This is a genomic window from Albidovulum sediminicola, assembly GCF_025751575.1.
Taxonomy (GTDB): Bacteria; Pseudomonadota; Alphaproteobacteria; order Rhodobacterales; family Rhodobacteraceae; genus Albidovulum; species Albidovulum sediminicola.
Window position 1 is genome coordinate 1 of the sequence record NZ_JAOWLA010000005.1, and the last position, 114,730, is coordinate 114,730.

Here is a 114,730-nt window from a genome sequence, read left to right on the forward strand (position 1 = left end):
TCGCCTCGTCCCTTGACGCCGCCCAGAGTATGGCGGTCGCCAGGCGAGGGGTCTGCGCAAACGCATCGAGGAGGTCGCTCGTCAGTACTTCGGCAGCCTCAATGTCCACGATGGGTTCGAAACTGTGATCTGAAGTGCGCAAGAGCACGCTCCGCAACCCTAGAAAATCCCCTGGCACCTGGAAATCCACGATCTGCCGCGTCCCGTCGGCCTGTAGCTTGTAGGAACAGACCCAGCCCGCAGACAGAATATAGGCGGCCTGAGACGACTGGCCCTGATGCACCATATCACGCCCCGCAACGAAGGAGCGACGGCGCTGGTGCAGTCGCTCAAGCACGGCCAGCTCGACCTCCGACAGAGCGACGAAGGCTGAAAGTTTGCGGGTAAGAGGGCTGAGTTCAGCTGATGCCATGGGGCCTCCTGACGTGTCGCGACCCAAGAGCGGAAATCGGCCCGGACACTGCTCTGGATCAGTCCAGCATAAAGCATTTCCTGCGAGAAGTATGGATGCATCCGAACCTCACCTTCCCGGTTCATTATGCCAAGAAAGGAACCCTGGATGTCCACGGCGAGCAAACATGCGGGGCTGGCCGCCCTATCGATCTGCGAGGCGCTCCTGCTTGCCATGAACGATCGCGGGTTGCTGCCGGAACACGAGATCGTGGGGGTTCTTCGTGACGCTGCCGCGACCCATGAAAACGCCGTCGGCACCAAAATCGAGATGGAACAGCACCAGGCCGTCGCTGAATTGATCAATGCGATCATCGCTGGCGGAAACTCGGTTCGACGCCGGTGAACCGCTCGGGCGGTGGTTTCGATCCGAATTCTCGGAGTGGAGACCGAATAGGATCCCGGGGACTTGCGCGCAATGCAGCTGAGCATTCAAACCGGCCCGTTTCGCCAACGAAATCTCAACAAGGAGCACTTCGATGTCATTCACGCCCCTCCACGACCGGGTGCTCGTCCGCCGCATTGAAGGCGACGAGACGACCAAGGGCGGCCTCATCATTCCTGATACTGCCAAGGAGAAGCCTCAAGAAGGCGAAGTTGTCTCCGTTGGTGCCGGGGGAAGGCGCGAGGACGGCGAGCGCATCCCGATGGACGTCAAAGCCGGCGACCGGATCCTGTTTGGAAAATGGTCCGGCTCAGAGATCAAACTCGATGGCGAAGACCTACTGATCATGAAGGAGAGCGATATTCTCGGCGTGATCGCCTGAGCCCGAAATCTTTCACATCAACCTCAGTCTCAGGAATTAACATCATGTCCGCCAAGGAAGTTCGCTTCAGTACCGATGCCCGCGACCGAATGCTGAAAGGCATCAACACGCTGGCAAATGCCGTCAAGATCACCCTCGGCCCCAAGGGCCGAAACGTTATTCTCGATAAATCCTGGGGTGCGCCGCGCATCACCAAGGACGGTGTGACCGTCGCCAAGGAGATCGAGCTCTCGGACCATTTCGAGAATATGGGCGCCCAGATGGTCAAGGAGGTCGCGCAGCGCACGAACGACGAGGCTGGCGACGGAACCACCTCGGCAACCGTACTCGCCCATGCGATTGTCCGGGAAGGCATGAAGTCGGTTGCAGCCGGCATGAACCCGATGGATCTCAAGCGCGGGATCGACAAAGCCGTCGCTGCAGTCGTGGCCGAGATCAAGACCATGTCCCGACCTGTGGGCGACAGCGACGAGATAGCCAAGGTCGGCGCCATTTCGGCCAATGGAGAAGTCGAGATCGGCCGGCAGATCGCCGACGCGATCGCCAAAGTCGGCAAGGAAGGCGTGATCACCGTCGAGGAAAACAAAGGATTGGAGACCGAGACCGAAGTGGTCGAAGGCATGCAGTTCGACCGCGGCTATCTGAGCCCCTATTTCGTCACGAACGCTCAGAAAATGGTCGTCGAGCTGGATAACTGCGTCGTCCTGCTTCACGAGAAGAAGCTGACTTCTCTCATACCCATGGTGCCGTTGCTGGAGGCTGTGATTCAGGCCGAGAAGCAACTGCTGATCGTGGCCGAGGATATCGAGGGCGAGGCGCTGGCGACGCTGGTCGTCAACAAGATGCGCGGCGGGCTAAAGGTTGCGGCCGTCAAGGCGCCTGGCTTTGGAGACCGCCGCAAGGCGATCATGGAAGACATCGCCGTACTGACGGGCGGTCAGGTGATATCCGTTGAGATGGGCACCAAGCTGGAGCATGTCACCATGGACATGCTCGGGTCCGCCAGAAAGGTCACGATCACCAAGGATGACACGACGATCATCGACGGTGCCGGCGACAAGGATGCGATCGCTGCGCGCGTCACGCAGATTCGGGCGCAGATCGATGAGACCACTTCGGACTACGACAAGGAGAAGCTGCAGGAACGGCTCGCCAGGCTTGCCGGCGGCATCGCCGTGATCCGGGTCGGCGGGGCAACCGAGATCGAGGTGAAGGAGCGCAAGGACCGCGTCGAAGATGCGCTGAACGCCACCCGCGCTGCGGTTCAGGAAGGTGTCGTGCCCGGCGGCGGCGTGGCCCTGGTTCATGCGGGCAAGGTTCTCGCCTCGCTGAAGGGCGAGAACAGCGATCAGGATGCCGGCATCAAGATCGTTCGGCGCGCGATCCAGGCTCCGCTGCGCCAGATTGCGGAAAATGCCGGGGTCGACGGATCGGTTGTTGTTGGCAAGGTCATCGAGAACGACAGCCGGAGCTTCGGTTTCGACGCGCAAGCCGAGGAGTACGTCGACATGCTGAAGGCCAGCGTTATCGATCCGACGAAAGTCGTTCGGATCGCCCTGGAAAACGCCGCGTCCATTGCCGGGCTATTGATCACGACCGAGGCGATGGTCGCGCAAAAGCCCAAGGAGGCTGCTGCCGGTAGCGAAATGTCCGACATGGGTGGAATGATGTGAATGTACGCGGCCTTTCATCAGGAGTCTCGGAACGAGAAGTCACATTCCTGAAGGATGTCAACACCGATCTGTTCAGCAAAATAATTCACAATCAGGAGAAACGTAAATGACCAAAGGTAACAAGCAACGCGGCAACCGTGAAGCGAAGAAGCCTAAGAAGGTGAAGGAAAAGGTCGTTGCAACAGCCGACTTCACGAAGGGCAAAACCTTGACCAATCTAGGCGAGCACAAGAAGAAATAGGTAGAGGGCCAGATGATTGGCTATCACTGAATACGGAGCCTGATAGCGGCGGGAACCCTGGTCAAAAGACGTCCGGATTCACGGGTGCAAACCAACCTATGTCAGTGTGGCTCGATGACGGTGGTGCAATAGTCTGATCGTCCACCGGATATTGGTGGGCATGTAACTGTCCGAGTGAGCCAGAAACACGTGGGGCAAGCTGTCCCCTCGTCCCCATGTCCCGCGTGTTTCTCGTTTCCGGACCGTTCACGAGAAGACAAGCCAATGACACCCGAAACAAACAAACTGACCAACGTCGCTGACAAGATCAAAACCGTGAACGCCGCGTGGGACAAGGCGCCCTCCGGCACGAAGAAGGATGCGGCATTGAAGCATCGCCAAGCGGACGAGACGGCCCAGAATGCCAACGACGCCGCCGACGCGCACAATTCTCTCGATGCTGCGCCTCACGCTCTCGCGTAAAGCTTCCCGCCTGAGTTAAATGCGCGGACGCCCTGCGACACCAGCTTAGCGACCGCGCACGAGCCAAATTCCATCCGGAGCATCGAATAGATTCCCGCTCACAACAACCAAAGGATTGTCAGATGTACTTCAAAGCTATTCTTCTCCTGCCGATCGTGTTTGGCCTCGGTGGATGTCTCGGAAACGATACAGAACGCGGTATTGCCGGTGCTGCAGGCGGTGCTGTGATTTCCGGAGTAACTGGCGGAAGCCCTGTCACCGGCGCTGTCATCGGCGGCGCTGCGGGTTACTTCTGCAGAGACCTGAACGTGCCCGGCTGCCGCAACGAATAATGGGTCAAAACCCATCGGAATGAGCGCTTCATACACTTTCCATCGGGCACGCCTAACACCGCAAAGCTGAAAGGAAGACGGAAATGAGTCGCAACTTCTTGTTCCTTTTGATTGGGGCGCTCGCCGTTTGCGTCGTCGGGGCTGGATATCTCTACTATGTGGAACGCCAAAGCGGCATCGATATCGAAATCAACGAGGACGGCGTCAAAATCGAGGGTAACTGAAGCACCCCCGTACAGACACAGTCACCACCGGAGCGCATCCCCTTCGGGCGCGCGCCGACAAAGGAGAAAGCACCATGTCGCTCGGTACAATTCTGGTCATAATTCTTGTCATTTTTCTGCTCGGCGGGTTCAGCGGGCGCTTCGGGGGCTACGGCTATGGCTTCGGTCATGCCGGGACAGGTGTGCTCGGCACGATCCTGATCATCGTGGTCGTCCTTTTGCTGCTTGGCCGCATCTAACCTCCTGGCGGCGTTTCCTCCGGCTTCAGGCAAGCAGAGGCCCCGTCTGATCCAGATATTCCGGATCGAAGTCGGCGAGATCCGTCAACTGGCCATAATCATGAAATGCCACATGACCGTCACGAAAGGTCACCAGTCCGCTCTCGCGAAGCTGCCGCAGGACGCGGTTCACGTGGACGGCACTTACCCGTTCCCCGTACGAACCGGAACATCGGCCTGCCGCCAAGATGGCAGTAACTGACACATCACCGGCCCCGGAACTCGACCTAGAAATCGTGGCGCAGCCTGACCTTTCTCTGAACCCAGACTCCTTCCATGCGCCCAGCTACAAGCCCACCCTGCAGCGGCTGGCACGCCGCTACGTGGCCGAAGAGGCGCCAATCACCTTCAAGCGCATGAGCGACCTGATCGCGCGGGATCACGGGTTTCAACGAACCGGCAGCCAGATCTCCTCGACCATCTGGCACGCGGTGGAGCGGATCGCCCCTCGGACCCGCTCCACAGATGAGCATTGGATCTTCTGGCCGGAGGCGGTCGAACCGAGCGATGTTCTACCCTTCCGCGGACTTGAGGTGAATGGTCGGCCGCGCCAGTGGAAAGAGGTACCTCTGCCGGAAAAACTGGGCCTGCTTGAGCAGACACTGGCGCAGGCTCCCGCCGACCTCGCCGGGTCGGTCGCAGATGTCTTGGGGTACGGGCGCGTCACTCAGACTTTCCGTGCCGACATAATGCAGCTGGCTGAGCGACTTAGAAGAGGCGCTGGCGACAACGGAGATCAGGACGAGGGTGCAATGTGAGAGAGTTCGTTCCTAGGTAGCGCGAGCATCTTTTGTTGCCAATCGTCACGCCCAGTAACGACACGACGTTGCTCAAAATGAACTTACGACCGAGCGAGCGTTCGATTTCCGTTCCATCACCGAACGCGACCCCGGTCGAAGTGTTCAGGCCGCCTCTCCGAAAAATTTTTTCGTTACATAGCCTTGCAGATAGTTCACCAAATTCGCGCAGTCATGAGGTCTGGAGAATATCGGCCTTGAGAGACCGCTCTTGAGCCTCCTGGCGCAGGTGCCAGTGCTCAGCCCCAGCCGCATAACCCTCGAAAACAATGGAAAAATCCGGCCGCGGGAGGATCGGGAGAACGCTTTTGGGAGGGCAAGTGGCGGAGGAGCCAGTCTGGAGCTATCCCGTCTCCGCAAAATTCCCTGCAAACAGGGAAATTAACAGCGAATTTCTGCTGTTTTCTGGCAATCAACGCCAGGTTCGGCGAAAATCTCCGCGACTATTCAATGCCTTATTCGGCATTTCCCTACCGACAGGAACAGGGAACTTCTTCAAGCCGAACAAGGTATTTTTTGCTTCGAGCAGGGAAGTGGACCTCAGTGGCGCGATCCTGCCGATGCAGACCCTACTGCTCTCGTGATGACAGTACACGGACCGCCACAAGAAGTTCCTCAATCGCGTCCTCGGCGGCGGCCAGTTTCACAGCCACCATCAGGTCGTGCCGGCCCGCGGCTGCGAGGAAAGTCTCCAGCACCTCGTCGGAGTGACGAGCCAGCGAGACCAGATGCGCCCCGCTTGGGCCGTATCGCCCGGCAAACCAGTTCTTCACTGTCTTCTCGTTCGCGCCAGTCCAGGACGCGACGATCTTGACACCCGCCCTGCTGTCCCCATGGGACCTGCGCAGCGCAGCTGCGATTTCAGCGGCGAACCCGATCTCCGGATCACTCCCACCATTTCCACCATATCCGTTTTGTTTCGGAAAGAACTTGCCCTTTTTCGGAAACGACATTCCGGCCTCCCTCGCTGTAGATGGGTTCGAGGGATTCAGTCCTGGATTCAGTCGGTTCGGATGGATTGGCCAGCTACACCAAGGAGATGGTTGTGTGAGCGGTCAGGTAGTGACCAATTCGAGCAAGAGCGACGGTGCGGCCGAGCCGGACGTGCCCGCCGTCGCCTATGTCCGGATGTCGACTGACCACCAGAAGTATTCGACCGAGAACCAACTGGTCGTCATTCGGAACTACGCCGCTGCGCGGGGCTTGCAGATCCTGCGCGTGTTCGAGGACTCCGGGCGATCCGGGCTGCGACTCGACGGCCGGGAGGCGCTGCAGAACCTCATGGCCGAGGTCCAGTCCGGCCAGGCCGACTTCAAGGCGATCCTCGTCTATGACGTCAGCCGCTGGGGCCGGTTTCAGGATGCCGACGAGGGTGCCTATCACGAACATGTCTGCTCTCGCGCCGGGATTCGGGTGCATTACTGCGGCGAGCAGTTCGAGAACGATGGCAGCATCGGCTCGAACCTGCTGAAGACCGTCAAGCGGGTCATGGCGGGCGAATACAGCCGCGAGCTGTCGGTGAAGGTCTTCGCCGGGCAGTGCCGCCTAGTGGAGCTGGGCTATCGCCAGGGCGGCGCGGCCGGATACGGGCTGCGACGGGTGCTGATCGACGAGCACGGCAACCCCAAGGGCGAGCTGTCCCGCGGCGAGCAGAAGAGCCTCCAGACCGATCGTGTGATCCTCGTCCCTGGCCCCAAGGAGGAGCAGCGGGTCGTCCAGCGCATGTACGAGATGTTCGTGAACGAGGGGCGTGCCGAGCGCGAGATTGCGGAGCTCCTGAACGCCGAAGGTCACCGCACCGATCTCGACCGGCCGTGGACCCGGGCGACCGTGCATCAGGTGCTGACCAATGAAAAATACATCGGGAACAATGTCTTCGCGAAGGTGTCCTTCAAGCTGAAGCAGCGCCGCGTGGTGAACCCGCGCGAGATGTGGATCCGGGCCGAGGGCGCCTATACGGCCATCGTCGATCAGGTGCTCTTCCTGCGTGCGCGGGAGATTGTGGATGCCCGCAGCCGCCACTTCTCGGACGAGGAACTGCTCGACGCGCTTCGCGCGATCCTCCAGCGACAGGGTATGTTGTCGGGCCTGATCATCGACGAGGAGGACGATCTGCCGTCCTCCAGCGCCTATCGCAGCCGCTTCGGCAGCCTCCTGCGCGCCTACCGGCTGATCGGATACGAGCCCGACCGGGACTACAGCTACATCGAGGTCAACCGGGCCCTGCGGCAGGCGCATCCGCAGGTCGTGGCCGAAATCATCGCGGGCGTTATCAGACACGGCGGGTCGGCCGTGCGGGAGCCCGACACTGACTTGGTGCGCGTCAACGACGAGTTCACTCTGTCCATCGTACTCGCCCGCTGTACCGCGACGGTGGCTGGGTCGCTCCGCTGGCGCATCCGCCTGGACACTGGCCTGGTGCCCGACATCACCATCGCCGTTCGCATGGACGAGGTGAACGAGGCACCGCGCGACTACTACGTGCTACCCAGCATCGACATGAATTTCGGGAAATTGAAACTCGCCGAGCAGAACGGGCTCGCGCTCGATGCGTATCGGTTCGATACACTCGATTTCTTCTACGCGCTCGCCTCGCGGGCCAGGATCCCGGAGGTGGCGTGATGCCCGACAACATGGAGCCGACCAGCCAGAAGCAGGTGACCCTGATCCCAACTGACAGGATCCGTATCCTCAACCCTCGCGTCCGCAACCGGCGCACCTTCGAGGCGATGGTGGAGAACATCGCGCGCGTCGGCCTGAAGCGACCGATCACCGTGGCGCCGCGCGCCGCGACCGATCCCCAAGAATACGACCTCGTCTGTGGCCAAGGCCGCCTCGAGGCGTTCATGGAGCTCAGGCAGGACAACATCCCGGCCCTCGTGATCGAAGCCGACGAGAGCGATTGCCTCGTCATGAGCCTCGTCGAGAACTGCGCGCGGCGCCAGCACAACCCTATCGACCTGATGCGCGAGATCGGCGCCCTCCGCCAGCGCGGCTACAACGACCGGCAGATCGGGGAGAAGATCGGCGTATCGACCGAATACGTGAACATGATCGCGGGACTGCTGGAGAAGGGCGAGGAGCGCCTCGTTTCAGCCGTGGAGACCGGACTTCTGCCACTGAACCTCGCCATCGACATCTCCAAGACGGACGTGAAGGGCGCGCAAAAGGCATTGATGGACGCTTATACCCAGAACAAGCTGCGCGGCCGAAAGCTGGCGCTTGTTCGCCGCCTGATCCAGCAGCGTGAACTCCGGGGACCACAGCTGAGAAACAATCCAATTGGACGCAGGGTTGGGAAAAGAGCGCTGACCAGTGAAGGTCTGGTGCGGGCCTACCAGCAGGAAGCCACACGCCAGAAGTTGCTGATCAAGAAGGCCGAACTGACGCAAGGCCGACTGATGTTCGTGCGCGAGGCCTTTCGCGAACTCTGCGCCGACGAGCACTTCATGACGCTGCTCAGGGCCGAGGGACTGGAGACGATGCCCGCAGATCTCGCCCGTGCTGTCATCGAAGGAGCACCGGCATGAAACGTGAGGCACGCGAGCGCCCGCGCAGCGTCAATTTCGGGTTTGAGGAAGACTGCATCACGATCCCCATCGATGCGATCCTGCCGCTACGCGCCCTCGGAAAGTCCGCAAAATCCAGCCGGAAGTATCGGCAGATCGTGGCCTCAATCTCACAGATCGGTATCGTCGAGCCGCCCGTCGTCGTCCCGAATCCGGACAAGTCCGCCACCTGGCTGCTGCTGGACGGGCACCTGCGGATCGAGGCGCTGAAGGACACCGGCGAACAGGAGGTGGAATGTCTGGTCTCCACCGACGACGAGGCCTTCACCTATAACCGGCAAGTCAGCCGCCTCGCACCGATCCAGGAGCACAAGATGATCCGAAAGGCGATCGAGCGCGGCGTACCCGAAGAGAAGATCGCGCTGGCGCTAGATCTCAACATGAGCAGCATCCGGCGAAAGGTGCGCCTGCTGGACGGTATATGCGAGGAAGCGGTCGCAATCCTTAAGGACAAGCCGGCGACCGGCGCGGTGTTCGACGCGCTTCGCAAGATGAAGACCATGCGTCAGATCGAGGCCGCCGAGCTTCTGGTCAACGCAAACAACTACTCCGTCGCCTACGTGAACGCGATCCTCGCGGGAACGCCGCAGGTCCAGCTGGTCGAGGCTTCCAAGCCCAAGAAGGTCAAAGGCATCACGCCTGAGGCGATGGCGCGCATGGAACAGGAACTCGCCCGGCTGCAGGAGGGGATCGCCTCGATCCAGGACACCTACGGTCAGGACCATCTGCATCTGACCGTGATCAAGGGCTACGTCGGCAAGCTACTCGGGAACGCCCGGGTAGTTCGCTATCTGGCGCAGAACCATCCCGAGTTCCTCGGCGAGTTCCAGAGCATTACCGAGATCACGCCCGCCGAGATCACCGAGGCCGAGTAGCGTTCCGTCGGTGGACAATGGGGACCCGGACCCAACAAGCGCGGGGACCGCGGGAGACGCCGGACTGTGGGCCGGATCAAGCGCGGCGGTGGGGATGGCGGCGAACCCGCTCGGAGCCCTCCAGGTCGGCTCGAGTTTTCGCCGGCCGCGTGGCCGTGCATGCGGCTGCGTTCAATTCGGGGCGTGTCGGAGATCGGGCCACTCCGGCACGCCCATCTGGCACCGTGAAATTACTGCGTTTCGCTATCGCGCAGCCTTAGTTCATTTTGAGGAGCAACCCCGCAATTGAGCCTTCCTGCGAATTTTGGTGGCCTTGTGGAGCCAGCGGTTTCCAACGGCATGAGGTGTTCCAACTTCACATTGCAGTCATTCGTCGGTGACGAGAGCCAAGAGAACCGTGCAGGGTTGAATTCCCCCAAATAGAACGCTCCCACCGGCAATGTCGCGGATGAACGTTGTGGCTTCCGAATAATTCAATCGGGCCATCTCGAGTGATCTTTCCAAAGCGGCCACCTGACCCTGCCAAAGTTCGACTGGACCGGCTTCGGGTGGTGATTGCCTGCGGCGCTCCAAGGCTAGCTCTCTGTTTCTGATCTCTGCTTGAAAATGGGCACTGGCTTGCAAGGCGAAGCCTACAAGTTCCTTTCGGACACTATTAAGGACCGACGCCTTGTGTTGCTCCACCTGCGAGGTGATCGCTGCCAACTGTCGAGATCGGATCACGTTAACAACCTCATGCTTCTCGAGGGGCACGAGTGGAGTTCTGCCCTTCGCCAACGCATTGTTGGTGGACGTAGTTATCGGCTGTAGACACAGGTCCGCTTGATCAACCGTCAAATCCTGCCAGCCATCTCGTGCTTTCCAGGACCCAACTCGACCTAGCCTTGCTGGCGCCGCAATCCTGATCTTGCGCTGGAGGGCGTGAAACAGGGCTTGAAGCGCATAGCGGTCGGCGCTGAGCGCTCGCCTCTGCGCATCTGTCGGCGCGGTTTCGAGGATTTCCTTTGCTCTGGGTGTCCAAAGAGGTGGAAGCAGTCCATCAGGAAATGGATCGATCTGCGCTGCGGAAATGATCACCAGTGGGCCAATCCCTCTTGCCGGGTGACCTTCAGGCAGCCTGACGCTCGTCTGCACAACGGGCTTTGCTGTTCCGAAACCATTGAAGCATGCGGCCGTGTAGCCGGCGACCAGACCATCGTGCAGCTCTGCGCCATGATCGAAAAAGCGTAGCGGGCGTCCGGATCTTTCCCCGTCTCCTGAACGCTCCCCATCGTCCGTGAAGACGATCTTCCGAGGCGGCGCAGAGATGTCCGCTCGACGATAGATGAACGGGACGTGTCCCGACATCCAGTTCTCGCGGGACGCACAAGGTAGAGCGAAAGGGCTATCGCCCGCACGCCCTCGTTCGCCAACGCCATGATACCAGATCGTCTGGAACCCGTAGTCGTCGACCTTGTCACGACGATACCCGATGTCGAAATCGCTGGAAGCAGTGATTGCCTTCAGCCAGGCACCGATTGCTCGCTCTTCTCGCCGTATCGGTGTATCCATTGGGCGCGCGCGTTCAGAAAGCATCGCCGGCGCTGGACAAGGCCTCTGACGCCATTGATCGAACCCATCTGCTGCCTGTTGATTTGTGAAAGGATCTGCTTCTTTGAATCGAGAAGGCAGTCCGGTGCCGTTTCCCGTAAGTGGTGCAAGCGAAAGGGCTGCCTTGCGCCCGATGGCAGCACGTCCCAGCACCGTCTGAAGCTCAGCCAGTTCTGAGGGTGAAAGTGGTGGCAGCGGAGCGTCGAACACGCCAAGTGCCGCCACCGTGTCGGCAATGGCGGCTTCCTGAGATCCTTCGATCAGGATGCGCCAGATATCGATGACACGTCTCGAGCCTTTTCGGTCGCCTGTAGGGCCAAGACGGTCCACCCTTCCGATCAGCTGGTCGATACCGTCGATTTCCCAAGGCAACGAGAAAAAGATGATCCCTTGGGCCACGTGGTGAAGGTTGAGCCCTGCTTGCACCCAGTCGCCGACGAGCAGAAGGCGGCTCTCGCCGGACAGCAACGGCGCAAGTGTTTCCTGAATTTCGCGAAGATTGGTGACGCCTTCGACATCCGTCGCTGCGGGGCGCCGTAAAACTGAGATGCCATCCGAGAGGAAAGGGAAGTACCTTGGAAGCGCTGCGCCCAGCATGTCGATGGTTGGATTGTCTCCACAGACAATGATGAATGCGCGATCCTCGTCATGGCACCATTGCTCCGAAAGGATATCGAGCAAGGCTTCGAGGCGACTGTCACCGGGGTCTTCGAGTGACTTGATACGTGCGGCTTCTGCCAGCTGAGCGAGGCTCCCTCCCCGTGTCGATAGTTCTGTCAGAACCGTCCGCGCCGCTCTCGCGCTGCGCTGCAGGGCACGTGCAGCTGTCCAGGCAGGTCCTTGGATGCCTTCGGCCGGATCTGCGTCCGCAAGCACCAAGGCAGCGATCTCATGCCGCATTCGCTCGAAAGTAAGTGGTTGAAGCCGAACTTCGTGATTGCGTCTCTGCGGCAGAAATTCACCCCATTCGGAGCGACCGTTCCTGATGATGCGCCGTGCTGCTCCCGACTTCAGGAAGCCTTGGGTCCGGTCTTCCGGGCTATCCGATCCGTCAAGATCTGCGATTGTCGCTTCCTCGCGGTCTTGAAGAATGTCAGCTACGCTGCGACCCTCCATCCTCGCAAGCGCGGCAGCCTCGGGCTCGATCATTCGCAAGATCGGTTCGCGCCAGGCAGGATCGCCGAGTCTCGGAGTGGCGGATAGAACAAGAACTTGCCGGAACTCGTCCGCTGCCTGCGAAATGGCCTGAAGCGCGTCTCTTGGCATCGTTTGTGGCTCGTCAACGATCAAGAGATCGAACACAGCAGGATCCGCGCTTATTGTTCGCGCACCCTGTCCAGGACGTGTCATCAGATCGCGTGGACGCGCCAGCGTGACTGGCGACAGTTCGTCCTGAATGCCATCCCCGATCGAACCGGCGATAGCGGGCATCACGTGGCCTCGGATCCAGCATTCCTCCTGCCACTGCGCCAACAGATTGTCCGGTGCAATCACCAGTGTTCGGTGTGCAGAATGTTGCCAGCGCAGGGCATTCACGATCATCAATGCCTGCACGGTCTTGCCGAGCCCCACCTCGTCCGAAATCAAGTGACGAATGTGGGAGTCTGCAAGGACCCGTCGCACGGTTGCAATCTGGTGGGGCAAAGGATCAGCGGCGACCCCGAGGGCGCCACCCAGACCAATATCGAGAGCCGAAACCCTTCGTCGCAAAGCCTGTACGCAATTCACGAATCTAAGGTAGTGGTCCATCAATTGGCACTCCCGTTCGGCAGGTCTCCAAGCGCGAGTTTGCGTCGAAGCGCAACATAACGAACGGCTCTGCTGGTACGGATGTCCGAAAGTCCCTTTGCCACGAACTCTCGCCAGCCTTCTGTTTCCACCATTGACTTCGGTGAAAGCCATAATTGCAGCATGGTTCGGATTTCGGAACGCCCGAGCCAACGGAGCCCGGGTCGTCTGGAGGCGTCAACGTGGGTAGAGTCAAGAAGATCGACCAGGTCGTCCTCTGTAAGCTCGCTATAAAAGGGCCTGATAAGTGCCGACCACCTTGCCTCCGGCAGAATGAACGGGCGGAACATCGGAAGCAGCGGGATTTCGCGCGAGCGTTCCAGCGCATCCCGCCATGAGTCTGCGGGACGGGCCATGTCCACTTCGTCGAAGGCTTCGATACCGTCTGCTTCCAGTTTCTGTCGCAAGTCTTCATATGCATCGATCACCGCAAGATCGAGTTCTCCCGCCAGATCTTCCGTCCACTGCAACAGCGCTTCCGAGATGTCCGGCACGGCTTCTCGAAGACGGATGACCAGTCGCTCTCTCAGAAACTCCTGATCGTGAGCAGTCTCAATATTCGGCAAGTCCTCGCCTGAGACCAAGCCAAGGGCGTCGGCACAACGAAGAAGCGCGCCATGAGGGGAAAGAATCGAGAGATCGATACCTGCTTCCAACCTGCGCCATCTCGTTCCGCAAAGCTGCTCGATCAACGCGGCTTCAAGCTCCTCGACCACCGACCATCGTTGCCAGTTTCCAAGAAGGTCATTCGCTTCTGCAAGTTGCCACGCAACATTTGCGCGAGCCAATTCGATGATTCCAACGCCATTCTCGCTCGACGTCGGTTCCCGAAGTAATGCAGGAAGTGACACTCTCCTGCGATCTCCCAGGCCAAGCCGAGTGGACTCCGATCCGGAAAGGATCAGGCCCGCCGTCAGCGCCTCGTGGTCGGCCGCATCCGGCAGTACCAGCCGGGTTCCTCCCGGGCTGCCGTCCCCTGCTGCCCCAAGAAGAGGCGCAACGACCGTCGCCGTGATCGAAGGAATCGCTCCTGCATCTTCGCCGCTCCTTGTCCAGTCGCCCGTCTCCCCGTCATAACGTATCTCGCGGCGAACCGGTGGAAGCGAAAACACCTTATCCAGAAGACCCTCGGCTTCGACATGCAGTCGCAAGCCGTTTTCGTTTGATCGCTGCCCAGCCAACTTTGTCTGGATTTCATGCAGCACCGGAGAACGTCCCGTTAACCTCGCCGGGAGGCGGTCGATCACACCTTGAGCCGCGAGCGCCGGCTCGTTCGGGGAAACCACTCGAATGCGGATCGGAACAGCCTCAAGCGCAAGGGGAGCAGTCACTCTGATCTCAAGTCGGCCTGTCTCGAGATCGGAGACATTTGCGTTGGCCGGCAACAATTTCACCATGGCCGGTTCAATGTCCGGCGGCTCTACTACTTCGAACTCCAGCCTGTCGAGTTCTCGACCTTCGGCCGGTTCGATCAGATGAAGACCAACGTCCGGTCTGATTGCCTTCCAATCGGTGCCGCCGATACTCAGAGGATCGCCTGAGGTCACCGCTCCATCGAGAAGAAATTCAGCGTCCGCCGCTCCCCGCTGCGATACCAGAACCGGAAAGTCATCAATGAACCTGCTTGAAGCCCCGGGCGCAGGCAATCCAGCAATCCGCAGAGTTGGAACGCGGTCCGCTATCACAAACCCGCGGCGACGCAAGAACTCGATATCCGAAGTGTCGGATGTTTCGAGGGCCCGCATCTCGACGTTATCGTCCTCACCTGCATGAATGAGCTGCAGAATCCTGGATTCGGGCTGAAGCTTTTCGCCTGGAAAAACGGCGTGAGCTGCTAGGCCATTGGACTCGACAGCGAAATACTCCGGTTCAAGCGGCTGCAAACGTTCCAGAGTGGTCTTTGCAATTCCCTCATCACGATCGATAGCGTCGTCGCGGCGCAACGGAGATTTCGGGAAAGGAGCAATATTCTTCAGGACGATTTCACCACCGGCAAGGAATGCGCGAAGCGAGATCACATGAATCCCATCAACCGCCCGTATGCGGTCACCATGTATGCGCAAAGCGGCGATCGCTTCATCTCGTAGCTGGCCCGGCAACGTTGGCCCACGAATGCCCAGATGTCTTGGCTCGCCGTCCCTCAGCGCAAGAACATAGCGGGATGCCGCAATCTGGGTTAGGCGCGCCGTTCTTCTTGCGACCGTCTTCCTTGCCTCGGTGATTGCTCGAAGCGCACCCCAATCCTTTTGGATATCCCGATCGACTCTCGCGAGAAGGCTCCCAGACAGCCAACCTTCCGACTCGGGGGCAAGTAGCCTGCGCATGACCTCGAGGGCAACGCCCCTTTGAAGGAGCCAGTTCTCGAAGCGACGACTTGCATGCCCCGCCGCAAGCGCTCTCAGGTAGTCGAGCAGCCGGTCCGTATCATCGGCTGAGACTCCTGCCCTGACAGCACGTCTGAGGGCGTCTGTAAGCTGGGGCTGAATCTCAAGAGGCACCACCGAGTTGCCGATAGGCCATGAGATATGGGGGAAATGCCGTTCCCAGGGGCTGTCGCCGGGTTGTGCGAGGCGAAGCTTGTTGTGTCCGAGCTCGAACAGCCGAGACAGACCGGAACGGAATGCAGGTCCCGCCTCCACCCCAAGTTCTTGAGAGAGTACCGGCCAGAAATCGGTTCCTGTGCCGCGGTATCGGTACCCCACCTCCGTTGCGATCACCAGCAACGGAAGATAGTTCCACGCCCACACTGCTCCCGCGAGTTGCGGATCCTCCTCAATCTGTCGCGAGACCGTCCTTCTCAGTTCTTCCAGCGCTGGCTCGTCAAGCCCATGCTCGATTGCAAATACCGGCAGTTGACCTCGTGTCCGAGCAAGGTCGACAAAGCGCTCGGCAAGTGCCTGATGTTGGTCGGTCAGCACATTCGCACCATGCATCTTTCCATCCGAGTTCGTACAACATCGCGGAATACGATCACCGCAGAGACCGTCCGAGGCAATCATCTCAAGGTTGACTACTAACTATCTGAACGTCAATCATAATTGGGGGGTGTAGAGAGAGGTGTCGTGTGACGTCTGAAACTGCGTTTGCGCCCGGCCGGTATGTGCCAGACGTACCGACCAACGGCAGCACAAGTGCGATCGCGGATCTGGTCCGGCGCATCGTCCGTGCGCGCCGTGGCCTCAGCCGCGCCGAAGTTGTGAATTGGGTTTTGCAGTTCCTCGATGACATGGACCGCGTTGACGCCACGGCCCGGGTAGCCGGAGTGATCGACATGCTGTGCGAGTTGAAGGACATTGGCTACGGCACGATGCGCGACGAGCCAGTTCTGGTCAGCCTGCCGGGGCGTCGGGTTGCACTGCCTGACGGCACGATCGTAGCCCTCGGCGATCATGGTATCTCCGTCGGAACAGGCTCCGAAAAACTGTTTCCGGAAGTCACTGAAGGCGCGACCGAGAGTCTGGTCGAGATTCTTGCGTCATTTGATGAACCCGTGTCCCTGATTGGCCACCAGGCAATTGAGCCCATCGGGCACTGGACTGGAGACGGCAAGATGCCTGCTGCACTGCGCAGGGCACTTTCGCTCTGCGGAACCTTCGATCCAGTCGAACAGAAATGGTCGATAAGTGAAGAGAACGCTTCGTTCCTGAATGAATGGTTCGGCCTCGCCCCCCTCGATTCTTCGGATCTCGACTCTGTGCCCGATGAGACCCAGCTTCGCGTGGCGAAGGCTCCTGCTGGACTGAGAATGGTGGTCGAGGCTGGCCCCGGGAGCGGCAAGACCCATGTGGCCTGTGAACGTGTCATCTCCCTAGTGGAGGCAGAGGGTCTCGCCCCTTCGCGTATACTGCTACTCAGCTTCACGCGCATCGCGGTCGCAGAGCTTCGAGAACGGATCGGTCGCCGCCTTGGTGAATTACCGAACGCCGCCGCGCTGCAGGTCAGGACATTCGACTCTTTCGCGGCGCGCCTGCTTGCAAATGCTGGTTTGAGTTCTTCAGGCGGCCATGATGCCGGCATTCGGGCTGCGACAAGACTGATGCGATCCGACAACCCACTCGTTGCAGATGCACTTGGCCAGCTGGAACACGTAATCATTGATGAAGCGCAGGATCTCGTCGGCGACCGCAAGGAGATGTGCGAGGCGCTTCTTGCGTTGCTCGATCCCGCCTGCGGCGTAACCGTCTTCGGGGATTTTGCACAATCGATCTACGGCTACCAGCGCAGGGGCACTTCAGGTTCCACATTGCTCGCAGAAATCGCGACGCGTGCCGATTTCACTTGCGATCAGCTTGTGCGCGACCACCGCACCCGGACGGAAGCCTTGAAGGAAATGTTCTCCTCAGTTCGCGAGACACTGAGAGGCGATCCGGCGGGTTCACGGGAGAGCTACTTTCATGTTCGAGAGCGGATCAGGAGCGCTGCGGTTGAGAATGACATCAAGGGATTTGCGTTTCATCCGTCTACAACAGGCGGCCTGATCCTGACCCGAAGCCGTCGAGGCCTGTTCACTGCTGCCGAACACATGCGCACCGCCGGCAGAAGCTTCCGGCTGCGTCTGCCCGACCGCCCACCCAGGATTGAGGCATGGATCGGCGTGCTTCTGGGGGGCCTTCCGGCCTCGACTCGTATGTCGCAGAGTGACTTTCGTTCCCTCCATGAGGGACTAAGCCCGGCGCCATGGCGGAGCGTTGAGGAGTGCTGGGAGATCCTGCTCGACCTGGATGCTTCGGGTCGAGATATGATCTCTGTTGGCAACATCGCCGAAGGCCTTGAGGATCCCCCCCTTGAGCTCCTCAGCGACCATGAGGGAAGCTCGGGACCCTTGCTCTCGACGATCCATGCGATCAAGGGGAGAGAAGCCGAAAGGGTCATGCTGCTGCTCACTCGGGCACCGTACGGCGACCGTGTGGACTGGGCGGAGGAAGCCCGCACCTTGTACGTCGGAGCAACCCGCGCAAGCACGGAGCTGCGGACAGGGTGGATCAGCCCCAGAAAATTCTACAAGATCGGGGACCCGGAACGCTACTGGGCCGCGCATCCCGATCATAGGATGATCGAGATCGGACTTGAGGGCGATCTCGTCGACTGGGCCGAGTTCGTGCGTTCGGGCCATGTCGTCAATGAGGCGGAAGCAATCTCGTGCATTTGGCGTGCATCGATCGATGAACCGAGAGTGGCGGCCTATCCTGATACAGGCGGACGTCTGGTTCTGAGGATCGGAGATCACGACGGAGCGGCGATCGGGTGCCTGTCGCATGCCTTCATCGACTTGATCCAGGCGCTACGAAAGGTCGATCCGGATTCCGCGCTTCCAGAAGTCGTCGCGGGAATTTCCGTCGTGGGAGCGACTACGGTTGTTGTGCCCGGGCGGTCCGGAGAAGCCCCGAGCCTTGCGCTCATGCCACTGCTTGGCGGCTTTGGCAGCATTCCTCGCTGAGCGATAATTCTGGTGTCTGGAGAACGTAAATGATTGATGCGCGCGACACGCTCCTCGAACGGTTGAAGGTCGATCTCATCGGCCCGGAAGAGCCGAATGAACTGATCAAGGATCGGCCGACTGATCGATACCTGACCGGAATCCTGTTCCCGCCTCGCACGACGATTTCGCCGGAAGATGACGACGAAGCGAGCGATGCTGACGATGCGGATGCGGTGGGGACCGCGCTGGATGGGGTGAAGGCAGCTTCGGCATTCCGACCGAGTTCGGCTGGTCTTTCCTTTGCCGTCCGACCAACCGGTTCGGCGCCCAGACTGCGGGTTCGGGTGGATGGGGCTCGTTACAGGCCCGAAAGCGCGGCCGATGATAGCGCCGGTTCATCCATGAAGCGGGTGCAGAGCTGGCGGCGAGATCCTCAGTTCGCCGAGGTTTCACTTCAACTCGCGGAACTGCGCGAGGAAGCGGCCCCCGTCATCAGCCTTGCCGGCAGCGGGCTTGCCGGAACGTCCTTGCACTGCCGGATCGCACCTTGGGGTGACATTCTGCTCGTGACGCTTGCGGTGACAAACGACGCGAGGCCGACCGAAGCAAGAAGCCGCGCAGCCAACGAGGAAGCAGCGCTCTTTCAGTTTTCGCTGAGCGTGGAATGCGCGGCCGACTGCAGTTTCGTTCCAAAGCCGGACAGGGCCGGATCGGCGAGCGACGAAGACGATGCCCGTACGTCTGCCTTGCTCTATCGGAACGTGCAGCAATTCGCTGTGGGTCACACCTGTTCCGCGATGTGGGACGAGTCCGTTGATGGGGCTGTACGGCAGGTGAGGACAAGCTGGTTTCCGGAAGCCACCGTACATGTCGTCAGTGCGGAAGGCGATATCGAGTTTCGGCAGGACGAAGCTCGGTTGCCGCTCGCGGCGTCGTGGCTTGCATCGGAAGAAGCCCCCATTCTCTTCGCTGGATTGAAATCGTTCGTTGCAGCCTATGCACAATGGGTTGCGAGGATGGAAGATGCAGCGCTCGGCATGCCGGAGGAGCATGTCAAGCAGGCACGAGTGCATATGCAGCGCTGCCGAACCGCTGAACAGCGGATGAGAGCCGGTATCGCGCTGCTGGAGTCGTCACCCGAGGTGCTGACCGCGTTCAGGCTCGCGAACGCCGCTCTCGCGCTCCAGTACTCATGGCGCATCAATCCGCAGCCTCCCGATCTGATCTGGCGGCCGTTTCAGCTCGGTTTCGCGCTCCTGTGTCTGGAGTCGATCGCAAACCCCGACTCCTCCGATCGCGAGACTATGGATCTTCTTTGGTTTCCGACCGGTGGCGGAAAAACCGAAGCCTATCTGCTGCTGACAGCTTTCACGATCTTCCTCCGTCGGCTCCGCGCAGCGGGGAACCCGAGCGGCGCAGGCGTGACAACGTTCATGCGCTACACCCTCAGACTTCTGACCATTCAGCAGTTCGAGCGCGCAGCTGCTCTGATCTGTGCCTGCGAGATGGTCAGGCGCGGGAAGGTCAAGCTGCGAGAGGTGGATTTGCCTGCACACTTCGCAACGGATATGCCGATTTCCCTCGGGCTTTGGGTAGGAGAAGGTGCCACACCAAACACGGTTTCGCAGGCGGAGCAGGTACTCGGTACGGAAGCGGAAAGCTCGCCGGCTCAGTTGCGCAGTTGCCCATGCTGTCGTGAAGTCCTCGACTGGAAGATCTCGCCGGACAAAAGCCGTTTAGAGGTACGCTGCCTGACGAAGTCATGTGACGTGGGGCAGGAATTGGCATTGCTCCCTATCTGGACCGTAGACGAGGATGTCTATCGAGAGCGGCCGACGCTGTTGATCGGCACAGTCGACAAGTACGCACAGATCACGAGAAACCAGAAAACTGGCTGCCTTTTCGGCATCGGAACGGCGGCGGATTCCCCGGAACTGGTGATCCAGGACGAACTACACCTGATATCGGGTCCCTTGGGCAGCCTGGCGGGGCTCTACGAGACCGCGATCGATGAATTGTGTCGCTCAGCATCTGGCGTAAGGGCAAAGATCATCGGATCAACGGCCACGATCCGCAGAGCTGAAGACCAGATCAAGGCCCTGTTTGACCGCAGCTCCTTCCAGTTCCCCCCGCCCGGGCTGGATCACACCAATTCGGGTTTCGCGATCGAGAATCGTGACGTGCCGGGCCGTCGCTATATAGGCATCTCGACCGTCGGGCGCTCGGCCAAATTCACTCAACAGGCTGTCGCTGCATCTCTGCTCCAGGCAGCTACCGACACGACGCTACCGCCAGACAGGCGCGACGGATACTGGACACTAGTCAACTACTTCAATTCGCTCAGAGAGCTAGGTGGCGCCCTCGTTCTCATGCGCGACGACGTTGCGCGCAGTATCCGGGACTACGCTGCACGCAGACCGGGTGAGGTCGAGCGCGACGCAGGCATGCAGATCGAACTCACCAGCCGTGTCCGTTCCAGCGACATTCCGAAGTACCTCAAGGATCTGGAGCGTGCCTGGAGCGATCCCGACCACGTCGACATAGTTCTGGCGAGCAACATGATCTCGGTTGGGATGGATGTTTCCCGGCTGGGTCTGATGGTCGTCAATGGTCAGCCAAAGACAATTGCCGAGTACATCCAGGCCACCAGCCGGGTTGGCAGAAGCCAGCAGGCGCCCGGGGTCGTGATCACCTTGTTCAATGCGGCCAAGTCCCGCGATCGCAGCCGATACGAGACCTTTGCCAGTTGGCATCGCAGTCTCTACCGGGATGTGGAAGCGACGAGCGTGACCCCCTTCGCCCCGCGTGCACGCGACCGCGCACTTCATGCTCCGTATGTCGCGATGGTGCGCCATCTGGTTGATGGGATGGAGAATCCTGGCGCAATCGAACACCATCAAAGAGAAGCTGAAGCACTTCTCGAAACCGTAATTGCCCGCATCGAGCGGATTGATCCGGTAGAGGCAGATGCTGCGCGCGCCCAACTCAACTCGTTCCTTGATGACTGGTTCGACCGACACGGTCTCAAGGACTATTGGCAAGATTACGGAGAAGCACTTCTGACTTCGGCGGAAGCGGCAGCAGAGCGCGGCAACAAGGCACGCTTTGCCGGGCAAAAGCCGACCCCGAACTCGCTGCGTTCCGTTGAAGCTTCGGCATCGTATGTTCTTTTGGAAGGCGGATCCGACAGGGGGGCAGCACAATGAAGCCGATCGGCAAAATTCGTCGGAGTCAGGTTCTGACGGGCAATGGCCCCGGTGCGATCATCGACTTCAGAGGCGAGAACGGCGCGCCTGTCTCCGTGGTGGCGGCTGGTCTTGAGGCCTGGGATCAACTGGCCATCAAGAAGGGGCTTCTGAACGATCAACGCATTCATCATGAGCCACTTCAGGCAAGGCTTCAGGTGAACGGGTTCAGGTTACCCCCTGTGGGAGACGAAAAAGTCGGAAGGGAAAAGCGACCACGCCTCTTGCCTGCCTACAGGTTCCCGGATTGGCATGTCTGTCCGAAGTGCAACCTCCTGCAGCGTAGCCGCTTCTGGAGTTCCGAGATCGGAAAACCCGAGCTTTGGTGCCCTTCGTGCAGTTCCGGGCGAGGCTCACGCATCAGGAAGGTATATGCAGTGCCGGTCCGCTTCATCGTGACCTGCCCGGCGGGGCATCTTCAGGACTTTCCCTGGATGTCATGGCCGAAGCACGCCGAGTCCTGCTCCCGCAAGAAGCCTCTCAAGCTCATCGGGGAAGGCGCCGGGTTGAAGGGGCTCAAGGTGCATTGCACCGAGTGCAAGTCCGAACGCGACCTGGATGGTGCCTTGTCCCCCGGCGCGCTGGGCAAGATTTCATGCGACGGCAGGTCACCATGGCTCAGGAAGCAGCCAGAACCCTGCAACCATCAGCCAGTTGCGATTCAGCGCGGTGCATCGAACGCCTATTTCCCCGTAATTGAATCCGCGCTTGACGTGCCGCCGTTCGGTGGTTCCTTCCGGGACATGCTGGAGGATTTCTGGCCGGACATCATTGCGCTGGACGACAGGGCGCAGCTCCCCGACTTCGTCCGGAAGCGAATCCTTCCCGTCTGGCCTGAGCCTGACACGAAGCCGGAAGATCTGACCGCGCGGATACTGACCCTGCTGACAATGCTCGACAACAAGGCCGGTGACCTGCGTCCCAACGAGCACCTGATGCTTTGCTCGGGCGGCCCGGACGGAGAAGAGTTCCCGGAGTTCCAGATCTCGCCTCAGGCGATCCCGAGCGATCTGAAGGGCGTTCTGGACCGTGTAGTCTCGGTCGAGAGGTTGCGCGAAGTCCGAGCTCTTAAGGCATTCACCCGTCTCAGTCCGGTGGAAGCCGCCGACAACAGCGCTTTCGTGGCGCCACTATCTGAGAAGAAGTTGAACTGGCTTCCGGCAATCGAGGTGCGCGGGGAAGGCATATTCATCAACTTCGACGAGACAGCCGTACGTTCATGGGAGAACGACCCAAACGTGGTCGAAAGGGCTGCAAAAGCGCATCAGGCCGCCGAGCGTGCGTGGCAGGACCACAACGGCAGCGATCGCCCCTTCCCCATGACGATCTCGGCGAGGTTGCTCCTGATACACACAACGGCCCACGCGCTCTCGGAGCGCCTGTCACTCGACAGCGGGTACTCGACCGCGTCCATCCGAGAGAGGTTGTACGTCTCGCCAGGTCCCGGCGGGATGTGCGGATTCCTTCTATACACATCCGCACCGGACTCCGATGGAACACTGGGCGGGTTGTCACGAAAGGGACGCACTAGCGAGATTGGCCCGATCTTGCTCGCCGCACTTCGGGATCTCGAGTGGTGCTCTTCGGATCCGCTATGCAGCAGCGGCATCCTTTCGCTCTCAGAAGGATCTGGATCCTCGGCCTGTCACTGCTGCACCTTCCTGCCGGAAACCTCGTGCGAGCATTTCAACCGCCACCTTGATCGCGGCATGCTGGTCGGAACACCGGCGAACCCTGAACTCGGTTTCTTCCGCAAGCTTCTGGATGGAAGGTCCTGAAGATGGCCCGCATGTATCCAAGGGAACTGCCGCGTCATGTTCTTGAAAATCCGAAACTGTCTTCGGAGGTCCGCGTCTACGAACGCATGAGGGACAAACTGCCAGGGGATTACAACTGCTACTATTCGCGCTCCTGGCATGAAGCGGATCGCGACGGTGCCGAGTTCGACGGAGAAGCGGATTTCATCGTCGCGCATGCGGAACACGGGTTGCTGTTTCTCGAGGTAAAGGGCGGAAGGGTGAGCTGCCGTGAAGCCGACGGACAGTGGCTCAGTGAGGACCGTGACGGGTTCAAGTTCCGGATCAAGAATCCATTGTCGCAGGCACGCAGCAGCAAGCACCATTTCCTGAAGCGCCTCAATGCAAGTCGGGCGCTGAGCGGTCGTTTCGTCAGAGCACGCCATGGCGCTATCCTTCCCGGCAGTGCCCGACCCAGACGAGCGCTGGCACCAGATGCGCCGCTCGAGATCATCGCGTTCGGGGACGACATGGAAACCCTCGATCGCTGGATTGTCCGTCGGATGACGGAAGGCGACGACCATCGCGAAAGCGCTTTGGGATTAGATGGCCTGAGAGCGCTGGAAGAGCTACTTGCGAGCCATTTCGAACTCAGGGCCCACATCGGCATCAGCCTCGCCGACGATGCCAGAACCATCGAGCGGCTCACCGCCGAACAGTCGTGGATCCTCGACTCGCTCGCAGACAACAAGGAAATGGCAATTTCGGGCGGTGCGGGCAGTGGAAAGACCGTGCTGGCTGTTGAAAAGGCCACAAGATCCGCCGCTGATGGGCGACGTACGCTTCTGACATGCTACAACGCGCCGCTGGCCGCCCATCTTCGAACGATCTGTCAGGGAAATGAAGGCCTCGTAGTAGCCAGTTTCCATGCGCTTTGCCGAGCCCTCGCACAAAAGGCTGGCGTCGAACTGCCCTCTGACGGGGACCAATCGGTGTTCGACCACCTTCTTCCCGAGGCCCTTGTGGACGCGGTCAGCAACAACCCCGATCTCGGCTTCGATACTGTCATCATCGATGAGGGACAGGACTTTCGAGATTCCTGGTTGCACGCCCTACGCCTCACCATCAACGACCCGGAGACCGGCGGATTCTATGTATTCTACGACGACAATCAGCGCCTGTTCTCTCCGGAAAAGGGGTTCATAGATGCTCTCCCGGCGTCGTCCATCGCACTGACAAGGAATCTTCGAAACACGCGACGGATTCATGCCCTGATGGCAAAATGGTATCAGGGCCGACGAAGCATCCCTGCAGGACCTGAGGGAGAGCCGGTTGGAACCATGGCATGTCGCAACGGCGAAATGGCCCTCGCGCGCCTGAACGAGCGGATTTCGCAAATGTTGAACTCCGGTCAAGTAGCGCCGGGGCAGATTGCGGTGCTCTCAGGAACAGGTGACGCCTTGACTGCTCTTGGCGAAAGGATCGCCGGCAAGCCAACCTGCCGTGCCGATGATGTGCGGCCTGATCACATCGTCCTTGACACTGTCCGGCGCTTCAAGGGCCTGTCGCGTCCATGCATCTTCCTGATCGGCATCGAAGGTCTCACCGATCCCGAACTGATCTATGTCGCGACAAGCCGCGCAAATGTCCTGCTGGAAATCATCGGGACAGCGGAAGACATCGCCCGCCTCAAGCAGGAGGTGGCAGCCGCCGGACCGTGAAGTCGGCTCCACAAAGTGAAGGTTTAGGAAAAGTCGAACAGGCTGTTTTGTGTCGGATGCGCATCCGCCGATGACATATCCGGCTGTTGAGGATCATTGCCATCGCTCGCAGAATTAAGGCCGACAATGGCATTCAACACGATCTGTGCGATCTGGCGGGCCAGAAACGGTGGTACGGCGTTCCCGACCTGGACGTATTGCTGAGTCCGGTTTCCCATGAACAGGTAGTCATCGGGGAATGTCTGAAGGCGCGCAGCTTCGCGCACCGTGAGGCTGCGGCACTGCAAAGGATCCGGATGGATGAAGTAGTGACCGTCTTTCGAGATATGGCTCGTGACCGTTGTCGATGCCTCATCGGCCAGCTGGACCCGGAACCGGTCATTGAACACACCGCTGTGCCAGTTGCGATGATCCGGGCTCAGAGCGAGTGGAAAATCGGCGGCCTTCGGGCTGTAACCACGGACGGCCCCGAACAATGAGGCGAAGAGGTAGCGGCCGAGATCCGAGGCCATGTGTCCCCGCGTCTCGTGTTGGGCGAAAACGCGAAGCTCGGGACGCTCCAGCCAGCGCAGCAGCTCGTCGTTCGAATTGCCGTAGCTCTCAGGAAGACGTGTGTGCGTCCTACTGCCCGGAGCTTCCGTCGCCATGCGCCTTACTACTGAAGAGAATGCCTCACGGAGCGGCTGATTGTCCCTCCCGGGATGAATGCGCGCCAGCAGTTTCGCAGCATCGACAACCTCCCGCCGCCAGTCTTCTGCGCTGTCCGCCCCGCGACTGATCCCGCTTCGCAAGGGGGGCATGGAGTCAATGACGTCACTGACAGATCGTGCTGGTCCGGAGACCGCAATGGCAGCGCCGGCAGTGTTTCCTGACAAATCAGCCCTGATCCCGACGATGATTACCCGATGGCGTCGCTGCGGAACACCGAACTCTTCGGCGCGCACGACGAAGTCCGAAGGACGCAGCGCCTCCTGCAGGCTGGCCTTGCCGTCTTCGACCCGAATGGCCCGCAGCTCGTATTGTTGGCCATGGCCACTGCCGAGGGAGGTAAGGTCTTCCATCAACATCTCGAACACGAGCCGGCTCTCCACCGTCGAGGACAACATCCCCTTGACGTTCTCCATAACGAAGGCTGCCGGCCGGAGCCTGTCGAGAACCCTGATATACTCGCGGAACAGGTAATGCCGTTCATCCTCCTCCGGCACATAGCCAACCTTGCCCCTCGACCGGGCCCGACCCACGAGGGAGTAGGCCTGACACGGCGGGCCGCCGATCAGGATCGTGTCGTCGCACCCCGACTTCAGTTTCTCGATGGCAGCATCAATCGCTGTTGCCGCGGCCTCGGTACCGAGCTCTAGGCCGCGGGCCTCCTTGACGGCCAACCGCCAAGCAGACGCATCGACTTCCGACCAGTCCGGTTCAGCAGTTTCCCCCGCATGGAATTCGATGAACTGCTTCGGCAAACTGCCATGACGCGACCGGTATTCGCGGAGAAACGCGCGCAACATCAGGGTTCGGTGCGCCGATGCCTCCTTCTCGACCGAGATGCCGATCCGGAACGGCGCGTGGCCATCCTCGACAAGGGATGCAAACCCCTCGCCAAGTCCGCCGGGGCCGGCGAACAGATCAACGATACCGAAAGTCGACGGCAAATCAGGCTCCTGACGAACTTCATTCAGCCGGTGTATACCAGGTTCAGGGACGAAAACCAGGACGCATGTGACAGATATCGTGGATCAGCAGACCCGCTCGCGGATGATGTCGGGGATCAGGGGCAAGGACACGAAGCCCGAGCTCGCTCTGAGGCGGGCGTTGCACGCGCGTGGCTTTCGCTTCCGACTTCATTCCAAGAAGGTCCACGGACGACCAGACCTCGTTCTGCCGAAGTATCGCGCCGTCGTCTTCGTACATGGCTGCTTCTGGCATCGCCACGAGGGGTGCCGCTACACCACCACACCATCGACTCGCCAGGAGTTTTGGCAGGCGAAGTTCGAGGCCAATGTCGCCCGGGACGAAGCAGTTCGCGAGAAGCTTCTGGAAGACGGGTGGCGCGTTGCAACGGTGTGGGAGTGCGCTCTCCGAAAACCGGATCGGGTGAACGCCTCCGCCGACCTCCTGTCGGCTTGGCTGCGGTCGAATGAGCTTCAGCTCCAGATCGGCGACGAAGATGCGGGTAGGTCCTGACCGGAAGTTCAAGGGTCTCTCGCACGCCCGCGCCCGCTCTTGCTTGACGGCGCAATAGCTCGGCATCCACTCGATTGAAGACCCCTCCGGCAGCAGGGCCAAGTCCTCGGCCGCCTTCCCCTGGAAATCCCGGCTGCAACTGATCACTGGCGTGCGTGACTGACCCGAGCCCGTCGGAGCTGACCGTCATGCAACCGCTTATGCGAACGAATTACCGTGCATCAAAACAATCAATCTAACAATGTACCGGCCCAAGCCGCCCGCTCCAGCAAGTAATTGCGGTGCCCAGCCAGTAGGCCGGCGTCATCACCCTGGGCTACGGCAATCATGTCTTCAATCTCGGCGAGTGCCTGCGGATAGGTCAGCCACGGCTTCGTGCCGTCCGCCGCCATCAGGCGTCGGGCAATGGCCGCATCGTAATCAAGGCGCGCCACATCATCCATCAGTTCCGGCGCCTCGACATAGAGAAGGCGCTGCCCCAAGGCACGCAATCGCCCGTCCGCAAGCCGACCAATCACCGGCACGCGCTGCGTCCACTCCAAGCTATGGAACTGATCCATAAGGGCATTGTCATCGTGGGTGGTGAACCCATCGTAGATTTGTTCCTCGACATGCTCCGAGGGTTTCCGCTCTTCGCGGGACGCAAGACGAGCCACGATCAGCCGCTCGCATAGCGCGGCATCTCCTTTGACGCGCGCGGCCCGGCGCCTGAGTTCATCAAGCGCCGGCCAGGCATCACGCATGTCTTCGGGGGCATCTTCGTAAGGCATCACGATCGGCCCGGCATTCGTGCGCATGCCCCGCACGGGCTTGGGGCTTTGTGCGAGAACGCCCGCAAGGTCCTCATCATCCAGAACCGCGAGGTCATCCGGATCGTTTGAAAGATCGAGGACAAACATTTCCGAGCCATTCTCGGGATTGGTGCCGATCGCGGTCACCATCCAGGAATAGGGCCGCGCGTAGTAGAAATCGGTCAAGACAAATACGTCCTCTTCCAGCGCAAAATCCGTCACCGCGGCCTTCTGCGCAAAGCGCACGAACCGCGACCAGTGCTCCGGCTCGCGCTCGGCAATGAGCCGGCACATGTGGATCGTCGCTTCCACATCGGCCATCGCATCATGGGCCGCGCTGTGATCGAACCCGTTCGCCGGTGCCAGCCGGTCGAGTTTGAACAACTGCTTACCCCGATTATCGACGGTAATGTTCAAGGCATCCGGCGCGAAGCGCGCGACCGCCTGGATCATCCGCAGACTGTCGGTCCGGCAATTTCCGTTCGTGTTGGTGAGATAGGGCGCATGCAGCGTCTTGTAGAACGCCTGCCGGAGCAGGTGTTCATCAAAGCCGAGCGAGTTGTGACCGATGAAAATCGCCGGCGACCATTCCGTCAGTTTGGCACGGATTGCCCGCACCATCTGGTAGTGTGTCGGCAGTGACGGATCGACGAGCTGCCCGGCGGTAACACCGGTTACGCGCATCGCACCGGGGGCCGGCACGACATAGGGCAAGAGCCGGCAGCGGATTTCGAAGCGGTCGATTTCATTGAGTTCGTAGTTGGTCCTGATCGCGCCAAACTGCAGAATCTGGTCGAAGGCGGTGTTGGTCCCCGTGGTCTCGGTGTCGTAGAAGACAAAACTCATCGAGGGCCTCCCGCGTTCGCCTAGGCGAACAGGTTTCCGAGTCTGAAGCGCATTGCCGATGCGCTGACCTTGTACTGTTTGGCGAGGGCGCTGACGGCGCCTTCATCATCTATGTCGAACGGCTCGCCATCGAGCGAGGCGGCAAGGAACGACTCCGGCATCAGAAGCTCGGCGGCAAACAGATTGGCCTCGATCTCCATCTCGTTGGCGCCCGTTGCCGATACGGCGTTGCGCATCAGCATCGGGAAGCCCTTATCGACATGGATTTCCTTGGTGATCTCGGCACGGTGAAGCTGCAGATGACCGAGCTCGTGCGCGATCGTGAATCGCTGGCGGTTCGGGTGATGCAGCGCATTGACGCCGACAATCGGCGTGCCGTCCTTCACGTAGATCATCCCGGACAGCTCGTCGTCGAGCGGAGAAAAACGGAGCTGCGCGCCGAGCGCCTTGGCGATCCGCTCCACCGGCACAGGCGCCGAAGTGATGCCTTGATCTTCCAAGAGCACCTGCGCTCGTTGCTGTATTTTCGTTCTCCTCTGCGGGGTCATCGATCCTCCCTTCCGGCCTTGTCTCCGGCATTTCCGTTGTGGTTGTTCTCAAGGACGCCGCCCATCAGGCTCAACACTTCCTGGCGCTGCTTGTCGGTCAGTCCTTCTCCCGATAGCGGCAAGTCCGCCGCAGCGCCGCGCTTCCGCCCTCCGCCTTGCGGGGTCAGCAATAGCTGCACCGGCGATTCGAGTTGCAGGCCGTCAGCAAGGGCAAAAAGGTGGTGGACAAGCACCTGTTGCTTTCCCCGTTCGATATTCGCGAGCGACGCGCGCGATATCCCGACCTGCTTGGCGAGTTGGTCCTGGGTCAGACCAAGACTTTTCCTCAAACCCCTGATTCTGAGGCCTAAATCTTTGTATATGCGTTCAGCGTCCATCGCCCACCTCTAAGCGCAAACACTGGACATGTCAACTTCGCAAACCTTAATGTTTATACTACAAACATTTATTGTGATGGTGAGTTTGACATATTGCCTCTGATCTGCGATAGGGGAATCGGAACGCGGGGCTTTCCGGCGCCGCACAACGCAACGCCCGGGACACATGGAGATTGTGATGGCGCACGAAGAAGTAACTCTCGAAATCGGGACGCCGAAGGGGCTGTTCAGCGGAACCTTCCCGAAGACGGTAAAGGTCGAAGATGTGATCGAGGCCGCGGTCGAAGCGAAAGGCATCGACAGCGGCGAGGCTCTGGAGCTCGTCAATAACGGCGAGGTCCTGCAGCCGGTGCAGCGCACGCTGGTCAGCTTCGGCCTCGCCGGCACCGTGTCGCTCGAACTGGTCGCGACCGGCTCGGGGGTCTGAACGATGGCCACCGCCGGCGCGCTCGTGTTTGACGAACAGTTCCGCGATCTAAAGGAGATCGCGAGCGCCCGGCCATGGCAACTCGACGATGACTTCGTATTCGGCCTGACTGCCCGCGACGGCGAAACGTACTGGCTGAAGGTCGATTGCACCGACTACCCGGCACTTCCGCCGGCATGGCACTGGTACAGCCCCGAGAGCAAGGCGATCGACCAACCTGCCGACTCGCCGAAAGGCAGCGGATTCCTCCATGGCTCCGGACGCATTTGCGCGCCGTGGAACCGCCTTGCCTACAAGAAGATCGATCCCCAGGGACCGCACGACGACTGGGACCTGAATGGCTGGCAGACGAATCCGAAGACCGGCAGATGCACGACGCTGGCAGCAATGGCGCTGCGCATTCATGTCGAGCTCAACAGCAAACGTTATCAGGGCCGGATGAGGTAGCGCGATGTTCCGGGCCCTGAAAAAGCTCTTTGCACCCAAGCCGAAATTCAAGCCCGGCCCACCGCCGCCTTCCCGGCTGGTCATCACGCGATCCTGCATCGAAGGGCTGGGCGAGTGCCTTTCCCCCGAGATTGACCGGGGCCATGAGGGCATCGCCTATCTGCTCGGACAGAGCGACGGGACCACGACGGTCGCCGTCGCCGCCATCCGCCCGAAGGCGCGGACCACGCGCGGCAGCTTCGCGGTCGAAGCGCCGGCGATGGCGCGCGTGGTAAGGGCTGCCGTTGATCGCGGCCTGCAAGTGGTTGGTCAGGTCCATACCCATCCTGGCGAGGCGTATCATAGCGACGGCGACAACGACGGCGCCAAAATCGCCTTCACCGGCTATGTCTCGGTCGTGCTACCAGACTATGGACGGCAGCTACCGGCGCTCACTGGGGCTGCGACGTATTTCTTCCAGGCCGGCAGCCGCTTCATCCCGATGGCCCCCGACGCCATCACAGTCATTTCGGGGCGGGTCGAATGAGAGACCACGAGTACTACGCCTCCCGCGATGACCGGCTGCTGCGCTATCCCGAGGCTCGCCGCCTCGACCAGACTCGCTGGATCGCGATATCGGCAGCGCCGGACTACCTTCAGACCTACGCCGGCCAGGTGGCGGTGCTGACTGCGGCCAACCTTCTTGGCCGCATGTCCCGTCGCGTCGTGCTCGATATCCCCGCGATCGCGATGGTGGCCTCTCTTCCGTGGGCGGAACACGATCTGCGGGCCTTTGCGCTGGCCCAGATGCAGGCAGCCGACCCCCGCGGCGACTATCGTGTGCGCCAAGCCCAAGAAGGCGACCATATCCTGCACCTTGGCGCGAGCGGAGCACCTGTCATCACGCACGGCAGCGGCTGGCTCGCCTATCACGGCCCCAGCTCGTCGCCGCTGCCCCTCGATGACTCGGCGAATCCTGTTGGTGCCGCCCTCGCCGTGATAGCGGCCGCCGCGCGGCTAGCGGTGAATGGATTCGACTGCGGCCCGCAGACACCTCTTCAACTCAATGCCTTTGACTGGACGCACCAAATTGGCCCAACGCCCCCCATGCCATCTTGTCCGGACTTGGGGTCGCTATGGACGGTCGGCACGGGCTCGGTCGGCACCACGATCCTTTATTTCCTGACGCTGGCGACCCGGAAGTTCTCACCGGCCCTGTTCGACGGCGACAAAGTCAAGCGCCTGAACATCACCCGTTCTCCGATCTTCGCCGACTCCGATGTCGGCGCCTCGAAAGTGATGGTCACGGCAAACCACCTACGAGCCTGTGGTATCGCGGATGTGGTCGCCGAGCCAAAGCCACTGCACGAATCGCGTCGCTGGCTCGACCGCGAGGCCGGCACCCCCGATCTCGTCATCGCCGCCGCTAATGAGCACAACGTCCGTCACCTGATAGAGTCTCAGTTCCCGCCGATCCAGATCTACGGGACCACTGGCAAGAACTGGCAGGCGTCGGTGATCCGGCATGCGCCGCTGATCGATCCATGTTCGTGCTGCCTGTTCCCGGAGGCTACATATGCTGCGACTGCATGCGCCACCGACGCTGAAGCCGTGTCCGACAAGAGTGAACAGATCGACGCCTCCTTGCCTTTCCTGTCGTTCGCCGCGGGCCTGATGGCGGCAGCCGAGATTCTGAAATTGCATGTGCCAGGCTACGTCATGAAACCCAACCGGGCCGTCCTGATGACGAAGCCAGATCTACGGCTCGTGCGCGCAGCAGTTCCCTTTAGAGACGGATGCACATGCCAAACCCGGAGTGAGACGGTTCACGCCAAAATGATTGGCGAGAGCCGATTTGCGGGCCTGTCGATCAGCGCTTGAGAGGCACAGCAATACCTTGGAGCCGGGGCTGATTATACCCAACCGCGATCCAGCGACTCCCTCCCGCACCAGCACATCGTTTCGCGGCGCGGGATTAGGCCTCCCGAACTGCCCGATATCACTATGCACCGCACAATCTCTGGAAACCATGCTAAAGGGCAGGACGTCATGTCCGCGCCCTATGCTCAGCAGCGGGGTAAAAGGGCCCTACGGCGCCCCACAGCGCCCGTGGGGCCAGTCGAGCGCTCGCCCTGCTGTGTCTCGCCCACTGCCCGCCTCAGTCGTCCTCCAGCGGCCGGTTGCGCAGGGACTCGGTCGGCAGGCCAAGCCGTTCGAGCCGGGCGATCAGCTCTTCCCGCTTCCGACGCTTGTCATCGACCCTGGCTTCGACGGCCGGCTGGACCTCAAGCATGATGGTAACGGCCCTCAGGAGCGCCGGCACGTCGCCCTTCAGCCCTTTGCGGCAGAGCGCCAGATAGGCCGCCTCGAGCCCGGCGAGGGACACCGGGCGCCCGTCGGGGGTCCGGGCCGTTACCGGCTCCGAGAGGATCGCTGCGGCATCCCTGAGATGGTCCGTGCGGGTCTTGGGCCGACCCTTCGGATTGCCCGACTGGCCCTTCTGCCACCGACTGGTTTCGGGCGGTTTGCCATAGCCGATATCGTAATCGTTAGGCATCGCCGCCTCCGTCTTTCTTCATCGCCGCGGCGATGCGGTTGAGAACGTCCACCACCTTCCGCTTTTCCTCTTCCGGATCGAAACGGTCAGCATCAGCCGTACCGGCCTCGGCCAGGATCCGGCGCTGCAGCTCCAGCGCGCGGCGGTCACCCGCCAGCGCCAGCTCGCGCAGGCGGCGGATCAGAGCCTCGCGGATCGGAATCTGATCGTCACCGCCCTGGAGCTTGACCTTGCGGCCCAGCACCCGGTTCATGTGGCTCCAGAGATCATCCTGCTTGCGCGGCCGACCGCGGGGATTACCGGACTTACCCTTCTTGAAGCGGTGCTGTGCCGGCGGGTTGGCATACCCCGCCGGCTGGTTGCTCTGATCGGTCATTCTGCAGCCTCCGCTTCGGGCGCCCTGGCATCGGTGGCGCGCGTCTCGGCCGCAGCCGCGAAGGTCTCGCCGGTGGCCTCCAGCATCGCCTCGGCGCCCGTGAGCGCTGCGTAGCGGCGGCAGATCACGTCACAGTAGATCGGGTCGAGCTCGACCAGCCGCGCGACACGGCCGGTGCGCTCGGCCGCGATCAGCGTGGTGCCCGAGCCGCCGAAGCCGTCGAGCACGATCTCGCCGCGGCGGGTGACGTCCTTGATCGCATCGGCCACCAGCGCCACCGGCTTTACCGTCGGATGCAGCGCCAGGTCCTTCTGGTTGCCGCCGAAGCTGTTCACGCCGGGATAGTCCCAGACATTGGTCCGGTAGCGCCCATGTTCACCGAGGCCGAAGGTGTTGGTGTGCTGCGCAGTGCCGACCTTCCAGACATAGATCAGCTCATGCCGGGAGCGGTAGAAGGTCCCCATGCCACCATTGGTCTTGGCCCAGACGACGAGGTTCTTCAGCTCGCTGTAGATCTTGTCGCCCGCCGCCTGCAGCTCGGCCATATGGCGCCAGTCCATGCAGGTGTAGTGGATCGCCCCGTCGAGGCTGACCGCCGCCATGGCGCCGAGAGAGGCTTCGAGGAAGGCGGTGAAGGTGTCCGCATCCATCTCGCCCGAGGCCATGGCGAATTCGCGGTGCTTTACGGTACCGGAGCCGCAGACATGGCCGTCGATCTTCACGTTGTAGGGTGGATCGGTGAACACCGCCCGAGCGCGATCGGCACCCATGAGCGCGGCATAGGTCGCCGGGTCGCGCGCGTCGCCGCAGATAAGCCTGTGCTTGCCCAGGACCCAGACGTCGCCCGGCTGGGTCACTGCCGGCCCGGACTCGGGTTCGAGCATCTCATCAGCCGGGTCCGTGGAATCTTCGTCGGCGCTATCGTCGAGCAGCAGATCGAGCTCGGCGGTCTCGAAGCCGGTGATCTCCAGGTCGAAGTCGAGATCCAGTTCGGCCAGCGCCTGGAATTCGATCTTCAGGATCTCGCGATCCCAGCCCGCGAGCTCGGCCAGGCGGTTGTCGGCGATGACATAGGCGCGCCGCTCGGCCGGCGTGAGATGGCCCAGCACGATCGTCGGCACCTCGGCGATGCCAAGCTGCTTTGCCGCCGCCACGCGGCCGTGGCCGGCGACGATGCCGCCCTTTTCGTCGATCAGCACCGGGTTGGTGAAGCCGAACTTGCGGATCGATGCCGCGATCTGCGCGATCTGCTTGTCGCTATGGGTGCGGGCATTGCCTGCGTAGGGAATGAGATCGCCGGTCTTGCGATAGGTGATCTTGAGCCGGGTGCTTTCCGGCAGGGTCTTGATGTCAGCCATTCTGGGGCCTTTCGGTTTCGCGCTGCCGGCTCGCCGTGACAGGGGCCAGCGCCCAAACGGGCGAGCCGGACAGTGCTGTTTCAGGGAGAGGCCGGACCGTCAGGTCCCCCGCGAAGGGCCGGTTTCCCGGCACAAGATCGGCAGGCCCCCCACCGATCACTTCGCGTCGTTTAATCTGGGCCGCGACTGTGGCGCAGCTCAGCTGTTCACTAGGCCGCGACTGCCGATTTCGCAGCAAAGAGTTCGAGCGCGAGGCGACCACTCGCGGTGAAGGACAGAATATGCTGCGCCTCGACGCGGAAGACTTCCGGATCGAGGCCTGCAATCTTGTAGAAATGGTGCGTCATGTGGAAGTAGACGCGGCGTTCGAACTCATCGAGATCTTCCAGCCGCAGTGCCGGAATGTCCTCGAGGCCAATCCGTGCCGCGGCTTCGACAAGACCCTGTCCGGCGACAATGACATTTACTTCGTCAACCAGAACCGGGTTCAGGAAGCCCATCGTGCAGATGGCCTCGACAATTTCGCTGATATCTTCTGCATCAAGCTCACCCATAGGCTGATAGTCACGGGTGAGCGCCTCAGGGTTCACGCGATACAGACGATCACGCAGGACCGGGTCAACCATATAGGTCTCCAGATCCAATTTCTCTTTCGCCATTGGGAATCCTTTCCATCAACTGGCAGTCACGCAAGGCGCGACAAGACAAGCTGCGAAGCACAAGCCTCTCAGCGGTTCAATCGATGTATGGAAGGCCGAACCAACATTGGGTCCTGTTGCGAAGGGCCGGGTATCCGGCAACGAGCGGAAGACCTACGATCCGTCCCACTCCGCGTTTTCGTGTGGAGGATTATTTGGTAAATCAGTGGAGTCGCGCAAGAGGCAGTCTTGAATTTTCTTACTATATTCAATGCATTAGGGCGTTTAAACGCTCTGCCTTTCGTCCGACAGAAAAACATTTCGCATAGTTTCAAGGCCTTACGCTGTGTTGCAGAAATACGTCTGTTCGAGGTAAGAACGCGCGCCTGCAAGACAGACGGAACATCATTCCAGCAGTCTGCCGACGGTCAAGTCCGGCGCCGCCGCGAGATTGTTGACCACCGTGATCATCAAATTACGCGCGCCGCGCTCAAGATCGCTCACGTGGGTCCAGTGCAGTCCCGCCTCATGCGCGAACTCCTCTTGCGACCGGCATTTCGGCTGGCGCAGGCGGCAAATTCCCGGATCCGACCTCAAGCCGGGTTATCGAATTTCGCAACCAAGTTTCGATGACTGTCTTCCGACACCAACTGGAAGTTCCCGCTGGACTTCCTTGGCCCCGCAAGCGGTAGTCGGATGACGCCGACACAGCGTTGTCGCTCGGCATCGCCGCCCGGAATTCCGGGCTCTGCCTGGTAGAAGGGCCGGAATGGATCCTGCCCGAACCAGGAGACCGACAATGGCGAAGAAGCCCAACACCAACCCCGAAACTACCAAAGCGACGAAGCTGCCGGCCAAGACCACACCTTCGGCCCGCGCCGAGAGTAAGAAGACCCGACTGATAGAAATGTTGCACAAGGACGACGGCAGCACGATCACCACGATCAGCGCGGCACTCGGCTGGCAGCCCCATACGACGCGCGCGGCCATCACCGGGTTGCGCAAGACGGGCCACAAGGTCGAAACGGCGAAGCCGGCTGACGGCAGCTCCGGGCTGATCTACCGGATCCCGTTCAAGCCCGATGCCAGTGCGAAACCGTGGAACGACGCGGAGGCGCGCCAATGAATTCGGCCGATCGGCGAGTTGCGCCAAGAGACCTGCCTGAGGCTCTTGCTGCAGTCGAAACCGCAGATCGCGCCGGCCTGCTCGGTCTCTGGCGCGAGGTGATTGGGGCACCTCCCCCAAAGAACCTCTCGCTGCCCTTCCTGCGTCGGGCGCTCGCCTTCGAATTGCAATGTCAGATGCTTGGCGGTCCCAAGGCCCGAACGATCGAGGACCTAGGCCGCATCGCCGCGGGTTCCGCATCTCGGGCGTCCGTTGGCACCAAGCTGCGCCCCGGCGCGAAGCTGGTCCGAGAATGGCAGGGCCGCACTTGGACCGTCGAGGTGATCGACGGCGGGTTCTTGATGGCCGGGGAGCGGTATGTGTCGCTCTCCGCCATTGCCAGGAAGATCACCGGGGCCCGCTGGTCGGGCCCCCGGTTTTTCGGGCTGACGGGCGACGCCGGACGGGATGCACCGCCCACCAAGCCGTCTCAGCGCGGAAAGGCAGCTTGAGATGGCGCGCCGGATCCGTTGTGCAATCTACACCCGGAAATCCTCCGAGGAAGGACTCGATCAGGACTTCAACTCGCTTGATGCCCAGCACGAGGCCTGTGCCGCCTATGTGACGAGCCAGAAGGCGGAAGGTTGGGTGCTGGTCCCGACCCGCTACGATGACGGCGGGCTGTCCGGGGGGACCATGGAGCGGCCTGCGCTGCAGCGCCTGCTCGCGGATATCGAGGCGGGGCTCGTTGATCAGATTGTCGTCTACAAGATAGACCGACTGACCCGGTCGCTCTCCGACTTCGCGAAAATTGTCGATCGGCTTGATGCAGCCGGCGCCTCCTTCGTCTCGGTCACGCAGTCCTTCAACACCGCCACCAGCATGGGACGGCTAACGCTGAATATGCTCCTCAGCTTCGCGCAGTTCGAGCGCGAGGTGACAGCGGAACGGATCCGCGACAAGATCGCCGCCTCGAAGAAGAAGGGGCTCTGGATGGGCGGCACAGTTCCCTTCGGCTACCAGCCTGACGGCCGCAGCCTGAAGATCGACGAGACCGAAGCGCCAATCGTCCGCCGCATCCATGACCTCTATTACGATCTCGGCTCGGTCCGCGCAGTCGCCGAACGTGCGGAAGAACTTGACTATCGAACGCGGTTGCGGTCGTTCGCGAAGGGCACATCGACCGGCGGCACATCATTCAGCCGCGGGCACATCTATCAGATCCTGAGGAATCCGCTTTACGCCGGCCGCATCCGGCACCGGGATAAGATCTATGACGGGCAGCATCCCGCAATCATTGACCCTGCGGCATGGGACGAAATGCAAGAACGTCTTGCCTCCGAAGCGGCCCGAACCCGCGGTCGGTCGAACGCGACGGAACGCTCGCCCTTGGTCGGCAAGCTCTTCGATGAGACCGGAGATCGGTTGACCCCGAGCCATTCTCGGAAAAACGGCAAGCGTCTGCGCTACTACATCTCGCGCAGGTTGGTGACCGACCGGCGTGAGAAACACGCCGATGCATGGCGGTTGCCGGCCCGGGATCTTGAGAACGGATTAGCACGGATTCTGCGGGATCACCTGCGCAAACCCACCTTGGTGACCGATCTGGTCCGGGGCATCACGGCCTCTGAGGTCCCCGCGCTGCAGGAGAAGCTTCTGCAAGTCGCGAATAATTGTGACCCAGAGGGCAGCGCTGACTTCTGGGCACCGCTGTTGCGCCGCGCCGATCTTGCGCAGGGTAGCATCCTCTTGCGGCTCGACCGGAAGGTTCTGGCGGAACGGCTTGGCATCGCGCCGGATCGGATTGAAAGCTCGGCCCGACGGATTCCCGCATCCTTTCAGATGCAACGTCGAGGTGTCGAAGCACGCATCATTCTCGGTAGCGCGGTCCCGCGGGTCGATCCAGTGCTTGCGAAGAACATCCTGACTGCACAACGATGGTACGCGGCCATTAAGGACGGCGCCTCCTTCGGCGACCTTGCTATTCGAGAGAAAACCACCTCGAGCCGCATCCAGCAGATGATCGGTCTCGCCTTCCTCGCCCCAGATATTCTGGATCAGGTGGCAGCGGGTAGCCAGCCCGTTGCCTTCACATCGGAATGGTTCAAGCGAAGGCAGCTGCCCCTGGAATGGGATATGCAGCAGCGCGTTTTTGGTAGTCTCTGACTTTTCATTTCCCTGCAAAATCGCATAATAATAAAAGCTTGGACTGCAACGCCGATCTCTTCTCATTGCTCGCCAATGTATATCGCTCGTCCGGCGTCAGAGCCCGAGCAGAGAAGATGTGTCTAGCTGAACCGGGACAGCGCGCCGCGGCCGGAGGCGTCACTGGGCCTGCGCGGGGTCCAACTCCGGTCACATGCAATCAGCAAACTGCCACTTTTTCTCTGTAGGGATAAAACTGCATTTCATAGAATTGACTCGCGGGGCAAACTAGTCTAAATCTCTGTATATGGCTTACAGAGGATTTCCCCATGAGGCTCGCGGAGCTCTCCGACATTCACTCCGGCTACACGGCGCGCGGCAGGCTCGATCCGCTGCCGGAGGGTGGCATGCCGGCGCTGCAGCTGCGTGACGTCGGGGCTAGCGGTGAGGCGCCCGGCCCGGACTTCCAGAGGTACGACCTGGACAAGCTGTCCGACCGATACTTTGTCCGCGGCGGCGAGGTTGTCTTTCGATCGCGTGGCGAGCCGAACGCCGCGGCGGCCATTCCCGCTTCGCTGCCGGAGCCCGTCGTGGTCATCGTCCCATTGGTGATCATTCGCCCCGACAGGGACCGAGTTCTCCCCGAATACGTGGCATGGGCCATCAACCAGCCCGATGCGCAGCGCAGGCTCGGCGCGGAGGCACAGGGCACAAGCCTCAGGATGATCCCGATGACAGTCCTCGAGAACCTCGAGATCGCCGTCCCCGACCTGCCCACACAGAAACGTATCGTCGAACTTGATGCCCTCGCTCGGCAGGAGGGGCAACTGCTCCGACAGCTCGCGGCGCGCAGGGAAACGCTCGTAAGCGCCATTCTCGGCGATGCCGCGAAGGCCGCCGACCAGAAGGAAATTGCCTGATGACCGATCAGATTACCCAGCAGCAGATCAACCAGACCGCCTGGGCGGCCTGCGACACCTTCCGGGGCGCCGTCGATGCCGGCCAGTACAAGGACTACATCCTCGTGATGTTGTTCCTGAAGTACATTTCGGACCTCTGGAACGACCACCTCGAGACTTACCGCAAGCAGTATGGCGACGATGAGGCCCGCATTCGTCGCCGGCTCGAGCGCGAGCGGTTTGTCCTGCCAGAGGGCGCCAGCTTCTACGACCTGCACGCCAAGCGGAACGAGCCCAATATCGGCGAATTGATCAACATCGCTCTTGAGGCGATCCAGGACTCGAACCTCGCGAAGTTGGATGGCGTCTTCCGCAACATCGACTTCAACTCCGAGGCCAATCTCGGCCGCCCGAAGGATCGCAACCGCCGCCTCAAGAACCTCCTTGAGGACTTCGCCAAGCCTGCTCTCGACCTGCGCCCGTCGCGGGTGACCGAAGACATCATCGGCGAGTGCTACATCTACCTGATCTCTCGCTTCGCTTCGGACGCCGGAAAGAAGGCGGGCGAATTCTTCACACCGGCGCCGGTTTCGCGGCTTCTGGCCAAGCTTGCGGCGCCGCAGCCCGGTAACACGATCTGCGACCCCGCCTGCGGTTCCGGCTCGCTGCTGATCCAGGCTTCGCAGGAGGTCGGGTCCGAGAACTTTGCCCTATACGGGCAGGAGGTGAACGGGGCGACATGGGCGCTGGCCCGGATGAACATGTTCCTGCATGCCAAGGACGCCGCCCGCATCGAATGGTGCGACACGCTCAACAGTCCGGCGCTGGTCGAGGGCGACCACCTGATGCGGTTCGACGTGGTGCTCGCAAATCCACCGTTCTCGCTTGACAAGTGGGGCGCGGAGGATGCGGACAGCGACCAGTACAATCGCTTCTGGCGTGGCGTGCCGCCCAAGTCCAAGGGCGACTACGCCTTCATCACCCACATGATCGAGATCGCCAAGCGGCAGTCCGGTCGCGTGGCGGTGATCGTGCCGCATGGCGTCCTGTTCCGGGGCGGGGCCGAGGGGCGCATCCGCCAGCAGCTGATCGAGGAGAACCTGCTCGACGCTGTCGTCGGCCTGCCCGCGAACCTGTTCACCACCACGGGGATCCCGGTCGCCATCCTGATCTTCGACCGCTCGCGCGAGGAAGGCGGCGCGAACGCAGACCGGCGCGACGTGCTGTTCATCGACGCCAGCAAGGAGTTTACGCCGGGCAAGACACAGAACGTGATGGACGAGACGCATGTGGCCAAGGTGCTGGAGACCTACGCCACCCGCGCCGAGGTCGAGCGGTATTCGCACCGGGCAAGCCCCGAGGAGATCGCCGAGAACGGATACAACCTCAACATCCCCCGCTACGTCGACACCTTCGAGCCGGAGGAGGAGATCGACGTGGCCGCCGTGCAGAAGGACATCCTGCGGATCGAAGGCGAGCTGGCCGAGGTTCGGGCGAAGATGGCCGGATACCTGAAGGAGCTCGGCGTTGAGGTTTGATGCTCCCCAAGGTTGGACCCTCGTGCCATTGTCCGAAGTCGCCACCGTTCAAACGGGACTGGCGATGGGCAAAGCGGTGAACAGTGAAGCGCTGGAATTGCCTTATCTGCGGGTGGCGAATGTTCAGGACGGGCACCTCGATCTCGAGGTAATCAAGACAGTTACGGTTTCTCCAAGCGATGTAGACCGGTTCTCGCTCCAACCAGGGGATGTGCTTTTTACGGAAGGCGGAGATTTCGACAAACTGGGTCGCGGGACGGTCTGGCGTGGAGAGATCCCGAATTGCCTGCACCAGAACCATGTGTTCGCTGTCAGACCATCACCTTCGAAGTTGCTGCCCGAGTTTCTCGCGGCGCTTGCCTCGTCTGCTCATGGGCGGCGCTATTTCCAGCTGTCATCCAAGCAGAGCACTAATCTGGCGAGCATCAACTCCACTCAGTTGAAGGAATTCCCTGTCCCACTGCCTTCACTCGATCTGCAGCGCAAGATCACCGAGATCCTGCGGACCTGGGATAAGGCGCTCGAAAAGCTAACTGCCCTCCGCGCGCTGAACATCCGCCGCCGAATCTGGCTCCGGACCCATCTGTTTACCGGCAAGGTCAGGTTGCCCGGCTTCACGGGTGAGTGGCGCGTTATCCCGCTGAGCGAAGTTCTCCACGAGCATTGCTCGAAATCGACCGGCGCGGAGGCGGTCTATTCGGTCTCGGTCCACAAGGGGCTGGTGAACCAGGTAGAGCATCTCGGCCGATCGTTCTCGGCTGCGAACACCGACCACTACAACCGCGTCCTTCCGGGCGACATCGTCTATACCAAGAGCCCCACGGGCGATTTCCCGCTCGGCATCATCAAGCAGAGCAAGATCGACCGCGAGGTCATCGTCTCGCCGCTCTACGGGGTCTTCACCCCGCAGACTTACGCGCTTGGCGTGATCCTCGACGCGCTCTTCGAGTCTCCGCTGGCCGCGCGCAACTACCTCCACCCCCTCGTGCAGAAGGGCGCCAAGAACACGATCGCAGTTACAAACAGCCAGTTCCTCGAAGGCAAGCTCCGTCTCCCGATGGACCCAGCGGAACAGGCCGCCATCGCCGACATCGTGACCGCCTCTCATGCGGAGTGCGCCGGCATCGACGCAGAGATCGAAGCCCTGAGCCGCCAGAAGCGCGGCCTCATGCAGAAGCTGCTGACAGGCGAGTGGCGGGTGAATTCAGAGAAGGAATTGGCATGAAGGTTCTCGGATTTCGCGGCGACCCGAAGGCGCCCCGCTATGCAGTCGTGTCGGAGGTGGGCGACACCTACACGCTGGAGAACGCCGCCAGTGACAACAAGCTGTCCGTCCCTGCTTCGATCGGTGAGGACGCCGATGCCGAACGGCTGGACTGGCTTTACCGCGAAATCCTCGCGATCTTCGACGCCCACCCAGGCATCGAGAAGGTGATGATCAAGCAGAACGAATACACGCAGAGCGACACCAAGGCGAAGCGCAAGTCTGCGCATGCCGATGCCGCCGTCGTGCTCGCCTGTGCGCATCGCGGCATCCCGGTCGAGCTGAAGATCTACTCGTCGATGCCCACGACGAGCAAGGACACGAAGCAGCACGCCGAGACCCGGGTCGGAAAGACCGACAAGTACTGGGACAACAAGATGGCGGACGCCGTCAATGCGGCATGGTGGGGGCTGCGCCAGCCATGAACCAGCTTGTCCCTGTCACCCTCACACCCGGCATGAACCTCTACAAGTACCACCTTGTCAGCAGGATCGGCCGTGGAAGCTTCGGCGAGGTCTGGCTCGCGCACGATCTGGCGGTGCAGCGCGAGTACGCGGTCAAGATCCTCCAGCCTGGGGTGTCAGTGGACGAGCGGCTGCGTGAAGCCCAGATCGGCAACCGGCTCGAGCACAACAACCTCGCGTATGTCCACCAGGCCGATGTCGTGCCGATATCGGGGGAGCATGCTGTCATCCTCGCCATGGACTACCAGCCTAGCGGCTCGGTCGAGACGTTGGCGAATCCGGCCGGCTATCTGCCGCTTCCCGCCGTCCTGCGGATCGCTCGAGATATTCTGCAGGGGCTGGAGTATCTCCATGCGCGCAGTTTTTACCACAACGATATCAAGCCAGGGAACATCCTGCTGGGGCCCCAGCAGCAGGCCATGTTGTCGGATTATGGGATCACTGGCGTGTCATCGAACGGTGCCCCGGTCGCGGCCCCGAATGCCTACGTTCTCCACCGTGCACCGGAAGTCCTCACGACCGGAAACATCGGCGTCAGTTCGGACATCTTCCAGGTCGGGATGACCCTTGCGAGGTTGCTGATCCACCTGGACCATTTGCGTGCAGTCCGCTCCAGCATCGGCACGGCGCAGTACGAAAAGGACATTGCGTCGGGGAAGCTGCTTCAGGCAAAGGACTTCGGGTGCCACATCCCAGCGGCAGTTCGGCGCGTGATCCTGAAAGCCGTCCATCCTGATCCGGCCAAACGGTACACTAGCGCGCTCGAGATGCGGCGCTCGCTCGAGAAGCTGGACTATCCCGGGCACTGGACCGTCGACGCTGCCGGCAATGAGGTCGGCAAATGCGGGACCTACGAGTTCTCGCACTCGGTCTCGCCTGTGGCAGGCGGGATGTTCGACGTGACCTGCAGCAAGCGCAATGTGGTCTCCGGCAATACTCAGCGCGTCACCCAGTTCTGCAAGCGGGGTCTAACCCAGAAGCAGGCGGAAAAGGTCGTCGCGGATTTCAAGCAATTCGTGGTGACCGGGAAATGACCTTCAACGCCACCGAGAAACACCAGTCCCAGGTTCCGGCGCTGCAGTTGCTGGTTGCGCTTGGGTTCACGCCGCTCTCGCAGGAGGAGGCGCTTCGCCTGCGCGGCGGGCGTCTGCGGAACGTGGTGCTGGACGATGTGCTCGCTGAGCAACTCATGCGCATCAACCGATTCACGCATCGCGGCCGCGAGTATGGGTTCGATCTTGAGGATGCGCACGAGGCGATGCGGCGGCTGAAGCCCACGCCAGATCGGCTGAAGGGGCTGCGCGGCACGAACCAGGACATCTACGACACGCTCGTCCTCGGCACGACCATCACGAAGTCCATCGACGGCGACTCTAAGAGCTACTCGTTCCGCTACATCGATTGGGAGCGGCCGGAGAACAACGTCTTTCACGTCACGGCAGAGTTCTCGGTCGAAAGGACCGCATCGAGCCAGACCAAGCGCTGCGACATCGTCGCGTTCGTGAATGGCATCCCGATCCTGGTGATCGAGAACAAGCGGCCGACCGAAAGCCTGAAGAAGGCGGACAGCCAGCTGATCGGCTACCAGAACGAGGACAATATCCCGCAGCTCTTCCACTTCGCTCAGCTGCTGATCGGCATGAACCGGAACGAGGCGCGCTACGCGACCGTAGGGACGCCGCGGAAGTTCTGGCAGACTTGGCGCGACGAGGAAGACACCGACGAGGCCATCGCGCCCTTTGCCAACCGCGTGCTCACCGCGGCGGAGAAGGACGCCATCTTCTCCCGTGATTTCGCGGGCGCGCGAGCCTATTTCGACGCGCTGGCCGCTGAGGGCGAGCGCACGGTCACGGTTCAGGACCGGACGGTGTACGCGCTGTGTCGCCCCGAGCGAATGCTCGATCTCATCCGCCGTTTCACCGTATTCGATGGCGGCGTCCGCAAGGTTGCTCGCCATCAGCAGTTCTTCGGGATCCGGCGCGCGGTCGAGACGGTCAAGCAGCACGATGTCAGCGGCGCCCGCAAGGGTGGCGTGATCTGGCATACCCAGGGCTCGGGCAAGTCGCTCACCATGGTGATGCTGGGGCGCTCGCTTGCTCTCGAGCGCAGCATCGAGAACCCGCGGATAATCATCGTCACGGACCGCGACGATCTCGACAAGCAGATCAAGGACACCTTCAAGTCCTGTGACCTCGAGCCGGTCCGCGCGACGAGTGGGGTGCATCTGCTGGAGCTCGTCCACAACAAGGCTCCGCTGGTCACCACGATCATCAACAAGTTCGACACGGCGCTGAAGAACAGCAAGCTGGTGGACGAGGATCCCAACATCTTCGTGCTGGTCGACGAAAGCCACAGGACGCAGACGGGTCGCTACGGCGGCCACAGCCAGTTCGCCGCCAAGATGCGGCGCCTTCTGCCCAAGACCTGCTACCTCGGCTTCACCGGCACGCCCCTACTTAAGAAGGAGAAGAACACGCTGTCGACCTTCGGGCGGCTGATCCACCGCTACGCGATCGACGAGGCGGTCGCCGACGGCGCCGTCGTGCCGCTGCTCTACGAGGGACGGCTTGTCGAGCAGCAGGTCTCGGGCACTGTGATCGACCGATGGTTCGAGAAGATCAGCGAGGGGCTCACCGAGGACCAGAAGCGTGATCTGAAGCGGAAGTTTTCCCGGATGGACGCTCTGGCCAAGACCGACCAAGCCATCCGAGCCAAGGCCTTCGACATCTCCGAGCACTATCGCCAGCACTGGCAGGGGACCGGCTTCAAGGCGCAGCTCGTTGCCCCGTCCAAGGCGGCGGCGGTCCGCTTCAAGGAGGTTCTCGACGAGATCGGCCACGTCTCGAGCGCGATTGTCATCTCGCCTCCGGACGAGAACGAAGGCAACGAGGAGGTCGACCAGGAATCCAAGGACCTCGTGCGCCGCTTCTGGTCGCAGATGATGGCGAAGTACAAGACCGAGGAGGAGTACAACCGCCAGATCATCGATGCATTCAAGGGCTCCGGCGATCCGGAGATCCTGATCGTCGTCTCCAAGCTTCTCACCGGCTTCGACGCCCCCCGGAACACGGTGCTCTACGTCTGCAAGTCCCTGAAGGAACACAATCTCCTGCAGGCGATTGCGCGCGTGAACCGTCTGTACGAGGACGGTGGCACGGAGAAGCAGTTCGGTTTCATCGTCGATTACGAGGGGCTGCTGGGCGAGTTGGACAGCGCCCTGACGACCTATAGCGCCTTCGAAGGTTACGAGGCCGCGGACCTCGCAGGGACGGTGCACGATGTCCGGGAGGAGATCCGCAAGCTACCCCAGCTGCACGATCAGCTTTGGGACCTTTTCAAGCCGGTGAAGAACAAGAAGGACATGGAACAGTTCGAGCAGCACCTCGCTGACGAGGCGCTGCGCCACGAGTTCTACGCGCGCCTCAAGGCATTCAGCCGCTGCCTGCACATCTCGCTCTCGTCCGACAAGCTGTTCGATGTCTTCGACGAGGCAAAAATCGATGCTCTGAAGCGCGACTGGAAACAGTTCTCCGAACTCAAGCGCTCGGTCCAGCTCCGCTACCAGGAGACGGTCGATGTCCGCGAGTTCGAGCCGAAGATTCAGAAGCTGCTCGATGACCACGTTGTGGCGATGCCTGCCGAGACCATCATCGAGGTGGTCAACATCAACGATCCCGACGCGCTGAAGGCTGTCGTCGAGGAGACTGGCGTCTCAGAAGCCTCGAGGGCAGACCGCATCGCCAGCGCAACCCGGCGGGCAATCACCGAGAAGATGGATGAGGACCCGACGTTCTACAAAGAGTTCTCCGAGCTGCTCGAAGAAACCATCCGCGCCTATCGCGAGAAGCGGCTGTCCGAGCGCGACTACCTGAACAGCGTCGTGAACCTCGCGAGCAAGGTCGGACGCAAGGACCGGGGCCGGGGTGTTCCGGAAAGCATCCGGGGCGATGAGGATGCACAGGCGTTCTTCGGGATTCTGGACGGTCAGCTGAAGACCGCAGGAGACGTGCTGGTTGGAGGCGAGGATGCAGCAAACATCGCTCAACAGATCATCGACATCATCAAGTCGCACCTGATCGTGGACATCTGGTCGAACGAGGTCGCCCAAAACAATCTGCGGAATGCAATCGATGACTACTTCTTCGACGTCCTGCGCGACGAAAAGAGCGTAGACCTCCCCGTGGAGGTGCTCGACGAGCTCGAGTTGAAGATCATGGATCTCGCCCGGGCCAGGTTCGCGGCATGACACGGGAGTTGCACTACCTGCAGTACGGCGCGCAGGAGATCCAATACGAGATCGTCCGCCGCCCGAGGAAGACACTGGAGATCTCCGTCGAGCCGGATGCATCGGTGGTGATCGCGGCCCCGGAGGACTCGACGCTCGACGCCATCGAAGCCAAGCTGCGGAAGCGGGCAGCTTGGGTGACGAGGCAGCAGCGGTACTTCTCCCAGTTCCTGCCGCGGACGCCGGAGCGCAGGTTCGTCGCCGGAGAGACGCATCTCTACCTGGGGCGGCAGTATCGGCTGAAGGTCGTCCCGCATGTCCAAGAGAGCGTGAAGCTGATCCGCGGCTACATCGTCGTGCAGACTCACCGGCCTAACCGGCCTGAGATCACGCGCGAACTTGTCGAGGCATGGTACCGGGACCGGGCCCACATCAAGTTTCCAGAGCGCATCAAACTCTGTCTCGGCCACTTCCCGAACCCCGAGGCATTTCGGCCGAAAGGTCTCATCGTGCGTCAGACCAGGAAGCGATGGGGGTCCATGTCGCCGGCCGGACGCTTGCTGCTCAATCGCCGCCTAGTACAGGCACCGGTCGATGCCATAGACTACGTGATCACCCACGAGCTCTGTCACGTGGCGGAGCCCCATCACGGAACGGCGTTCTTCGAACTCCTCGACAAAGTATTGCCTGACTGGGAACGACGGAAGCAGAGGCTAGAACGGGCGATGGCCTGAAACCTTCCGAGACTGACCGTAGCCGATCAAAGTCCACGCCAGCTTGCTGGTGCCCTGAAGTCAAGTCCAGCGCCCGTAGCCACGGCCGGAAACCGTATCGCGCCAAATGCCAAACAGAGACTCGCCCCATTTTGAGCGTTTATTTCGCCTGCAATTTCAAGTCTCTAGGGGGCAGCTCGCCTCGTATGTCGCGGGAACTGCGCCACAATACGCGAGGCGTAAAATCGTTTAAAATCAATAGATTATGTGGTGGCGGACAGAGAGGGATTCGAACCCTCGAGACGGTTCCCCGCCTACACACTTTCCAGGCGTGCGCCTTCGACCACTCGGCCATCTGTCCGTGGCGCGGTGTTTACAAGGGGTTGAGGGCGATATGCAAGGGGGGCGTTGGGGGAAATTCGCGCTAATCGGCCAGGTGCAGGTTCACGCGCCGGTTCTGCTTGCCCTTGTTCTCGATCTTGCCAAGCGTGACGCGGCCGATCTCGCCCGTTCGCGCGACATGGGTGCCGCCACAAGGCTGGAGGTCCACCTGCCCCTCGCCCTCTCCGATACGGACAAGGCGCACCCGGCCCTGCCCCATCGGGGGTTTTACCGACATCGTCTTGACCAGCCCTGGATTGGCGGCCAGTTCTTCATCCGTGATCCAGTCATCGGTGACGGCCAGGTCGCGCGCAATCAGGTCGTTCAGCGCGGTCTCGATCGCGGCGGGGTCCGTCGGCGGCTCCGGCATCATGAAGTCGAGCCGGCCCTTCTCCGCCCCGATCTGGCCGCCGGTGACCGGCAGCGGGATCACGACCGAGAGGAGATGGAGCGCGGTGTGAACGCGCATGTGGCGGTAGCGGCGGTCCCAGTCGTGCCTCTGGATCACCTCGGCACCGACCGGCGGCAGGGGGCCAGGGTCGGAGGGGATAAGGACGACGGCAGCGCCCTCGCCTTTCACGGCTGTCGCGACGGCGATCTCGGCACCCTCATGGACCAGCACCCCGCCATCGCCCGGCTGCCCGCCCGAGGTTGCATAGAAAATCGTCTGGTCAAGGACGATCCCTCCGTCGGGCGTATGGGCCACGATCCGGCCGGGCGCTTCGCGCAGATAGGCGTCGGAGCGAAACAGAAGCTCGGTCAATGGCCGTCATCCTCATCCGAAGGATCGTTGTGGATCAGGCGGGGGTCGGTCATGGGCTTTTCAACGGTCGTGGCCGCAGTGCCGACGCCCGCTGCCTTGGGCTTGCCCTCGCCCCAAAGCGCCTCGGGGTTGCGGATCCAGAGGTCGCGCTGCGCGAAGGGGATCTCGATCCCCTCCTCGGTGAAGCGGCGGGCGATCTCGTGGTTGACCTCGGATTGCACCGCCAGCTTGTAGTTCACGTCCGACAGGATCATCCGAACCTCGAAATCGAGTGAATCCGCCCCGAAGCCGGTGAAAACGACCCCCGGCGCGGGGTCGACCAGCACCATGGGCTGGGCCTCCGCGATCTCCCTCAGGATCGTCTCGACCCGCCGGGTGTCGGTGCCATAGGCGACGCCGACCTTCAGGATCAGCCGGCCCGTCAGGTTGCCGCGCGTGAGGTTCGTGACAACGCCTGAGACCAGATCCCCGTTCGGCACGATCACGTCGGTGCGGTCGAAGGTCTCGATCCAGGTGGAGCGGACGGAGATGCCCTTGACGATGCCGAACTGGCCGTTGACCTCGATCATGTCGCCTTCGGAGATCGGCCGCTCGATCAAAAGGATGATGCCTGAGACGAAGTTCTGCACGATGTTCTGAAGGCCGAAACCGATCCCGACCGAAAGCGCGCCTGCGACAATAGCAAGCGACGACAGGTCGAGCCCGGCAGCCGTGACCGCGACGACACCCGCCAGGAAGATCCCGACATAACCCACCCCGGCGGCCACCGCGTTCTGCACGCCCTTTTCAAGCTTGGTGCGCGGCAGGACCGAGGATTTGAGCGCGCTCTGAAGAAGCCGCGTCGCGAGGTAGCCCAGCACGAAGACCGCGACCAGCGTCAGGAACGAGGTGGGCGAAATGCGCGCGCCCCCCAGCACGATCCCCTCGCGGAAGCGCGTCCAGGCCTCTGTCAGGTCGGCGGTGCGCGCGCCCCAGATCAGCGCCAGAGCCGGGATCGCGGCGATGGAGAGGATCGTCCCGATCAGGACCGGCACCAGCGCCTCGCGCCCTTCTTCGCCGGAACGGGTGGCGATCAGGTAGAGATCGGTCAGGAACCGGTTGAGGACGATCACAAGCCCCACCAGCGCCAGCGTCCCGAGCGCGGGCCAGATCAGCGCGTTGGCCGCCGCCACATAGCCGACCACCCCCAGAAGCGGAGAGATGATGGATGCCGCCACCAGAGCCGTGCCGAACATCGGCTGGATGCGGTCGCGCAGCGGTCCGGCCTCGCCACCCTTGGCGCCGTCGCGGCGGCGGATGAGGTGGCCGAGGCGGAACAGGAACACCGCGACCAGCACGACGACCGGAAACTCCCAGACCGACTGCGCGGCCTGCGACAAGGGCGGGCGCACGTCGGTTGCAAAGGCGACGCGCATGACCTCGATCGCGGCGGCAAAGCCAAGCATGCTCGAATGGAAACGCGCCTCGGCGGGGCGGTCCACGACCAGCGGGGCCGACGTCCCACCGGCGAAGACCGAGGCCCCAAGCCAGCGCGCCACGAACAGCACCGCCGCCGCATCGGGCAATGCGCGGATCAGTTCACCGGACCGCAACCCCGTCATGCCCGTCGCACGGACCGCCATGACCAGCAGAAACACTCCCAGGACCGGCACCAGCACCTGCCCCAGCGACAGGATGGAGGCCGCGACATCCCGGCTCCGCATCGAGGCCGAATGGCGCAGCCGCATCGTCAGCCTTTCGATGAAGGCCGGCGCCCGCAGCACCAGGAAACCCGCGACGACAAGGTAAAGGATGATCGCGGGCAGGTTGTTGCGCAGTTCCGTCCGCCGCGCTGGATTTTCCCAGGCCTCCACCGTCTCGTTCCAGAGGGTCTTGAGCCCCTGGGTCAGGACGGCGGCCCCGGCGGGCCAGTTGACCGGGTTCACCGGCGAGGGCGACAGCTTGAGCAGCGCGTCCGCCTGCCGTTCGCGGATCCGGGTGTCGATTTCCTTGATGATGCCTTCGGCACGGCTGCGCGCCTCTTCGGCGGCGATCCCCGGCGCCTGAAGCTTGTTGAGCTGATCGTTAAGCTCGGATCGGCGGGCCGCGATCTCGCGCGCCTCGGACTGGCCTTCCTCGGGCGCGGGACCAAGGGCCGCGATCTGGTTGCGCAGCGTCTCGATCCGCTGCTGGTTCGCGGTCTGCGCCGCGGTAAAGCGCGTGCGCCAGTCGACGATACGGTCGCGAAGCTGCTCAAGCGCCTGGTTGGAGGCGCGGTCGGCCTCCAGCACCTGTTCGGCAAGGTCGGCGTCCTTCCCCCATTGCTTGTAGTCGGGCGCCACGGCCTCCTGCGCGCTCGCCACGCTCGGCGCCAGCAAGACGGCCGCCGATGGGGCCGAAAGCGCCGCCAGCAAGACAAACAGCAGAAGTCGCAGGGCGCGCATCAGCCTTCGAAGACCGAGGGCAGGTCCCGCTGTTCCATGTCAAGCCAGCCGGGAACGGGCAAACCCTTGGCGCGCAGGAAATCGGGATTGAAAAGCTTCGACTGGTAGCGGTTGCCGTAGTCGCACAATACCGTGACGATGGTGTGGCCCGGGCCCATCTCTTGCGCCATGCGGATCGCGCCCGCGACGTTGATCCCGGAGGAGCCGCCAAGGCACAGCCCCTCCTCCGACAGCAGGTCGAACACGATGGGCAGCGCCTCGCTGTCGGGGATGCGCCAGGCCATGTCCGGGGTCATCCCCTCCAGGTTCGCGGTGATCCGCCCCTGCCCGATCCCTTCGGTGATCGAAGAACCCTCGGCCTTCAGCACGCCAGAGGTATAGTAGCTGAAAAGCGCCGCACCCTCCGGGTCCGCGAGGCCGATCTTCACCCCCTTGGGCTGCAGCGCCATCGCGACCCCCGCGAGCGTCCCGCCCGATCCGACCGCGCAGACGAAACCGTCGACTTTGCCGCCGGTCTGTTCCCAGATCTCCGGCCCCGTGGTTTCGAGGTGCGCCTGACGGTTGGCCACGTTGTCGAACTGGTTGGCCCAGATTGCCCCGTTCGGTTCGCTTTGCGCCAACGTGGCGGCAAGGCGGCCGGAATAGCGGACGTAGTTGTTGGGGTTGGAATAGGGCGCCGCCGGCACCTGCACCAGGTCGGCGCCCGCCAGGCGGAGCATGTCCTTCTTTTCCTGGCTCTGCGTCTCGGGAATCACGATGACGGTTCGGAAGCCCAGCGATGCGCCCACCAGCGCCAGCCCTATGCCGGTGTTTCCGGCTGTCCCCTCGACGATCGTGCCGCCGGGCTTCAGCAAACCCTTCGCCACCGCGTCCTGAATGATGAAGAGGGCGGCGCGATCCTTGACCGACTGGCCGGGGTTCATGAACTCCGCCTTGCCGAGGATTTCGCAACCCGTCAGCTCGCTGGCCCGACGCAGGCGCACCAGGGGTGTGTTGCCCACCGCTTCCGCCAGATCCTTGTGAATGCGCATAAGCCCCTCTCCCCGTTCGTTGGTCCATACCTAGGACGGTGAGCGCTGGACCTCAAGCCCCGGAACGTAGCACCTCCCGGATCGCCGCACGGCGGCGGGCCAGGGCCATCCCCAGAAGCAAAAGCGCGCCGTTCACAACCTCGCCGCTGTCCATCAGCGCCATGAAGTCGTCGAAGGACACAAGATGCGCGCGGATGTCCTCGGCCTCCTCCTCGGCGCCGCCAAGGCCGGCCGCCGTGTCGGGAAGGTCGGCCAGGCCGATGTAGGTGTAAAGGAACTCCGCCTTGGAGCCGGGCGTGGGGTAATAACCCGCCACTTCGATCAGCTCGGACAATGCCAGGCCCGCCTCTTCCTGCGCCTCGCGGCGAACGGCCTCCTGTGGGGTTTCATCCGCGTCGATCTGGCCAGCGATCGCCTCGACAAGCCAGGGTTCGGCGTCGCCGCGCGCAAAGGGGCCCATGCGGAACTGCTCGATCAGCAAGACCCGGTCGCGGGCGGGATCGTAGGGCAGGACCACCGCCGCATCGTTCGAGATGAAGGCCGTGCGATCGACGGTTTCGCTCATGCTGCCGTCGAAGCGGCGGAAGCGCAGATCGTAATCCTCCACCGCGAAGAAATGCGCGTAGGGCTGGCGCCAGCCCTCCACCACGATGTCGCCGGGGCCCGCGTGGCGGCGCAGACGCGTCGGGCCGCCCGTTCCGGCGCGCAGACGCGACGCCGCGCGGACCAGCATCCGGCCATAACGCCGGTGGACCTCTTCGGACGGAACGCAGCCCTGCAGGCGCATCACATCCGCCGCCGCCTCGACCGTCACCGGCCCCCAGCGCCGCACCCAATCCTCAAGCCGCCAAGGCGCGCCGGGCTGCCAGCGCGCATCGATCGGAAAATAGACCCGCGCCGTCACGCGGTCGCCCTGCGCCTCGACCGTCAGGTCGCGCGTGCGGTAGATGAACCCGCCCTCGTAATGATCAAGGCGCGCGATGTCCTCCGGGCCGAGCCCCTCGACCAGCACGCCGTCGGCCCCCGCGCCGCCCTCGGCGATCAGGGGAAAGTTCTGCCCTGCGGCCCAGAACACCGAATGTCCGGGAAGCCGTGCGGGACGGGCAGAGACGTCGCGCCCCAGCACCGCCGACAGAAGCGGTCGGTGACAAAGCGTGCCGTAGAAAAACAGGTTCGCCAAAGTCTCACTTCCAGCGCTTCGCGGCCCATTCGGTCAGCATCCCGGCAAGGCCGCCCCCGACCAGAAGCACGGTCGCCACGTCGGGGAAGAACAGATAGGCACCATAATCGACGAAGAAGCGCGCCACATCGACGACCGCCTCCATCGGCCCGTCGTACATGTTTCGCATGGTCTGGCGCAGCATCGCCTCGAAGGCGAAGATGAACAGCGCCCAGGCGGCGGTGACCACGGCGGTCTTCATCCCGGCGCCGACGGATTGGTAGTATCCCTTGCCCGCGGTGGGGCCCATCACCATCCAGCCGCAAACCACGCCCACAAGCGCGGCGACCGCCGACATATAGCCGAAGTTGGTGCTTTCGGGCATATGGGGCTTCACGATCTCGGCCGTGAAGAACGCCATGAGCGCGAAAGCCATCGCCCCGAAAAGCTTCGCAGCCGTCGGCATCAGTTCGACGGCCTAGTGACGGTGATCTGCGTCACGTCGCAGTTGCCCCCATGAAAGGCCCCCGCGCAGGACGTAAGATAGAAGTTCCACATCCGCCTGAACCTTTCATCAAAACCGATCTTCGCGACCTCTTCCCAGCGGGCATTGAAGGTCTCGTGCCACCTACGCAGGGTCTGACTGTAGCTTTCGCCGAATTCGAGCGATCCGACAAGCCCAAGACCGGCCCGGGAAATCTCCCGCCTCAGCGCCGACGGGCTGGGCAGCATGCCGCCCGGGAAGATGTATTTCTGGATGAAGTCCACGCCCTTGCGATAGGTCTCGAAGCGGCGGTCCTGTAATGTGATGATCTGAAGCGTGGCATTCTTGCCCGGCCTCAGCCGGTCGCGCACCGTGTCGAAATAGACCGGCCAGTACTTCTCGCCTACCGCCTCGAACATCTCGATCGAGGCGATGCCGTCATAGCTGCCGCGTTCGTCGCGGTAGTCCTGCAACTTGATCTCGACCCGATCCGACAGGCCGGCGCGCGCGATGCGGGCCAGCGCATACTCTCGCTGCGCCTTGGAAATCGTCAGTGCCGTCACCTTCAGCCCGCGTTCGCCCGCGGCGTATTCGCAAAAGCCCCCCCAGCCGCAGCCGATCTCCAGCACATGATCGCCCGGCTGCGCGCCGATCCGGTCCACCATCGAGGCATATTTCGCCTTCTGCGCCGCCTCCAGGCTTTCCTGCCCGCTGGTAAAGAGCGCCGAGGAATAGGTCATGCTGTCGTCAAGCCAAAGCCGATAGAAATCGTTCCCCAGGTCGTAGTGATAGGCGATGTTCTTCTTGGCCTGACGCTTGCTGTTCGACTTCAGGAAGTGACGCATCCGTTCGTAGAAACGCACGAGCCCCATGCCGGGAAAGCTGTCGTAGAGCCGGTCGTTGTCGTCATGCACCAAGTCCATGAACGCTTGCAGGTCGGGCGTTGTCCATCCGCCCTCAAGGTAGGAATCGCAGAAACCCAAGTCGCCCTCGCGGATCAGGCGGGCGAATACGTCCGGGTCGTGGACGCGGATTTCCGCAACGTAGCCGGGCTCGCGCCCCTCGGCCCGGAACCGGCGTCCGTCCGGCATGACGAAATCCAGCCGGCCCCGGTGAAGTTCGCTGGCAAGCCGGAACGTCTGCGCGAAGTAGCGCGGCAGATCCTGTTGGCCTTCGGTCGAAGTCAATGCGTCCATGACTCCCTCCTCACGAGGAATCAGTAACCGAATCTTCCGCCTCAGGGCAACATTTTCAGTGTCTTCCACCGTTCGTAGGCATCGAGCGCGCGCTGGCGCCCCTCGGCGGGTGCCACGCGGCGAACCGGATAGGCTGCCTGCGGGTCCAGCGCCCAGGCCCTCGGCGCGGCCTGGAAATAGGCGCGGGCATCGGGATGCGGATCGGCCCGGCCTTCGGCGATCCAACGCCGGCGGTAGGCGCCGTCAGGGTCGAACTTCTCGGCCTGGGTCACGGGGTTGAAGACCCGGAAATAGGGTGCTGCGTCGGGGCCCGATCCCGCCACCCATTGCCAGCCCATCGCGTTCGCGGCCGGGTCCCAGTCGGTCAGGCAATCCGCGAACCAGTCGAGCCCCACCCGCCAGTCGGTCCGGAGATGCTTGGTCAAGTAAGAGGCCGCCACCATCCGTGCGCGATTGTGCATCCGCCCCGTCACATACATCTCTCGTAGCGCTGCATCGACAAAGGGCTCACCCGTCATGCCGCGCCGCCAGGCCTCGGCATCGGCATTGTCGCCCCGCCAGGGAAAGCGGTCCCAGTCGCGGTTCCAGTTGTCCTGCGCGAGCCCCGGTGCGTGGTGCAACAGGTGATACGCGAACTCACGCCAGCCAAGCTCGGACAGGAACTTGGCGTTGCCGCCCGCCCTGGCGGTTTCCGACCAGATCGTGCGGGGCGACACCTCCCCGTATGTCAGGTATTCGGAGAGGCCCGAGGTCGCATCCTCTGCCGGGAAGTCGCGCCGTTCGGCGTAGCGCGCCGAGCGGGTGTCGAGGAACCCAGACAGGCGGGCCTGTGCCGCGGCCTCCCCCGGCGCGGAATGGTGGCGCAACACATCTTCACCCGCGCGCAAGGCCGCGCCCAACCGCCAGGCGGCAAGATCTTCCGAAGCAGGCCAGGACGCGGGGACCGAAAGCGCGCCGGGTGCCGGCAACGGGCGGCCCGGATCAAGCCGCGACGCCGCGCGCCAATAGGCCGAAAAGAGCTTGTAGCCGGTGCCCTGCCCCGTCGCCACCGCTTCGGGCTCGAACAAGAGATGCCCCGGAAAACTGCGGGCGGCCATCCCCGCCCCGCGCAGCGCGGCTTTGACCGCCACGTCGCGCGCCCGCGCCGCCGGGTCATAGGCACGCGACCACCAGACGGCCTCCGCCCCGGTTTCCCCGGCAAGCTGCGCGAGGACCTCCGCCGCAAGCCCGCGCCGCAAGACCAGCCGCGCGCCCCGGGCCGCCAGCGCCGCGCCGAAGACACGGAGCCCCTCGCCCCAGCGCCAGCGCGCGGCGGCGCCCCAGCCCTCGGCAACCGGATCGAGAATCGCCACCGGGATCAGCGGACGGCCACTGCGCACCGCCTCGTGCAGCATGGGATGGTCCGCCAACCGCAGATCGCGCCGGAACCACAAAAGGATGGGCCGGTCGCTCACAGCACCTTGTCGAGCGCCTCGATCAGTCGCGCGACATCCTCGGGCGAGGTATAATGCGTGGCCGACAGGCGAAGGACGCCCTTGTCCAGATCGACGCCCATCGCGGTCAGCGGCCGCACGGCGTAGAAATCGCCCGCCCAGCAGTTGATCCCGTGCCGGGCCAGATCCGCCGAAACCGGCTCCGCCGCGCGGTCGAGCGCCACCGCGACCGTCGGCGCCCGGCGGCTCGCATCGCGCGGCCCGAGCAGCCGCAGATCGTTGCGCGCCCCCAGGTAGTCCAGAAGCGGCTGGATCAGGCTGACCTCATGCGCGCGGATCAGGTCGTGGACCTGATGCCCACGGATCGCCGGATCGGCTTCGGCCCGCAGGAAATGATGGGTATGAAGCGCATCGAAGTAATCGGCCATGCCCGCGCAGGCGGCGACTTGCGCGTGGTCGGGACCTGCCGGGGTGAAGCGCTTGTAAAGCGTCTCGCCGTTGAACCAGTGGCCTTGGTTGGGCAGCCGCATGCCAAGATCGCGGCGAATGGCCATGATCCCCTGATGGGGCCCGTAGACCTTGTAGGCCGAGAACAGGTAGATATCGGTGCCCAGCGCCGCGACGTCGGGAATGCCATGGGGCGCATAGCTGACCCCATCGACACAGGTGGCCGCGCCCGCCGCATGGGCCATGGCCACGATCTCCGCCACCGGGTTGATCTCCGCCACCACGTTCGAACAATGCGGGAAGGCGACAAGCCGCACCTTGCCGTCGGCCAGAAGCGGCGTCAGCCGCGCCGGGTCCAGATGCCCGGTCGCGGGGTCGATCCGCCACTCCCGGATCTCGACGCCTTCCTCCCCCAGCCTGCGCCAGGGGCCCGAATTGGCCTCGTGATCCTGATCGGTGACGACGATCGCCTCGCCGGGTTTCAGCGCGCGCCGGAAGGCCTGCGCCAGCACATAAGTATTCGCCGTGGTCGAGGGGCCGAAGCTGAGTTCCTCCGTCGCGATACCCATCATCGCGGCCAGACGCCGCCGTGCCTCGTCCATCTCTTCCCCGCCAAGGCGCCCGGCCTCGTAGGGAGCATAGGGCTGGACCTTGCGCTCACGGTAGAACCGCGTCAGCCGGTCGATGACCGGCCCGCAGGCATAGGATCCGCCCGCATTTTCGAAGAACGACTTGTCCGCGAGTTCGGGCACGGAAAACGCGGGGAACTGGCTGCGGACATAGGCAAGATCAAGACTGGGCAAGGACACGGCGGACACCTCTCGTTGACAGGCGCGATCCTTGCCCGGCGCTTGCGCCTCCGCAAGGGGGTATTGCCAGGATACGCGAACCCTCGCGCCCGTCCCCCTGAGCCTAGTAGGGATTGCGGGCGGTGCGGTCGCCCGAAAGGCTTTGCTGGCGCCGCAAGACCAGCAGCTCGATCGCATCCGCCAGATGTTCTTCCTGAATGTTGTAGTCCCCGCGCGCGACGCGCAGGCGATGCGCCTCGATCATGACATCGGCATGGGTGCAGCCGACCGGCGGCTCGAAACGGTAGCAGGCAAGCTCGATCAGGAATCCAAGCGGATCGCGGAAGTAGATCGAGTCCATGAAGCCCCGGTCCTTGGGGCCGTAAACGGCGATGCCGCGCGCCTCCAGCCGCTCCTTCGCGTGGGTGAATGTCGCGTGGCTGACGTTGAAGGCGATATGATGCACGCAGCCGGGTTCGTTCGGCGTCTTCGTCGGATCGGGTTTCCGGTCCTCGTTCGTGAAGATCGTGATCAGCCGCCCGTCACCGGGATCGAAGTAAAGATGCCCCTCGCGCGGGTTGTCGAGGTTCGGCTGGTCGAACACGAAGGGCATGCCCAGCACACCCTCCCAAAAGTCGATGGAGGTTTGACGGTCCGCCCCGTTCAGCGTGATGTGGTGAACGCCCTGGCTCTGGATCTTTTTCATGACTGGTCCTCCGCTTGCCGCAGTATGCGGGCGGGACCTCGCGCGAACAAGCCGGATCGCGGCACAGGCGCTGTGCGGGCCGCTAGCCCGCCAGCAGATCCTCGGCCGCGGCGCGGGCCGCCCCGGTGATCGTCTCGCCCGAGATCATGCGGGCCAGTTCGTCCACGCGCTCCTCCCGCGCGAGCGCCACGACGGTTGAGGTCGTGATCCCCCCCGCGACCGATTTCTGCACGCGGAAATGATGCGCCGCGCGGGCCGCGACCTGCGGGCTATGGGTCACGACAAGGATCTGCGCGCCCTCCGCCAGGCGTTCCAGCCGCCGCCCCACCGCATCGGCCGTCGCCCCGCCAACGCCGCGGTCGATCTCGTCGAAGATCATCGTCAGCGCCTCGCCCCCGCGCGCCAGGCAGACCTTGAGCGCCAGGAGGAAGCGCGAAAGCTCCCCGCCGGAGGCGATGCGGTTCAGTGGCCCCGCCGGCGCGCCGGGGTTGGTGGCGACCGTAAAGGCCACGGCCTCGGTGCCCTCAGGCCCCGGATCGGCGGCGGTGACGTCGGTCCGGAAGACCGCGCGCTCCATCTTCAGGGGGGCGAGTTCCCCGGCGATCGCCTTGTCGAGAGCGATCGCCGCCTTGCGCCGCGCCGCGCCAAGCGCGCCTGCCGCCTCGGCGTAGTTGGCGACGGCCTTCTCCACCGCCACCCGCAACCCCGCGATGTCGCGCGCCCCGCCATCCAGTGCCGCCAGGCGCGCACGCAACCCCTCGGCGAAGCCGCCCAGATCGTCGGGAAGGACCCCATGCTTGCGCGCCAGCCCGCGGATCGCGAAAAGCCGCTCTTCCACCCGCTCCATCTCGCGCGGGTCGAAGTCGAGCCGGTCGAGCGCCGTTTCCACCCCCTGTGCGGCCTCGCCGAGTTCGGTGATCGCCCGCGTCAAGGCCGCGATCGGATCGTCAAGCAGCCCCTCGGCCTTCGCCGCCGCTCCGTCGAGCCAGCGCGCGGCATCCGCCATCATCCCCTCGGCCCCCTCGCCCCCAAGCGCCTGAAGCGCGCGGGCGATGTCCTCCCGGATGCGGAGGCCGGCCTGCATCTGGCGCCGACGGGTATCAAGCTCGGCCTCCTCCCCCGGTTCGGGCGCGAGCTTGTCCAGTTCGCCCACCGCGTGGCGCAGGAAGTCTTCCTCGGCGCGGAGCGCCTGCAAGCCCGTCTCGGCCTCCGCCAGGGCCTGACGCGCCTTGCCGAGCGCGGCCCAGCTGCGGCGCACGGGCGCCGTGTCGACCGCCGCGAAGGCATCAAGCATCGCGCGGTGCCCGCGCGGGTCCAGAAGGCCGCGGTCGTCCTGCTGGCCGTGAAGCTCGATCAGCGCGTCCGACAGCGTGCGCAGCACCTCTCCGGTCGTGCGGCGGTCGTTGACATAGGCGGTCTTGCGGCCATCTGCGGCGTTCACCCGGCGCAGGATCAACTCGTCCTCCACCGCGATCCCGGCCTCGGCCAGGACGGCGCGGGCGGCATGCCCGGCGGGCAGGTCGAAGACGGCCGTCACCTCGCCCCGCGTGGCGCCGGCACGGACCAGTTCCGCCCGTCCGCGCCAGCCAAGAACGAAGCCGAGGCAATCGAGCAGGATCGACTTCCCCGCCCCGGTTTCCCCGGTCAGCACATTGAGACCCGGCGCGAAGTCAAGCTCGAGCCGGTCGATCAGCAGCATGTCACGGATTTCAAGTGACCGAAGCATCCTCGCCCCCAAAGGCTGCGCTTCAGCGCATCGTCACAGCCATTCGCCCTTGATCACCCGGCGGTAGATCGTTGCAAGCCAGCCAGTGCCCTTCGCCTCGGGCTGAAGGCCCTGCTTGGTCAACAGGCGATAGCCATCCTCGTACCAGACCGTGGACTGGTAGTTGTAGCCCAGGATCGCACCCGCCGTCTGCGCCTCGTCCGTCAGGCCCAGCGACAGGTAGCATTCGATCAAGCGATAAAGCGCCTCGGCTGTGTGGGCCGTGGTCTGGTATTGTTCGACCACGACGCGGAAGCGGTTGAGCGCGGCGGTGAAATGATGCCGGCGCAGGTAATAGCGTCCGATCTCCATCTCTTTCGCGGCGAGGTGGTCGAAGGCGAGGTCGAACTTGAGGATCGCCGACTTCGCATAGTCGCTGTCGGGATATTCCTCGATCACCGCGCGCAGTGCCTGAAGCGCCTGGAAGGTCAGGCCCTGGTCGCGGCCGACCTCGTCGATCTGGTCGTAATAACTGAGCGCGAGGAGGTATTTGGCGTAGGCCGCGTCCTCCTCCGCCGGATAGGTATCGATGTAACGCTGCGCGGCGGCGCGGCTGTTTTCGTAATCCTTGTCCTTGTGGTAACCATAGGCCTGCATGATCAATGCGCGCTTGGCCATTTCGGAATAGGGGTAAAGCCGCTCGACCTCGGCGAAGTAGTGGACCGCGTCCTCGGCCTTGCGGTTGGTGGCCAGAGATTGCTCGCCAAGCTTGAAGATCGACTCCGCATCGAGCTGGTCCATCGGGACTTCCCGATCGGCATTGCCGCCGCACCCGGCCAGTAACAAGGCCAGCGCAAGGCCAGCGACACCCTTTGCCGTTCCAATGCCCCGCGCCATCTGCCGCCTACCCCGATTCCGCTTCAATTCTTGCTCGTTCACGCCCGAAGGCGCGCCGGTTCGTCACGTCCTAGCACAGAAAAATCCGGGGCGCAAAACGCCTTTGACCGCCGTCGGATCAGGCAACGGCCGGAATGTCGGCGCGGCTCACGCCGACGCCGGGAAGCCGTGCGCGGCGCTCGTCCGCGCACTCGGTCACGCGGAAAGCCGAGGGGTCGGCGAAAAGCGCGCGCAGCAGGCGGTTGGTCATCGCATGGCCCGCCCGGTTGCCCGTGTAACGGCCCAGGATCGGGGCCCCGGCCAGCGCCAGGTCCCCCAGCGCGTCGAGCATCTTGTGACGCACCGCCTCGTCCCGGTGGCGCAGGCCGCCCGGGCTGAGCACGCGGTCGCCATCTACGACCACGGCGTTCTCATAGGTGCCACCCAGCGCAAGCCCATTCGCCCGCATCGCATCCACATCGGACTGGCGGCAGAAGGTGCGGCTGTCGGAAAGCTCCCGCACGAAGGCGCCGTTGGCGAGCGTCATGTGCTTTTCCTGCCGGCCGATGGCCGCGTCCGCAAACTCGATCCGGAAGTCGATCTCAAGCGTCTCTGCCGGGTCGAGGCGGGCGAAGGCCGCGCCGTCGCGCACCTCAACCGGCTTAAGGACCTCGAAGCAGCGTACCGTTTCATCAAGCGAGCGCAGCCCACGGGCCAGGATACCCGCGACGAAGGGGGCGGCGGAGCCGTCAAGGATCGGAACTTCGGGGCCGTCGATCTCGATCAGCGCGTTATGCACGCCGCAGCCCGCGAGGGCGGCCATGATATGTTCAATGGTCGAGACGGACACGCCCGCCGCGTTCTCGATCCGGGTGCAGAGCTGCGCCGGGATCACCGCATCCCAGATCGCGGGCACCATCGGGTCCGCACCGATCACGTCGGTGCGGCGGAACCACACCCCGTAATTGGCCGAAGCGGCGTGCACACGCATCCGCGCCGCGCGACCCGAGTGCAGGCCAACGCCGGTGAAGGTCGCCGTGGATCTGATCGTCGTCTGCAAGACTGCCCCCGAGTTTTCTGGGCCGAAACGCCGGGACGAAGCCCAAGGTCTTTTCGGCAAGGGTGAGGTAAACCCGCGGAGCAGAACACTCAATTCACTCTTTGCAACGAACTGAAACAAAACCTTCACGAATGGGCAACGCCTTGCCGATTGGTCAAATTTCCCACTCAAGGTATTGTAAAAAAAAGAAAAAGGGCCGAAGGATTTCGGCCCCAGTGAATGAAATGTTACAGGTTCAGTTCGCTTGCCGGCGCAGGAATGCCGGGATTTCGATGCGCTCCTGATCAGGATCGACCTCCTGCTCGTCGTCATAGGCCGTGCTCAGGCGCGGCTGTTGGCGCATTGCGGGCGCTGACCGCTCGGTATGCTCGGAGGCATGTCCGGTCATCCGGTTGATCAGCGTGTTGATGCCGAAGCGCGGACGCTCCGCCGGTTGCGGCGCCGGCTGGGCCGGGCGCTGCTGCGGTTGGCGCGCTTGCGGCTGGGGCTGCTGCGAGGGCTGGCGGCTGACCGCGGCCTGAAGACGGGCAAGCGCCTCGGGCGACGGCGTGCCCGGCGCGCGCGGACGCGGCGCGACGAAGGCACCGGCATCATCCTCGACATGCAGGCTGCGGGCCTGGGCGACCTGGGCCGCCGTGGGCTGCGGCTGGTAGGCCGGGGGCGGCAGGTCATCTTCGGCCGCAGCCGCGGGCTCGTCGAAAAGCGTGCGGTCCTCTTGCGCGGCGGCGACCTGAGGCGCCGGTTGAGGGGCAGGCTGCGGCGAGGGCTCAGCCGCGCGGGGCACCTCGACCGGGGCCTGGCTGCGCTGGGTCAGCGGCTCGGCCAGGCTGCGGCGCGGCGCCGGGGTCTCGGCATCGGCCACGGCGGCGTCGATGCCGGTCGCGACGACCGAAACGCGCATCATCCCGTCCATGCGGTCGTCGAGCGTGGAGCCGACGATGATGTTGGCGTCCGGGTCCACCTCTTCGCGGATGCGGTTCGCGGCCTCGTCCAGCTCGAACAGGGTCAGGTCGGAGCCGCCGGTGATGTTGATGAGAACGCCCTTGGCGCCGCGCAGGCTGATCTCGTCCAGAAGCGGGTTGGCGATCGCCTTCTCCGCCGCCTGGATCGCGCGATCCTCGCCGCTGGCCTCGCCCGTGCCCATCATGGCCTTGCCCATCTCATCCATCACCGAGCGCACATCGGCGAAGTCGAGGTTGATCAGGCCTGGGCGGACCATCAGATCGGTCACGCCCTTGACGCCCTGGTAGAGCACGTCGTCGGCCATCGCGAAGGCCTCGGTGAACGTGGTCTTTTCGTTCGCGAGACGGAACAGGTTCTGGTTCGGAATGATGATCAGCGTGTCGACGACCTTCTGGAGCGCCTCGATCCCCTCGTTTGCCTGGCGCATGCGCTTGGCGCCCTCGAACTGGAAGGGTTTGGTCACGACACCAACGGTCAGCACGCCAAGCTCGCGCGCGGCCTGGGCGATGATCGGCGCCGCACCGGTGCCGGTGCCGCCGCCCATGCCGGCGGTGATGAAGCACATGTGGGCGCCCGCGAGGTGATCGACGATCTCCTCGATCGTCTCTTCAGCCGCCGCGGCGCCGACCGCCGGACGCGCGCCGGCGCCCAGGCCTTCGGTCACTTTCACGCCCATCTGGACGCGGGCATTGGCCTTGGACTGCTGAAGGGCCTGAGCGTCGGTATTGGCGACCACAAACTCCACGCCCTCAAGCGCCTTGGCGATCATGTTGTTGACCGCGTTGCCACCCGCACCACCGACACCGAAGACCGTGATCCGCGGCTTCAGCTCTTCATGCTCGCTCATCGTCAGATTCAGTGCCATCGGTTCCCGCCTGTACTACCGGCCGTTTCGGCCATCTTGCCCCATAATTGACCCGATTTTATCGACTGCCGCCGCCGAGGTCACGAAAAAAACACCCGCAGGCTACAAAATATAGAGATATATTTCGCGGGTTCGGCGGCATTTCGCCAAGTCGTCAGAATGTTGCGGTTACCAGTTGTCCTTGAACCATCTGACGGCCCTGCGCAACGACCGCGCGGGATAACGCTCGGCCGGGATCTCGAAATCCCACCACTCGTCCTGCGGATGCGCGGCAAAAAGGCAGAGCCCGACCGAGGACGAAAACGCAGGCCCCGTCGCCGCCTGCGGCAGCCCCTGCACGCGCAGCGGGCGGCCCAGGCGCACGTTCTGTCCCAGGATGCGGGCGGCCAGCCCGTCAAGGCCGGGGATCTGGCTTGCCCCGCCGGTCAGGACGATCTGCTGGCTGGGCAGTTGATCAAATCCGGCCGCATCCAGGATGGCGCGCACCTCTTCCAGGATCTCCTCGACCCGGGGGCGCATGATGCCGATCAGCTCGGTCCGGCTAACCTTACGGCGGTCCTTTTCCCAGTCGCCGCTGTCGCCGCCGATCTCGATCATCTCGCGGTCGTCCATGCCGGTCGCGTGGACGCCGCCGTGGATGGTCTTGATCCGCTCCGCGACCGGCACCGGCACCTGGAGGCCCTTGGCGATGTCGCCCGTGACATGGTCGCCCCCCAGCCGCGCGCTTTCGGCGAAGATCATGTGCTTCTTGATGAAGATCGAGATCCCGGTCGCCCCACCGCCCATGTCGATACAGGCCGCGCCCAGTTCCTGCTCGTCCTCCACGAGGCTCGCCAGACCCGAGACATAGGCCGAGGACGCCAGCCCCGCCAATTCGAGGTCGCAGCGCTTGATGCAGTAAAGCAGGTTCTGGACGGCGGGCGTGTCGATGGTCAGCAGATGCATGTCCACGGCCAGGCGGTTGCCGACATGTCCACGCGGGTCGCCGAAGCCCGTGCGGTGATCAACCGCGAAATTGACCGGGTGGGCGTGCAGCACCTCTCGTCCCTGGCCGAAGTCGGGCACGTCGCAGGCCGCGAGCACACGCGCCACGTCGGTTTCGCTGACCTGGCCTTCGGTCAGTTGCACATCGCCGGCCAGACCGTAGCTGCGCGGGTGCGCGCCGGAGAAGCAGGCGATGACGTGATCGACGCGCACCTGTGCCATCTTCTGCGCCGCCTGGACGGCGGTGCGGATGGCGCGCTCGGTCTCCTGCATCGTGTGGATCTCTCCGAAGCGGACACCGCGCGAGCGCGTCGTCGCGGCCCCGATCACGCGGAACTGCGACTGGCCTGCGAGGGGGCCCAACCCATCCTCTCGCTCAAGCTCCGGCCCGTCGAAGCGCAGCACAAGGCAAGCAATCTTCGAGGTCCCGACGTCAAGGATCGCGGTCACCCCCCGCTGCATCGCGGCCTGGCGCATGTTCCGCATCGCGCGTTGCGACTGGTAAAGATCGGTCATTGCCCGTTCACCCTTGTCTCATCCACCGTTTCACCCCTGAGGCTCGCGATCGCGGCCTCGCTCAGCCGGATCGTGGGGCGGTAATCGTTGCGCATGTCCACGACCGTGACATCGCGCGCCAGAAGGTCCTCGGCCCGGTCAAGCTCGATCACATGGTTCAGGGCCGCGATCGCGTTCGCCTCGGGCAACAGGATGCGCTGGTCGCGGTCCAGGACCAGATCCCAGCGCCGCCCCCCCACCAGAACCAGACCGCGCAGGCGCGGAGCCAGCGGGCGCGCCTGCGCCAGAAGCGTCAGCGCCTCCTGCACGTGTTCGGCCGCCCCATCGCCCGCAATCACGGCCAGGTCGGCGCGTGCCTCGCGGGCGGTCAGGGTCGCGACCCGATGCCCCTCTGCATCCAGCATCTCCAGCCGCCCCGTCGGCGTGCGCCACAGGATCGCGGCCGTCCGCTCCGTCACGTCAACCTGGAGGACGCCCCCCGGACGAATGCGCAGATCGACCGAGGCGACGGCATCGATCTGGGCGATCGTCGCGCGGAAGGTTTCAAGATCGATGCGGAAGGACGACGCCGGAAGCTCGACCGGCAGCATCGCCCGGATACCGGCCGCCACCGGATCTGAGGCGCCGTCGATCCGCATGAAGGTCACCATGAACTCGGGCCGTTCCTGCAAATCCTGCTTGAGATGCGCGAAGCCCGAGGCCAGATGGGTGCGCCGCCCCTCGTCCTTGAGGTAAAGCCCGACCGCCAGCGCCAACGCCAGTGCGGGCAGCCCGACCCGCGTGAAGCGGCGCACCAGAGGCGTCAGCCACAGCCGATCCAGCCGGTAGGCCAGGCGCGAAGGCGCCGGATCGATACGCACGGGGTCCTGCCAGCGGGCTTGCCGGTCCCGTCTCAGCGCCCACATGACGCATCCTCCACGATCCAGCGGCACAGGTCGGGAAAGCTCATCCCTTCCGCCGCCGCCTGTTCCGGGGCGAGCGAGGTGGGTGTCATGCCCGGCTGGGTGTTCGTCTCCAGGATGAAAAGACCGTCGAGCCCGCGCGCCTCGTCCCAGCGGAAATCCGATCGCGACAGGCCCCGGCACCCCAAGGCCCGGTGGGCCCGCAGCGACAGATCGCGGCAGGCCGCCGTGATAGCCTCGGGAACATCGGCAGGGCAAACGTGGCGCGATCCGCCCGGCGCGTATTTCGCGTGATAGTCATACCAGCCGGTGGTGATGATCTCGGTCACGCAGAAGGCCCGGTCGCCAAGGATGGTGCAGGTCAACTCCCGCCCCGGCACATAGGTTTCGACCATCACCTCGTCCGGCATCTCGGGACCGAGTTGCGGCGGGGTGTTGGCATTCTCCGGCACGATATAGACCCCGACGGAGGAGCCTTCGGCATTGGGCTTGACCACATAGGGCGCGGCCATGACATGGCGCGCCATGACCTCCGCCTTCGGCGCGATCAGGCTTTCGACCACCGGCAGGCCCGCCGCGGCGAATGCCGCCTTGGCCCGCGTCTTGTCCATGGCCAGCGCGGAGGCCAGGACGCCCGAATGCGTGTAGGCCAGGCCCAGCCATTCCAGAAGGCCCTGAACGCAACCGTCCTCGCCCCAGCGGCCATGGAGGGCGTTGAAGCAGACATCGGGGCGAAGTTCGCTCAGGCGCGCGGCCAGGTCGCGGCCGGCATCGACCTCGACCACCTCGTACCCCGCCTCCCGCAGTGCGGCGGCGCATTCGCGCCCGCTGACAAGCGAAACCTCGCGCTCGGCCGAGCGCCCGCCCATCAGTACCGCAACCTTGGGGGCTGTCCTGCTCGACCTGCCCGCCAAATCCGCCTCTGTCCGGGGCTTTGCGCCCCTGTTCTCGGACCCTTTGCGGGCCCTGAATTCGCTTATGCCTCAGCCGCCGGTTCGCCGACGCGCATGATTTCCCACTCTAACGTCAAACCGCTTTGTTGGAAAACCCTTTTTCGGACTTCCTCGCCCAATCCCTCAAGATCGGCAGCGGTCGCGCCGCCGGCGTTGATCAGGAAATTCGAGTGCTTCTCGCTCATCTGCGCGCCGCCCCGCCGCGCGCCGCGCATGCCGGCGTCGTCGATCACCTTCCACGCCTTCAACTCATGCGTATCGTCGGCCCGCCCGGTCGAGGAGAACCCCGCCGGGTTGCGGAAGGTGGAGCCCGCCGAGCGGTCCCTGGTTGGCTGGGTGGCGTCGCGTTTCGCGATCTGCTCGGCCATCCGCGCCTCAAGTGCCGCGGGATCGCCCTCAGCGCCCTCGAAGGTGGCCGAGGTGATAACCCAGCCCTCGGGCAGATCGGTCTGGCGGTACCGGAACTTCAGGTCCGCCGCCGTCAGCGTCACGCACCGCCCGTCCCGCGTCACGGCATTGGCCGAAACGAAATGGTCGGCGACATAGGACCCGTAGCAGCCTGCATTCATCCGCACCGCGCCGCCAATCGCGCCGGGGATCGTCCGGAGGAAGGTCAGATCCACGCCCGCTTCCGCCGCGCGGCGCGCGACATGGGCGTCAAGCGCCGCCGCGCCGGCCGTGACGCGGCGCCCCTCGACCGAGATGGCGTTGAACCCCCGTCCCAACCGGATCACCACCGCCCGGATGCCCCCATCGCGCACGATCAGGTTGGAGCCCACGCCCATCGGAAAGACCGCGAATGACGGGGCGAGCGCCGCGAGGAACGCCGCCAGATCGTCCTCATCGGCGGGCTGAAACAGCCAGTCCGCAGGCCCGCCGACGCGCAACCAGGTCAGGTCGGCCAGCGGCCGGTTCGGGGTCAGTTGCCCGCGAACGGGCGGAAGAGCGGTCATGCGGCACCGTCAGAAATCGAAAAAGGGCCGACAAGCGGCCCTTCTTCTAAGATCAGATCAGGCATAGGTACACAAGGTCGGTTCGCGCCCGCCCCTAGTCGACCCTGCTCAGGTCCCGCCGGTTACCGGCGCGGCGCTGCTTCCGCCCGAGGACGCCGCCGCCGCGATCAGCAGCAGCAGCAGCAGCGGGATGATGATCCCCGCGCTCGACGAGCTGGCCTGTTCGATGACGGGCTCCTGCTCCATGACCGGTTCGGCCATGCCGCCGGCCAGAGCCGGCCCCGAAATCAGCGCCACGGCAGCGGCGCAAGCAAATACCTTAGATTTCATATTCCACTCCATTCACAAACACCCCGACATCACGCTGGGGCCACTCTGGCTAAAGCCTTTAGTCCGGGATCGGCACCGGCGTGCTACCGCCGGACGACGCGGCTGCCGCAACGAACAACAGAAGCAACAGCGGGATGATGATCCCCGCGCGCGAAGAACTCGCCTGCTCGATGACCGGTTCCTGCTCCATGATCGGCTCGGCCATGCCGCCAGCAAGCACCGGACCGCTCGCCAAGATCAACGCCGACACCATCCCGAAGACTCTTACACGCATTCCAATCCCCTATCCCTAGCAAGATAAATTTACTGTGAGGCTGCGGCGACAGGCGCCTTCTGTCAAATACAATGTTGAAAACACCGTTGTTTTTGTTGTGTCAGCGGCCGCCGGGCTGCAATTCCGGCGCTCATCCCCTAGGCCTTGCGCATTTGCGGAGCCACCGCAGCAGGTAGATTGCCGGCCAGCGCAGAATCGACAACGCCCCCGCCAGGACGGCCAACCCGGCCCAAGGGCCGTTCTGCCAGAACACGCCCGCAAGGATCGGAAGCCCGACCGCGATCAAGACGTAGGCGGCACGCCAGTGGTAATCGCGCGAGGGCGTGAAGGCGATCGCCGTCGCCACGAGGAACCAGAGCGCCGCGGCGGCAAGCGAAAGCATCAGCGGCCCACCCGCCCAAGCGCCCGGCGCGCCAGATAGAAGAGCGGCCGGCGAAACATCGACACGAACCCGGCTATCGCTGCGAAACACGCCCACACCCCGTATTCGAGGCCGACCATGCCGATCAGCACCGGCGCCGCGCCCAAAAGGAACAGTCCCGGCGCGAATTGGCGCCGCATCGGCAGAAAGGCCGTGATCGTCGCGGCAATCACCCAAAGGCAAATAAGGATCTGCAAGGTCATCCGAACGCCCCTGCGGCCGCCGCCAACGCCGCCCCGGCGGCAAAGAGCCCCACCCAAGGTACGAAGACCGGCACGCGGAAGGGCGCATCGGGCGCGCGGCGCTTGATCAGGATCAGCGCCACATTGACCATTAGGAAAACCGTCAGCAGCACGGCAGAGGTCGCCTCTGCCAGCGCCACCACCGGCAGCGCCAGCGCGGCCCCGATCAGACCCGCGCCGACAAGCAAGGTCGCGCGGACCGGGGTGCCGAAACGCGGATGGGCGTGGTGAAAGGGTCGAAGCCAGCCCACGCGCCGCCCCAGGCCGAAAAGAACCCGCGCGGTCATGACGATCTGGGCGAGGACGCCGTTGGTCGCCGCCGCCACCGCGATCGCCGAGAGGAACACCGCGCTCCGCCCCGTCGCCGTTTCCCACAGAAGCGCCAGTGGCCGCTCGCTTTGCGCGACCAGCGCATGCGGTACGGCCCGGACGGCGGCCAGCGACACCGCGCCGTAAAGCACCGCCGTAATGACCAACGACAACAGGATGGCCCGTGGCAGGGTCCGGGCGGGGTCGCGCACTTCTTCGGCCATGTTCTCGATATTGTCGAAACCGATGAAGGCGAAGAAGCATAAGGAGATTGCGGCGGCCACGCCCGGCCAGTGCGGTGCGGCGGGCATGGTCCAGTCGGTGACCGGCTCCGCCAGGAAGCCGGCGCCCGCGACCACCAGCAGGCCCGCGACCTCGATCGCCGTCAAAACCGCGGCGAAGACCATGCTTTCCAGAACCCCCACCAGCGCGATCGCGACCAGTCCGAGCCCCATCGCGAGGATCAGCCAGGGCTCCGCGACCGGCACCAGGGCGCCCAAATAGCCGACCCCACCGCGAAGGACGGCTGCCCCCGAAATCGTGCCCATCAGGACGATCGCCAGCCCGACCGCCAGCCCGATCGCGGTCGAGTTGAAGCCGCGTTCGACAAAGGCGACCTCCCCCGCCGCCTCGGGCATGCGCGTCGCAAGCTCGGCGTAGGAGAGCGCCGAGGGCACTGCGACAAGCCCCGCCATCAGAAAGGCGAGCGGCGCCCAGATACCCGAAAGCCCGATGACGGCGCCGACCAGAACATAGATCCCCGCACCGACGATCACGCCGACGCCATAAGCCGTCAGCAACCCAAGCCCAAGGCGGCGCTTCAGTTTTGCGGGCATGGGGACGGACCGTGGTCGAGGCAGGTTGTCATGGCTGTTGATTAGTATGAGCCGATCAAGGGTGCAATGAATGCGCCGCCAAGTCGATCAGGAAAGAGTGCCGCCCATCCCGTCGATGAACTCTTTCACCCAATGCGCAAGCTCGGGCACATTTTCTTGCAGCGCGTCGATACCCTTATCCAGCTTGTTCGCGGCATCGGCCGCTTCGATCAACCTCTTCGCAAGGCTGACCTTGTTTGGTTTTGCGCCTTCGCCCGCTTCCGCCTTGTCGATGATAAAGGCACGCGCCGCCCTGGGCAGTGCCGCCGTCATGAAATACCAGGCGCTTTTTCTCGCATCCTCGCTGGATGAGGGATCGGAGATCACGGCCAATGCCTCAAAAGCCGCTCGTTTGAGCATGCCGTCCGAATCCAAATGCAATCCGAAGGCAGAGGTTATCAGCGTTCGCTTCCGCTCTGCCGACCACAGGTCGTAGCGAAGATCCGATTTGCGCTTCAATTGCTCCACGATCTCAGGGGAGGTCAGGCATATGTCCTCTGCACACCCCTCAAGACCGGACAGAAAGCGCGTGACGTAGCTCTCGCCATAATATCCATCCGCGCGCGCGATGGTTTCCATCTCGGTCTTCGATGCCTCGATGGCCTTGAACAATGTGTAGGGCTGGTCGGGATAGCGGCGCATGTCACGACGCAGCAGGTCGATGACGGGCTTGAAGGCAAGTTGCACTGACTGTCCAAAGTTCGCGGCCCGGATCGCCTTGCAGCGCTTGTGGAAGTCGTCGATCAGCGACCTCACATCCCGGATGACGTCGGACATGTCGCGCGCTTCGACGGCGCTGGCGGTGAACTTGACCTTTGCGTGGTCGAAGTCGATGCGCCAGGCGAACGGGTTTTCGCGGATGACGGCCGAGAGCTTGCCGAGGGCCTCCTGCTCCCGTCGCCATTCATCTTCGATCTCGCGGATCTGCGCAGCAACCCCGTCCGGCCCCTGTTTCCATATATCCTCGGGGATAAGCGCCACGCGGCGCTGGAGGTCCCAGTCGAGTTGCTGGCCCGACAGCACCCCGTCCCACCAGCGGGTCCAGAAACCCCAACGGTCGGCGCCCTCGCGCGCCCAGATCGCGCGCATTTTTGCATCGGCAGAGGTGAACCAGTCGGGCGGATCGCCGGACCAAAGGGGCGCTTGCAAAGGATCCTCGCCGTTTTCGATCCGAATGGCATCTGTCCGCACCTGCACCCATAGCAAGGAGATGGCGGGGGCGGCGGCGCGGGCGGCGGCGTCGGCGTCGGCGAAGGCGGCGCGGGCGGAGGCGGCGGCGTCATCGGCGTAGGCGGCACGGGCGGCGGCGGCGGCGGCGGCGGCGGCGCGGGCGGCGACGTAGGCGGGGGCGGCGGCGTAGGCGGGGGCGGCGGCGCGGACGGCGGCGTAGGTGGGGGCGGCGCGGGCGGAGGCGCGAGCGGCGGCCTTGACCTCAGGGGTTGAATCTTTGCGCGCAACCCCTGAGGTTAGCAAAGCCCGCAGAAGTGGCAGCCATGTCAACTGACGTTCGCGTGCCCTTGTCGGTTGTTCGGCACCGAACAAAGGCAACACACCGCAAGCGATACGCTGCGCGATGGCGACCGCGTCGCCTTGGGGCCGGCCTCTCAGCCACGCCCTCAGGCTTTCCCCGTCCTTGATATCCGCTGCCTCAACCATGCCGCAACGCTGGCCGAAAACCGGCGGTCACGCAAGGGGATAGGGCCTCAGCCCTTCAGCCGCTCCGGCAGGGCGTTGGCCCAGGTGCTGATGGTGCCGGCGCCGAGGCAGACGACCATGTCGCCGGGGCGGGCCTGTTCGCGGACCAGGCGCACAAGGTCGCCCTCATCCATGATCGCGCGGGCGTGGCGGTGGCCGTGGGCGATCAGCCCCGCGACCAGGTCATCGCGCGAGGCGCCGGGGATCGGGTCCTCGCCCGCCGCGTAGACTTCGGCGATGGCGACCACGTCGGCCTCGTTGAAGCAGGTGCAGAAGTCCTCGAAGAGGCTCGACAGGCGCGAGTAGCGGTGCGGCTGGTGGACGGCGATTACGCGACCCTTGGTCGCCTGGCGCGCGGCCTTCAGCACCGCCGCGATCTCCACCGGGTGGTGGCCGTAATCGTCGATGATGGTGACGCCGCCGACCTCGCCCACCTTGGTGAAGCGGCGGTTGACGCCGCCGAAGGCCGCGAGTGCCGCGCGGATCTCGTCCTTTTTCATGCCGAGGTGGCGCGCGACCGCGACCGCGGCCAAAGCGTTCGAGACATTGTGGTCGCCCGGCATCGGCAGGGTGCAGCCCTCGATCACCGAACCCTCGCCCTCGCCCTGAAGCGCCACGTCGAAATGCGCGACCCCGTTTTCATAGGTCAGGTTCACCGCCCGCACGTCGGCCTGGGCGTTGAAGCCAAAGGTGACGACCCGGCGGTCCGCGATGCGCCCGACCAGCGCCTGCACCTCCGGGTGGTCGGTGCAGCAGACGGCCAGCCCGTAGAAGGGGATGTTGGAGACGAAGTCGTAAAACCCCTTGCGCAGGTTTTCGATCGTGCCCCAGTGCTCCATGTGCTCGGGGTCGATGTTGGTGACGATGGCGATGGTCGCGGGCAGGCGGTTGAAGCTGCCGTCGCTTTCGTCGGCCTCGACCACCATCCATTCGCCAGCGCCCGCGCGCGCGTTTGATCCGTAAGCGTGGATGATGCCGCCGTTGATGACGGTCGGGTCGAAGCCGCCCTTGTCGAGAAGCGTTGCCACCATCGTGGTCGTGGTGGTCTTGCCATGCGTGCCCGCGACCGCGACGTTCGACCGCAGCCGCATCAACTCGGCCAGCATCTCGGCCCGGCGCACGACGGGCAGGCCGCGCTGGCGCGCCTCCTCCAACTCGGGGTTGCCACGCTTGATGGCGGAAGAGATGACGACAACGGCGGCCTCGCCGATGTTCTCGGCCTTCTGGCCTTCGAAGAAGGCGGCACCCAACCGGACGAGGCGGTCGGTGATCTTCGACGCCTTGGCGTCCGATCCCTGCACCCGGTAGCCCAGCGTCATCAGGACCTCGGCGATGCCGGACATGCCGATGCCGCCGATGCCGATGAAGTGGATGGGGCCAAGCTCGCCGGGAAGTTTCGTCGCCGCTGCGTTCATCTGTTTTCTTTCGCTGCCAGAGCCTCGACCATGACGGCAAGCCGCCCGGTCGCGTCCGGGATGCCGTAGGCAAGGGCCCCATGGGCCATCTTCACCGCGGCACCGGGGTTTTCGAGGATCGCGGCGACATGGCTGCAAAGCGTGGCGGCGTCAAGCTTCGATTCCGGAATCAGCACCGCCGCATCCGCCGCTGCAAGGCCATGGGCATTCGCCGTCTGGTGATCACCGGCCGCCGCCGCGAAGGGGATGAGGATCGAGGGGCGTCCGATGACCGAGATATCGGCGATCGAGGAAGCACCGGAGCGGGAGATGACCAGTTGCGCCTCCGACAGGCGCCGGGGCACGTCGGCGAAGAAGGGCGCGACCTCGGCCGCGATCCCGGCGGCGGCATAGGCCGCCATGACCCGGTCCGCGTCCTCGGGCCGGGCCTGGTGGGCGACGCGCAGGTGCCCGCGCTGCCGCGCCGGCAGCGCAGCGAGCGCGGCGGGCACCATATCGGAGAGGATGCGCGCGCCCTGGCTGCCGCCGATCACAAGCAGGCTCATCGGGTAGTCCCCCGGCGGGATATAAGGCGCGCCCGCGCGTTCGAGCACGGCCGCGCGAACCGGGTTGCCGGTGTGGGTCGCGCTCACGCCCTCGGGCAGTTCCGTGGGCCAGGTGCCGCAAGCCACCTGATCGACGCGCAGCGCGAAAAGCCGGTTGACCCGGCCCAGGACGCCGTTCTGTTCATGGATCATGCGCGGCAGACGCAGGATCGTCGCCGCCGCCAGCGCGGGGATCGTGGGGTAGCCGCCAAAACCCACGACAACGGTTGGCCGGTCCCGGCGCAGGGCCCAGACCGCCGAAAGAATGCCGCCCGCGATGCGGAAGGGCGCGGCCAGCTTGGCGAGCGGGCCGCCGCGCGCGAAGGTGGCGGAGGCGACGGTCTCGATCTCGACCCCCTTGGGGAACCCCCCGACATAGCGCGCGCCGCGCTCGTCCGTCGAAAGCTTCACCCGCCAGCCCTGCGCCAGCATCGCCTCGGCCAGGGCCTGCGCGGGAAACATGTGGCCGCCGGTCCCGCCGGCGGCAATCAGCAAGAGCCGTCCCATATCAGCGCCCCCGCCGTCCGATGATATCGCTGATGCGCCCTTGCGGCCGGCTGCGGGTGAAGGCCAGCAGCATGCCCACCGCGATCCCGCTCGCGATGACGGAGGAGCCGCCGTAGCTGACGAAGGGCAGCGTCATGCCCTTGGCGGGCAGAAGCCGCACCGCCACCCCCATGTTGATCAGCGCCTGCACCCCGAAGGCACAGGCCAGCCCCGTCCCGGCCAGCCGGATGAACGGATCGCGTTCACGCATCAGCCGGAAGAGGGAGCGCACCGTGATGAAGGCATAAAGGGTGATGATCATCAGGACCATGATCAGCCCGTATTCCTCGGCCGCGACGGCAATGATGAAGTCGGTATGCGCGTCGGGAAGCGACCATTTCACCGTCCCCTCGCCCACGCCGACGCCGAAGATGCCCCCCTCCTGGATCGCGTTCGTCGCGTAGCCGATCTGGGTGCGCGGGTCGATCTCGGACGACAGGAACCCGTCGATCCGGCGCGCGAAATGCTCGGAGGCGTTGTAGGCCGTCAGCCCGCCAGCCACGACCATCCCCGCGACGACGGTCAGAAGCAGGAAAGGTGCGCCGCCGACGAAATACATCACGCCCCAGGCGAAGAGCACAAGGCAGGCCTGACCGAAATCGGGCTGCATGGCAAGCAGCAGCACGATCACCAGCGTCAGGACGAAGGAATAAAGCCGCCCCGGCGGGCCGTTGATTTCCTGTGCGGCGGCCATAAGCCAGGCCGTCAGGATCACGTAGCCGGGCTTGAGGAACTCCGACGGCTGGAACGAGGCGAAGCCCAGCGAATACCAGCGCACCGCACCCTTGCCGAAGTCGGTTCCCAGGAACGGCAGGAACATCAGCGCGACGAAGGCGCCCAGAAAGCCCAGGACCCCAAGCCGGCGCACCATGTCGGGTGACATCATCGAAGTGATCATCATCGCCACGATGGCCGTGGCGCCAAAGACCGCCTGCCGCGACACGTAGTAGAAGGGATCGAGCCCGTTCTTCTCCGCCAGCGGGACAGAGGCCGCAAGTCCGAGAAGCAGGCCAAGGCCGAAAAGGGCGATCACTGCCCCCAGCGCCCAGCGGTCGATCGTGCGCCACCAGCGTGGAAGGATTGGCTCGCCCGCGCGCGCGGGCACGGAGCCGAAGACCATTTCAGTCATGGGATACCGCCGTCTCTGCCTCTGTCCGCCCGTTTTCCGGGTCTGTGCGGAACTCTAGCGAAGGACCGGGCGAAAGGCCAGCAAAACTCGTGCGCGGAACCGCCGGGCGGCGGGGTTTTGCCGGGCCGGATCGGGCAGTAAAAAGCGGCCGCCCGAACCGGGGCGGCCGTTTGTCTGGGTGGGTGCGAAACCTCAGTTCGCGGGCAGCATCCCCTGCTCGCGCGCCAGTTGCTTCATGCGGGTCTGGAGCTTTTCGAAGGCCCGCACCTCGATCTGACGGATCCGCTCGCGGCTGACGTCGTAGCGCGTCGAGAGGTCCTCTAGCGTCATCGGATCCTCGCGCAGGCGCCGCTCGATCAGGATGTCGCGCTCCCGCTCGTTGAGCGCTTCCATCGCGCGGTCCATCAGAGCGCGGCGCGCCTCAAGCTCCTCGGCCTCGGCATAGGCCCCGGCCTGGTCGGCGTCCTCGTCCTCCAGCCAGTCCTGCCACTGGCTGCCGCCGTCCTCCGCCCCGATCTGGGCGTTAAGCGAGGCGTCGGAGCCCGACAGGCGCCGGTTCATGTCGATGACCTCGTCCTCCGAAACATTGAGGTCGCGAGCGATCTGGGCGACGTTTTCGGGGCGCAGGTCGCCCTCCTCCAGCGCACCGATCTTCGACTTGGCCTTGCGCAGGTTGAAGAACAGCTTCTTCTGCGCCGAGGTCGTGCCGAGCTTCACCAGGCTCCAGGACCGCAGGATATATTCCTGGATCGAGGCGCGGATCCACCACATCGCATAGGTCGCGAGCCGGAAGCCCCTTTCGGGGTCGAAACGCTTGACCGCCTGCATCAGGCCCACATTCGCTTCCGAGATCACCTCGGCCTGGGGAAGCCCGTAGCCGCGGTAGCCCATCGCGATCTTCGCCGCGAGCCGCAGGTGAGAGGTCACGAGCTTGTGGGCGGCGGGCGCGTCCTCATGATCGGCCCAACGCTTGGCAAGCATGTATTCTTCTTCAGGCTCCAGCAGCGGGAACTTGCGGATTTCCTGCAAATAGCGGTTCAGGCCCTGTTCAGGACTGGGTGCGGGAAGATTGCTGTAACTCGTCATACTTACCCCGTTTCTCCCTTCGGACCCGCGAAAATAGGGCCGTCAGGGTTTGTGTTCAAGCCGCCACAACCGCGCAGGCGCGCAGTCTGGCACTCCTCTTTGAACGCAAGATGAACATTCTTCCGTCGCGATACGAGATTTGTGACATTCCGCTCACGCGGTTGTCAGGACGGTTTCAGAACGATTTCAGGTCGGGCCTGCGCCCTGCAGGACGTCAAGCAGCGCGGCCATATCGGCCGGAAGCGGGCTTTCGAACTCCAGCCACTCCCCCGTGACCGGATGGGAAAATCCCAGCGCCGCGGCGTGGAGCGCCTGGCGGGGGAACAGGGCCGCGGCCTCCACCGCCGCCTCCCCGACCGCCTTGGGCGACAGCTTTCGCCGCCCGCCATAGGTCTGGTCGCCCACCAGCCCGTGACCGACATGGGCCATGTGCACGCGGATCTGATGCGTGCGCCCGGTTTCAAGCCAGCACTCCACCAGCGCTGCGGCCGGCGGCGCGCCGAAGCTCTCAAGCACCCTGACGCGCGTGACCGCGTGCCGCCCGCCTTGGAACAGCACCGCCTGGCGCTGTCGGTCGGTCTTGTGGCGGGCAAGCTGGGTCGTGATCTTGAGGATGCCGCCGGGCTCGAAGCTCGTGCCCTTGACGCCATGCAGGCGCGGGTCGTTGGCGTCGGGCGCGCCCTGGACGATCGCCAGGTAGCGCCGCTTGACCGTGTGCTTTTCGAACTGCTTGGCAAGCCCGTGATGCGCGCGGTCCGACTTGGCGACCACCAGAAGCCCGGTCGTATCCTTGTCGATGCGATGCACGATCCCCGGCCGCCGTTCGCCGCCGATGCCGGACAGCGTATCGCCGCAGTGATGCAGAAGCGCGTTGACGAGCGTGCCGTCATAGGACCCCGGCGCAGGGTGGACGACCATGCCCGCGGGCTTGTCGATCACGATCAGGTCGGCGTCTTCCCAGACGACGCTCAGCGGGATGTCCTGTGCCCGCGTCTCGACCACCTCGGCCGGGCCCAGCGCGATCTCATAGACCTCGCCCTCCGCCACGCGGGCCTTCGGATTGTCCATGACTGCGCCGTCGCGGCGCACGGCGCCTTCGGCCAAGAGCTTCGCCAGGCGCGAGCGTGACAGCGCCGCTTCCTCTGGCACATCGCGGGTCAGCGCCTTATCAAGGCGGTCGGGCGGGTTTTCCCCGATCGTCACGCTCAGAATGCGGTCCGAAAGGTCAGACATGAACGATGCTCCAGAGGCCGGGCCGGGTGTCAGCCCCGCCGATCTCAGATTTCTCAAGCGGCTTGTCACGGTCTTGGCCGGGACGATGATCCTTGGCCTCATAACGATCATGGCGCTGCTTGTCATCCGCCTCCAGGCGGTCGAGCGTCCAGCCCCCGTCCTGCCGGAGGCGGTGAGCCTGCCCGAGGGCGTCACCCCCGAGGCAATCACCTTCGGGCGCGGCTGGTATGCGGTCGTGACCAGCGACGACCGCATCCTGATCTTCGATGCGGACAGCCATAAGATGCTGTCCGAAACCGCGATCACCCTGCCGCGCTAGGTCCCGACGCGGCCAGATCGGCAAAGGCCCGCTCTAGCGCGTCGCAGAGGATATCGGCCTCCGCCCGTCCGAACACCATCGGCGGCTTGAACTTCAGCACGTTGTCAAGCGGACCGTCGGTCGAGGCGAGAACCCCCTGCTGGCGGATATGGTTGACGATCCAGCCCGCCTCGGCCGTGGCGGGTTCCAGCGTCTCTTGGTTGCGCACCAGCTCGACGCCCGAAAACAGGCCCCGCCCGCGCACATCCCCGATCAGCGGCGCACGCCGCGCCATGTCGCGGAAGCGGTCCAGCATGTAGCGGCCTGTTTCCAGCGCCGTCTGCTGAAGGCCCTCGCCCTCGATCACGTCGAGGACGGCCATGCCGACGGCCATCGACACCGGGTTGCCGCCGAAGGAGTTGAAATACTCCATGCCGTTGGCGAACGTCGCGGCAAGTTCGCGTGTGGTGACGACGGCAGCAAGGGGGTGGCCGTTGCCGATGGGCTTGCCCATCACCACGATATCCGGAACGACGCCCTGCAACTCGAACCCCCAGAAGGTCTCGCCCACGCGACCGAAGCCACATTGCACCTCATCCGCGATGCAAAGCCCGCCTGCGGCGCGGACCTGTTCGTAAACCGATTTCAGGTAGCCGTCGGGATAGACGACCTGCCCGCCCACGCCCGAGATGCTTTCGGCGATGAAGGCGGCGGCGGATGTACCGGTCTTGGCCCGGACCGCTTCAAGACAGCGCGCCACATCGCCCGCATAGGCCCGTCCCGAAGCCTCGGACATGCCCTTGTGGGGGCCGCGGTAGGGGTCGGGGAAGGCCGCGATCTCGACGAAGTCGGGCTGGGGATAGCCGCCCTTGCGCTTGAACTTGTAGGGGCTGACATCGACCATGCCGCCCGAGTTGCCGTGATAGGCCCAGTCGAGCACCACGGTCGATTTCTTGCCCATGGCCGTGCGCGCGATGCGCAGCGCCAGCTCGTTCGCCTCGGTGCCCGAGTTCACGAAATAGGCGACCTTAAGATCGCCGGGCAGTTTCGCGGTCAGCCGTTCGGAATAGTCGAGGATCAGCTCGCTCAGGTAGCGGGTGTTGGTGTTCAGGATCCCGGCCTGCCGCGCGATCGCGGCCACCACCTGCGGGTTGCAGTGCCCGACATGGGTGATGTTGTTGACCGCGTCCAGATAGCGCCGGCCGGAATGGTCGATCAGCCAGGGCCCCTCGCCCCGCACCATCTTCAGCTTCTCCGCGTAGGAGATCGACAGCGACGGGCCGATGGCGCGCGCGCGCCGCGCCAGAAGCTCGGCGGGGGGATGCGGGTCGAGGGTGAAGCTTTCGGGCGCGAGCCGCAGGATCAGGTTCGGGTCGATGCAGATGTCGGACCAGACATCCCAGTGGCTGTCATGCCCGACGCCGAAGAAGTTGCCCCCGTCCTGCGCCAGCATGTCGGTCATGATCTGGAAATGCAGATGCGGCGACCAGCCACCGTTTTCGTGCCAGTCGCCGAGGTGGCCGACAAGCTGTCCCGCCTCGATCCGTTGGCCCGTCTGGGCGAGACCCGGAAGTGTCCCCGCAAGGTGGCCGTAGAGGGTCCAGAACCGCACCCCTTCCGGGGTCGCGTGCTCAAGGATCAGCGTGTGGCCGTAGTCGAGCGGGTCGGCATTGTAGGCGACGAAGGCCACCGTGCCTGCGAGCGGCGCGTGAACCGGCGTGCCCTTGGCGGCAAAGATGTCGATGCCGGTGTGGCGCGTGCGCCGCTCGGGGCTGGCGGCGTCGGCGAACTGGTCGCTGGCATAGACCGAGCGCCGCTCGCCATAGGGACCGAAGCCGTAGAAGGCGACATTCTCGGGCAGGTTCGCGGGGCGCTGGCCCGCGAACCACGCATCAAAGGCGCGGTCGGAAAAGGCCGGCATGCCGGGATGCGAGCCATCGGTCAGAAGCGCGATCCGTGCGGCGCGGCCGGGGTCGGGCTGGACGACGGGGATCGGCTTCGCCTGCGCCAGATGCGCGCGCACCGACGCCGCGGCGCGGGTCGCGTCAAACCCCGCAGCCTTGCGGCAGAGCCCCACCATGAATTCCGGATCAACCCGCTCCAGCCGCTCCAGCACCGCGAAGGCGGGGCCCTGGCTGATCGTCAGATAGGCGTTGTCCGGGTGCTCCTTCGCCCGGCGGGAGGAGATGCAGACGCTCATCGCCAGCCGCATCCGCATCAGGTCGAAAAGCACCTCCGCCTCGTCCTCAGTAATCGGAAAGTCCGCGACATAGCCACGAATCACCGCCCGGATAGCGGCATAAAGGTCGGGTGCGTCGAGGATCGCATAGGCCAGCGTGATCGCCAGTTCGTTGATCGTGCGCCCGTGGGCCATGTCGCCGAAGTCGATCAGGCCGGCGACATGGTCCGGGTTCGCGCCGTCAACGATCACGTTGTTGTCGTTGGCGTCCTGATGCAAGACCGATGCGCGAAGTCCGGGCAGGCGCGGCGCGACGCGGGTGCGGTAGCGCCCGAAGAGCGCGCCCACCAGCGCGCGGCGGGCCGGATCAGCGATGTCATCGGCCCAGCTTTCCACCCCGGCCGCGTTGTCCAGCGACCACAGGAACCCCTCGCGGAAGGCCGCCGGATGGCCGAAGCCCTGCATCGCGCGCGTCAGCCGGCCCATGAAGCCCCCCAGGCTTTCAAGCTGCCCAAGGCTCCTCGGCGCAGACGACAGCAGCGGCCCCTCGACCCAGGTGACAAGCCGCACCTGGCCCAGGCCGTGGCCGGTTTCGGCCTCGGCCCCGTCGCTGCCCTCAAGGGTCGGGACGACGCGCGGGATCCCGGCCATGCCCTGCCCCTCCAGGTGCTTCATCACCGCCGTCTGGAGCGCGATCTGCCCCCTGTCCTCCCCCGCGTTCGAGATCTTGAGGACATAGCGCCGCCCCCCGGCCTCCAGCCGCGCGTTCTGATCGCGTTCGGAGATCAGCGGATGCAGCTTCCCTTCCAGCCCCCAATGCCGGCGGGCGAGTTCGGCGAGCCGGTGATCGTCAAGCGCGGGCGGTGGGGTCTCAAAAGCGGACATGGGGCTTCCTGACGGCAAGTTGCTGGAACGGTTGCCAAACCACGCCGCAGGGCGCCGGAAGATCGGCGCGGCGGACGCGGTCCGGCCTCCCGCCGCTTCTAACACCGCTTCGCGGCGATGAACCAGCCCCGGGGCCCGAAATCCCGACCCAACGACGACCCCATTGGGCCAGCTTGACTAGGCGAGCCTGTCGGCCAGGAACGCGACGGTGCGCGCCCAAGCGAGTTCCGCCGCCGCTGCGTCGTAGCGGGGCGTGGTATCGTTGTGGAATCCGTGGTTGGCGCCCTCATAGATGAAGGCCTGATAATCCGTTCCGGCGGCCTTCAGTGCGGCTTCATAGCCCGGCCAGCCCGCGTTCACCCGATCGTCGAGGCCCGCGTAGTGAATCATCAGCGCCGCCTTGATCCGCGGCACATCGCCCGCATCCGGCTGACGGCCGTAGAACGGCACGGCGGCTTTCAGTTCCGGATAGGCCACCGCGGCGGCGTTCGCGGCGCCGCCGCCGTAGCAGAACCCGATGATGCCGACCTTGCCGGTGGACCCTTCGTGCGCCATCAGATGCTCCACTGCGGCGAAGAAGTCGTTCATCAGCTTGACCGGATCGACCTGCCTTTGCAGTTCGCGTCCCGCCTCGTCATTGCCTGGATAGCCCCCGACGGAACTCAACCCGTCGGGCGCCAACGCCATGAATCCCGCCTTGGCCAGCCGCCGGGCCACGTCCTCGATGTGGGGGTTCAGGCCACGGTTCTCATGCACCACGACGACCGCGGGCAACCGCCCCGTCGCCGCGGCGGGCCGCACCAAGTAACCGCGCACCATCCCATTCCCCTGCGGTGAGGGGTAGTCGATGTAGTCGGCGCGAATGCCGGGGTCGTTGACGCTGACCTGTTCGGCCAGTGCGTAGTCCGGGCTCATCATTCCCAGGATCGCCGAGGCGGTCAGCCCGCCAACCGCGTATTTCGCGGCACGGTCCAGAAAGTCGCGCTTGGTGATCAGGCCGTGGGCGTAGAAATCGTAAAGCTCAAGCAATTCGGGCGCGAAGTCGCGTGCGGTCAAACGAGTCATCTCGGCCTCCCTGCATCAATGCCCGGAGGCTAGCACGGGACGAGTGTTTGCGGTCTCACGGGCGCGTGACATGCGCCGCGCTCGACAGCGGGGGGCCCGCGTGCGACCTTGCCGGAAACCGGCCCGGACCGATGGGGGAACCGATGCAGACCCACTTCCTGATCGAGACCACGGGCCCCGGCCTTTACGAATTCACCGACCAGGTGCGCGCCTTCGTCCGTGGCAAAGGGGACGGGTTGCTGACGCTTTTCGTGCGCCACACCTCCTGCTCGCTCGCGATCCAGGAAAATGCCGACCCCGAGGTGCGCAGCGACCTGACCGCCTTCTTCGACCGGCTGGTTCCGCCCTCGGACCACCCCGCGATGGCCTATCTGACGCATACCTACGAGGGGCCCGACGACATGCCCGCCCATATCAAGGCCGCGCTTCTGCCCGTCAGCCTCTCCATCCCCGTCATGGCGGGGCACCCGGCGCTTGGCACCTGGCAGGGCGTCTATCTGTTCGAGCATCGCCGCCGCCCGCACCGGCGCGAGGTCGCCGGGCATTTCGCCTGAGGGCGCGAAGCTGAGTCCCGGAAGCCACAGATCGCACCGCCAAGATCTGGTGGGTCGGCCTACCCACTACCCAACGAATCGGTTGCCCCCTATAGTGCCTGTGGAAACACCCACTCTGACCCCGAGGGAGAGGCGATGCGCTGCCCGTTTTGCGGAAATGTCGATACGCAGGTGAAAGATAGCCGTCCGGCGGAAGACCATGTGGCGATCCGCAGGCGGCGCTTCTGCCCGGCCTGCGGCGGCCGCTTCACCACATACGAGCGGGTGCAGCTGCGCGACCTCGTGGTCATCAAGTCCTCTGGCAAGCGCGAGGATTTCGATCGCGGCAAGCTGGAACGCTCCATCCGGATCGCGATGCAGAAGCGCCCGATCGAGCCGGAGCGGATCGACCAGATGATCTCGGGCATCGTGCGGCGGCTGGAGTCGCTGGGCGATACCGACATCCCCTCGAAGACGATCGGCGAGATCGTGATGGAGACGCTGGCCCGGATCGACACCGTGGCATACGTCCGTTTCGCCAGCGTCTACAAGAACTTCCAGGCCGCCGACGACTTCGACAAGTTCGTGTCGGAACTGCGCCCGGCCTCCCCGGCGGAAGAGTGAGCGCAGAGGCCGACCAGCGGTTCATGGCGTTGGCCATCGCGCTTGGCGCACGGGGGCTGGGTCGTGTCTGGCCCAACCCGGCAGTCGGCTGCGTGATCGTGAGCGGCGGGCGCATCGTCGGACGCGGCTGGACCCAGGACGGCGGCCGCCCCCATGCGGAAACCCAGGCCCTGGCGCAGGCGGGCGCCGCCGCGCGGGGTGCGACGGCTTATGTGAGCCTTGAGCCTTGCGCGCATCACGGCAAGACGCCCCCCTGTGCCGAAGCGCTGGTCAAGGCGGGCGTCGCGCGCGTTGTCAGCGCGATCACCGACCCCGACCCGCGCGTTGCGGGCCGCGGGCATCAGATCCTGAGGGGCGCGGGCATCCCCGTGACGACCGGGGTCCTCGCGCGGGACGCGGAGGCCGCCCAGACCGGCTTCCTCAGCCGCGTTCGCGACGGTCGTCCGATGGTCACGTTGAAGCTTGCGACCAGTTTCGACGGGCGCATCGCGACGGCCTCGGGCGAAAGCCGCTGGATCACCGGGCCGGAGGCGCGGCGCATGGTTCACGCCATGCGCGCCACCCATGACGCGGTCATGGTGGGGGGTGGGACCGCGCGCGCCGACGACCCGGCGCTGACGGTGCGCGGTCTCGGCGTGACGCGCCAGCCGGTCCGTGTCGTCTGCGCGCGGCTCTTGGACCTTCCGACCGGCGGCACCCTGGCGCATAGCGTCACGCGGGCGCCGCTTTGGCTGCTGCACGGCCCCGCCGCGCCAAAGGCCGCCCGCGACATCTGGACCCGGCTCGGCGCGCGCCTGATCGAGGTTGCGGAGGAGGACGGCGCCCTTTCGCCAAACGCCCTGCTGCGCGTTTTGGGGGCCGAGGGGCTGACGCGGGTCTTCTGCGAGGGCGGCGGCCAGTTCGCGGCCGCCCTCCTGCGCGCCGGGCTGGTGGACGAGATCCGGCACTTTTCGGCAGGCCTCGCGCTTGGCGCAGATGGCCGGCCCGCCCTTGGAACGCTCGCCCTAGATGCACTGGCCGGCGCGCCGCGCTTCCGGCTGAGGGACCAATGCGTGGTCGGGGCCGACACCGTCACCCACTGGGTCCGCGCCTGAAGGCCGGGAGCCCTAGCGCCAGAGCCAGTTCTGGCTCGCGAAAAGCCCCTGAAGCTTCGACAGGATGCGGTTGGCTCGGCCCGGCGCCGGAACCTCGTGCTTGACCAGCCGGTCGAGGATCACCTCCACCGGACAGGGTAGCCCGGTGACGGGATCTCTATAGCGTGGATAGGTGACAAGGGCGGCGTGAACGAGCGCCAGAAGGCTCGCGCGGCCCCGGCGCGGGGGCTGCGGGAACAGATCGCGCGTCAGCCCCCAGCCCGCGTAGAAGGGCATGCCCAGCGTGGTGACGGGCTTGCCCCGGATCAGCGCCTCGAACCCCAGGCCCGAGGTGATGGTCCAGACCTCGTCCGCGGCCTCAATCAGGCGCACGGGATCGGCACGCGGCACGACCGTATCGGCGAAACGCAGCGCCTCGCCCTCTGGCAAAAGGCCCGCGCGCAGCCCCGCCTCCACGTCCGGGTGGGGCTTGTAAAGGATCACGGCATCGGGATTTTCCGCCCGCACCCGTTCCAGCAGCGCAAGGTTCGTGCGTTCCGCCCCCGCGCCGAGACGCACCGAGGCGTCATCCTCCACCTGACCCGGCACGAGGATCCGGCGCCCTTTGGGCAGTTCGGGCAGCGCGTCAGAGGCGAGGTTGTATTTCGAAAGGCCCGAGAGCGTCAGCCGCCGGATCAGGCGTTCGGCCCGCGCGGCCCCGCCCGGCGGCAGACCGGCCGCGATCAGCGCCTCAAGGTCACTGGGGCGCGAGGGGTCGTAGTAGATGCCCGCGCGGTCCGCCACGAGCGAAAGCGGCGGCACCAGCTCCGCCCCCAGACCACGAGAGCGCAGGAACCCGTCCTCCACCCGCCGGACCGGGACATCCCCGACCGCCTGCCCGAGCACTTCGTTTTCCTTGCCGGCCCAGATGAGGATATCCCGCCCGCTGCGCCGCGCCCTGAGCACAGCCTTGCCCGGATCGTCCTGGAACACCAGGCGCCGTTCGCGCCCGAAGGCGCCTTGCAGATGCCCGCGCTTCCACAGCCGCATCCCCACCGCGACATGGCCGCGCCGGTCGTCGCGGTAGGCGCGCACGTCGGCTTCCAACTGGTCCACGGCCGCTTCGAAAGTGCACAAGCGATCGCGCGCGCGATCATACCAGGTGGGGGCCATGATCATCGCCGCGGCAAAAAGCTGCGCGCGCGTCAGACGTTTCTGCCGCCGCGCGACGGGGTTTTCGTCCTGCGTCAGGCCCCAGCCCGCATAGAAGGGCTGGCCGAAAACCCGCGGGCGGTGGCCCGCCAGGATCGCCTCGAACCCCATCTGGGAGGAGACGGTGTAAACCGCAATCGCCCCATCCAGAAGCGCCCAGGGCGAGACGGGATCGCTCAGCAGGCTGACCCAGCCCACCGCATGGGTCTGGTCGTAATGGCCGCGCCGGTGGCCGCTGGCGGCCTCCGGATGTGACTTGATCACGATGCGCGCGCCGGGATGTTCCTCCTGCGCGATCACCAGCATCTCCCGGAAGGTCGCGGCGGAGGCGCCGCCATGGCGGATCGAGGCGTCGTTGCGCGTCTGGTCGATGATCAGCACATAGCCCGGGGGCGGAACCTCAAGTTCCGGATCGAAGCCGTTGTATTTGGACAGGTGCAGGTGCTTGAGCCGTTCGATCCCCTCGCGCGCGCGCCCCAAAACCACGGTGTCATCCAGCGGTTCGCGGCGGATGATCTCCTCGATCAGCGAAGGCGCGGCGCCGTCGAAATGAACGCCCACCGGGTCGATCAAGAGGCCGAGCGGCGGCTCCCCCGACCGTCCGGGCCGGAGCGAGCGCAGGAACGCGTCCTCCACCCGCACGATCCCGGCGCCCGTCCGCGCGGCCACGGCCTCCCCCCTGGGCGCGGTCGGGCTTCGGCCCCAGACGCCAACCAGGTCGTCCTTGCCGGGAATGCCGAGCCGCAAGTCATAGCCGCTGAGCGCGAGGATCCGGCGCACCCGGTCGTTGGTCAGAAATCCGCCGTTGAAGACGTAAAGGCGCCGCTTGTCCTCCTGCCCGGCGCCCCCCTGTCGCGGCGCGCGCGTCACCCTCCGGCCGCGCTCGAGATCGCGTTGGCCGAACTTGCGGTGCCGGTCAGCACCGAAAGCGTTTTCTGCCACTGGACGTAGGGCGCTTCGGTCACATAGATCGTGTCGCCGTCGCGGATCACGAAATCACGCGCGTTGAAGATGCCGTCGGGCTGGGTCAGGTCCAGCACATAGGCCACCCGCTGAGGCTCCTTCAGGCCCGCCTGGCCCAGCACCGCCGCCGCGATCGCGGGGCTTTCGTCGCGCATGATGAAAAGACCCTTGGGGTCGGCCAAATGGGTGTTGAGGCCGCCGACCTTGGCCACCGCCTCAAGCGCGGTCAGGTTGGGCGTGTCGAAGTCCACCCGCGCCTGCGCGCCGGTCGCGCCCAGCGCGGTGAAGGTGCGGGTATCCTTTTCCACCAGGATCACGTCGCCGCCGCGCAGCGCGATGTCCATGTTGGGATTCTTGTAGAGATCCTTCAGCCACACGCTTCCCGTGCGCCCGTGCCGGGTGACCGTGATCTGCGCGGTTTCGGGGTCGACCGCCACGCCGCCCGCACGCGCCAGCATCGCCGACAGCGTGCGCGTCGGCCGCTCGATCGGGAACACGCCCTGGGCACCGGTATTGCCGAGGACCGAAACGGTCGCCCCGTCCCCCGCCGCGCGCGCCACCGTGACCTGCGGGTCCGGCGTCTGGTCCTTCAGCTTGTCGGTGATCGCCTGGCGCAGCGTCTCGGGCGTATTGCCAGAGGCGCGGACCCGGCCCGCGTAGGGCACGAAGATGAAGCCCTCGTCATCGACCTGTAGCTGCTCTAGCCCCGTCGCGTTGACCCCCTTGCCGGCAAGCAGCCCGTCATCAACGTTTTCCCAGATCGTCAGCGACAGCGTATCGCCCGGATGGATCACGTCCGAGCCCACGACACCGGCCGTGATGAACTCCCTTGAGAAGCCAAGCTCCGGCGATTTGGACGCGGCGCGCGCAACCCGTTCGTCCACGGGCACGATATAGGTCGAGCCCATCTTCTCCACCGAACCGGCAAGGATCTCCCCCTTGCTGGGGCCTGAACGGGGCAGCCCGCATCCCGCAAGCGAGACCGACAGCGAAAGCACCACAATCGATTTTGCGCCAAGGCCGAATACGCTTTTCAAGAAGTCCCCCGTCTGGGCCGGTTTGTCCCGCCCGGTCTGATTGCGCCTGTTTTGCCGGCACAGTAACGGCAATCCCGCGCGAGAGAAAGCGCCTAGGCGGAGCTTCTGAGCGGCTGTCGCGGCGAAGCCATACCCGCGGCCAGCGCGTCATAGGGATCGCAGTCGGCCAGCATCATCTCCACGGCCTGTCGCAACAGGATCCGGCGCCCGCGGCTGGAATAGAACCCGCCCGGAATCTGAGAGGTTTCAAGAAGATACTGGCGGTAATCGGCATAGGCCGCCATATCCGGCCGGTCCTCCGCCGCGAAAAAACGGTCAAGCGGCAGGCCGGAGACGAATTCCGGCTTGTCATAGACCGCGCGGCCAAAGGCCTTGAGCGGAAGCCCCCGCCAGAGCGCCTGCTGCGCCGCGGTCGAGTTGACCGTCACGACCGTTCGCGCGCGCCCCAGAAGCGCGGCGAGCTTTCCGCCGCGCAGGAAATGCACGCGCGCACCCACGCCCAGCCGCCGGGCGGCACCGCGCAGCGCCCTCTGAACCGGCGCGCGGCCATCCTCCAGCGGATGGGCCTTGAAGACGAGGTGGTGATCGCGCGGCGCGCCCGCCGCGAACCCCTCAAGACAAAGCTCGATGAATTCGGTCTGCGAGGCGAAGGGGGAATGGGCGCGAAAGCTCGCATCATGTTCCAGTTGCAGAAGTACCAGGTGGTAGGGAAAGCCGCCCCGCTTGACCCTGCGCGTGCTGATCCAGCGTTCGACCCGGTGCAGCGGCATCAGCAGCAGGCGGCGCAGGTGCAGGCGGAACTCCTCCCGGACCGAGATGCCGCGATGGGGCGTGAAGTCCCGGTAGCGGCGGTTCATCGCCATCACGAAGAAATGGTAAAGCGCGCCATAGAAGACATGCTGGCGCAGGTCGCCCCAATGCGCAGGCGCCTCGGGCGGCTCGACACCGCTGCATGCCAGGACGGCACGCATCGCCGCCACGTCCAGATCCATCAGCCGCGAATGACCGTTCGAGCCGCCGCGCTCATAGGTCACCCAATAGGGCCTGAGGTAACCTTCCTCGAACACATGGATACGCAAACCAAGCGCGCGCGCCTGCCGGATCGCCTCGGCATGGACGGGGCGGGTGTCGCCGTAAAGCACCAGATCGGTGATGCGCAGACTGGCCAGCAGCTCCGCGCAGACGCCAGGCCAGTCGACCGCGCGGCCGGAGTAGGGGATGTAATTCCCGCGACCGAACAGCCCGCGCCAGAACACCTCGTCGCCGCGGTTGAAGCCGACGCGCCAGACCGTGGCACCGGCGGAGCGAAGCGCATCGGCCAACTGGCCGAAGAAGGGGCCGTGCGGTCCCTGCAGCATCAGTATCCGCCGCTCTTCCACGCGCCTCCGAACGATCGTTTGATATGCCTCCGGCTTCCTTAGACCGCGCGCATCCTGCCCGCCACCCTGATCGCCGCTCACAGCGGCTTTTCTTAGGCCGGGAAGATTAATTCGCGGCGAATTCCGCCCGGGGGTTGCGACACCCAACGCGGCGGGATACGCATTTTGCGAACTCAAAGGGGGCTCAGCATGTTCACCGGCATCGTCACCGACATGGGCGAAATCATCGCGCTGGAACAGCAGGGCGACCTTCGGGCGCGGATCGCGACCGCCTACCCGGTCGAGACGATCGATCTTGGCGCCTCGATCGCCTGCGAAGGCGTGTGCCTGACCGTGATCGCGACCGGAACCGAACCGCGCGGCTGGTTCGATGTCCAGATCTCGGCCGAGTCCGTGTCCAAGACCAATATCGGCGCCTGGACCCTCGGCAAGCGGATCAACCTGGAGCGCGCGCTGAAGGTCGGGGACGAACTGGGCGGCCACATCGTCTCGGGCCATGTCGATGGCGTGGCCGAGATCCTGAGCGCGGAGGCGGAGGGCGATTCCACCCGCTTCACCTTCCGCGCGCCCGACAGCCTGGCGGGGTTCATCGCCCCCAAGGGCTCCGTCGCGCTGAATGGCACCTCGCTGACCGTGAACGAGGTTGATGGCGCGACCTTCGGCGTGAACATCATCCCCCATACCAAGGCGGTCACAACCTGGGGCGCCGCGCGCGCCGGCGACCAGGTGAACCTGGAGATCGACACCCTCGCCCGCTATGTCGCGCGGCTTCGGGATTGGGCCGGCCGGTGAGGGTGCGGTGAGCGGGCCGGGCCATAACGGCGGTCCCGCGCTGGAACCCGGCGGGGGCTGGCGGCGCCATTGCTGGCGCGCGGCCCGCGCGGCGCTGCTGCCCACCCTGCCGATCGAGGTCGTGCGCACCCGCGTGCGGCGCGCCACCGAACTTGGGCTCGACTACAAGACCTATGCCGGCGTTCGCGCGACGACGGGGCGCGATCTGGTGGCATTCCTCTTTTCGACGAACGCGCTCCGGCTGCTGCGCGAGGGCGACCGGATGCGACGTGAAGAGGCGCGGCGCCTGGCCGCGATCACGCGCGCCGACCGTCTGCTGGCCACCCAGCCCCCGCTTGACGCCGAGGCGATCCGCGCGGAGCTTGCGGCGCAGGGCGTGACCATCCGGGCCACCACCGCCGCCCCGGGCCTGAGTGCCAGCTGGTCCGAGACCGGGCGCCACCTGCGCGGCTTCCTGGCGGGCTGCGCGCACCCGGCGGACGGGGTCCTGCTGGTCGGCGAAACCGACCTGGAGCGCGACTGGGTGGCAGCGGCGCGTCTGGCGGGCTACCTGACCGCCGACGCCTACTTCGGCCGGATCATGGCGGCAGCAGGGCGATAAGAGTCGTGTCCGGGCTGGCAAAACGGTCCGGCTTCCGCTATCGCCATCTGCAACATTTCCGAAACGGGCGAAGACGATGACCGACGATCTCAAATCCGCCATCTCTCCCACCGAAGAGATCATCGCAGAGGCCCGTGCGGGCCGCATGTTCATCCTCGTCGATCACGAGGACCGGGAAAACGAGGGCGACCTCGTGATTCCCGCGCAGATGGCGACGCCACAGGCGGTCAACTTCATGGCCACCCACGGGCGCGGCCTGATCTGCCTGACGCTGAGCGCCGCACGGATCGACGCGTTGGGTCTGCAGCCGATGTCGATGAAGAACTCCTCTCGTAACGAAACCGCCTTCACCGTATCGATCGAGGCGCGCGAAGGGATCGAAACCGGCATCTCCGCCCATGACCGAGCGCGGACCATCGCCGTCGCGATCGACCCTTCGAAGGGACCGGCGGACCTCGCGACGCCGGGCCACATTTTTCCGCTGCGCGCCCGCGACGGGGGCGTTCTGGTCCGCGCCGGCCATACCGAGGCCGCGACCGACGTCGCGCGGCTGGCGGGCCTGATGCCCGCGGGCGTGATCTGCGAGATCATGAATGACGACGGCACCATGGCGCGGCTGCCGGACCTGGTGAAGTTCGCGGCCAAGCATTCGCTGAAGATCGGGACGATTTCCGACCTGATCGCCTATCGCCGCCGCCACGACAACCTGGTGCGCGAAACCGACCGGAGCACCGTGCACTCGGCCTATGGCGGCGAATGGACCATGCGGATCTTCACTGACCAGACCGAGGGCACGGAACACGTCGTCCTGACCAAGGGCGACATCACCAGCCCCGAACCCGTGCTGGTCCGCACCCACTCGCTGAGCGTACTTGAGGACGTGCTTGCTCTGGGCCCGACGCCCGAGGGCGAGCTGGCCCGCGCGATGCGCATCATCGCCGAAAAGGGCCGCGGCGCGGTTTGCCTGTTCCGCGATCCGCGCGCCAAGCTGGTCGTCACCGAGGACGAGGGCCCGCGCACCATCAAGCAAACCGGGCTGGGGGCGCAGATCCTTTCGAACATGGGGATCAAGCAGCTGATCCTGCTGACGGATTCCCCCATGACCCGCTACCTGGGTCTTGACGCCTACGACCTGCACATCGTCGGCACCCATCCGATCGCCGGGAACTGAGACATGGCCGCAAGCGAAACCCACCATATCCTGGACCTGCCGCGCTTCGACAAGCCGGTGAAGCTCCTGATCGTGGTGGCGCCTTACTACAAGGACATCGCCGACAACCTCGTCGCCGGGGCAAGGGCGGTTGCGGCAGAGGCGGGTGCCAGCGTCGAGTTGATCGAGGTTCCGGGCGCGCTCGAGGTGCCGGCGGCCATCGGCATGGCCTTCCGCATGGCCGATTACGACGGCTTCGTGGCGCTTGGCTGCGTGATCCGGGGCGAAACCACCCATTACGACACGGTCTGCAACGATAGTTCGCGCGGGCTGACGATGCTGGGCCTTTCGGGTGCCTGCGTGGGCAACGGCATCCTGACGGTGGAAAACCGCGACCAGGCGGTCGTGCGCGCCGACCCGGCAGGGCAAAACAAGGGCGGCGGCGCCGCGGCGGCGGCCTTGCATCTGGTCGCGCTTTCCCGCAAATGGGCGCGCCAGACCAAGGGGATCGGCTTCAAGCCTGCGGGCGAGGAGTTCCGGATCGCCGACACCAACGAAGGACCCACCCGCGCATGACCGCCGACACGCCGCGAAAGCTCTCCACTGATGAAAAGCGCCAACGGCGCTCTGCCGCACGGCTTTATGCGGTGCAGGCGCTGTTCCAGATGGAGGCCTCCGGCCAGGCCCTTGACCGCGTCGCGCGGGAATTCGAGACGCATCGCTTCGGCGCCGTCTACGAAGGTGACGAGATGGCCGAGGGCGATCCCGGGCTCTTTCGCGCGATCCTTGAGGAAGCGGTAAGCCTTCAGGCGAAGATCGACCAGATGACCGACCGCGCCCTGGTAGCGAAATGGCCCATCGACCGTATCGATCCGGTCTTGCGGGCCCTCTTCCGCGCGGCGGGGGCCGAGCTTGTCCTGCCCGCGACGCCGCCCAAGGTCGTCATCACCGAATATGTGGACGTCGCCCGCGCCTTCTTTCCCGAGGGCAAGGAGCCGAAGTTCGTCAACGCGGTTCTCGACCATATGGCGCGCGAGGCCAAGCCCGAGGCGTTCTGATCTGCGGCGACGCGCCGCTGGCAGATCGCGCGCGATCGCGTAGAATGGGCCGCGACAGGAGGTCGCCATGCCCGCACTCGTCCGCCTTTACATCGTCAACGTCCTGATCGGCTTCGCGCTCTCCGCCGTCTTCACGGCGCTGCTGCTCTGGCTCGATGTGGCCGGGCTGCGCCATCTGGCCACCGCCGTGAACGGCGGCTGGATCGGCGTCCTGATGCTTTTCGTGTCGAACGGCATCGTCTTTGCCGGCGTGCAGTTCGCCATCACGATCATGGGCATGGCCGAGGACGGCCAAGGCGGTGGCGGCACCCGGCGCCCGGTGGGGCGCCTGCCGGAGTTGGTGCGGGCCGTGGCCCGTGGCACCAAGGACACAAGGCCCCTCAACCGGCCCTGACCGCCGCAAGGTGGCGGGCAAACTCCGGCGTCGCCATCAACGCCTTGCAGCGGGCGAAGCGGCCGTCGGCATAGGCGCGGAAATCGTCCGCCGGATTGCCGTTGGCAAGCTGGATCAGCCCCCAGAGCGTCCAGAGCAGGTCGCACATCGCCTTGTAGATGACCATCCTTCCCCGGTCGCCCGCCCCCGGCGCCCCCTCGAAATAGGCGCGCAGCATCTCTTCATCCTGATCCGCGTCGAAGCCCCCCTCGACCGAGAGATCGCCCAGATCCCACATCGGATCATTCATGCCGGAATATTCCCAATCGACGATCCACATCCGCCCCCCGGTATCGAGGAAATTTTCGCACAACGGGTCGCAGTGGCAGGGCGCCAGCGGCAGCGGATGGGCCGAAAGCGCGGCGCGCACCGCCTCGGCCTCACGCACAACGTCGTGATAGCCTTCGGGCAGGGCCACGTCCTTGGTCGCGAGGATGCCAAGGTAGTCGTCGATCATCGCGAAAAGCTCGAACCGGAAGGGGAAGACCGCGCCCGACTCGTGCAGCTTGCGGAACGCCTGCCCGGCCCGGCCCGGCGCGCCCGGCCGGGTTCGGAAATGTTCGGGGCTCATCGTGACGGCCCCGTCGATGAAGCGCGTCACCATCACGCCCGTCGCCTCGTCCACATGGATGACCTCGGGGCTGACACCGGCGCGCGCGGCTTCCCGTGCGGCGACGGCCTCGTTGGCGCGGTCGATGTATTCCTCGGTGCCCTTGCCGGGAATGCGCAGGCAGAAATCCCCCGCGCGAAAGACAAGGTTCGTAAGCCCGCCAAGCCGCTGCGGTTCCCCCGCCCCCCGAAGCGCGGCAATGCCCGCGATGGCGTCGCGCGCCAGATCCAGATCGCTCATGCCTTCAGCCTTTCCATCTTCGCGTCGTAAAGGCACCGTGGGCCGCGAGTGGCGGCATAGGAGGTGCCGAAGGCTTCGATGGTGAGGCCCTGCTCGCCCGCCAATTCGGCGGGCAGGTAGGCGAAACCGATGGTCTTGCCCAGGTGGTGCCCATAGCCCGCGCTGGTCAGCGAGGCGACGGGGCGTCCGCCGTGCAGGACGGTTTCGCCAGAAAGGAAGGGGGCGAACCCCTCCACCGTCAGGGTGACGAGCTTGCGCCGGGGCGCCCCGGCCGCCAGCAGCGCGGCCCGCCCGGTGAACTCCCCCTTGTCGAGCGCAACGGCAAAGCCCAGGCCTGCTTCCAGCGGCGTAGTCTCGGGCGTGATGTCGGCGGACCAGTAAAGATAGCCCTTCTCCAACCGGCAGCTTTCGATGGCGCGGTAGCCCGCGTCGCGGATGCCATGGGCCGCGCCCGCCGCCTTCAACGTGTCGTAGACATGGCCTGCGTATTCGGTCGGGATGTAAAGCTCCCACCCAAGCTCGCCGACATAGCCCACCCGGACAGCCAGCGCCGGGGCCTGCCCCACCACGATCTCCTGCGCGGAGAGGAACGGAAAGGCCGTGCTCGACAGGTCCGCATCGGCCACCGAGGACAGCACTTCGCGTGCCTTCGGTCCGCAGATATTCAGGACCGCATGGGCGTTGGTCACGTCGCGCAGGGCCAGACAGTCCGGCAACTGCCGGGTGATCCAGTTCGCGTCACGCACCCCGAATCCCGAGCCCGTGACGATCAGGAAATCCTCCGTTCCCCGGTGCAGGATCGTCAGGTCGGCCTCGATCCCGCCGCGCCCATTCAGAAGCTGGGTGTAGATCGCGCGGCCGGGTGGGCCCGAGATATCGGCGGCGGCGATGCGGTTCAGTGCCGTCTGTGCGCCGGGACCCAAAAGTTCGAATTTTGAAAATGAGGTTTGGTCGATCAGAGCCACACCCTCGCGGATCGCCCGCACCTCGGCGGCCACGGCAGTGTGCCAGCCGGGCTTGCCCTCGAAGCTGGGGGTGTCGGTGGCGGATGGGTCGGATGCGCTGAACCAATTCGCCCGTTCCCATCCGAACCGCGCCCCGAACACCGCGCCCGCCGCTTTCAGCGGTTCGAATAAAGGTGATCGCCTAAGACCCCGCCCAGCATGATGTTCTTCGCCCGGCCAGTGCACCTTGTAATAGGCCCCGTAGGCCTCCACCGCGCGCGCGGCGAGCCAGGCGGCCCGCGCGTGCGGCGCCCCGAAGCGGCGCGCATCGAAGGACCAGAGGTCCAGCCCCGGGTCGCCATGCAGGATCCAGTTCGCCATCGCCTCCCCCGCCCCGCCCGAGGCGGCGATCCCTGCGGTAAATCCGCAGGCGAGGTAGAAATTATCCAATTCTGGCGCAAGACCCATGATCGGCTCGCCATCGGCCGAAACGGGGATCGGGCCGTTGATCACGGTCTTGATACCGGTGTCGTTGAGGACCGGGAGCCGCTCTGCCGCGGGAAGGGCGAAAAGCTCCAGCCGGTCCATGTTGGCCGGGAAAAGCTCCCTCCCGAAGTCGAAGGGTGCCCACTGGTTCCACAGCGCGCGCGTGCCATCCTCCCAGCCGCCGATGGCCCAGGACCCGCCGACATCCGGCTTGAGGTAGAAGTTGTGGTCGGGGTCGCGCAGGGTGGTCAGGTTGTCCGGCACGTCGAGACCTTTTTCGGTCACGAAGTACTGATGTTCGACCACGCCCGCCGCCACCGGGACCCCCGCCATCGCGCCCACGCGCCGCGCCCAGTAGCCCGCCGCGTTCACCACGATATCGGCGGAGATCGTCCCATGGTCGGTCACCACGCCCATCGCGCGCCGCCCCTCGACGACGATATCGGTGACGGTCACACCCTCCTCAATCCGGACGCCACCCCTGCGGGCGCTCGCGGCGAAAGCCATCGTCACGGCGTAGGGGTCGATATAGCCGTCACTCGGAATCCAGGCCGCACCCACGACGCCCTTCGGGTCGATATGCGGGAACATCCCCCGCGCCTCCTCGGGGGAGACCAGATGCGCCTCGAAACCGAAGCTTTTTGCCAGTTGGATCGAGCGACGGATCTCGCTCCACCGCGCGTCAGAGGCCGCAAGACGGAGGGAACCGACCTTCTTCCAGTCGGTCGCCATGCCGGATTCGTCTGCCAGCCGGTCAAAGACCGCGACAGAGTTCTGCATGAGCCGCGTCAGCGACCGCTTGCCGCGCAACTGCCCCACAAGCCCTGCCGCGTGCCAGGTGGACCCATGCGTCACCTGCGCCTTTTCCAGCACCAGGACATCGCGTTCGCCCGCGCGCGCCAGGTGATAGGCGATGGCGCAGCCGATGGCGCCCGCGCCGATGATGACGATCCTTGCGTGACGGTCCGCCTTCATGCCTTCACCTTCAGATTTTCCGGGTCGTAAAGGGGCTGAAGCGCGATGCGTGCCGGGAAGCGTTCGTTCGCGACCACGAGCTCATAGCTGCCAGATGTCAGGTAGTCGTCGCTGACCCCCTCGGCGTTGCGCACATAGCCGTAGCCGATGGACCGGCCAAGCGTGTAGCCATAACCGCCCGAGGTCAGGTATCCGACCGCCTGCCCGTCGCGCAGGATCGTCTCCCGCCCGACCAGAACGGCCGCCGGATCGTCCAGCGTGAAACCCGCGAGCCGCTTCTTCAGGGGCTGACCCGCCACCGCCTCAAGCGCGGCGCGCCCGATGAAGTCGGCGTTGCGGCGCATCTTGACCGCCCAGCCCAGCCCCGCCTCGAAGGGCGTGTCATTGGGCGTGATGTCCGAGGACCAGGCGCGATAGCCCTTTTCGAGCCGCAGGGACTCGATCGCCCGGTAGCCCACGGGGCGGATGGCGTGATCCGCGCCCGCCGCCATCAGCGCGTCGAAGACCGCCCCCGTGACGGCGAGCGGCACATGCAACTCCCATCCCAGCTCGCCCACATAGGTGATCCGCAGCGCCCGGACCGTCGCGCCCGCGATGGAGATCTCGCGGACATGGCCGAAGGGGAAGGCGACATCCGAGACATCGGCATCCGTGACCCGCGCCAGAACCTCCCGCGCGCGCGGCCCCATCAGCGACAGCGTCCCCCAGTCCTCGGTGATATCGCGGATGGCGACGTCGCCTTCGGGCAGGTGTTCGGCGATCCAGGCCAGGTCATGGGTACGGAACCCCGTGCCGGTGACGATGTAGAACCGGTCCTCGGCCAGCCGCGCGACGGTCAGGTCGGCCTCGATCCCGCCGCGGGTGTTCAGAAGCTGCGTGTAGGTCAGCCGCCCGGGCGCCTTCGTCACGTCATTCGCGCAGACGTAGTCCAGCGCCCGCGCGGCGTCCCGCCCCGTCACCTCGTATTTCGCGAAGGACGACTGGTCGAACAGCCCCACCGCCTCGCGGACGTGGCGATGTTCCTCGCCCACATGGGGGAACCAGTTCTGGCGCCCCATGGCGTAGATGTCGCGCGCCTCCACCCCCTCGGGCGCGAACCAGTTCGGCCGCTCCCACCCCAGCTTCGATCCGAAGACCGCGCGATGGCTCTTGAGCCGGTCATAGAGAGGCGAGGTGATGCGCGGGCGGCCGGATGTGTATTCCTCGTGCGGGAAACCGATGGTGTAGTGCTTGCCATAGGCTTCGCAGGTACGGTCCGACACCCATTGCTGGTCGCGGTGCATCTGGGAAAAGCGGCGGATGTCCACAACCCAGAGGTCAAGCGGCGCCTCCTCGTTCACCACCCAGTCCGCCAACACCCAGCCCGCACCGCCGCCCGAGGCGATGCCAAAGGCGTTGAAGCCCGCGCCGACGTACATGTTCGCGCATTCCTGCGCCGGGCCCAGGATGAAATTTCCGTCCGGCGTGAAGCTTTCGGGGCCGTTGATCATCTGCTTGACGCCGACCTCGGCCAGCGCCGGGACCCGCTCGATCGCCTGCACCAGGTGCTGCTCGAAATGGTCGTAGTCGTCCTCGAACAGGTGGAACTGCCAGTCGTTGGGGATATCGCCCGTGGGCAGAGGCTGGGGGTTCGGTTCATACCCGCCCATGACCAGCCCGCCGACCTCTTCCTTGAAATAGGTCCGCCGGTCGGGGTCACGGATGGTGGCCGCGTCCGCCGCCAGCCCGTCGATCTTCTCGGTCACGATATACTGATGGCGGACGGCCTGAAGGGGCACGTTGATCCCGGCCATCGCCCCCACCTGCCGCGCCCACTGCCCGGCGCAGTTCACGACCTTTTCGCAAGCGATCTCGCCTTGCGTAGTCTTGACCGAGGTGATGCGGTTGCCCTTCATTCCAAAGCCCGTCACCCCGACCCCTTCGAAGATCTTCGCCCCGTGCATGCGGGCCCCCTTGGCCAGCGACTGCGTGATGTCCGAGGGGCTGGCCTGCCCGTCCGTCGGCAACCAGCTTGCCCCGACAAGGTCCGCAGTCTCCATCAGCGGCCACATGCGCTTGACCTCCGCGGGCGAGATCAGATGCATCTCCATCCCGAAGCTTCCCGCGGTCGTGGCCAGCCGCTTGTATTCAGTCCAGCGGTCCTGATTGGTGGCCAGGCGCAGGCAGCCGCTCATCTTCCAGCCGGTCTCCAGTCCCGTTTCCGCGGCCAGTCCCTTGTAAAGCTCGACCGAGTATTTCAGCACCCGCGTGATCGAGGCGGAGGAGCGCAACTGCCCCACAAGCCCCGCCGCGTGCCAGGTGGAGCCAGAGGTCAGCCTGCCCTGCTCGATCAGCACGACATCGGCCTTGTGATCGCGCGCCAGGTGATAAGCGGTGGAACAGCCGATGATTCCGCCGCCAATGACGACGATCTGGGCATGTGTAGGCAACGTCATGATGAGGTCTTTCCGTGTCGGGTGTGATAGCGGTCGAGGGCGGCGCCGAGCCGCCCCAGGTAGTCGCGCGCGTGGGCGTCGTAGTCGGCGCCGGGCGCGGCCAGGAAGATCTCCGACACCATCGCCCACATCGCCTCCCGCGCGAGCGAGGCGCATTGCATCGCCTCGAAGGCGCGCAGCAGCGCGGCATCGGGCGCGGCGCCGAAATAGGCGACCAGCAGCGCGCGCGCCTCGTCATCAGACATCCCCGCGTTGGAGGCCGCGCCTGCGAGATCGAACATCGCCGTCCCGAAGGCCGCATATTCAAAGTCGATCAGCCACACCCGCCCCCCGGCATCCTCAAGGAAATTGCCGGGCAAAAGGTCGTGATGGCCGAAGATGATCGGCAGCGGCACCTGCGCGGCCTCCATCTCGGCCGCGACTGCGGTCAGCCAAGGCAGCTCGGGTGCAAACCGGCTGCCGTTGTCCGCCAGCGTCCGCGCGTAGTCGCGGATCACATGGAAAACCCAGAAAATCGCGCCGGGGCCCGAGACCTCGGCCGGCATGTCGGTATGGAAGGCCTGCAAAAGCCGGGCGATGCGGTCGGGGTTGGCGCGCATGTCGACCTCCTCCCAGGTCCGCGCCTCCAGGAAGGCAGAGACCATGACGCCCGGCCCGGCATGTTCGACCGCGGGCGCGAAACCCGTCCGGTGCGCCGCGCGCGCAGCGATCACCTCGGACGCGCGGCTGACATGGTGAAAGGGGAAGTCCTTGCCGAAGCGCACGACATGCGCGCCCGCCGCATCACGCACTTTCCAGCTCTCGTTCGAAAGCCCCCCAGACAACCGCTCGGCCCGGACCTCTCCCTGCCAGCAGGGCAGCGCCCGGATGCGTCTCAGGCTCATCCCCTCTCCCTTTCTTCATTGCCCCAAATACCCCCGCCGGAGGCTTCCGCAGCCGACACCCGCGCGCCTGCCGCAAGCCCGGTCATGCCGCCTCCAGCCCCAGCCGCGCCCGCGCCGCGCGGGCGGAGGCGGAGATCAGCCGGTCCGTGATGATGGCGATGAAGGCCACCGCCAGGCCCGCGACCAGCCCGCGCCCCGGGTCGGCCTTGGTCAGCGCGATATAGACCTCCTGCCCCAGGTCGCGCGTGCCCACGAGCGCGGTGATCACCAGCATCGAGAGCGCGAACATCACGGTCTGGTTCAGGCCCAGCAGGATCTCGGGCAGCGCCAGCCGCAGCTTGATCCGCCACAGGATCTGCCCCTGCGTGCAGCCCATCGCGCGCCCCGCCTCGACAAGGCGCGGATCGACGCTCTTCAGCCCCAGCACCGTGTAGCGGACGGCGGGTACCAGGGCGTAGGCCACGACCGCGATCATGGCGGTGAAGTCGCCCACACGGAAAAGCATCACCGCAGGCATGAGGTAGACGAAGGAGGGCAGCGTCTGAAGCGTGTCGATGATGACCCGCACGGGTGCCCAGATCGCATCGCGCTCGGCGGATAGGATACCGACCGGCAGGCCGATCAGCATCGCGAAAACGGTCGAGATCCCGCAAAGATAGACGGTGATCGCGGCCTTTTCCCACTGGCCGGTCGCCGCGATCAGCCCCGCCAGCGCCGCGACCAGAAGGCCCAGCCGCCAGCCACCAAGCCGCCAGCCGCCATAGGCCAGAAGGGCGACCACGCCCGCCCAGGGCAACCCGCCCAGGAACCGCTTGAACGGCACCAGGAGGTTCAGCAGCACGGCGTTCTTCACCGCCTCGATCGTGTCGAAGAAATTGACGTTGATCCATTCCACGACCCGGCTCCAGAAGGTACCGGTCGACAGTTCATAGGCCGCCGGCCAACGCTGGAGCGCCGGAAGCGCCAGGCCCGCGAGCCCCGCGACGAGGATCAGCGCCAGCCCGGACAGAAGGTAGGGATGGCGCGCGACGATCCCGCCCACCGGCGCCGGTTCGGGCCGGAGCCGAGCGAATGCCTGGCTCAGCCGGTCCAGCGCGACGGCCAGCGCGACGATGGCCAGCCCCGCCTCAAGCCCCGCGCCGAAGTCGAGCCTGCGAAGCGCGGCCAGCACGTCGAAGCCAAGCCCCCCCGCCCCGATCATGGAGGCGATGATGACCATGTTCAGGCTCAGCATGATCACCTGATTGACCCCCACCATCAGCGGGTCCTTCGAGGCAGGCACCATCACCCGCCAAAGCATCTGGCGGCGCGTGCAGCCGACCATGCGGCCAAGATCGGTCAGCTCCGAGGGGACACGCCGAAGCGCCAGTTCCGTGATCCGCGTCATCGGCGGCATGGCGTAGATCAGCGTCGCCACCACCGCCGCCGTGGGGCCGAAGCCGAACAGGATCAGGATCGGCACCAGGTAGGCAAAGACCGGGATTGTCTGCATCAGGTCCAGCACCGGGCGGATCGCACGCTCGAACCAGGGGTGGCGGAAGGCGAGGATGCCCAGCAGCAGCCCGCCCGCGACGCCCAGCGGGACCGCCACCAGGATCGAGGCCAGCGTGACCATCGCGCTTTGCCACTGGCCGAAGACCAGAACGAAGATCAGGCAGCCCGCCACCAGCGCGGCCAGTCGCACGCCCCCCGCGTACCGGCCCAGAAGCGCGCCCGAGCCGATGACCGCAACCCAGGACAGCGGCGGCAGGATCTGCACCGCCTGCGACCCCTCCCCCTTCAGGAAGCCGCTCGACAGCAGGCTAAGGACGAAGCGGTAGGGCACGTCCAGAACCGCCGCGATGAAGCGCGTGAACTCGGCAAAGGTGAACAGGCCGAAGCTCGCCTCGTTCAGAAGCCATTTGGTGAAGGCGGAGATCCAGCGCGCGGCGGGAATGCGCATCGACTTCGGGTAGTCGAAGGCCCAGGGAAGAAGCCCCTCACCATAGCTCCAGAGCGCCCAGAAAAGCACCAGCGCCACGACCCAGCCCGTCCAGACCGGAAAGCGGCGCGTGATCCTTGGGCGGGTCGCCATGGCTCAGCCCCCCAGCATCAGCGCGACGACGTCATCGCGGTAAAGATGGCCCAGCGTTTCCCCCTGTGCCCCGGTGACGCGCAGCGCCAATGCGCCGTCAAGGAACATCGGCGCGGCTTCCGCCACGGTGGTGCGGGCAGGCACGATACCCGCGGGCGGCTCGCCCTTTGCCGGGCGCATGGCGGTCTCGACCTTCACCACCTTGGCGCGCGGCACCGCGCGGGTGAACTCGCGCACATAGTCCGTCGCGGGGTTGAGGACGATGTCCTCGGGCGTGCCCTGCTGGACGATCGCGCCGTCCTTCATGATGGCGATGCGGTCGGCCAGGCGGATCGCCTCGTCGAAATCATGGGTGATGAAGACGATGGTCTTTTTCAGCACCGATTGCAGGCGGATGAACTCGTCCTGCATCTCGCGCCGGATCAGCGGGTCGAGGGCGGAGAACGGCTCGTCCAGGAACCACAGCTCGGGCTCCACGGCCAGAGACCGGGCGATGCCGACCCGTTGCTGCTGCCCGCCCGACAACTGCCGTGGCAGGGCGTTTTCGCGCCCCGCCAACCCTACCAGCGCGATCATCTTGCGCGCTCGGTCTTCGCGTTCGGCCCGCGCCACGCCCTGCACATCGAGCGGGAAGGCTACGTTGTCGAGAACGCTCAGGTGCGGCAGAAGCGCGAAGTGCTGGAAGACCATGCCCATCTTGTGGCGCCGGATCTCGATCATCTCGGCCTCGCTGGCCGACAGGAGGTCGCGCCCGTGGAACAGGACCTCGCCCGCCGTCGGTTCGACCAGGCGCGACATGAGCCGGACGAGCGTCGATTTCCCCGACCCCGAAAGGCCCATGATCACGAAGATCTCGCCCTCGCGCACCTGCAGGTTAACATCGCGCACCGCAGGGACGAGGCCCGCCGCCGACAGCCGCCCCGCCGTTGCCTCCGCCCCCAGCGCGGTAAGCGTTTCGCGGGCGCGCGGGCCGAACAGCTTCCAGAGGTTCCGGCAGACGAGCTTCGCGCCTTCGGATGGATCATTGGCAGGCGTTTCGGTCATGGGCAGTCCTGAGGGCGCAACTTCCCGGCCGCCCGCGCGCCGCGGGCGGTCCGGCGTTTCATCCGGTCGGGTTCGTTACTGGCCGATCCAGGCCTTCCAGCGGCCCTCGTTCGCGGCCATCCAGCCGGCGGTGACCTGCTCAACGGTCTGGCCGTTCAGATCGACCTCGGTGATCATCGCGCCCATCTCGGCGTTGTCGATGGTGAAGGCCTTGATGGCCTCGTAGGCGCCCGGCCACTTGTCCTTCACCCCGGCCCAGCCGACCTTCCAGATCTCGCCGAAGGGCTTGCCGCAGTCATAGGCCATGTCGGGGTTCATGCCCCAAGCGGGATCGTTGTAGCATTCGGCCGTGTATTCGGGGAATTCGACCCATTCGCCCTCGTATTTCGCGGGCGCCCAATGCGGCGCATAGATCCAGAGCATGATGGGCGCCTGACGCTGGTAGGCGCTCTCAAGCTCGGCGAAAAGCGCGGCATCCGTGCCCGCGTGGATCACCTCGAACGGCAGGTCCAGGGCCTCGACCCGTTCATCGTCAAAGCCGCCCCAGGTCACGGGTCCGCCCAGATAACGCCCTTTCGGCGCGGTTTCGGCGGTCGAGAACGCCTCGGCGCAGGCCTCGTCCTTGAGCGCCTCCCAGTTGGGCAGACCGGGGCATTTTTCCTTCATGTAGGTGGGATACCACCATTCCTCCTTGGCCTTCATGCCCGTCGGGCCGAACACCTCGGTCTTGCCGGTGGCGGTGGAGGCGTCCATCGCGTCGCGCCCCGTCGTCTCCCACATCTCCATCGCGACGTGGAGGTCGCCGCTTTCCAGCCCCGCGAACTGCGCGAGGTAGTCGGCCTGGACGTATTCGACGTTGTAGCCCGCCTGTTTCAGCACCTCTCCCATCAGGTTGGTGGTGATGAGCTGGCCGGTCCAGTCATGCAGGGTCAGCTTGATCGGGTCGTTCGACTCCTGCCCCCAGCCCGCGGCCGCCGTCATGGCAAGCACAGAGGCGGCAAGGCCGCACTTCAAGAATGTCTTTGGCATGGCAATCTCCCTGTTCGGCCAGCTTGTGCCAGCCATCCTGGGACGACCCTGTCCGGCCAAGTTCCCCGTCGGCGTCCCTCGAGCCAAGTAGGGACCGGCAGGGCGATTCCGTCAATCCCGTATTGTGGTTTTTTGTGATTTTTGCGCCCGTTTGCTGACCGATGATTGTGCAGTTGCGAGAGATTTCATATGCTCTGCGGAAAATACGGTCACACCATGCTCTCCAAACGCCACACCGACATTCTTCAGATCCTTGAGGCCGAAGGCTCGGTCTCGATCGCGGCACTGGCCGAACGGCTGGGCGTCTCGCTTGAAACCGTGCGTCGCGACGTGAAGCCCTTAAGCGAGGCGGGCCGGGTCGTGCGCATTCACGGCGCGGTCGGCCTGGCCGGCCAGATCGGCGAGGCGCCGTTCCAGAAGCGGATGCGCGAAAACGCCGCCGCCAAGCAGGCAATCGCGCGGGCGGTCACGGAGATGATCCGCGATGGGGACTCGGTGATGCTCGATACCGGAACGACGACCAGCTACGTCGCGCGCGAACTGACACGGCGGCGGCGGCTGACGGTGGTCACGAACTCCTCCGACATCGCGCGGACGCTGGCGACGGTCAACGGCAACCGGGTTTACATGGCGGGGGGCGAGTTGCGCAGCGATTCCGGCGCGGCCTTCGGCAAGTCGGCGCTGGATTTCGTCAGCCGATTTGCCGTGACCCACGCGATCATCTCGGCCGGCGCGGTGGACCAGGACGGCGTCATGGACTTCGACCTGGAGGAGGCGGAGATCGGGCGCCTGCTGCTGACCCGTGCCGAACGGCGCATGGCCGTCACCGACCATAGCAAGTTCGGCCGCCGCGGGCTGATCCACGTCTGCGGGTTCGCGGACCTAGACATGCTGGTGACCGACCGCGCGCCCCCGTCCGCCATCGCCGCCGCGCTGGAGGCGGCGGGCACGGCGCTGAAGGTCGCGCCGTAGCTCTGGCTCAGGCCGGCAGCATATGCGTCAGTACCGCCCCGGTTTCGTAGTAAAGCGCGCGCAGGCCGGGCAGCGTTTCGGGCCGCGCCGGTCGGATCGTGACCGGGAAGGCCTCGCCCTCCCCCAACGCCCAACGGGCGGCCGCCCGCCCGAACACCGTCCCCGGAGAGATGCCGCGCCCAGAGTAACCCCAGATCGAAATGGCGCCCGGCGCGGTCTCGGCGACCTTGGGCAGGTGATCGCCGGTCATGGCGATGCGGCCCGACCAGGCGGCCTCGATCCCGATGCCCGCAAGCGCGGGGAAGACGGCCGCGATGCGGCGGCGCGCCCAATTGCGGTGCACGGCGGCGCCGAAATCCTCAAGGTTGCCGACAGAGCCGAGCAGGAGCCGCCCCGCCCGGTCAAGCCGGTAGGAGGTCATGACCGTCGCCGTGTCCCAGCAGCCCTCCCCACCAGGCAAGATCCGCGCGCGCTGCGCGGCGCTCAGGGGTTCGGTCGCAAGCTGGAAGTAATGGACCGGTGTAAGCGGACCGGGACTGGCGCCGGAACTGGCGTAGGCATTGGTCGCCTGAATCAGCCGGCGCGCACGGACCGTCCCCCCATCGGTCCGGACGATCCATTGCCCGCCCGCCGGCTCGATCGCCCGCGCGGGGCTCCGTTCATGCAGCGATGCGCCCGCCAGGATCGCGGCCCGCGCCAGGCCCATCGCATATGCCAGTGGCTGAATCGTGCCCGCGCGCCCGTCCCAAAGCGCCCCGGCGAAGCGGCCCGCCCCGACGCGGGCAGCGGTTTCGGCCGCGTCCAGAAGCCTGACCGGCGCCTGGCGGCGGATCTGCTGGTCGCGGCGGGACTGAAGGTCACGCAGCCCGGCGGCGCTATGGGCCAGGTGCAGGGTGCCGTTGCGCACCGCCTCGCAGTCGATCCCGTGGCGGGCGATCAGATCGAAGACCAGATCCGGCCCCGCCGCCAAAGCGGCGTTCAGGCACTGACCCTCGGTGGCGCCCAGCGCCGCCTCGACCTCATCCGGCGGGGTCCAGAGACCCGCGTTCACCAGCCCGACATTGCGCCCCGATCCGCCATGGCCGATGGTTTCCGCCTCAAGCAGAACCACGCGGGCCCCGGCCTCGGCCAGGTGCAGCGCCGCCGACAGCCCCGTGAAACCGCCGCCCACCACCACGACATCCGCCGTGACCTCCCCCGCAAGCGGGGCAAGGTCCAGGGGCGCGCCGCAGGTCATCCGCCACAGGTTCTGGGTCGCTGTCATCGCCGCTCTCCGAAACATCGCTGGCGTCAGTAAGCATGAAACGCTACCGGTTGGAATAGGCTGCGCCCATGCCGTGCGCCCATCGACTTTGCGCGGGGCATTGCGCCAGATCAACGCGGGGCAAGGCGGCTTCCTGCATCTCTGGGGCAGCGAGAGCGAGGCGGGATGAGTGAACTGATCTTCCGAAGCGAGGGCCTGACCAAGGTTTATCGCACCGGCGATGTCAGCGTCTACGCGCTGCGCGGCGTGGATATGCGGCTTCATGCCGGGGAACTGACGGTCCTGCTTGGCCCCTCGGGCAGTGGCAAGTCCACGCTTTTGAACATCCTCGGCGGGCTCGACCGCGCGAGCGAGGGCCGCGCCTGGTTCCGCGATCACGAGCTGACCGCGATGACGGACCGGGAATTGACGGCCTACCGGCGCGACCATGTGGGCTTCGTGTTCCAGTTCTACAACCTCGTGGCCTCATTGACCGCACGCGAGAACGTGGAGCTCGTGACCGAGATCGCGCGCGCGCCCATGCCCGCGGCGGAGGCCTTGGCGATGGTCGGGCTCGACCATCGGCTTGACCACTTCCCGGCCCAGCTTTCGGGGGGCGAGCAGCAGCGCGTGGCGATCGCCCGCGCCATCGCCAAGCGGCCGGAGGTTCTGTTGTGCGACGAGCCGACCGGCGCGCTTGACAGCAAGACCGGCATCCAGGTGCTGGAGGCGCTTGAGCGCATCAACCGCGACCTCGGCACCACGACCGTCGTCATCACCCATAACGCCGGCATCCAGGCCATGGCGCATCGCGTCGTGTTCTTCGCCGACGGCCGGATCAACGAGGTACGCGAAAACGCGACCCGCGCGCGGCCAGCCGAGATCACCTGGTGACGGCGATGCATGTGCTCGACCGCAAGCTTCTGCGCGATCTCAGACGGATGTGGGCCCAGGTTCTGGCCATCGCCCTGGTCCTGGCCTGCGGCGTGATGATCCTGGTGCTGGCGATCGGTGTGCAACGCTCGCTCGAAGACACGCTGGAGGCCTATTACGAACGCAACCGCTTCGCGGAGGTGTTTTCGGGCGCCAAGCGCGCGCCCGACATGCTCCTGTCCGAGATCCGGGCGCTACCGGGGGTGCGCGTGGCCGAGACGCGGATTGTGGGCCAGGTCGTCCTTGATCTGCCCGGGCTTGAGGAACCCGCCGCGGGGCGCGTGGTCTCGCTGCCCGATGTGGACGTCCCCGCGCTCAACCTCCCGCTGGTACTGACCGGCCGACCACCCGCCCCCGACGCGGTGGACGAGGTCATGGTCACCCGCGCCTTCGCCGAGGCGAACGGCTTTGTCCCCGGCGACCGTTTTTCGGCCAACCTTAACGGACGCAAGCGGACGCTGACGATCACCGGCACCGCGCTGTCGCCGGAGTATATCTATGTGCTGGGCCCCGGCGCGATGCTGCCCGACAACCGCCGCTTCGGCATCCTGTGGATGCCGCGCCGGGCGCTGGCCGCGGCCTTCGACCTGCAAGGCGCCTTCAACGACGTGTCGCTCGCCCTCACGCGGGACGGCCGGGCGGAGGAAGTGATCCCCGCGCTTGACCAGCTGCTCGCGCCCTACGGCGGCGCCGGTGCCTATGGCCGAGCCGAACAGGCCTCCCATGTCTTCATCGAGGGGGAACTGACCCAGCTCAGGGCGCTGGCGCGGATTCTGCCGCCGATCTTCTTCCTGATCTCCGCCTTTCTTGTGAACATGGTGCTTGCGCGGATCGTGACGCTGGAACGGGGCGTGATCGGCCTCATGAAGGCGCTCGGCTATTCCGACGCCGCGGTGGCAGGACATTTCCTCAAGCTCGCGACGCTTGTGTCGCTGATCGGCATCGCCATCGGCTGGAGCGTGGGAAGCTGGCTCGCGCAAGGGATGGCAAAGCTTTACACCGAGTTCTTCGAGTTTCCCTACCTGGTCTTCCAGCCCCGTGCGGGAAGCTATGCGATCTCGGCCGCGGCGGGCGTGGCGACCGCCGGGCTGGGCGCCATCCAGGGCGTGATGCGCGCGGTGCGCATGCCGCCCGCGGTCGCCATGGTGCCCCCCGCCCCGCCCAGCTTCAAGCGCGGGGCGGTTGATCGCATGGCCACCTGGGCCCGGTTCTCGCAGCCCTCGATGATGGTGCTCAGGGGGATCGGCCGCTGGCCCGGGCGCGCGGCGTTTTCGATCCTCGCCATCGCCGCGTCGGTCGCGATCCTGATGTCGGCCTCTTTCTTCCCCGACTCGCTGGACGAGATTATCGACACCAGCTTCTTCCGCCAGAACCGCCAGGACGCGATGCTCATCCTGACGGGCGACCGCGCCGACAGCGTGGTCGAGGACGCCCGCCACCTGCCCGGCGTGCTGGCGGCGGAGCCCATGCAGTATCTGCCCGCCGTTCTGCGCCACGGGCACCTGTCGCGCCGCATCGCGGTCGAGGCGCGCGACCCCGATGCGACGCTGAGCCGGGTGACGGACGCGGCGGGCCGCCCCGTCACACCCGCCGGCGACGGCATCGTCCTGTCGGACCGGCTGGCCGAGCGTCTGGACGTGGTTCCGGGCGACCGGATCGAGATGCAGTTACTGACCGGACGGCGCGAAACCCTGACGCTGCCCGTCAGCGCGACTGCCACGGTCTATTTCGGACTGGGGGCCTACATGGACCGCGCGGCGATGGCGCGGCTCCTGCGACAGCCGCCACAGGCGAGCGTCGTCAACGTCGCGATGGATCGGGACAAGGCGCGGGCGCTTTACGCCGCCGCGAAGGACACGCCTGGGCTCGCCGGAACGGTGCTGCTGTTCCAGACGCGCACGGCCTTCAGCGAGACCATCGCGCGCAACATCCTCAACACGACGGTCGTCTATATCGTGATCGCGGTCCTCATCACCGTGGGCGTCACCTACAACGGGGCGCGCATCCAGTTGTCCGAGCGGGCGCGCGAACTCGCCAGCCTGCGCATCATCGGCTTCACCCGGGCCGAGGTTTCCTACATCCTGATGGGTGAGCTGATGCTGTTGAGCTTCCTGGCGCAACCTGTCGGCTGGGCGATGGGCTGGGCTTTCGCCTATGCGCAGGTAAAGTCCTTTTCATCGGACCTTTACACGCTGCCCTTCGTGATGACCTCTGCCACCTATGCCAAGGCCAGCCTCGTGGTGCTGGCCGCCTCCGCCGTCGCGGCGCTGATCGTGCGGCGCCGGATCGACCGCCTCGACCTGGTCGCGGTCATGAAAACAAGGGAGTAAGCGATGCCGACCAAGCTGCGTTCGATCGCGATGGGACTTGCCGCCACGGGCGCGGTCGCGGGGCTTCTGTGGGTAGCGCTGCGGCCTGAGGCCGTGCCCGTCGATCTGGCCACGGTCGCCTCCGGCCCGATGGAGGTCACGATCAACGGCGATGGCGTCACCCGCATCCGCAATATCTACGAGGTCGCGGCCCCCGTCTCCGGCAAGGCGCTCCGCTCTCCGGTCGAGGTCGGCGACGCCGTCAGCGCCCGCCAGACGATCGTCGCGCGGGTGGAACCCGTCGATCCGGGCCTGCTGGACCTGCGCAGCCGCAATCAGGCCGAGGCCGCCGTGAAGGAGGCCGAGGCGGCCGTCAGCCTCGCGCTCACGCAGATCGCCAAGGCCGAGGCTGATGTTGCCTATGTCAAATCGCAATACGACCGGGCGGAGGCGCTCTCGAACCGTGGGGTGTTCTCTCTGACCCAGCTTGAGGACGCCGCCCAACTTCTGAAGGTGCAGGAGGCCGCCCTGGCCGCCGCCCGCGCCCAGCACCAGCTTTCGATCGGGACGCTTGAACGCGCCCGCGCGGCGCTGATCGGTCCCGAAAGCGACGGCGCGGCCGGCACCTGCTGCGTCGAGATCACGGCCCCCACCGATGGCGTGGTGCTGTCGCTGACCAATGTCAGCGAACGCCCGGTCACGGCGGGCGCGGTGCTGCTGTCGGTCGGCCAACCCCAGGACCTGGAGATCGTGGTCGATCTTCTGTCCTCGGACGCGGTGCGCGTCCGGCCCGGCGCGCGCGCCGAGATCCTGCGCTGGGGCGGGGCCGGCACCCTGGAGGCGACGGTGCGAGAGGTCGAGCCCGCCGGCTTCACCAAGGTCAGCGCGCTTGGCATCGAGGAGCAGCGCGTGAACGTGATCCTAGACTTGGTCACCCCGCCGGAGGGGCGGGCCGGGCTGGGCGACGGGTTTGCCGTCTTCGCCCGCATCGTCGAATGGCAGACCGATGCTGCGCTATTGCTGCCGGTGGGGGCAATCTTCCGCGATGATGGCGGCTGGGCAGTCTTTGCCGCCCGCGGCGGTCACGCGGCCCTGACCCCGGTCCGCATCGGCCACATGAACGACGGGGTGGCCGAGGTTCTGGGCGGTCTGGACGCGGGCGCAAAGGTGATCACCCATCCCAGCGACCGGATCGCCGACGGCACGCCCATCGCCGACCGGGAAACGCTGAAGTAGGGCCGCCGCGCCCGCCCTACCCGCCCTCGCCCTACCCGCCCCAGGTGCGCTGAAGCAGCGCCAGCCAGTTCTCATGCGCGATCTTGCGCACCAGCGCCTCGCCGAAGCCATGCGCAGCCAGGGCTTCCAGCAAGGCCTGCTGCCCCCGCACGTCGCCGATCCCGGCTGGCATGGTGGCGCCGTCGAAATCAGAGCCAAGACCCAGGCGATCCTCACCCAGGATGCCCAGCAGGTGATCAAGATGGCGCAGAACGGGGTCCCACCCGGCGAAGGTCGACTTGCGCCCGTCCTCGCGCAGGAAGATGGTCGCGTAGTTCAGGCCGACCATCCCGTCCGAATCCCGGATCACGCGCAGTTGCCGGTCGGTCAGGTTCCGTGTGGACCGCGTGACCGCGTGGGCGTTGGAATGCGTCGCCACCAGCGGCGCGTCCGAGATCGCGGCGATATCGTCGAAACCCTTCTCGTTCAGGTGGCTGAGGTCGATCATGATCTTCAGCTGGTTGCATTCCCGCACCAGACGCTTGCCGGCCTCGGTCAGGCCATCGCCGGTGTCGGGATCGCCGGGGAAGCGGAAAGGAACGCCATGGCCGAAGACCGTGGGGCGCGACCAGACCGGACCCAGAGACCTGAGGCCCGCGGCGTGCCAGACATGCAGCGCATCAAGGTCCTCGCCGATCGCCTCGGCACCCTCCATATGCATGATCGCGGCGATGCGCCCGGCGGCCATGGCATCGCGGATGTCGGCGACCGAGCGGCAGATCGAAAGCTCTCCGGTGCGCTCAAGCCACAGCAGGTGGCCCGCCATCGCCATCGCGACGGGCTGTGCCGCGTCGGCGCCAATCAGCTCGGGCAGCGGCAGGTCATAGGGCGGCGCGTCCATGATCGCCTCATACTCCGCGTCGTCATGGGCCGCGGGCGACGGGATGTAGATCGCGAAAAAACCGCCGGCGAACCCACCCGCCCGCATGCGCGGCAGGTCCATGTGGCCCTGGCCGGTCCCCGGGTTCCAGATCTTGTCCCGGTTGGCGGGGTCGCGCATGAGACGCAACAGGAAATCGTTATGGCCGTCGAACACGGGGATCATGGCTGCCCTTTCGGTAGAAACTGACTCGCCCGTGACGCGGGCAGCGCCAGACTGCCCCGCGGATCAGGTGCCCCGCAAGGGGCCACGGGCGCGCTCAGATCCGGCCTTCGGCGCGCCACTCTTCCAGCTTCTCGCGGCTGACCTCGAAATGCATGCTGTCCTCGCGGCCGAAACCGGCGCCCCAGATCCAGCCCGCATCGCGGAAGAAATCCGCAAGGATCGTGAGGCCAAGCTGGGTCTGCCCGTCGCCGAGCGTGTCCAGCCGCCCGTCGATGTTGAGGTCGATCGACAGCCCGAAGGCATGTGAGGACAGCGAGGTCTCGGACCCGCGCACGAAGCGCACGCAGAGCGATCCGGCGGTGTTGATCCGGTCGTACAAATCCTGATCCGTCGCGCGGATACGCTCGAACACCTCGCGCAGGCTGTCCACGGCAGGCTTGAGCATCTTGACGCGGACCGGCCCGACCTGCTCGGTCACCAGCATCCCGGCAAGGGTCGGATTGGTCATTTCCTGGCACTGATCGTTGTAGCTTTCGCGCGGCTGGCCGAACATCTCGATCAGGAAATCCGTCGTGGGGACGTGAAGCGTGGTGTTCAACTCCCTCCGCCCGGCGACCAGAACAACCTGAGCGTAGCTGTCGATGATCCCGTTCGGGCCGAAATTATCGACAAATCCCTGCTGATCGGGGGCGACATTGACCATGGGCCCGGACCCGATGCGCGCGACCTCTCCCTGAAGGCGTTCGACCGAACTGCGCAGCGCCTCGACCTGCTCGCGCAGCATCTCGATCTCGATCCGCGCGCCGCTGTCGACGGCAGGACCGCCGAAGTCGTCCTCGGTTCCGAACACCATCGGCGTGACGTACCAGATCACAGGGGCAAGCATGATCGCGACCGCGATCAGGATGGCCGGCAAGAACCGCATGACAAACTCTCTCTCGTGCCCGCCAAAACGGCGGCCGGTTGATTCTGTTGCACGCCGTCCGACAAGTCAACAAAGGCGCCAGTGCGTCATAGAAAGGACGCAAATTCATTGTCGCCTGACGGGCGCTGGTATAACCTTCAAAGCGATAGTTGCCGAATAACAGGGAAAGTACGATCAAATGTTTAGAAACGCGCTCTTTGGCGCCGGCGTTGCGCTGGCCGTATCCCTGGCAGGCGCCCCGCTTCTGGCCCAGTCAACCGACGGCGAAATGACCGCCGAGGAAATCGCGGAGCTTTTTGCCAAGCAGAAGACCCGCGGCCTGGTGCTGGCCCCCTCGACGGCGGCCACGACGGTGACGGATACCGCCGCCGCCGCAGTCGCCGAACCGGCCTACCAGCCGGTCGCGGCCGAGGAACAGATCAACCTCAGCATCTCTTTCGACTACAACTCCTCCGCGTTGCGCGCCGACCAGGAACCGAAGCTGGCCACCATGTGCACGGTCATGAAGTCGGTCGATGTGAGCCGCTTCCAGGTCATCGGCCACACCGATTCCTCGGGCAGCGCCGCCTACAACCAGACCCTGTCCGAGGCGCGCGCCCAAGCGGTCGTGGACTACCTCGTCAGCGACTGCGGCCTGCCGGCGGACCGGGTGATGGCCGTTGGCGCGGGCGAAACCACCCCGCTTGATCCGGCACAGCCAGCGGCGGACGTGAACCGCCGGGTCGAATTCCAGGCGCTTGGCTGATCATCCCCCGGAACGCGAAGACGGATAACCGCCGATGAACGAGTCACGCCCAGGCGACGCCTTCCGGCCCGGGGATCTGCTGAACAACACCTATCGGATCGAAGCGCTATTGGGGCGCGGCGGCACCTCCGAGGTCTATCGCGCACGCAGCGAGATCTCGGGCCGGGTCGTGGCCCTCAAGGCGCTGCGGTCCGAGTTTTCCGGAAACGAGGACTTCCTGCTGCTGATGACGCGGGAAGAGGAGATGCGCGACATCCGCCATGACGCGGTCGTGCGCTATTCCGACAACCAGCGGACGCCCGAGGGCACCGTCTATCTGGTGATGGACTATGTGGACGGCCCGGGCCTTGACCGCAAGCTGCGCGAAGGCGGCATGTCGGCCGAGGACCTGCTGGTCATCGGTGCCCGCGTCGCCGAGGGGCTGGAGGCCGCGCATTCCAAGAACATCGTCCACCGCGATCTGTCGCCGGACAACATTATCCTGCGCAACGGCAACCCGGCCGAA

Annotated in this window: 104 protein-coding genes, 1 tRNA gene and 1 pseudogene (1 of these 106 cut by a window edge); 48 read left to right on the plus strand and 58 right to left on the minus strand. The window is 64.8% G+C overall.

The features are described from left to right. Positions 1-412: Crp/Fnr family transcriptional regulator (locus tag OE647_RS06450; protein WP_263720902.1), on the minus strand; the 412-nt coding region annotated here is incomplete at its 3' end. Positions 413-559: 147 nt separating this feature from the next. Between OE647_RS06450 and OE647_RS06455 the strand changes: the two genes are divergently transcribed. The 8 genes from OE647_RS06455 (at position 560) to OE647_RS06490 (ending at position 4,388) form a co-directional block, all read left to right on the plus strand. Beyond that, a complete protein-coding gene (locus OE647_RS06455; RefSeq protein WP_263720903.1) occupies positions 560-796 on the plus strand; it encodes a hypothetical protein in 237 nt (78 codons plus the stop codon). Between the two features lie 133 nt (positions 797-929). Further along, positions 930-1,217, plus strand: a complete 288-nt coding sequence (locus OE647_RS06460) for a co-chaperone GroES (RefSeq protein WP_062563235.1) — start codon at positions 930-932, stop codon at positions 1,215-1,217. 44 nt (positions 1,218-1,261) lie between these two features. Beyond that, positions 1,262-2,890, plus strand: a complete 1,629-nt coding sequence (gene groL / locus OE647_RS06465) for a chaperonin GroEL (RefSeq protein WP_263720904.1) — start codon at positions 1,262-1,264, stop codon at positions 2,888-2,890. A gap of 106 nt (positions 2,891-2,996) precedes the next feature. After that, a complete protein-coding gene (locus OE647_RS06470) occupies positions 2,997-3,131 on the plus strand; it encodes a hypothetical protein (RefSeq protein WP_263720905.1) in 135 nt (44 codons plus the stop codon). Between the two features lie 264 nt (positions 3,132-3,395). Next, positions 3,396-3,593, plus strand: a complete 198-nt coding sequence (locus tag OE647_RS06475) for a hypothetical protein (protein ID WP_263720906.1) — start codon at positions 3,396-3,398, stop codon at positions 3,591-3,593. A 122-nt stretch (positions 3,594-3,715) separates the two neighbouring features. Beyond that, positions 3,716-3,925 carry a hypothetical protein gene (locus OE647_RS06480; RefSeq protein WP_263720907.1) on the plus strand — a complete coding sequence of 70 codons (210 nt, stop codon included), beginning with the start codon at positions 3,716-3,718 and terminating at the stop codon, positions 3,923-3,925. 83 nt (positions 3,926-4,008) lie between these two features. Next, positions 4,009-4,149 carry a hypothetical protein gene (locus OE647_RS06485; protein ID WP_263720908.1) on the plus strand — a complete coding sequence of 47 codons (141 nt, stop codon included), beginning with the start codon at positions 4,009-4,011 and terminating at the stop codon, positions 4,147-4,149. Positions 4,150-4,223: 74 nt separating this feature from the next. Continuing rightward, on the plus strand, positions 4,224-4,388 hold the full coding sequence (locus tag OE647_RS06490) for a DUF3309 family protein (RefSeq protein ID WP_263720909.1): 165 nt from the start codon (positions 4,224-4,226) through the stop codon (positions 4,386-4,388). Between the two features lie 25 nt (positions 4,389-4,413). Here OE647_RS06490 and OE647_RS06495 read toward each other — a convergent pair. Next, positions 4,414-4,575 (minus strand): annotated as a pseudogene (locus OE647_RS06495) (Crp/Fnr family transcriptional regulator); the annotation flags it as partial. A 40-nt stretch (positions 4,576-4,615) separates the two neighbouring features. Here OE647_RS06495 and OE647_RS06500 point away from each other — a divergent pair. Continuing rightward, on the plus strand, positions 4,616-5,185 hold the full coding sequence (locus OE647_RS06500; protein WP_263720910.1) for a DUF3320 domain-containing protein: 570 nt from the start codon (positions 4,616-4,618) through the stop codon (positions 5,183-5,185). 359 nt (positions 5,186-5,544) lie between these two features. Continuing rightward, positions 5,545-5,808, plus strand: coding sequence for a hypothetical protein (locus tag OE647_RS06505; protein WP_263720911.1), 264 nt, complete (start codon positions 5,545-5,547; stop codon positions 5,806-5,808). On the opposite strand, the gene OE647_RS06510 is transcribed toward OE647_RS06505, so the two are convergent. Then, complete coding sequence (locus OE647_RS06510) at positions 5,794-6,177, minus strand: hypothetical protein (protein ID WP_263720912.1); 384 nt, start codon at positions 6,175-6,177, stop codon at positions 5,794-5,796. The genes OE647_RS06505 and OE647_RS06510 overlap by 15 nt on opposite strands. A gap of 151 nt (positions 6,178-6,328) precedes the next feature. On the opposite strand from OE647_RS06510, the gene OE647_RS06515 reads away from it, so the two are divergent. Genes OE647_RS06515 through OE647_RS06525 form a run of 3 tightly spaced genes read left to right on the plus strand, consistent with a single transcriptional unit; the run spans position 6,329 to position 9,668 of the window. After that, positions 6,329-7,846 carry a recombinase family protein gene (locus tag OE647_RS06515; protein WP_263721097.1) on the plus strand — a complete coding sequence of 506 codons (1,518 nt, stop codon included), beginning with the start codon at positions 6,329-6,331 and terminating at the stop codon, positions 7,844-7,846. After that, complete coding sequence (locus OE647_RS06520; RefSeq protein WP_263720913.1) at positions 7,846-8,754, plus strand: plasmid partitioning protein RepB C-terminal domain-containing protein; 909 nt, start codon at positions 7,846-7,848, stop codon at positions 8,752-8,754. The genes OE647_RS06515 and OE647_RS06520 overlap by 1 nt, the downstream gene beginning before the upstream one ends. Next, complete coding sequence (locus tag OE647_RS06525) at positions 8,751-9,668, plus strand: plasmid partitioning protein RepB C-terminal domain-containing protein (RefSeq protein WP_263720914.1); 918 nt, start codon at positions 8,751-8,753, stop codon at positions 9,666-9,668. Before OE647_RS06520 ends, OE647_RS06525 begins: the two co-directional genes overlap by 4 nt. A 366-nt stretch (positions 9,669-10,034) precedes the next feature. Here OE647_RS06525 and OE647_RS06530 read toward each other — a convergent pair whose 3' ends face one another. Beyond that, positions 10,035-13,007, minus strand: coding sequence for a DEAD/DEAH box helicase (locus tag OE647_RS06530; RefSeq protein WP_263720915.1), 2,973 nt, complete (start codon positions 13,005-13,007; stop codon positions 10,035-10,037). After that, a complete protein-coding gene (locus OE647_RS06535; RefSeq protein ID WP_263720916.1) occupies positions 13,007-15,979 on the minus strand; it encodes a hypothetical protein in 2,973 nt (990 codons plus the stop codon). Before OE647_RS06535 ends, OE647_RS06530 begins: the two co-directional genes overlap by 1 nt. A gap of 131 nt (positions 15,980-16,110) precedes the next feature. Here OE647_RS06535 and OE647_RS06540 point away from each other — a divergent pair, with 131 nt between their 5' ends. Genes OE647_RS06540 through OE647_RS06555 form a run of 4 tightly spaced genes read left to right on the plus strand, consistent with a single transcriptional unit; the run spans position 16,111 to position 25,167 of the window. Then, a complete protein-coding gene (locus tag OE647_RS06540; RefSeq protein ID WP_263720917.1) occupies positions 16,111-18,483 on the plus strand; it encodes a UvrD-helicase domain-containing protein in 2,373 nt (790 codons plus the stop codon). A gap of 29 nt (positions 18,484-18,512) precedes the next feature. Beyond that, a complete protein-coding gene (locus OE647_RS06545) occupies positions 18,513-21,671 on the plus strand; it encodes a helicase-related protein (RefSeq protein ID WP_263720918.1) in 3,159 nt (1,052 codons plus the stop codon). Continuing rightward, on the plus strand, positions 21,668-23,488 hold the full coding sequence (drmB, locus tag OE647_RS06550) for a DUF1998 domain-containing protein (protein WP_263720919.1): 1,821 nt from the start codon (positions 21,668-21,670) through the stop codon (positions 23,486-23,488). Before OE647_RS06545 ends, drmB begins: the two co-directional genes overlap by 4 nt. Before the next feature lie 2 nt (positions 23,489-23,490). Next, positions 23,491-25,167: an NERD domain-containing protein gene (locus tag OE647_RS06555; RefSeq protein ID WP_263720920.1), complete on the plus strand. Its 1,677-nt coding sequence runs from the start codon at positions 23,491-23,493 to the stop codon at positions 25,165-25,167. A 23-nt stretch (positions 25,168-25,190) separates the two neighbouring features. On the opposite strand, the gene OE647_RS06560 is transcribed toward OE647_RS06555, so the two are convergent. Then, complete coding sequence (locus tag OE647_RS06560; protein ID WP_263720921.1) at positions 25,191-26,819, minus strand: DNA cytosine methyltransferase; 1,629 nt, start codon at positions 26,817-26,819, stop codon at positions 25,191-25,193. 67 nt (positions 26,820-26,886) lie between these two features. Here OE647_RS06560 and OE647_RS06565 point away from each other — a divergent pair, with 67 nt between their 5' ends. Then, the gene (locus tag OE647_RS06565; RefSeq protein WP_263720922.1) at positions 26,887-27,351 is read left to right on the plus strand and encodes a very short patch repair endonuclease; all 465 of its coding nucleotides are present in this window, start codon (positions 26,887-26,889) and stop codon (positions 27,349-27,351) included. Between the two features lie 230 nt (positions 27,352-27,581). Here the strand turns inward: OE647_RS06565 and OE647_RS06570 are convergent, their stop codons facing one another. Genes OE647_RS06570 through OE647_RS06580 form a run of 3 tightly spaced genes read right to left on the minus strand, consistent with a single transcriptional unit; the run spans position 27,582 to position 29,913 of the window. Then, positions 27,582-28,988 carry an exonuclease domain-containing protein gene (locus OE647_RS06570; protein WP_263720923.1) on the minus strand — a complete coding sequence of 469 codons (1,407 nt, stop codon included), beginning with the start codon at positions 28,986-28,988 and terminating at the stop codon, positions 27,582-27,584. A 20-nt stretch (positions 28,989-29,008) separates the two neighbouring features. Next, a complete protein-coding gene (locus OE647_RS06575; protein WP_263720924.1) occupies positions 29,009-29,536 on the minus strand; it encodes an ImmA/IrrE family metallo-endopeptidase in 528 nt (175 codons plus the stop codon). Further along, the gene (locus tag OE647_RS06580; RefSeq protein WP_263720925.1) at positions 29,533-29,913 is read right to left on the minus strand and encodes a helix-turn-helix domain-containing protein; all 381 of its coding nucleotides are present in this window, start codon (positions 29,911-29,913) and stop codon (positions 29,533-29,535) included. The genes OE647_RS06575 and OE647_RS06580 overlap by 4 nt, the downstream gene beginning before the upstream one ends. Before the next feature lie 178 nt (positions 29,914-30,091). Between OE647_RS06580 and OE647_RS06585 the strand changes: the two genes are divergently transcribed. The 4 genes from OE647_RS06585 to OE647_RS06600 are packed head-to-tail and all read left to right on the plus strand — an operon-like array spanning position 30,092 to position 32,647. Further along, on the plus strand, positions 30,092-30,340 hold the full coding sequence (locus OE647_RS06585; RefSeq protein ID WP_263720926.1) for a hypothetical protein: 249 nt from the start codon (positions 30,092-30,094) through the stop codon (positions 30,338-30,340). 3 nt (positions 30,341-30,343) lie between these two features. Then, the gene (locus OE647_RS06590; protein ID WP_263720927.1) at positions 30,344-30,787 is read left to right on the plus strand and encodes a hypothetical protein; all 444 of its coding nucleotides are present in this window, start codon (positions 30,344-30,346) and stop codon (positions 30,785-30,787) included. Positions 30,788-30,791: 4 nt separating this feature from the next. Next, positions 30,792-31,313 (plus strand): Mov34/MPN/PAD-1 family protein, encoded by a 522-nt coding sequence (locus OE647_RS06595; protein ID WP_263720928.1) that lies wholly within the window; start codon positions 30,792-30,794, stop codon positions 31,311-31,313. Beyond that, positions 31,310-32,647, plus strand: coding sequence for a ThiF family adenylyltransferase (locus tag OE647_RS06600; protein ID WP_263720929.1), 1,338 nt, complete (start codon positions 31,310-31,312; stop codon positions 32,645-32,647). The genes OE647_RS06595 and OE647_RS06600 overlap by 4 nt, the downstream gene beginning before the upstream one ends. Positions 32,648-32,924: 277 nt before the next feature. On the opposite strand, the gene OE647_RS06605 is transcribed toward OE647_RS06600, so the two are convergent. From OE647_RS06605 to OE647_RS06625, 5 genes are all read right to left on the minus strand, one after another. After that, on the minus strand, positions 32,925-33,323 hold the full coding sequence (locus tag OE647_RS06605) for a DUF5681 domain-containing protein (protein WP_263720930.1): 399 nt from the start codon (positions 33,321-33,323) through the stop codon (positions 32,925-32,927). Continuing rightward, positions 33,316-33,699, minus strand: a complete 384-nt coding sequence (locus OE647_RS06610) for a DUF5681 domain-containing protein (protein ID WP_263720931.1) — start codon at positions 33,697-33,699, stop codon at positions 33,316-33,318. Before OE647_RS06610 ends, OE647_RS06605 begins: the two co-directional genes overlap by 8 nt. Further along, a complete protein-coding gene (locus OE647_RS06615) occupies positions 33,696-35,057 on the minus strand; it encodes a site-specific DNA-methyltransferase (protein ID WP_263720932.1) in 1,362 nt (453 codons plus the stop codon). The genes OE647_RS06610 and OE647_RS06615 overlap by 4 nt, the downstream gene beginning before the upstream one ends. A 209-nt stretch (positions 35,058-35,266) precedes the next feature. After that, positions 35,267-35,716: a ParB N-terminal domain-containing protein gene (locus tag OE647_RS06620; RefSeq protein WP_263720933.1), complete on the minus strand. Its 450-nt coding sequence runs from the start codon at positions 35,714-35,716 to the stop codon at positions 35,267-35,269. Between the two features lie 384 nt (positions 35,717-36,100). After that, a complete protein-coding gene (locus tag OE647_RS06625) occupies positions 36,101-36,292 on the minus strand; it encodes a helix-turn-helix domain-containing protein (protein ID WP_263720934.1) in 192 nt (63 codons plus the stop codon). Between the two features lie 202 nt (positions 36,293-36,494). On the opposite strand from OE647_RS06625, the gene OE647_RS06630 reads away from it, so the two are divergent. The 10 genes from OE647_RS06630 to OE647_RS06675 all read left to right on the plus strand — a co-directional run bounded on the left by OE647_RS06630 (position 36,495) and on the right by OE647_RS06675 (position 48,069). Further along, entirely contained in the window at positions 36,495-36,821 is a 327-nt protein-coding gene (locus OE647_RS06630) for a DUF3489 domain-containing protein (RefSeq protein ID WP_263720935.1), read from the plus strand. Then, positions 36,818-37,312 carry a DUF2924 domain-containing protein gene (locus tag OE647_RS06635; protein WP_263720936.1) on the plus strand — a complete coding sequence of 165 codons (495 nt, stop codon included), beginning with the start codon at positions 36,818-36,820 and terminating at the stop codon, positions 37,310-37,312. The genes OE647_RS06630 and OE647_RS06635 overlap by 4 nt, the downstream gene beginning before the upstream one ends. Before the next feature lies 1 nt (position 37,313). After that, positions 37,314-38,966 carry a recombinase family protein gene (locus OE647_RS06640; RefSeq protein WP_263720937.1) on the plus strand — a complete coding sequence of 551 codons (1,653 nt, stop codon included), beginning with the start codon at positions 37,314-37,316 and terminating at the stop codon, positions 38,964-38,966. 308 nt (positions 38,967-39,274) lie between these two features. Continuing rightward, the gene (locus OE647_RS06645) at positions 39,275-39,865 is read left to right on the plus strand and encodes a restriction endonuclease subunit S domain-containing protein (RefSeq protein ID WP_263720938.1); all 591 of its coding nucleotides are present in this window, start codon (positions 39,275-39,277) and stop codon (positions 39,863-39,865) included. Next, positions 39,865-41,382 carry a type I restriction-modification system subunit M gene (locus OE647_RS06650; protein WP_263720939.1) on the plus strand — a complete coding sequence of 506 codons (1,518 nt, stop codon included), beginning with the start codon at positions 39,865-39,867 and terminating at the stop codon, positions 41,380-41,382. Before OE647_RS06645 ends, OE647_RS06650 begins: the two co-directional genes overlap by 1 nt. After that, complete coding sequence (locus OE647_RS06655) at positions 41,372-42,607, plus strand: restriction endonuclease subunit S (RefSeq protein ID WP_263720940.1); 1,236 nt, start codon at positions 41,372-41,374, stop codon at positions 42,605-42,607. The genes OE647_RS06650 and OE647_RS06655 overlap by 11 nt, the downstream gene beginning before the upstream one ends. Beyond that, entirely contained in the window at positions 42,604-43,071 is a 468-nt protein-coding gene (locus OE647_RS06660; RefSeq protein ID WP_263720941.1) for a hypothetical protein, read from the plus strand. Before OE647_RS06655 ends, OE647_RS06660 begins: the two co-directional genes overlap by 4 nt. Then, on the plus strand, positions 43,068-44,144 hold the full coding sequence (locus OE647_RS06665) for a serine/threonine-protein kinase (protein ID WP_263720942.1): 1,077 nt from the start codon (positions 43,068-43,070) through the stop codon (positions 44,142-44,144). The genes OE647_RS06660 and OE647_RS06665 overlap by 4 nt, the downstream gene beginning before the upstream one ends. Next, a complete protein-coding gene (locus OE647_RS06670) occupies positions 44,141-47,356 on the plus strand; it encodes a type I restriction endonuclease subunit R (protein WP_263720943.1) in 3,216 nt (1,071 codons plus the stop codon). Before OE647_RS06665 ends, OE647_RS06670 begins: the two co-directional genes overlap by 4 nt. Further along, positions 47,353-48,069, plus strand: a complete 717-nt coding sequence (locus OE647_RS06675; protein WP_263720944.1) for a M48 family metallopeptidase — start codon at positions 47,353-47,355, stop codon at positions 48,067-48,069. The genes OE647_RS06670 and OE647_RS06675 overlap by 4 nt, the downstream gene beginning before the upstream one ends. 250 nt (positions 48,070-48,319) lie before the next feature. Here OE647_RS06675 and OE647_RS06680 read toward each other — a convergent pair. The 29 genes from OE647_RS06680 to OE647_RS06820 all read right to left on the minus strand — a co-directional run bounded on the left by OE647_RS06680 (position 48,320) and on the right by OE647_RS06820 (position 78,775). After that, positions 48,320-48,409, minus strand: a tRNA-Ser gene (locus OE647_RS06680). Between the two features lie 63 nt (positions 48,410-48,472). Further along, positions 48,473-49,192, minus strand: coding sequence for an alanyl-tRNA editing protein (locus OE647_RS06685; protein WP_263720945.1), 720 nt, complete (start codon positions 49,190-49,192; stop codon positions 48,473-48,475). Further along, positions 49,189-51,615, minus strand: coding sequence for a DUF3772 domain-containing protein (locus OE647_RS06690; protein ID WP_263720946.1), 2,427 nt, complete (start codon positions 51,613-51,615; stop codon positions 49,189-49,191). Before OE647_RS06690 ends, OE647_RS06685 begins: the two co-directional genes overlap by 4 nt. Then, positions 51,615-52,646 carry a cysteine synthase A gene (locus tag OE647_RS06695; RefSeq protein WP_263720947.1) on the minus strand — a complete coding sequence of 344 codons (1,032 nt, stop codon included), beginning with the start codon at positions 52,644-52,646 and terminating at the stop codon, positions 51,615-51,617. Before OE647_RS06695 ends, OE647_RS06690 begins: the two co-directional genes overlap by 1 nt. Before the next feature lie 52 nt (positions 52,647-52,698). Continuing rightward, complete coding sequence (locus OE647_RS06700; protein WP_263720948.1) at positions 52,699-53,826, minus strand: NUDIX domain-containing protein; 1,128 nt, start codon at positions 53,824-53,826, stop codon at positions 52,699-52,701. Positions 53,827-53,830: 4 nt separating this feature from the next. After that, positions 53,831-54,271, minus strand: a complete 441-nt coding sequence (locus tag OE647_RS06705; protein ID WP_263720949.1) for a TrgA family protein — start codon at positions 54,269-54,271, stop codon at positions 53,831-53,833. Then, positions 54,271-55,485: an SAM-dependent methyltransferase gene (locus tag OE647_RS06710; RefSeq protein ID WP_263720950.1), complete on the minus strand. Its 1,215-nt coding sequence runs from the start codon at positions 55,483-55,485 to the stop codon at positions 54,271-54,273. Before OE647_RS06710 ends, OE647_RS06705 begins: the two co-directional genes overlap by 1 nt. 41 nt (positions 55,486-55,526) lie before the next feature. Continuing rightward, a complete protein-coding gene (locus tag OE647_RS06715; protein ID WP_263720951.1) occupies positions 55,527-56,939 on the minus strand; it encodes a cryptochrome/photolyase family protein in 1,413 nt (470 codons plus the stop codon). After that, the gene (locus tag OE647_RS06720; RefSeq protein ID WP_263721098.1) at positions 56,936-58,168 is read right to left on the minus strand and encodes an aminotransferase class V-fold PLP-dependent enzyme; all 1,233 of its coding nucleotides are present in this window, start codon (positions 58,166-58,168) and stop codon (positions 56,936-56,938) included. The genes OE647_RS06715 and OE647_RS06720 overlap by 4 nt, the downstream gene beginning before the upstream one ends. 109 nt (positions 58,169-58,277) lie before the next feature. Continuing rightward, a complete protein-coding gene (locus OE647_RS06725; RefSeq protein WP_263720952.1) occupies positions 58,278-58,859 on the minus strand; it encodes a VOC family protein in 582 nt (193 codons plus the stop codon). Between the two features lie 82 nt (positions 58,860-58,941). Then, positions 58,942-60,585, minus strand: coding sequence for a DNA repair protein RecN (gene recN, locus OE647_RS06730; protein ID WP_263720953.1), 1,644 nt, complete (start codon positions 60,583-60,585; stop codon positions 58,942-58,944). A gap of 33 nt (positions 60,586-60,618) precedes the next feature. Further along, positions 60,619-61,461, minus strand: a complete 843-nt coding sequence (locus tag OE647_RS06735; RefSeq protein ID WP_263720954.1) for an outer membrane protein assembly factor BamD — start codon at positions 61,459-61,461, stop codon at positions 60,619-60,621. Positions 61,462-61,579: 118 nt separating this feature from the next. Next, positions 61,580-62,500 carry a UDP-3-O-acyl-N-acetylglucosamine deacetylase gene (lpxC, locus tag OE647_RS06740; RefSeq protein ID WP_263720955.1) on the minus strand — a complete coding sequence of 307 codons (921 nt, stop codon included), beginning with the start codon at positions 62,498-62,500 and terminating at the stop codon, positions 61,580-61,582. Positions 62,501-62,735: 235 nt separating this feature from the next. Then, positions 62,736-64,328: a cell division protein FtsZ gene (gene ftsZ / locus OE647_RS06745; protein ID WP_263720956.1), complete on the minus strand. Its 1,593-nt coding sequence runs from the start codon at positions 64,326-64,328 to the stop codon at positions 62,736-62,738. A 168-nt stretch (positions 64,329-64,496) separates the two neighbouring features. Continuing rightward, the gene (gene ftsA, locus OE647_RS06750; protein ID WP_263720957.1) at positions 64,497-65,828 is read right to left on the minus strand and encodes a cell division protein FtsA; all 1,332 of its coding nucleotides are present in this window, start codon (positions 65,826-65,828) and stop codon (positions 64,497-64,499) included. Further along, positions 65,825-66,733, minus strand: a complete 909-nt coding sequence (locus OE647_RS06755) for a cell division protein FtsQ/DivIB (protein WP_263720958.1) — start codon at positions 66,731-66,733, stop codon at positions 65,825-65,827. The genes ftsA and OE647_RS06755 overlap by 4 nt, the downstream gene beginning before the upstream one ends. Beyond that, the gene (locus tag OE647_RS06760; RefSeq protein WP_263720959.1) at positions 66,721-67,644 is read right to left on the minus strand and encodes a D-alanine--D-alanine ligase; all 924 of its coding nucleotides are present in this window, start codon (positions 67,642-67,644) and stop codon (positions 66,721-66,723) included. The genes OE647_RS06755 and OE647_RS06760 overlap by 13 nt, the downstream gene beginning before the upstream one ends. Before the next feature lie 62 nt (positions 67,645-67,706). Beyond that, positions 67,707-68,636: a UDP-N-acetylmuramate dehydrogenase gene (gene murB, locus OE647_RS06765; protein WP_263720960.1), complete on the minus strand. Its 930-nt coding sequence runs from the start codon at positions 68,634-68,636 to the stop codon at positions 67,707-67,709. 108 nt (positions 68,637-68,744) lie between these two features. Next, a complete protein-coding gene (locus OE647_RS06770; RefSeq protein WP_263720961.1) occupies positions 68,745-68,966 on the minus strand; it encodes a hypothetical protein in 222 nt (73 codons plus the stop codon). Between the two features lie 58 nt (positions 68,967-69,024). Next, entirely contained in the window at positions 69,025-69,240 is a 216-nt protein-coding gene (locus OE647_RS06775; protein WP_263720962.1) for a hypothetical protein, read from the minus strand. Positions 69,241-69,370: 130 nt separating this feature from the next. Further along, a complete protein-coding gene (locus OE647_RS06780) occupies positions 69,371-69,622 on the minus strand; it encodes a DUF2484 family protein (protein ID WP_412174930.1) in 252 nt (83 codons plus the stop codon). Then, positions 69,622-69,864: a DUF2484 family protein gene (locus tag OE647_RS06785; protein ID WP_263720963.1), complete on the minus strand. Its 243-nt coding sequence runs from the start codon at positions 69,862-69,864 to the stop codon at positions 69,622-69,624. Before OE647_RS06785 ends, OE647_RS06780 begins: the two co-directional genes overlap by 1 nt. Next, positions 69,861-71,048, minus strand: a complete 1,188-nt coding sequence (locus OE647_RS06790) for an APC family permease (RefSeq protein WP_263720964.1) — start codon at positions 71,046-71,048, stop codon at positions 69,861-69,863. Before OE647_RS06790 ends, OE647_RS06785 begins: the two co-directional genes overlap by 4 nt. Positions 71,049-71,135: 87 nt before the next feature. Beyond that, positions 71,136-72,743 carry a hypothetical protein gene (locus OE647_RS06795; protein ID WP_263720965.1) on the minus strand — a complete coding sequence of 536 codons (1,608 nt, stop codon included), beginning with the start codon at positions 72,741-72,743 and terminating at the stop codon, positions 71,136-71,138. 47 nt (positions 72,744-72,790) lie between these two features. Then, on the minus strand, positions 72,791-74,197 hold the full coding sequence (gene murC, locus OE647_RS06800) for a UDP-N-acetylmuramate--L-alanine ligase (RefSeq protein WP_263720966.1): 1,407 nt from the start codon (positions 74,195-74,197) through the stop codon (positions 72,791-72,793). Continuing rightward, positions 74,194-75,288 carry a UDP-N-acetylglucosamine--N-acetylmuramyl-(pentapeptide) pyrophosphoryl-undecaprenol N-acetylglucosamine transferase gene (locus OE647_RS06805; RefSeq protein WP_263720967.1) on the minus strand — a complete coding sequence of 365 codons (1,095 nt, stop codon included), beginning with the start codon at positions 75,286-75,288 and terminating at the stop codon, positions 74,194-74,196. The genes murC and OE647_RS06805 overlap by 4 nt, the downstream gene beginning before the upstream one ends. A 1-nt stretch (position 75,289) precedes the next feature. Further along, positions 75,290-76,456, minus strand: coding sequence for a peptidoglycan glycosyltransferase FtsW (locus tag OE647_RS06810; RefSeq protein ID WP_263720968.1), 1,167 nt, complete (start codon positions 76,454-76,456; stop codon positions 75,290-75,292). Between the two features lie 192 nt (positions 76,457-76,648). After that, positions 76,649-77,542: an RNA polymerase sigma factor RpoH gene (gene rpoH / locus OE647_RS06815; protein WP_263720969.1), complete on the minus strand. Its 894-nt coding sequence runs from the start codon at positions 77,540-77,542 to the stop codon at positions 76,649-76,651. A gap of 186 nt (positions 77,543-77,728) precedes the next feature. Next, a complete protein-coding gene (locus OE647_RS06820; RefSeq protein ID WP_263720970.1) occupies positions 77,729-78,775 on the minus strand; it encodes an RluA family pseudouridine synthase in 1,047 nt (348 codons plus the stop codon). Here OE647_RS06820 and OE647_RS06825 point away from each other — a divergent pair. Continuing rightward, positions 78,774-79,094 (plus strand): DUF6476 family protein, encoded by a 321-nt coding sequence (locus OE647_RS06825; RefSeq protein ID WP_263720971.1) that lies wholly within the window; start codon positions 78,774-78,776, stop codon positions 79,092-79,094. The two genes, OE647_RS06820 and OE647_RS06825, sit on opposite strands and share 2 nt — an antisense overlap. Here OE647_RS06825 and OE647_RS06830 read toward each other — a convergent pair. Continuing rightward, entirely contained in the window at positions 79,078-82,137 is a 3,060-nt protein-coding gene (locus OE647_RS06830) for an aminotransferase class III-fold pyridoxal phosphate-dependent enzyme (RefSeq protein ID WP_263720972.1), read from the minus strand. The genes OE647_RS06825 and OE647_RS06830 overlap by 17 nt on opposite strands. A gap of 177 nt (positions 82,138-82,314) precedes the next feature. Further along, positions 82,315-83,202 (minus strand): YghX family hydrolase, encoded by an 888-nt coding sequence (gene yghX, locus OE647_RS06835; protein WP_263720973.1) that lies wholly within the window; start codon positions 83,200-83,202, stop codon positions 82,315-82,317. A gap of 143 nt (positions 83,203-83,345) precedes the next feature. Here yghX and OE647_RS06840 point away from each other — a divergent pair, with 143 nt between their 5' ends. The 3 genes from OE647_RS06840 to ribD all read left to right on the plus strand — a co-directional run bounded on the left by OE647_RS06840 (position 83,346) and on the right by ribD (position 85,453). Beyond that, entirely contained in the window at positions 83,346-83,756 is a 411-nt protein-coding gene (locus OE647_RS06840) for a secondary thiamine-phosphate synthase enzyme YjbQ (protein ID WP_263720974.1), read from the plus strand. Between the two features lie 135 nt (positions 83,757-83,891). Beyond that, complete coding sequence (gene nrdR / locus OE647_RS06845; RefSeq protein WP_263720975.1) at positions 83,892-84,359, plus strand: transcriptional regulator NrdR; 468 nt, start codon at positions 83,892-83,894, stop codon at positions 84,357-84,359. Beyond that, entirely contained in the window at positions 84,356-85,453 is a 1,098-nt protein-coding gene (gene ribD / locus OE647_RS06850) for a bifunctional diaminohydroxyphosphoribosylaminopyrimidine deaminase/5-amino-6-(5-phosphoribosylamino)uracil reductase RibD (RefSeq protein ID WP_263720976.1), read from the plus strand. Before nrdR ends, ribD begins: the two co-directional genes overlap by 4 nt. 12 nt (positions 85,454-85,465) lie before the next feature. On the opposite strand, the gene OE647_RS06855 is transcribed toward ribD, so the two are convergent. The 3 genes from OE647_RS06855 to OE647_RS06865 all read right to left on the minus strand — a co-directional run bounded on the left by OE647_RS06855 (position 85,466) and on the right by OE647_RS06865 (position 90,002). Next, a complete protein-coding gene (locus OE647_RS06855; RefSeq protein ID WP_263720977.1) occupies positions 85,466-87,514 on the minus strand; it encodes a capsular polysaccharide biosynthesis protein in 2,049 nt (682 codons plus the stop codon). After that, positions 87,511-88,644, minus strand: coding sequence for a polysaccharide biosynthesis/export family protein (locus tag OE647_RS06860; protein WP_263720978.1), 1,134 nt, complete (start codon positions 88,642-88,644; stop codon positions 87,511-87,513). The genes OE647_RS06855 and OE647_RS06860 overlap by 4 nt, the downstream gene beginning before the upstream one ends. Positions 88,645-88,736: 92 nt before the next feature. Next, positions 88,737-90,002, minus strand: coding sequence for a capsule biosynthesis protein (locus OE647_RS06865; RefSeq protein ID WP_263720979.1), 1,266 nt, complete (start codon positions 90,000-90,002; stop codon positions 88,737-88,739). Positions 90,003-90,212: 210 nt separating this feature from the next. On the opposite strand from OE647_RS06865, the gene OE647_RS06870 reads away from it, so the two are divergent. The 6 genes from OE647_RS06870 to OE647_RS06895 all read left to right on the plus strand — a co-directional run bounded on the left by OE647_RS06870 (position 90,213) and on the right by OE647_RS06895 (position 94,018). Continuing rightward, the gene (locus OE647_RS06870) at positions 90,213-90,815 is read left to right on the plus strand and encodes a riboflavin synthase (RefSeq protein ID WP_263720980.1); all 603 of its coding nucleotides are present in this window, start codon (positions 90,213-90,215) and stop codon (positions 90,813-90,815) included. Between the two features lie 7 nt (positions 90,816-90,822). After that, on the plus strand, positions 90,823-91,416 hold the full coding sequence (locus OE647_RS06875) for a hypothetical protein (protein WP_318527936.1): 594 nt from the start codon (positions 90,823-90,825) through the stop codon (positions 91,414-91,416). A 76-nt stretch (positions 91,417-91,492) separates the two neighbouring features. After that, on the plus strand, positions 91,493-92,587 hold the full coding sequence (gene ribB / locus OE647_RS06880; RefSeq protein ID WP_263720982.1) for a 3,4-dihydroxy-2-butanone-4-phosphate synthase: 1,095 nt from the start codon (positions 91,493-91,495) through the stop codon (positions 92,585-92,587). Positions 92,588-92,590: 3 nt separating this feature from the next. Beyond that, positions 92,591-93,142, plus strand: a complete 552-nt coding sequence (locus OE647_RS06885) for a 6,7-dimethyl-8-ribityllumazine synthase (RefSeq protein ID WP_263720983.1) — start codon at positions 92,591-92,593, stop codon at positions 93,140-93,142. Next, positions 93,139-93,624, plus strand: a complete 486-nt coding sequence (gene nusB, locus OE647_RS06890) for a transcription antitermination factor NusB (protein ID WP_263720984.1) — start codon at positions 93,139-93,141, stop codon at positions 93,622-93,624. The genes OE647_RS06885 and nusB overlap by 4 nt, the downstream gene beginning before the upstream one ends. Positions 93,625-93,691: 67 nt before the next feature. Continuing rightward, positions 93,692-94,018 carry a hypothetical protein gene (locus OE647_RS06895; protein ID WP_263720985.1) on the plus strand — a complete coding sequence of 109 codons (327 nt, stop codon included), beginning with the start codon at positions 93,692-93,694 and terminating at the stop codon, positions 94,016-94,018. Here the strand turns inward: OE647_RS06895 and OE647_RS06900 are convergent. From OE647_RS06900 to OE647_RS06930, 7 genes are all read right to left on the minus strand, one after another. Further along, positions 94,005-94,907, minus strand: a complete 903-nt coding sequence (locus OE647_RS06900) for a phosphotransferase family protein (RefSeq protein WP_263720986.1) — start codon at positions 94,905-94,907, stop codon at positions 94,005-94,007. The two genes, OE647_RS06895 and OE647_RS06900, sit on opposite strands and share 14 nt — an antisense overlap. Next, positions 94,904-97,312, minus strand: a complete 2,409-nt coding sequence (locus tag OE647_RS06905; protein WP_263720987.1) for a GcvT family protein — start codon at positions 97,310-97,312, stop codon at positions 94,904-94,906. The genes OE647_RS06900 and OE647_RS06905 overlap by 4 nt, the downstream gene beginning before the upstream one ends. Then, positions 97,309-99,747, minus strand: coding sequence for a GcvT family protein (locus OE647_RS06910; RefSeq protein WP_263720988.1), 2,439 nt, complete (start codon positions 99,745-99,747; stop codon positions 97,309-97,311). The genes OE647_RS06905 and OE647_RS06910 overlap by 4 nt, the downstream gene beginning before the upstream one ends. Continuing rightward, the gene (locus OE647_RS06915) at positions 99,744-100,631 is read right to left on the minus strand and encodes a choline/ethanolamine kinase family protein (protein WP_263720989.1); all 888 of its coding nucleotides are present in this window, start codon (positions 100,629-100,631) and stop codon (positions 99,744-99,746) included. Before OE647_RS06915 ends, OE647_RS06910 begins: the two co-directional genes overlap by 4 nt. 82 nt (positions 100,632-100,713) lie before the next feature. Beyond that, positions 100,714-102,705: an ABC transporter permease gene (locus OE647_RS06920; RefSeq protein WP_263720990.1), complete on the minus strand. Its 1,992-nt coding sequence runs from the start codon at positions 102,703-102,705 to the stop codon at positions 100,714-100,716. 3 nt (positions 102,706-102,708) lie between these two features. Beyond that, complete coding sequence (locus OE647_RS06925) at positions 102,709-103,749, minus strand: quaternary amine ABC transporter ATP-binding protein (RefSeq protein ID WP_263720991.1); 1,041 nt, start codon at positions 103,747-103,749, stop codon at positions 102,709-102,711. 75 nt (positions 103,750-103,824) lie between these two features. Continuing rightward, positions 103,825-104,778 carry an ABC transporter substrate-binding protein gene (locus tag OE647_RS06930; protein ID WP_263720992.1) on the minus strand — a complete coding sequence of 318 codons (954 nt, stop codon included), beginning with the start codon at positions 104,776-104,778 and terminating at the stop codon, positions 103,825-103,827. Between the two features lie 189 nt (positions 104,779-104,967). On the opposite strand from OE647_RS06930, the gene OE647_RS06935 reads away from it, so the two are divergent. Beyond that, positions 104,968-105,750, plus strand: a complete 783-nt coding sequence (locus tag OE647_RS06935; RefSeq protein ID WP_263720993.1) for a DeoR/GlpR family DNA-binding transcription regulator — start codon at positions 104,968-104,970, stop codon at positions 105,748-105,750. A gap of 7 nt (positions 105,751-105,757) precedes the next feature. Here OE647_RS06935 and OE647_RS06940 read toward each other — a convergent pair whose 3' ends face one another. After that, complete coding sequence (locus OE647_RS06940; protein ID WP_263720994.1) at positions 105,758-107,014, minus strand: NAD(P)/FAD-dependent oxidoreductase; 1,257 nt, start codon at positions 107,012-107,014, stop codon at positions 105,758-105,760. Between the two features lie 165 nt (positions 107,015-107,179). Here OE647_RS06940 and OE647_RS06945 point away from each other — a divergent pair, with 165 nt between their 5' ends. Genes OE647_RS06945 through OE647_RS06955 form a run of 3 tightly spaced genes read left to right on the plus strand, consistent with a single transcriptional unit; the run spans position 107,180 to position 111,471 of the window. Continuing rightward, complete coding sequence (locus OE647_RS06945) at positions 107,180-107,887, plus strand: ABC transporter ATP-binding protein (protein ID WP_263720995.1); 708 nt, start codon at positions 107,180-107,182, stop codon at positions 107,885-107,887. A gap of 5 nt (positions 107,888-107,892) precedes the next feature. Further along, a complete protein-coding gene (locus tag OE647_RS06950; RefSeq protein WP_263721100.1) occupies positions 107,893-110,256 on the plus strand; it encodes an ABC transporter permease in 2,364 nt (787 codons plus the stop codon). A gap of 3 nt (positions 110,257-110,259) precedes the next feature. Next, positions 110,260-111,471 carry an efflux RND transporter periplasmic adaptor subunit gene (locus OE647_RS06955; RefSeq protein ID WP_263720996.1) on the plus strand — a complete coding sequence of 404 codons (1,212 nt, stop codon included), beginning with the start codon at positions 110,260-110,262 and terminating at the stop codon, positions 111,469-111,471. A gap of 31 nt (positions 111,472-111,502) precedes the next feature. Here OE647_RS06955 and OE647_RS06960 read toward each other — a convergent pair whose 3' ends face one another. Then, the gene (locus tag OE647_RS06960) at positions 111,503-112,555 is read right to left on the minus strand and encodes a dipeptidase (protein ID WP_263720997.1); all 1,053 of its coding nucleotides are present in this window, start codon (positions 112,553-112,555) and stop codon (positions 111,503-111,505) included. A 94-nt stretch (positions 112,556-112,649) separates the two neighbouring features. After that, positions 112,650-113,480 carry a M15 family metallopeptidase gene (locus OE647_RS06965; protein ID WP_263720998.1) on the minus strand — a complete coding sequence of 277 codons (831 nt, stop codon included), beginning with the start codon at positions 113,478-113,480 and terminating at the stop codon, positions 112,650-112,652. Between the two features lie 178 nt (positions 113,481-113,658). Here OE647_RS06965 and OE647_RS06970 point away from each other — a divergent pair, with 178 nt between their 5' ends. Further along, on the plus strand, positions 113,659-114,225 hold the full coding sequence (locus OE647_RS06970) for an OmpA family protein (protein ID WP_263720999.1): 567 nt from the start codon (positions 113,659-113,661) through the stop codon (positions 114,223-114,225). 34 nt (positions 114,226-114,259) lie between these two features. Continuing rightward, positions 114,260-114,730 carry the beginning of a serine/threonine protein kinase gene (locus tag OE647_RS06975; RefSeq protein WP_263721000.1) on the plus strand. Its footprint extends 1,677 nt past the window's final position, so the window shows 471 of its 2,148 coding nt (coding positions 1-471); its start codon is at positions 114,260-114,262; its stop codon lies off the right edge, out of view.

Excerpts from the sequence above, each read along its gene's own strand:
- drmB (WP_263720919.1), top strand. The coding sequence starts at position 21,668 with ATGAAGCCGATCGGCAAAATTCGTCGGAGTCAGGTTCTGACGGGCAAT.
- murB (WP_263720960.1), bottom strand. The coding sequence starts at position 68,636 with ATGACCGCTCTTCCGCCCGTTCGCGGGCAACTGACCCCGAACCGGCCG.
- OE647_RS06460 (WP_062563235.1), top strand. The coding sequence starts at position 930 with ATGTCATTCACGCCCCTCCACGACCGGGTGCTCGTCCGCCGCATTGAA.
- OE647_RS06455 (WP_263720903.1), top strand. The coding sequence starts at position 560 with ATGTCCACGGCGAGCAAACATGCGGGGCTGGCCGCCCTATCGATCTGC.
- murC (WP_263720966.1), bottom strand. The coding sequence starts at position 74,197 with ATGAACGCAGCGGCGACGAAACTTCCCGGCGAGCTTGGCCCCATCCAC.
- OE647_RS06885 (WP_263720983.1), top strand. The coding sequence starts at position 92,591 with ATGGCCGCAAGCGAAACCCACCATATCCTGGACCTGCCGCGCTTCGAC.
- OE647_RS06630 (WP_263720935.1), top strand. The coding sequence starts at position 36,495 with ATGGCGAAGAAGCCCAACACCAACCCCGAAACTACCAAAGCGACGAAG.
- OE647_RS06605 (WP_263720930.1), bottom strand. The coding sequence starts at position 33,323 with ATGCCTAACGATTACGATATCGGCTATGGCAAACCGCCCGAAACCAGT.
- OE647_RS06870 (WP_263720980.1), top strand. The coding sequence starts at position 90,213 with ATGTTCACCGGCATCGTCACCGACATGGGCGAAATCATCGCGCTGGAA.
- yghX (WP_263720973.1), bottom strand. The coding sequence starts at position 83,202 with ATGACTCGTTTGACCGCACGCGACTTCGCGCCCGAATTGCTTGAGCTT.
- OE647_RS06695 (WP_263720947.1), bottom strand. The coding sequence starts at position 52,646 with ATGCGCATTCACAAGGATCTGGCGGAAGCGGTGGGCAACACACCCCTG.
- OE647_RS06590 (WP_263720927.1), top strand. The coding sequence starts at position 30,344 with ATGGCCACCGCCGGCGCGCTCGTGTTTGACGAACAGTTCCGCGATCTA.
- OE647_RS06790 (WP_263720964.1), bottom strand. The coding sequence starts at position 71,048 with ATGCCCGCAAAACTGAAGCGCCGCCTTGGGCTTGGGTTGCTGACGGCT.
- OE647_RS06645 (WP_263720938.1), top strand. The coding sequence starts at position 39,275 with ATGAGGCTCGCGGAGCTCTCCGACATTCACTCCGGCTACACGGCGCGC.
- OE647_RS06805 (WP_263720967.1), bottom strand. The coding sequence starts at position 75,288 with ATGGGACGGCTCTTGCTGATTGCCGCCGGCGGGACCGGCGGCCACATG.
- OE647_RS06925 (WP_263720991.1), bottom strand. The coding sequence starts at position 103,749 with ATGACCGAAACGCCTGCCAATGATCCATCCGAAGGCGCGAAGCTCGTC.
- OE647_RS06520 (WP_263720913.1), top strand. The coding sequence starts at position 7,846 with ATGCCCGACAACATGGAGCCGACCAGCCAGAAGCAGGTGACCCTGATC.
- OE647_RS06930 (WP_263720992.1), bottom strand. The coding sequence starts at position 104,778 with ATGCCAAAGACATTCTTGAAGTGCGGCCTTGCCGCCTCTGTGCTTGCC.
- nusB (WP_263720984.1), top strand. The coding sequence starts at position 93,139 with ATGACCGCCGACACGCCGCGAAAGCTCTCCACTGATGAAAAGCGCCAA.
- OE647_RS06640 (WP_263720937.1), top strand. The coding sequence starts at position 37,314 with ATGGCGCGCCGGATCCGTTGTGCAATCTACACCCGGAAATCCTCCGAG.
- OE647_RS06580 (WP_263720925.1), bottom strand. The coding sequence starts at position 29,913 with ATGGACGCTGAACGCATATACAAAGATTTAGGCCTCAGAATCAGGGGT.
- OE647_RS06820 (WP_263720970.1), bottom strand. The coding sequence starts at position 78,775 with ATGTCTGACCTTTCGGACCGCATTCTGAGCGTGACGATCGGGGAAAAC.
- OE647_RS06960 (WP_263720997.1), bottom strand. The coding sequence starts at position 112,555 with ATGATCCCCGTGTTCGACGGCCATAACGATTTCCTGTTGCGTCTCATG.
- OE647_RS06905 (WP_263720987.1), bottom strand. The coding sequence starts at position 97,312 with ATGAAGGCGGACCGTCACGCAAGGATCGTCATCATCGGCGCGGGCGCC.
- OE647_RS06475 (WP_263720906.1), top strand. The coding sequence starts at position 3,396 with ATGACACCCGAAACAAACAAACTGACCAACGTCGCTGACAAGATCAAA.
- OE647_RS06660 (WP_263720941.1), top strand. The coding sequence starts at position 42,604 with ATGAAGGTTCTCGGATTTCGCGGCGACCCGAAGGCGCCCCGCTATGCA.
- ftsA (WP_263720957.1), bottom strand. The coding sequence starts at position 65,828 with ATGACCGATCTTTACCAGTCGCAACGCGCGATGCGGAACATGCGCCAG.
- OE647_RS06530 (WP_263720915.1), bottom strand. The coding sequence starts at position 13,007 with ATGGACCACTACCTTAGATTCGTGAATTGCGTACAGGCTTTGCGACGA.
- OE647_RS06485 (WP_263720908.1), top strand. The coding sequence starts at position 4,009 with ATGAGTCGCAACTTCTTGTTCCTTTTGATTGGGGCGCTCGCCGTTTGC.
- OE647_RS06775 (WP_263720962.1), bottom strand. The coding sequence starts at position 69,240 with ATGCGTGTAAGAGTCTTCGGGATGGTGTCGGCGTTGATCTTGGCGAGC.
- OE647_RS06575 (WP_263720924.1), bottom strand. The coding sequence starts at position 29,536 with ATGACCCCGCAGAGGAGAACGAAAATACAGCAACGAGCGCAGGTGCTC.
- OE647_RS06650 (WP_263720939.1), top strand. The coding sequence starts at position 39,865 with ATGACCGATCAGATTACCCAGCAGCAGATCAACCAGACCGCCTGGGCG.
- OE647_RS06725 (WP_263720952.1), bottom strand. The coding sequence starts at position 58,859 with ATGAAAAAGATCCAGAGCCAGGGCGTTCACCACATCACGCTGAACGGG.
- OE647_RS06770 (WP_263720961.1), bottom strand. The coding sequence starts at position 68,966 with ATGAAATCTAAGGTATTTGCTTGCGCCGCTGCCGTGGCGCTGATTTCG.
- OE647_RS06865 (WP_263720979.1), bottom strand. The coding sequence starts at position 90,002 with ATGCTGCAGGGACCGCACGGCCCCTTCTTCGGCCAGTTGGCCGATGCG.
- OE647_RS06610 (WP_263720931.1), bottom strand. The coding sequence starts at position 33,699 with ATGACCGATCAGAGCAACCAGCCGGCGGGGTATGCCAACCCGCCGGCA.
- OE647_RS06510 (WP_263720912.1), bottom strand. The coding sequence starts at position 6,177 with ATGTCGTTTCCGAAAAAGGGCAAGTTCTTTCCGAAACAAAACGGATAT.
- ftsZ (WP_263720956.1), bottom strand. The coding sequence starts at position 64,328 with ATGGCACTGAATCTGACGATGAGCGAGCATGAAGAGCTGAAGCCGCGG.
- OE647_RS06920 (WP_263720990.1), bottom strand. The coding sequence starts at position 102,705 with ATGGCGACCCGCCCAAGGATCACGCGCCGCTTTCCGGTCTGGACGGGC.
- OE647_RS06525 (WP_263720914.1), top strand. The coding sequence starts at position 8,751 with ATGAAACGTGAGGCACGCGAGCGCCCGCGCAGCGTCAATTTCGGGTTT.
- OE647_RS06780 (WP_412174930.1), bottom strand. The coding sequence starts at position 69,622 with ATGCTTTCGCTTGCCGCCGCGGCGCTCTGGTTCCTCGTGGCGACGGCG.
- OE647_RS06830 (WP_263720972.1), bottom strand. The coding sequence starts at position 82,137 with ATGTCCGCTTTTGAGACCCCACCGCCCGCGCTTGACGATCACCGGCTC.
- OE647_RS06785 (WP_263720963.1), bottom strand. The coding sequence starts at position 69,864 with ATGACCTTGCAGATCCTTATTTGCCTTTGGGTGATTGCCGCGACGATC.
- OE647_RS06900 (WP_263720986.1), bottom strand. The coding sequence starts at position 94,907 with ATGAGCGATCTGGATCTGGCGCGCGACGCCATCGCGGGCATTGCCGCG.
- OE647_RS06570 (WP_263720923.1), bottom strand. The coding sequence starts at position 28,988 with ATGAGTTTTGTCTTCTACGACACCGAGACCACGGGGACCAACACCGCC.
- OE647_RS06935 (WP_263720993.1), top strand. The coding sequence starts at position 104,968 with ATGCTCTGCGGAAAATACGGTCACACCATGCTCTCCAAACGCCACACC.
- OE647_RS06840 (WP_263720974.1), top strand. The coding sequence starts at position 83,346 with ATGCAGACCCACTTCCTGATCGAGACCACGGGCCCCGGCCTTTACGAA.
- OE647_RS06535 (WP_263720916.1), bottom strand. The coding sequence starts at position 15,979 with ATGCATGGTGCGAATGTGCTGACCGACCAACATCAGGCACTTGCCGAG.
- OE647_RS06955 (WP_263720996.1), top strand. The coding sequence starts at position 110,260 with ATGCCGACCAAGCTGCGTTCGATCGCGATGGGACTTGCCGCCACGGGC.
- OE647_RS06670 (WP_263720943.1), top strand. The coding sequence starts at position 44,141 with ATGACCTTCAACGCCACCGAGAAACACCAGTCCCAGGTTCCGGCGCTG.
- OE647_RS06735 (WP_263720954.1), bottom strand. The coding sequence starts at position 61,461 with ATGGCGCGGGGCATTGGAACGGCAAAGGGTGTCGCTGGCCTTGCGCTG.
- OE647_RS06675 (WP_263720944.1), top strand. The coding sequence starts at position 47,353 with ATGACACGGGAGTTGCACTACCTGCAGTACGGCGCGCAGGAGATCCAA.
- rpoH (WP_263720969.1), bottom strand. The coding sequence starts at position 77,542 with ATGACGAGTTACAGCAATCTTCCCGCACCCAGTCCTGAACAGGGCCTG.
- groL (WP_263720904.1), top strand. The coding sequence starts at position 1,262 with ATGTCCGCCAAGGAAGTTCGCTTCAGTACCGATGCCCGCGACCGAATG.
- OE647_RS06945 (WP_263720995.1), top strand. The coding sequence starts at position 107,180 with ATGAGTGAACTGATCTTCCGAAGCGAGGGCCTGACCAAGGTTTATCGC.
- OE647_RS06755 (WP_263720958.1), bottom strand. The coding sequence starts at position 66,733 with ATGTGGGCGCTGAGACGGGACCGGCAAGCCCGCTGGCAGGACCCCGTG.
- OE647_RS06825 (WP_263720971.1), top strand. The coding sequence starts at position 78,774 with ATGAACGATGCTCCAGAGGCCGGGCCGGGTGTCAGCCCCGCCGATCTC.
- OE647_RS06545 (WP_263720918.1), top strand. The coding sequence starts at position 18,513 with ATGATTGATGCGCGCGACACGCTCCTCGAACGGTTGAAGGTCGATCTC.
- OE647_RS06585 (WP_263720926.1), top strand. The coding sequence starts at position 30,092 with ATGGCGCACGAAGAAGTAACTCTCGAAATCGGGACGCCGAAGGGGCTG.
- OE647_RS06940 (WP_263720994.1), bottom strand. The coding sequence starts at position 107,014 with ATGACAGCGACCCAGAACCTGTGGCGGATGACCTGCGGCGCGCCCCTG.
- OE647_RS06710 (WP_263720950.1), bottom strand. The coding sequence starts at position 55,485 with ATGGACGCATTGACTTCGACCGAAGGCCAACAGGATCTGCCGCGCTAC.
- OE647_RS06795 (WP_263720965.1), bottom strand. The coding sequence starts at position 72,743 with ATGGTTGAGGCAGCGGATATCAAGGACGGGGAAAGCCTGAGGGCGTGG.
- OE647_RS06690 (WP_263720946.1), bottom strand. The coding sequence starts at position 51,615 with ATGCGCGCCCTGCGACTTCTGCTGTTTGTCTTGCTGGCGGCGCTTTCG.
- ribB (WP_263720982.1), top strand. The coding sequence starts at position 91,493 with ATGACCGACGATCTCAAATCCGCCATCTCTCCCACCGAAGAGATCATC.
- OE647_RS06615 (WP_263720932.1), bottom strand. The coding sequence starts at position 35,057 with ATGGCTGACATCAAGACCCTGCCGGAAAGCACCCGGCTCAAGATCACC.
- OE647_RS06970 (WP_263720999.1), top strand. The coding sequence starts at position 113,659 with ATGTTTAGAAACGCGCTCTTTGGCGCCGGCGTTGCGCTGGCCGTATCC.
- OE647_RS06895 (WP_263720985.1), top strand. The coding sequence starts at position 93,692 with ATGCCCGCACTCGTCCGCCTTTACATCGTCAACGTCCTGATCGGCTTC.
- OE647_RS06705 (WP_263720949.1), bottom strand. The coding sequence starts at position 54,271 with ATGCCGACGGCTGCGAAGCTTTTCGGGGCGATGGCTTTCGCGCTCATG.
- OE647_RS06665 (WP_263720942.1), top strand. The coding sequence starts at position 43,068 with ATGAACCAGCTTGTCCCTGTCACCCTCACACCCGGCATGAACCTCTAC.
- recN (WP_263720953.1), bottom strand. The coding sequence starts at position 60,585 with ATGCTTCGGTCACTTGAAATCCGTGACATGCTGCTGATCGACCGGCTC.
- OE647_RS06620 (WP_263720933.1), bottom strand. The coding sequence starts at position 35,716 with ATGGCGAAAGAGAAATTGGATCTGGAGACCTATATGGTTGACCCGGTC.
- nrdR (WP_263720975.1), top strand. The coding sequence starts at position 83,892 with ATGCGCTGCCCGTTTTGCGGAAATGTCGATACGCAGGTGAAAGATAGC.
- OE647_RS06555 (WP_263720920.1), top strand. The coding sequence starts at position 23,491 with ATGGCCCGCATGTATCCAAGGGAACTGCCGCGTCATGTTCTTGAAAAT.
- OE647_RS06490 (WP_263720909.1), top strand. The coding sequence starts at position 4,224 with ATGTCGCTCGGTACAATTCTGGTCATAATTCTTGTCATTTTTCTGCTC.
- OE647_RS06595 (WP_263720928.1), top strand. The coding sequence starts at position 30,792 with ATGTTCCGGGCCCTGAAAAAGCTCTTTGCACCCAAGCCGAAATTCAAG.
- OE647_RS06500 (WP_263720910.1), top strand. The coding sequence starts at position 4,616 with ATGGCAGTAACTGACACATCACCGGCCCCGGAACTCGACCTAGAAATC.
- OE647_RS06600 (WP_263720929.1), top strand. The coding sequence starts at position 31,310 with ATGAGAGACCACGAGTACTACGCCTCCCGCGATGACCGGCTGCTGCGC.
- OE647_RS06965 (WP_263720998.1), bottom strand. The coding sequence starts at position 113,480 with ATGCGGTTCTTGCCGGCCATCCTGATCGCGGTCGCGATCATGCTTGCC.
- OE647_RS06810 (WP_263720968.1), bottom strand. The coding sequence starts at position 76,456 with ATGACTGAAATGGTCTTCGGCTCCGTGCCCGCGCGCGCGGGCGAGCCA.
- OE647_RS06915 (WP_263720989.1), bottom strand. The coding sequence starts at position 100,631 with ATGAGCCTGAGACGCATCCGGGCGCTGCCCTGCTGGCAGGGAGAGGTC.
- OE647_RS06635 (WP_263720936.1), top strand. The coding sequence starts at position 36,818 with ATGAATTCGGCCGATCGGCGAGTTGCGCCAAGAGACCTGCCTGAGGCT.
- OE647_RS06950 (WP_263721100.1), top strand. The coding sequence starts at position 107,893 with ATGCATGTGCTCGACCGCAAGCTTCTGCGCGATCTCAGACGGATGTGG.
- OE647_RS06470 (WP_263720905.1), top strand. The coding sequence starts at position 2,997 with ATGACCAAAGGTAACAAGCAACGCGGCAACCGTGAAGCGAAGAAGCCT.
- OE647_RS06480 (WP_263720907.1), top strand. The coding sequence starts at position 3,716 with ATGTACTTCAAAGCTATTCTTCTCCTGCCGATCGTGTTTGGCCTCGGT.
- OE647_RS06910 (WP_263720988.1), bottom strand. The coding sequence starts at position 99,747 with ATGACGTTGCCTACACATGCCCAGATCGTCGTCATTGGCGGCGGAATC.